This is a genomic window from Microvirga splendida (assembly GCF_016427565.1).
Taxonomy (GTDB): domain Bacteria; phylum Pseudomonadota; class Alphaproteobacteria; order Rhizobiales; family Beijerinckiaceae; genus Microvirga; species Microvirga splendida.
In genome coordinates this window covers 55266-151667 of sequence record NZ_JAELXT010000010.1, presented here as the reverse complement: position 1 = coordinate 151667, position 96402 = coordinate 55266, and the positions used below count along the sequence as shown (strand labels likewise).

General features: G+C 63.4%; 84 protein-coding genes, 3 tRNA genes and 1 pseudogene (1 of these 88 cut by a window edge). 39 read left to right on the top strand and 49 right to left on the bottom strand.

Translation table 11 applies throughout. The annotated features are described in order from the left end of the window. The first annotated feature begins 420 nt into the window (after positions 1-420). Positions 421-1494 carry a glycosyltransferase family 4 protein gene (locus JAO75_RS12245; protein ID WP_343234603.1) on the top strand — a complete coding sequence of 358 codons (1074 nt, stop codon included), beginning with the start codon at positions 421-423 and terminating at the stop codon, positions 1492-1494. Between the two features lie 69 nt (positions 1495-1563). Here JAO75_RS12245 and asnB read toward each other — a convergent pair whose 3' ends face one another. Together asnB and JAO75_RS12235 are read right to left on the bottom strand one after the other, a co-directional pair. Beyond that, positions 1564-3516 carry an asparagine synthase (glutamine-hydrolyzing) gene (gene asnB / locus JAO75_RS12240; RefSeq protein WP_199049423.1) on the bottom strand — a complete coding sequence of 651 codons (1953 nt, stop codon included), beginning with the start codon at positions 3514-3516 and terminating at the stop codon, positions 1564-1566. 99 nt (positions 3517-3615) lie between these two features. Beyond that, positions 3616-4785 (bottom strand): glycosyltransferase family 4 protein, encoded by a 1170-nt coding sequence (locus JAO75_RS12235; protein WP_199049422.1) that lies wholly within the window; start codon positions 4783-4785, stop codon positions 3616-3618. 378 nt (positions 4786-5163) lie between these two features. On the opposite strand from JAO75_RS12235, the gene JAO75_RS12230 reads away from it, so the two are divergent. The 4 genes from JAO75_RS12230 to rimO all read left to right on the top strand — a co-directional run bounded on the left by JAO75_RS12230 (position 5164) and on the right by rimO (position 11051). Further along, a complete protein-coding gene (locus JAO75_RS12230; protein ID WP_199049421.1) occupies positions 5164-6132 on the top strand; it encodes a D-glucuronyl C5-epimerase family protein in 969 nt (322 codons plus the stop codon). 144 nt (positions 6133-6276) lie between these two features. Then, positions 6277-7350, top strand: coding sequence for a polysaccharide deacetylase family protein (locus JAO75_RS12225; RefSeq protein ID WP_199049420.1), 1074 nt, complete (start codon positions 6277-6279; stop codon positions 7348-7350). Between the two features lie 19 nt (positions 7351-7369). Next, the gene (locus JAO75_RS12220; protein WP_199049419.1) at positions 7370-9058 is read left to right on the top strand and encodes a GNAT family N-acetyltransferase; all 1689 of its coding nucleotides are present in this window, start codon (positions 7370-7372) and stop codon (positions 9056-9058) included. A gap of 676 nt (positions 9059-9734) precedes the next feature. Then, entirely contained in the window at positions 9735-11051 is a 1317-nt protein-coding gene (gene rimO / locus JAO75_RS12215; protein WP_199049418.1) for a 30S ribosomal protein S12 methylthiotransferase RimO, read from the top strand. A gap of 11 nt (positions 11052-11062) precedes the next feature. On the opposite strand, the gene pncA is transcribed toward rimO, so the two are convergent. The 5 genes from pncA to JAO75_RS12190 all read right to left on the bottom strand — a co-directional run bounded on the left by pncA (position 11063) and on the right by JAO75_RS12190 (position 16511). After that, positions 11063-11701, bottom strand: a complete 639-nt coding sequence (gene pncA, locus JAO75_RS12210) for a bifunctional nicotinamidase/pyrazinamidase (RefSeq protein ID WP_199049417.1) — start codon at positions 11699-11701, stop codon at positions 11063-11065. A 96-nt stretch (positions 11702-11797) separates the two neighbouring features. Next, positions 11798-12880: a BMP family ABC transporter substrate-binding protein gene (locus tag JAO75_RS12205; protein WP_199049416.1), complete on the bottom strand. Its 1083-nt coding sequence runs from the start codon at positions 12878-12880 to the stop codon at positions 11798-11800. Positions 12881-12983: 103 nt separating this feature from the next. Continuing rightward, complete coding sequence (locus tag JAO75_RS12200) at positions 12984-13901, bottom strand: ABC transporter permease subunit (protein WP_199049415.1); 918 nt, start codon at positions 13899-13901, stop codon at positions 12984-12986. Continuing rightward, complete coding sequence (locus JAO75_RS12195) at positions 13898-14974, bottom strand: ABC transporter permease subunit (RefSeq protein WP_199049414.1); 1077 nt, start codon at positions 14972-14974, stop codon at positions 13898-13900. The genes JAO75_RS12200 and JAO75_RS12195 overlap by 4 nt, the downstream gene beginning before the upstream one ends. After that, positions 14964-16511 (bottom strand): ATP-binding cassette domain-containing protein, encoded by a 1548-nt coding sequence (locus JAO75_RS12190; RefSeq protein ID WP_199049413.1) that lies wholly within the window; start codon positions 16509-16511, stop codon positions 14964-14966. The genes JAO75_RS12195 and JAO75_RS12190 overlap by 11 nt, the downstream gene beginning before the upstream one ends. A gap of 200 nt (positions 16512-16711) precedes the next feature. Between JAO75_RS12190 and JAO75_RS12185 the strand changes: the two genes are divergently transcribed. Continuing rightward, complete coding sequence (locus JAO75_RS12185) at positions 16712-17920, top strand: UbiH/UbiF family hydroxylase (RefSeq protein ID WP_199049412.1); 1209 nt, start codon at positions 16712-16714, stop codon at positions 17918-17920. Here the strand turns inward: JAO75_RS12185 and JAO75_RS12180 are convergent. After that, positions 17917-18885 (bottom strand): AEC family transporter, encoded by a 969-nt coding sequence (locus JAO75_RS12180; RefSeq protein ID WP_199049411.1) that lies wholly within the window; start codon positions 18883-18885, stop codon positions 17917-17919. The two genes, JAO75_RS12185 and JAO75_RS12180, sit on opposite strands and share 4 nt — an antisense overlap. 208 nt (positions 18886-19093) lie before the next feature. On the opposite strand from JAO75_RS12180, the gene hspQ reads away from it, so the two are divergent. Then, complete coding sequence (hspQ, locus tag JAO75_RS12175; protein ID WP_199049410.1) at positions 19094-19423, top strand: heat shock protein HspQ; 330 nt, start codon at positions 19094-19096, stop codon at positions 19421-19423. Positions 19424-19493: 70 nt separating this feature from the next. On the opposite strand, the gene JAO75_RS12170 is transcribed toward hspQ, so the two are convergent. Further along, positions 19494-20276 (bottom strand): invasion associated locus B family protein, encoded by a 783-nt coding sequence (locus tag JAO75_RS12170; protein ID WP_199049409.1) that lies wholly within the window; start codon positions 20274-20276, stop codon positions 19494-19496. 213 nt (positions 20277-20489) lie between these two features. Between JAO75_RS12170 and JAO75_RS12165 the strand changes: the two genes are divergently transcribed. Then, positions 20490-22307, top strand: coding sequence for an extracellular solute-binding protein (locus JAO75_RS12165; protein WP_199049408.1), 1818 nt, complete (start codon positions 20490-20492; stop codon positions 22305-22307). 120 nt (positions 22308-22427) lie between these two features. Next, positions 22428-22772 (top strand): hypothetical protein, encoded by a 345-nt coding sequence (locus JAO75_RS12160; RefSeq protein WP_199049407.1) that lies wholly within the window; start codon positions 22428-22430, stop codon positions 22770-22772. Here JAO75_RS12160 and JAO75_RS12155 read toward each other — a convergent pair. The 3 genes from JAO75_RS12155 to JAO75_RS12145 form a co-directional block, all read right to left on the bottom strand. Then, on the bottom strand, positions 22769-23689 hold the full coding sequence (locus JAO75_RS12155) for a serine hydrolase domain-containing protein (protein WP_199049406.1): 921 nt from the start codon (positions 23687-23689) through the stop codon (positions 22769-22771). The two genes, JAO75_RS12160 and JAO75_RS12155, sit on opposite strands and share 4 nt — an antisense overlap. After that, positions 23689-27210 carry a transcription-repair coupling factor gene (gene mfd, locus JAO75_RS12150; protein ID WP_199049405.1) on the bottom strand — a complete coding sequence of 1174 codons (3522 nt, stop codon included), beginning with the start codon at positions 27208-27210 and terminating at the stop codon, positions 23689-23691. Before mfd ends, JAO75_RS12155 begins: the two co-directional genes overlap by 1 nt. A gap of 84 nt (positions 27211-27294) precedes the next feature. Then, positions 27295-27591, bottom strand: coding sequence for an FAD assembly factor SdhE (locus JAO75_RS12145; RefSeq protein WP_199049404.1), 297 nt, complete (start codon positions 27589-27591; stop codon positions 27295-27297). An 88-nt stretch (positions 27592-27679) separates the two neighbouring features. Between JAO75_RS12145 and recG the strand changes: the two genes are divergently transcribed. Further along, the gene (gene recG, locus JAO75_RS12140; protein ID WP_199049403.1) at positions 27680-29797 is read left to right on the top strand and encodes an ATP-dependent DNA helicase RecG; all 2118 of its coding nucleotides are present in this window, start codon (positions 27680-27682) and stop codon (positions 29795-29797) included. On the opposite strand, the gene JAO75_RS12135 is transcribed toward recG, so the two are convergent. The 3 genes from JAO75_RS12135 to glmU all read right to left on the bottom strand — a co-directional run bounded on the left by JAO75_RS12135 (position 29749) and on the right by glmU (position 33625). Further along, a complete protein-coding gene (locus JAO75_RS12135) occupies positions 29749-30318 on the bottom strand; it encodes a GNAT family N-acetyltransferase (protein WP_199049402.1) in 570 nt (189 codons plus the stop codon). The two genes, recG and JAO75_RS12135, sit on opposite strands and share 49 nt — an antisense overlap. Next, a complete protein-coding gene (glmS, locus tag JAO75_RS12130; protein WP_199049401.1) occupies positions 30315-32141 on the bottom strand; it encodes a glutamine--fructose-6-phosphate transaminase (isomerizing) in 1827 nt (608 codons plus the stop codon). Before glmS ends, JAO75_RS12135 begins: the two co-directional genes overlap by 4 nt. A gap of 110 nt (positions 32142-32251) precedes the next feature. Further along, positions 32252-33625: a bifunctional UDP-N-acetylglucosamine diphosphorylase/glucosamine-1-phosphate N-acetyltransferase GlmU gene (glmU, locus tag JAO75_RS12125; RefSeq protein WP_199049400.1), complete on the bottom strand. Its 1374-nt coding sequence runs from the start codon at positions 33623-33625 to the stop codon at positions 32252-32254. A 325-nt stretch (positions 33626-33950) separates the two neighbouring features. Between glmU and JAO75_RS12120 the strand changes: the two genes are divergently transcribed. Both JAO75_RS12120 and mdoH read left to right on the top strand, forming a co-directional pair. Then, the gene (locus JAO75_RS12120; protein ID WP_199049399.1) at positions 33951-35381 is read left to right on the top strand and encodes an OpgD/OpgG family glucan biosynthesis protein; all 1431 of its coding nucleotides are present in this window, start codon (positions 33951-33953) and stop codon (positions 35379-35381) included. Beyond that, complete coding sequence (mdoH, locus tag JAO75_RS12115; protein WP_199049398.1) at positions 35357-37552, top strand: glucans biosynthesis glucosyltransferase MdoH; 2196 nt, start codon at positions 35357-35359, stop codon at positions 37550-37552. The genes JAO75_RS12120 and mdoH overlap by 25 nt, the downstream gene beginning before the upstream one ends. Positions 37553-37568: 16 nt before the next feature. Here the strand turns inward: mdoH and gcvA are convergent, their stop codons facing one another. Next, complete coding sequence (gene gcvA, locus JAO75_RS12110; protein WP_199049397.1) at positions 37569-38504, bottom strand: transcriptional regulator GcvA; 936 nt, start codon at positions 38502-38504, stop codon at positions 37569-37571. A gap of 155 nt (positions 38505-38659) precedes the next feature. Here gcvA and JAO75_RS12105 point away from each other — a divergent pair, with 155 nt between their 5' ends. Further along, positions 38660-38836, top strand: coding sequence for a hypothetical protein (locus tag JAO75_RS12105; protein WP_199049396.1), 177 nt, complete (start codon positions 38660-38662; stop codon positions 38834-38836). Positions 38837-38843: 7 nt separating this feature from the next. Here JAO75_RS12105 and JAO75_RS12100 read toward each other — a convergent pair whose 3' ends face one another. Next, positions 38844-40487, bottom strand: a complete 1644-nt coding sequence (locus tag JAO75_RS12100; protein WP_199049395.1) for a Na/Pi cotransporter family protein — start codon at positions 40485-40487, stop codon at positions 38844-38846. Between the two features lie 394 nt (positions 40488-40881). Here JAO75_RS12100 and JAO75_RS12095 point away from each other — a divergent pair, with 394 nt between their 5' ends. The 3 genes from JAO75_RS12095 to JAO75_RS12085 all read left to right on the top strand — a co-directional run bounded on the left by JAO75_RS12095 (position 40882) and on the right by JAO75_RS12085 (position 45705). Continuing rightward, positions 40882-41223: a hypothetical protein gene (locus JAO75_RS12095; protein WP_199049394.1), complete on the top strand. Its 342-nt coding sequence runs from the start codon at positions 40882-40884 to the stop codon at positions 41221-41223. Positions 41224-41511: 288 nt separating this feature from the next. Further along, positions 41512-43971 (top strand): SdrD B-like domain-containing protein, encoded by a 2460-nt coding sequence (locus tag JAO75_RS12090; RefSeq protein ID WP_199049393.1) that lies wholly within the window; start codon positions 41512-41514, stop codon positions 43969-43971. Between the two features lie 288 nt (positions 43972-44259). Beyond that, positions 44260-45705, top strand: a complete 1446-nt coding sequence (locus JAO75_RS12085) for a peptide ligase PGM1-related protein (RefSeq protein ID WP_246742472.1) — start codon at positions 44260-44262, stop codon at positions 45703-45705. A gap of 9 nt (positions 45706-45714) precedes the next feature. On the opposite strand, the gene purT is transcribed toward JAO75_RS12085, so the two are convergent. Further along, positions 45715-46887: a formate-dependent phosphoribosylglycinamide formyltransferase gene (purT, locus tag JAO75_RS12080; RefSeq protein ID WP_199049391.1), complete on the bottom strand. Its 1173-nt coding sequence runs from the start codon at positions 46885-46887 to the stop codon at positions 45715-45717. Between the two features lie 314 nt (positions 46888-47201). Here purT and JAO75_RS12075 point away from each other — a divergent pair, with 314 nt between their 5' ends. The 6 genes from JAO75_RS12075 (at position 47202) to JAO75_RS12050 (ending at position 52435) form a co-directional block, all read left to right on the top strand. Continuing rightward, complete coding sequence (locus JAO75_RS12075) at positions 47202-47513, top strand: hypothetical protein (protein WP_199049390.1); 312 nt, start codon at positions 47202-47204, stop codon at positions 47511-47513. 83 nt (positions 47514-47596) lie between these two features. Continuing rightward, positions 47597-48517, top strand: a complete 921-nt coding sequence (locus JAO75_RS12070; protein ID WP_199049389.1) for a DMT family transporter — start codon at positions 47597-47599, stop codon at positions 48515-48517. Between the two features lie 109 nt (positions 48518-48626). After that, entirely contained in the window at positions 48627-49718 is a 1092-nt protein-coding gene (locus tag JAO75_RS12065) for a type III polyketide synthase (RefSeq protein WP_199049388.1), read from the top strand. A gap of 7 nt (positions 49719-49725) precedes the next feature. Continuing rightward, positions 49726-50439, top strand: coding sequence for a methyltransferase domain-containing protein (locus JAO75_RS12060; protein WP_199049387.1), 714 nt, complete (start codon positions 49726-49728; stop codon positions 50437-50439). Next, positions 50436-51590, top strand: coding sequence for an NAD(P)/FAD-dependent oxidoreductase (locus tag JAO75_RS12055; RefSeq protein ID WP_199049386.1), 1155 nt, complete (start codon positions 50436-50438; stop codon positions 51588-51590). The genes JAO75_RS12060 and JAO75_RS12055 overlap by 4 nt, the downstream gene beginning before the upstream one ends. After that, positions 51587-52435, top strand: coding sequence for an SAM-dependent methyltransferase (locus JAO75_RS12050; RefSeq protein ID WP_199049385.1), 849 nt, complete (start codon positions 51587-51589; stop codon positions 52433-52435). The genes JAO75_RS12055 and JAO75_RS12050 overlap by 4 nt, the downstream gene beginning before the upstream one ends. Positions 52436-52447: 12 nt before the next feature. Here the strand turns inward: JAO75_RS12050 and JAO75_RS12045 are convergent, their stop codons facing one another. From JAO75_RS12045 to JAO75_RS12035, 3 genes are all read right to left on the bottom strand, one after another. Continuing rightward, complete coding sequence (locus tag JAO75_RS12045) at positions 52448-52972, bottom strand: ankyrin repeat domain-containing protein (RefSeq protein ID WP_199049384.1); 525 nt, start codon at positions 52970-52972, stop codon at positions 52448-52450. A 67-nt stretch (positions 52973-53039) separates the two neighbouring features. Continuing rightward, on the bottom strand, positions 53040-55469 hold the full coding sequence (locus tag JAO75_RS12040; RefSeq protein WP_199049383.1) for a helicase-related protein: 2430 nt from the start codon (positions 55467-55469) through the stop codon (positions 53040-53042). A gap of 320 nt (positions 55470-55789) precedes the next feature. Next, positions 55790-57874: a prolyl oligopeptidase family serine peptidase gene (locus JAO75_RS12035; RefSeq protein WP_343234604.1), complete on the bottom strand. Its 2085-nt coding sequence runs from the start codon at positions 57872-57874 to the stop codon at positions 55790-55792. A gap of 111 nt (positions 57875-57985) precedes the next feature. On the opposite strand from JAO75_RS12035, the gene JAO75_RS12030 reads away from it, so the two are divergent. Beyond that, entirely contained in the window at positions 57986-58360 is a 375-nt protein-coding gene (locus JAO75_RS12030; protein WP_199049381.1) for a hypothetical protein, read from the top strand. 16 nt (positions 58361-58376) lie between these two features. On the opposite strand, the gene JAO75_RS12025 is transcribed toward JAO75_RS12030, so the two are convergent. After that, positions 58377-59180, bottom strand: coding sequence for a DUF2243 domain-containing protein (locus JAO75_RS12025; protein ID WP_199049380.1), 804 nt, complete (start codon positions 59178-59180; stop codon positions 58377-58379). A gap of 227 nt (positions 59181-59407) precedes the next feature. Between JAO75_RS12025 and JAO75_RS12020 the strand changes: the two genes are divergently transcribed. After that, positions 59408-59605 (top strand): hypothetical protein, encoded by a 198-nt coding sequence (locus JAO75_RS12020; protein WP_199049379.1) that lies wholly within the window; start codon positions 59408-59410, stop codon positions 59603-59605. Positions 59606-59641: 36 nt separating this feature from the next. Here JAO75_RS12020 and JAO75_RS12015 read toward each other — a convergent pair whose 3' ends face one another. The 6 genes and pseudogenes from JAO75_RS12015 to JAO75_RS11990 all read right to left on the bottom strand — a co-directional run bounded on the left by JAO75_RS12015 (position 59642) and on the right by JAO75_RS11990 (position 65265). Beyond that, on the bottom strand, positions 59642-59839 hold the full coding sequence (locus JAO75_RS12015; RefSeq protein WP_199049378.1) for a hypothetical protein: 198 nt from the start codon (positions 59837-59839) through the stop codon (positions 59642-59644). A gap of 94 nt (positions 59840-59933) precedes the next feature. Beyond that, positions 59934-61032 (bottom strand): annotated as a pseudogene (locus tag JAO75_RS12010) (spore photoproduct lyase family protein). 93 nt (positions 61033-61125) lie between these two features. Further along, complete coding sequence (locus tag JAO75_RS12005; protein WP_199049377.1) at positions 61126-61875, bottom strand: SDR family NAD(P)-dependent oxidoreductase; 750 nt, start codon at positions 61873-61875, stop codon at positions 61126-61128. Between the two features lie 110 nt (positions 61876-61985). Continuing rightward, positions 61986-63221 carry an NAD(P)/FAD-dependent oxidoreductase gene (locus JAO75_RS12000; protein ID WP_199049376.1) on the bottom strand — a complete coding sequence of 412 codons (1236 nt, stop codon included), beginning with the start codon at positions 63219-63221 and terminating at the stop codon, positions 61986-61988. A 24-nt stretch (positions 63222-63245) separates the two neighbouring features. Then, a complete protein-coding gene (locus tag JAO75_RS11995; RefSeq protein WP_199049375.1) occupies positions 63246-64262 on the bottom strand; it encodes a 4-hydroxyproline epimerase in 1017 nt (338 codons plus the stop codon). A gap of 73 nt (positions 64263-64335) precedes the next feature. Next, entirely contained in the window at positions 64336-65265 is a 930-nt protein-coding gene (locus tag JAO75_RS11990) for a dihydrodipicolinate synthase family protein (RefSeq protein WP_199049374.1), read from the bottom strand. Positions 65266-65364: 99 nt separating this feature from the next. On the opposite strand from JAO75_RS11990, the gene JAO75_RS11985 reads away from it, so the two are divergent. Continuing rightward, positions 65365-66084, top strand: coding sequence for a GntR family transcriptional regulator (locus tag JAO75_RS11985; protein ID WP_199049373.1), 720 nt, complete (start codon positions 65365-65367; stop codon positions 66082-66084). 163 nt (positions 66085-66247) lie between these two features. Continuing rightward, positions 66248-66973, top strand: coding sequence for a Crp/Fnr family transcriptional regulator (locus JAO75_RS11980; RefSeq protein ID WP_199049372.1), 726 nt, complete (start codon positions 66248-66250; stop codon positions 66971-66973). A gap of 77 nt (positions 66974-67050) precedes the next feature. Here JAO75_RS11980 and JAO75_RS11975 read toward each other — a convergent pair. From JAO75_RS11975 to JAO75_RS11945, 7 genes are all read right to left on the bottom strand, one after another. Next, positions 67051-67127 (bottom strand) — tRNA-Arg (locus JAO75_RS11975). A 20-nt stretch (positions 67128-67147) separates the two neighbouring features. Further along, entirely contained in the window at positions 67148-67453 is a 306-nt protein-coding gene (locus tag JAO75_RS11970; RefSeq protein ID WP_199049371.1) for an ETC complex I subunit, read from the bottom strand. 37 nt (positions 67454-67490) lie between these two features. After that, positions 67491-67567, bottom strand: a tRNA-Pro gene (locus JAO75_RS11965). A 793-nt stretch (positions 67568-68360) separates the two neighbouring features. Beyond that, positions 68361-68783 (bottom strand): hypothetical protein, encoded by a 423-nt coding sequence (locus JAO75_RS11960; protein WP_199049370.1) that lies wholly within the window; start codon positions 68781-68783, stop codon positions 68361-68363. Between the two features lie 17 nt (positions 68784-68800). Beyond that, positions 68801-69268 carry a DUF192 domain-containing protein gene (locus JAO75_RS11955; protein WP_199049369.1) on the bottom strand — a complete coding sequence of 156 codons (468 nt, stop codon included), beginning with the start codon at positions 69266-69268 and terminating at the stop codon, positions 68801-68803. Next, positions 69268-69888 (bottom strand): cold-shock protein, encoded by a 621-nt coding sequence (locus JAO75_RS11950; RefSeq protein WP_246742471.1) that lies wholly within the window; start codon positions 69886-69888, stop codon positions 69268-69270. Before JAO75_RS11950 ends, JAO75_RS11955 begins: the two co-directional genes overlap by 1 nt. Before the next feature lie 127 nt (positions 69889-70015). Continuing rightward, positions 70016-70729, bottom strand: coding sequence for an SIR2 family NAD-dependent protein deacylase (locus JAO75_RS11945; RefSeq protein WP_199049367.1), 714 nt, complete (start codon positions 70727-70729; stop codon positions 70016-70018). 88 nt (positions 70730-70817) lie between these two features. Between JAO75_RS11945 and JAO75_RS11940 the strand changes: the two genes are divergently transcribed. From JAO75_RS11940 to JAO75_RS11930, 3 genes are all read left to right on the top strand, one after another. Further along, positions 70818-71810, top strand: a complete 993-nt coding sequence (locus tag JAO75_RS11940) for an acetyltransferase domain-containing protein (RefSeq protein ID WP_199049366.1) — start codon at positions 70818-70820, stop codon at positions 71808-71810. A 214-nt stretch (positions 71811-72024) separates the two neighbouring features. Continuing rightward, positions 72025-72300 (top strand): hypothetical protein, encoded by a 276-nt coding sequence (locus JAO75_RS11935; RefSeq protein ID WP_199049365.1) that lies wholly within the window; start codon positions 72025-72027, stop codon positions 72298-72300. A gap of 82 nt (positions 72301-72382) precedes the next feature. After that, complete coding sequence (locus tag JAO75_RS11930; RefSeq protein WP_425523178.1) at positions 72383-73012, top strand: 2-dehydro-3-deoxy-6-phosphogalactonate aldolase; 630 nt, start codon at positions 72383-72385, stop codon at positions 73010-73012. Between the two features lie 42 nt (positions 73013-73054). On the opposite strand, the gene JAO75_RS11925 is transcribed toward JAO75_RS11930, so the two are convergent. Further along, a complete protein-coding gene (locus tag JAO75_RS11925) occupies positions 73055-73279 on the bottom strand; it encodes a DUF6894 family protein (protein ID WP_199049363.1) in 225 nt (74 codons plus the stop codon). A 195-nt stretch (positions 73280-73474) separates the two neighbouring features. Between JAO75_RS11925 and JAO75_RS11920 the strand changes: the two genes are divergently transcribed. Then, on the top strand, positions 73475-73777 hold the full coding sequence (locus JAO75_RS11920) for a hypothetical protein (RefSeq protein ID WP_199049362.1): 303 nt from the start codon (positions 73475-73477) through the stop codon (positions 73775-73777). Between the two features lie 26 nt (positions 73778-73803). On the opposite strand, the gene JAO75_RS11915 is transcribed toward JAO75_RS11920, so the two are convergent. From JAO75_RS11915 to JAO75_RS11900, 4 genes are read right to left on the bottom strand one after another with little or no spacing between them, the layout of a single operon-like run. Beyond that, the gene (locus JAO75_RS11915) at positions 73804-74391 is read right to left on the bottom strand and encodes a nucleotidyltransferase family protein (protein WP_199049361.1); all 588 of its coding nucleotides are present in this window, start codon (positions 74389-74391) and stop codon (positions 73804-73806) included. Then, positions 74388-75407 (bottom strand): molybdopterin-binding domain-containing protein, encoded by a 1020-nt coding sequence (locus JAO75_RS11910; RefSeq protein WP_199049360.1) that lies wholly within the window; start codon positions 75405-75407, stop codon positions 74388-74390. The genes JAO75_RS11915 and JAO75_RS11910 overlap by 4 nt, the downstream gene beginning before the upstream one ends. Further along, the gene (locus JAO75_RS11905; protein WP_199049359.1) at positions 75404-76096 is read right to left on the bottom strand and encodes an XdhC family protein; all 693 of its coding nucleotides are present in this window, start codon (positions 76094-76096) and stop codon (positions 75404-75406) included. The genes JAO75_RS11910 and JAO75_RS11905 overlap by 4 nt, the downstream gene beginning before the upstream one ends. A gap of 5 nt (positions 76097-76101) precedes the next feature. After that, on the bottom strand, positions 76102-76425 hold the full coding sequence (locus tag JAO75_RS11900) for an XdhC family protein (RefSeq protein ID WP_199049358.1): 324 nt from the start codon (positions 76423-76425) through the stop codon (positions 76102-76104). A gap of 176 nt (positions 76426-76601) precedes the next feature. On the opposite strand from JAO75_RS11900, the gene JAO75_RS11895 reads away from it, so the two are divergent. From JAO75_RS11895 to JAO75_RS11865, 7 genes are all read left to right on the top strand, one after another. Beyond that, a complete protein-coding gene (locus tag JAO75_RS11895) occupies positions 76602-77054 on the top strand; it encodes an iron-sulfur cluster assembly scaffold protein (RefSeq protein WP_199049357.1) in 453 nt (150 codons plus the stop codon). 113 nt (positions 77055-77167) lie between these two features. Further along, positions 77168-77629: an SRPBCC family protein gene (locus tag JAO75_RS11890; protein ID WP_199049356.1), complete on the top strand. Its 462-nt coding sequence runs from the start codon at positions 77168-77170 to the stop codon at positions 77627-77629. Positions 77630-77805: 176 nt separating this feature from the next. Beyond that, positions 77806-78300 (top strand): (2Fe-2S)-binding protein, encoded by a 495-nt coding sequence (locus tag JAO75_RS11885; RefSeq protein ID WP_199049355.1) that lies wholly within the window; start codon positions 77806-77808, stop codon positions 78298-78300. A 154-nt stretch (positions 78301-78454) separates the two neighbouring features. Further along, positions 78455-80818: a xanthine dehydrogenase family protein molybdopterin-binding subunit gene (locus tag JAO75_RS11880; protein ID WP_199049354.1), complete on the top strand. Its 2364-nt coding sequence runs from the start codon at positions 78455-78457 to the stop codon at positions 80816-80818. 12 nt (positions 80819-80830) lie between these two features. Further along, complete coding sequence (locus tag JAO75_RS11875) at positions 80831-81637, top strand: FAD binding domain-containing protein (RefSeq protein ID WP_199049353.1); 807 nt, start codon at positions 80831-80833, stop codon at positions 81635-81637. Between the two features lie 78 nt (positions 81638-81715). Further along, entirely contained in the window at positions 81716-82630 is a 915-nt protein-coding gene (locus tag JAO75_RS11870; protein ID WP_199049352.1) for an AAA family ATPase, read from the top strand. Beyond that, the gene (locus JAO75_RS11865) at positions 82627-83847 is read left to right on the top strand and encodes a VWA domain-containing protein (RefSeq protein WP_199049351.1); all 1221 of its coding nucleotides are present in this window, start codon (positions 82627-82629) and stop codon (positions 83845-83847) included. The genes JAO75_RS11870 and JAO75_RS11865 overlap by 4 nt, the downstream gene beginning before the upstream one ends. Positions 83848-84000: 153 nt before the next feature. Here JAO75_RS11865 and JAO75_RS11860 read toward each other — a convergent pair. From JAO75_RS11860 to JAO75_RS11830, 7 genes are all read right to left on the bottom strand, one after another. Beyond that, positions 84001-84075, bottom strand: a tRNA-Glu gene (locus JAO75_RS11860). Positions 84076-84153: 78 nt separating this feature from the next. Continuing rightward, a complete protein-coding gene (gene recJ / locus JAO75_RS11855; RefSeq protein ID WP_199049350.1) occupies positions 84154-85965 on the bottom strand; it encodes a single-stranded-DNA-specific exonuclease RecJ in 1812 nt (603 codons plus the stop codon). A gap of 91 nt (positions 85966-86056) precedes the next feature. Further along, on the bottom strand, positions 86057-86500 hold the full coding sequence (locus JAO75_RS11850; protein WP_199049349.1) for a GNAT family N-acetyltransferase: 444 nt from the start codon (positions 86498-86500) through the stop codon (positions 86057-86059). A 108-nt stretch (positions 86501-86608) separates the two neighbouring features. Further along, positions 86609-87607 carry a class II fructose-bisphosphatase gene (gene glpX, locus JAO75_RS11845; RefSeq protein ID WP_199049348.1) on the bottom strand — a complete coding sequence of 333 codons (999 nt, stop codon included), beginning with the start codon at positions 87605-87607 and terminating at the stop codon, positions 86609-86611. 56 nt (positions 87608-87663) lie between these two features. Continuing rightward, on the bottom strand, positions 87664-88986 hold the full coding sequence (locus JAO75_RS11840; RefSeq protein ID WP_199049347.1) for a homoserine dehydrogenase: 1323 nt from the start codon (positions 88984-88986) through the stop codon (positions 87664-87666). 111 nt (positions 88987-89097) lie between these two features. After that, on the bottom strand, positions 89098-90318 hold the full coding sequence (locus tag JAO75_RS11835; protein ID WP_199049346.1) for an LL-diaminopimelate aminotransferase: 1221 nt from the start codon (positions 90316-90318) through the stop codon (positions 89098-89100). A 43-nt stretch (positions 90319-90361) separates the two neighbouring features. After that, positions 90362-90775, bottom strand: a complete 414-nt coding sequence (locus JAO75_RS11830) for a hypothetical protein (protein ID WP_199049345.1) — start codon at positions 90773-90775, stop codon at positions 90362-90364. A 118-nt stretch (positions 90776-90893) separates the two neighbouring features. On the opposite strand from JAO75_RS11830, the gene JAO75_RS11825 reads away from it, so the two are divergent. Next, positions 90894-92699: a PHA/PHB synthase family protein gene (locus tag JAO75_RS11825; protein WP_199049344.1), complete on the top strand. Its 1806-nt coding sequence runs from the start codon at positions 90894-90896 to the stop codon at positions 92697-92699. A 78-nt stretch (positions 92700-92777) separates the two neighbouring features. Here the strand turns inward: JAO75_RS11825 and JAO75_RS11820 are convergent, their stop codons facing one another. Next, complete coding sequence (locus JAO75_RS11820; RefSeq protein WP_199049343.1) at positions 92778-94064, bottom strand: OmpP1/FadL family transporter; 1287 nt, start codon at positions 94062-94064, stop codon at positions 92778-92780. A gap of 382 nt (positions 94065-94446) precedes the next feature. Here JAO75_RS11820 and JAO75_RS11815 point away from each other — a divergent pair, with 382 nt between their 5' ends. Next, positions 94447-95331 (top strand): fumarylacetoacetate hydrolase family protein, encoded by an 885-nt coding sequence (locus JAO75_RS11815; protein WP_199049342.1) that lies wholly within the window; start codon positions 94447-94449, stop codon positions 95329-95331. A 235-nt stretch (positions 95332-95566) separates the two neighbouring features. On the opposite strand, the gene argC is transcribed toward JAO75_RS11815, so the two are convergent. Further along, positions 95567-96402, bottom strand: the 3' portion of a protein-coding gene (gene argC / locus JAO75_RS11810; protein ID WP_199049341.1) for an N-acetyl-gamma-glutamyl-phosphate reductase. 127 nt of this gene lie beyond the right edge of the window; the window shows 836 of its 963 coding nt (coding positions 128-963); its start codon lies off the right edge, out of view; its stop codon occupies positions 95567-95569.

The window sequence follows — 96402 nt, the reverse complement described above, 5'->3', positions numbered from 1 at the left end:
GACCATCGCCGTCCAGTACAAAGACATTGACCTCACCTACGGAACTCAGGCGCACTCCGATACCGCGGGTACAGTTCTGCCACTAACACGATAGTGGAGTTTTAAGGCCTCTCTCTAGAGTGCGCTCGCTTCGTGCAGAAGCGTCTTGAGCTTGGCGAAGAAGGGCTCAACCGACCTTACAGTCTCAAACTCTATCAAAACCAGCAATGCTACCAATGAAGACTTCTCAAAAGCATGAATGCGAATAAAATGAATTAGCCCGAAATAGAGCAATGATCCAGAAAGCCGAGATTATCACTCTACGCATAATTAATGATAATTGATTAACTGGGCCTATTTCACCAGAATTTGAGAAAAGACTTTTTAAAGGCATATCGCCAAGAACTACCGCTAGAACAAGATAGTATATGGCAAGAAGCTATGTCACCATACAGCAAAGCAAGATTGAATGTTCACGCACCTGGTGCAACCCAGACACTCCCGAAGATGAGGGTCCTCGCAATAATTCCGGGTGAGGCCGACGATCCGAGTAGTATGGTCTTCGCGCGACGACAAATGGCGGCTATTGCGCAGAGCGGAGTTGAGGTCCGCATTTTCTTCCTATCTTCTCGCACTTCGTTGCGCACCCTAGCCCGAGAATCTAGACGCTTTCGCAGCGCCGTTCGCGAATTTGAACCTGACATTGTGCATGCTCATTACGGCACAGTAACGGCCTTATTTGCTGCAGCCACGACAACTTGCCCGCTTGTCGTCAGCTTTCGCGGGAGCGATATCAACCCCACCAGCGACACCAGCTATATTCGGAGTCTATTTGCACGCCTCTTTTCACAAATAGCGGCTGTGCGCGCACAGCACATCATCTGTGTCAGCGAAGAGATCAGAAGCAGGATCTGGCTGCCGGTCCGACCGTCGTCGATCATTTTCGACGGCGTCAACTTATCATCCTTCTATCCCATCTCACGTGATGAGGCACGCAGTAAGCTAGGATGGAGTAAGACAAAGAAGTTCATATTCTTCAATTTGAGCGGCCGCCCTTCGGGCAAGCGCTTGTCCTTAGCTGAAAGTGCTGTCGATTATGTACGGCGAGAAATCAGCGACGTTGAATTGGTTGCCGTCAGTAAAGTGGACCCAGAGAGGATTCCACTCATCATGAATGCATGTGACTGTCTCCTGCTTACGAGCGATTGGGAGGGATCTCCCACCGTAGTTAAAGAGGCAATGGCATGCGAACTTCCAGTCATCTCAGTAGATGTTGGCGATGTGAGGATGCTATTGGATGGGGTGTCTCCTTCGCGAATTGTACCTGCCGAAGTTGCTGCAATCGGAAGCGCTCTTGTTGACGTTCTTTGTATGGAAGTGCGCTCGAATGGAGCTGAGCGAGCCAAGATAATGTCAGAGGCAACCACAACGTCCCGTCTGTTAGGCGTCTACCAACTCGTCATGTCTCAAGCGAACCACCACTACGAAGCTCAGACGCAAAGACAGGAAGCTTGAGCGAGAGTCCGCGCAAATACAGTATTTATATCGTCTTATAGGAGCGCATGTGGGCTGAAATGCCCTTCTTCACACCTCGGCTAAAATTGACGACTGTGTAGTATCGTTTGAAAACGTTAGCGATTTATCCAAGAAGATTCGACTCCACAACTCGATGCAGATGATTGCAAGCAAAGTGTAAGTACCATCTACACTTCCTCGCCGCGTTGCTGCACGAAGGCCTTGGACCGCTTTGACGTTAAAGTATCCCCGATTTTGCAGTGATCGTACCGAGAGAAGCTCCTCCTGAAGATCATAGAGTTCTTCCTGCATCCAAGCTCTCAGAGGCATTCCAAATCCTGTTTTGGGTCGGTAGATTGCTTCTCGCGGAAGATGCTGCTCCATAGCCCGTTTGAAGACCCACTTACCTTCACGCCCGACCTGTTTGTACTTTGTAGGCAGAGAGGTCGCGACTTTGATAAGTTCAGTGTCGAGGAGCGGAACTCGGCATTCCACTCCACATGCCATCGAGACCTTATCAAAGAAGTTTAAATTGTGATCTGGCACGAAAAATTTGCCGTCGAGATAGAGCATCCGGTTGATTGGCTCAGTCGATTCAGGCAATTGCTCTATGGCATCTAACAAGGGAGTTCCCACTCCCTTTCCTTCAGGGTTCATACCCCAACCGGGAGCAAGCAATGAGGAAATAGCGCTTGGCTGCTCCCAAAAGAAATAGCTTGCAATCCGTTCATCCTCAGGAAGATGTGCATACGAAAACGCCTTCCGTATCTTCCGTGCCATGGGATTGCGAACAGGTATGCGGCTAGCCAGTTCCGACGCAGCCTGTCGCGCCGCTTGCGGCAACCAACTCCATCGACGCTCTTGCGACAGAGCGTAGTGCCGCCGGTACCCTGTGAAAATATCGTCGCCTCCCATTCCCGACAAAAGAACCTTGATTCCTAGTTGCTTGGCGGCCGCGCTGATGAGGTAGGCGTTAATAGGCGCTACGTCGGCTTGCGGCTCATCCATCATATATATGAGTTCCGGCAAAAGCCTCAGGCTTTCAGGGCCAACAGGAACTTCCTCAACATCAACACCGATATGGCGGGCAACACGGTGTGCATAGGGAAGATCGTCTTCCATTCCCTCATCTCTTGCACCAGGTCGGGTAAAGCGAATAGTAAAGCAAGGAAGATTGCTGTCCTTTGCGCTTTCTTTGGCGAATGCGACCACGGAGCTAGAGTCAAGGCCGCCGGAGAGGAACGCGCCAACCGGAACATCCGCTACCATCTGCCGCTCAACCGCCGCCCTGACACTCTCATGAACCATCATGATCGCGTCTTGACTGCTCATATCTTGCGGCGGTGATGCATACGGCAGGTCGTAGTACGACCAAAGCTTCACGATTTGATCATCGCGCGCCAAGAATGCGTGACCGGGAAGAAGTTTCCTTATGCTTCCGGCCATAGTCGTTTCGCCCGGGCTCCAATGATAGGTCATGTAATTTTGCAAAGCGGTAGGATTCACTGTCCAATCTACATCTGGAAGGTCGAGGAAAGACTTCATCTCACTCGAGAATAAGAGACCTCGAGAGGTGGTTGTATAGTAAAGTGGTTTGACGCCGACGCCATCACGCGCAACGAACAGAGTCTTCGAACGGTTGTCCCAGATTGCGAAGGCGAAAATACCGTTCAAGGAATTCAGCATCTCAACCCCCTTCCAGAGATACATCTTGAGAAGCACCTCCGTGTCGGATCGTGTCTTGAAGTGAAAACCTAGATACTCTAACTGCTGCTGAAGCTCGCGATAGTTGTAAAGCTCTCCGTTGTAGATCAGGACAATTTGGCCAGTCTCGTCGGCCATAGGCTGACTGGCAGCATTTGACAGGTCGATGATCGACAGGCGTCTGTGAGATAATCCTACTTGCTGATCCGATGAGCACCACATTCCAGCACCGTCGGGACCGCGGTGCGCGATCCGAGAACTCATCCGGTTGAGATCCGCCTTTTCGAAGTGGCCAAGATACCCAGCAATTCCACACATCGACGGCTCCTACCCAGTTGTCGGCACTTCCTACGTCACACTCTATGGAAATCAGCGAGTGCGAGCTTCTACCGACCAACAGCACATTCTGTGATGCCGTTAAGTTTGGCGAGTTCTCAGAGCCTGTTGGTAAACATCAATGGTGCTATCGATGACATGCTCGAGTTTGTACTTGCGGGCAGCATCTCGGCGTATGGCTTCGCGGTCTAAGCCAGAAGTTAGCAGGTTCAGGACCCGTGATGCATCTTCACTAAGATCTTGTCCGCTCAGAAAGACTCCGTCTTTGCCCTCCGAGACCATCGACACAAGACCAAAAGCGTGAGGCACGGCGACCGCAAGACCTCTACAATGAGCTTCGGCGACGACCATAGGAGCTGTTTCCTGCTTAGATGCAAGCACTAGCACGTCCGACTTGTCCATCCACCACACTAGATCCTGGGGGCAGGCATTGCCGTGAAAAGTGATGAAGGAGTTCAGATTCATGTCTTCGACCGCACCTAAGCACGTTTTTAGGTACTGGTCCTCGGCAAATGGACCGACAATATGGAGATGGGCGTCTACGCCCCGACGTACTATTTCGCTCATCATTCGCACAAGCGCCAAGACATTCTTGCGGGCGCTGACCTCACCTACATAAAGCAGATTGTAACCTTCTGTCCGGTTGCAACTATCATCAGATGAGGTCAAAAAAACTTCGTCGACTGGGTTTGGTATCAGTCTGTTGTGCATTTTTGTCAGATCTGGCATCGCATCGAACAGGTAGGAGTTGATAACAATTGAGATATCAAAGCGTCCCCGCGATATTCTCTCGACCGATCTCAGAAAGGATGATCGAAGAGAGGCGGTCATTCGGCGCGCCATATCGGTGTCTGCTTTGAAGGCCACCTCTCTGTCATTGACGCCATGCGGAGTGAATATCCATGGCCGGCTCCGTTTTCCATGATATCTTGGCCAGAGTAGAGAGAAACCAGCCAAGTCTTGCACATGTACGATGTCGGGAGAAAAGCGCTCGACTGCGCGGTAGGTGGCCCGGGAACACCAAGACCAATATGTAAGAATGCGGGGACAGGCAGGAATCTTCAGATAGATAATCTCCCCAGAAGCGTCGACATGTCTAAGACTTCGGGAGGAATCTGGTACGACGAGGGAAACGCGCAGTCTTTCTGCTAATCCACGGCGCAGTACCTGCACGACTCTTTGAACGCCCCCCTGGCTCGGCTCGTCCGGCAGTGGGTGGGATCCAACTAAAGTGACGTGCATGTCGACCATCACCGCTCAGCTCTGCTAAAATGACGTTCCGCGTCAAGTCGATAGCCAGTGAACGCCTTGGCGGCTCTGAGTTTCGACAAAAAGTTTTACTCTCAGTGATAAATTCTGCCACGTTAACAGTCGAGCGCAATCGATTTGTGTATAGCCATACCGGATTACCCAGCATGAGCGGTCATTTCTTTCTCATGACCTCTGAAAATACGTTCGCTGTCATCGTACAATTTGCTAGATTTTAACCTTGCTGGGCATTCACGGCCCTTACGCCGCGATTATCAATGATTTCCTTCTCATCTCCGATCGCGGCGGGCTTATCTGCAGACGTGATGATACAAGAGATCTTGAGTCAGCGTCACGAACAGCGAAGAACGGCGGTACGGGATGGAGAGGCTCGATCTGGCAAGACGCTATTATTTCAGGTTGCGGAAATGGGCTCGCTATGCGGCGGGAAGCTCGCAACACCACGTTCCTCAGGGCCGCGGCCGCATCTACCGTCCAAACCAGCTTGAAGGCTATTTCAACGATCTCACCGGGAAGTCTCGTTGGCAGGGGCTGTGTGACAATCATGGAATTCCGATCGTTCAAACCGACCGCGGCAATCTTTTCAGTTTCCCGATCACCGTATTTCAAAAAGGCTTGGCTCACTGGGACCTCTGGCTTCTGTCAGGACGTGAGGACGAATCGGAGCGCAACAGGTTTTTGACCATTGCCAATTGGGGCGCTGATCATATTGATGATAATGGCGGTTGGCGATGTTGGGACATGCTTGGACGGGGCGCTGTGAGTCCCTACTCCTCAATGGCGCAAGGACAAGGAGTTTCTGTTCTGTCGAGAGCCTATCTTGCGACAGGTGACACTCGCTATCGCACACCGGCATATCGTGCCAGAGACGAGATGGCCGATGAACGCTCCAGCATTGGCGTTGCGCGTTACGAAGCCGATGGACTCATCCTCGAGGAATACCCCACGAGCAAAATGCCAGCCGTCTTGAATGGATGGATTTTCAGCTTAATGGGCCTTAAGGATTTCCAATTGGCTTTTCCTAACGAAAGAAGTTCCCAGCCACTGGATGCCACCCTGACAGCTCTTTCAAAGCGATTGCCTGATTATGATACGGGCTATTGGTCTCAATACGATCTGGGAGGGCGGCTGGCGAGCCCCTTCTATCATGACCTGCACGTCGCGCAGCTCCAAGCCTTAGCAGATACGTTCCCGAAGCACAGCGCGATATTTGCGCGAACTGCACATCGCTGGGCAACCTATAGCGCGTCTCCGATGCGTAAATCTCATGCCGTTCTAGTCAAAATAAAGCAGAAGCTTGTCGACGTCGATAATGAAGAGATGGCGTAAACCGGTGCGCATGTGTTTCCCTCTCCTCATCTTTCACCGGTGCTCGGATGCGATCCAAGTTTGCAACCCATTTAGCGTTGCAGCGCGCTTGGTGAAGATCTGGTACTCAACGTTGCGCTTCGCCTCTAGCAAACATGTAACCGCATGAGCACGTTTACGGTCAGGCACGCACCCTCGCTCAAGTCGCAGCATAAGAAAGACATTCCGGCGGGATGGCTTAGGTCGATCCGTGAGGCGCAATTGACCGTCCTTTGCTATCATCGGGTTGAACACCCTGACGACAATGGATTTCAAGGTTTCAAACCGACATATAGTGCAACCAGGGAAGCCTTCGTCAGGCAGATGGACTACTTGAAGGCTCACTACAATCCGATCTCTTTGCGTGACCTCGTTGCATGGCTGGACGAAGATCGCCAGCTCCCGCCCTGCCCTGTCCTCATCACATTTGACGATGGATACCGCGACAATGCGGAGGTCGCTTGGCCCATCATGCGCGATCGTGGACTTCCTGCTGCAATCTTCCTGGCAACTGAATACATTGGAGCGGGGCGGCCGTTCATATGGGATTTTGCAGCTTATTGTTTTCAGCAAACTCCCAGATACAGTGCCGCGGTTCCGCTGATCGGCTGGACAAGTCTCGGCACAGAAGGAGAGCGGGATAGCGCTACCGTTGCTTGGGTGGAGAAACGAAAGCGTCTTCCTGCAGCGGGTCGGGACCAAGCCATGAGCGAGCTTGCGGCTGCGCTGGATGTACCGCCCGCGCCTCAGGACACATTCCGTCGCCTTTATCTGGATTGGTCTGACGTTCAGGTTCTCGCACGTCAGGGCGTCGAGTTCGGGGCTCATACTTGCTCTCATCCGATCCTGACGCAAGTATCCCCCACCGAAGCAGATGAGGAGATCATTCATTCGATCAACGAGTTGACTTCGAGGCTTGGAGCGGCGCCCCTCGCCTTTGCGTATCCAAACGGTTCTGCACGAGACTACTCGCACGTTCACGAAGCGATCGTGAGACAGAGCGGAATGCCTGTGGCGTTCAGCTTGGAGCCTGGACCGATAGCGTTGCCGATGATCCGCAACAGGCTCATGAGCATCCCACGCATATACATTGGGCGGAACGACAACATGCTTCGCTTCATTGCCAAGTTAAATGGCGTCGCACGCTTCAGTCATCTGGTGCGTAGCTATCTGCCATTGAGAAAGCCAGTCTCTGCATAATAACAGCGGAGGGGATCCCATGGAGCAATTTTTCCCTGCCACAACAATGAGCGTCAAACTCTCTAGGGGGATTGCTGCGGAGAAACTATTGGAGGATCCGGCATTTCAAAGCGAGTGGATCGATTTGGCGGCTGTTTGTCCGTGGGCGACAAGTTTTCAAGCTTGGGAATTCGCTGATGCTTGGTACAGCGTCTATAAGGATCTTTATGACGTTTTGCTCTTGTTCCAGCGGGACGACAAAGGTCGTTTGACTGGTCTTCTGCCACTGGCTGTTGAACTTAGCACAAACCAAATAGTCCATGTTGGCGCTCACCAGGCCGAGTATCAGGTTTGGATTGCCTCCGAGTCCAGTTCTGACGACTTTATCGAAAGAGCTTTGGACCTTTTGAAGGAGCAGTATCCACGGCAAAGACTTAAGTTGAGGTACTTACCGGCGAATGTCCCACAAGGCTGGCGTTCTCCCGGACGCCGCTGGAGACACTCCTCAATATTGCAGGAATATAGGCGTCCATACTTGGTGCTCGGCGTTGATAGCAGTGTCGAGAGATCTTTGAAAAAGAGAGGCAATCGAAACCGCATCAATCGTCTTAAGCGCAATGGGACGCTATCATTCGTTCATATTCAATCCCGGGCGGAACTTGAACGGCTTATCGACACTGTGGCGGACTTCTACGATCTTCGCCAGGGAGCCATAAGTCCCACTGCCCCATTTCGGGATGATCCACGAAAAAGGGAATTTACACTGCGGCTGTTGGACAAGCCCGGCTTAACACATGCTTCGGTTCTGATGCTGGACGATGTGCCTATTGCAGCGAATATCGGCCCTATTAGCCATGGCTTTGTATCACTTGGTGTATTCGGCTACTCACCATTCTATGGGGAAAGCTCGCCCGGGAGAATGCTCATCCTGCTACTTGGGCAGTATCTTGGGAACTGTGGTCTTCAGCAACTCGATCTAACATCGGGTGGTGACAGTTATAAGGATGAGATGGCCGATCACACCGACCCAGTATATGTGCTGAGCGTCCAGTTTCACCGCTTCGCCCACTTTCGGGAAATGGGAAAAGCGGTTTTTCTGAACGTGCTGAAGCGGTGTCTGAACGGCAAGAGCAGATCCACAGCCTTGAAAGTGAGGGACGTTCTTTTCGACCCAGTCATTTATCTCGGAAATGTCGCGAACCGCTTGTCACTGCTGCGCCCTCGCAAATATAAAAAATACTATGAGATTGATCTCGCTACCGTCACATCCGGCTCCCCGGAGACGGTCTTTCAAGTGAATTCAATCTCCGACCTTCTGCTTTACAGGCCCTTGCGAAAGCAGGATCTAAGTAGAAGAGCTTTTCTTGATTATGCTTGGAGGCGGCTTGAGGCTGGGGACCGTAGCTATACATACTCAGAAAATGGTATGCTGATGTACTGCGCCTGGCTGCGGCAACCTGGAAAAGGTGACAGTTCAAATCCAGGTAGCGTCGTCGAGCTTCTTCCCAACACATGTTTGCTTTGGGACAGCTACATCCATCCAGGGGCCCACAGGCAGGATTTGATGAGAGCCTCACTCTCCCAACGAATTGGTGACGCTGCAAAGATTCCAGGGATCGAAAAAGTCTTGGTCGAGGCCGAAACGATTGGTCCGCGCTTCCCAAGCCATGCCGACCTTTTGAGCGGAATCAATCGCACCACAGCCGCATCCAGCCGCTTGGTTGCTTGATCAGCCTGTTAGTAGAGGCGGTACTAGGCACTATCGGGGACATCCAGGGTGACGCGTGGCACTGCGGCGTGCTCTTACTCCCGAAAGATTGGACGGGTCATCTCGGTTGATGTGGGGCGATGAACTCACGTGGACGTAATCGCGCTTGATCGTGCGCACGAAGACCTCCGCCATACCGTTGCTCCGCGGGCACGGAAAGCCCCGATTTTATAGTACAAGAAGTGAGCCCAGGCGTGACCTTGATCAGGCGACTGAAGATCCGTTCACTCCGGGCCCGTAGAAAACGAAACTCGGATTGACTAGGTCTCTGCGGCGACAAGGCCGAGATTCAGTCTATGACGGATCGACCTATTCAGAACATAGTCATCTGTGATTGGCCAAGGTCGACGCAAGGGTACCAAGGTCCGCGGCAAAGCGGACGTTGTAAAGCCGGGCCTCATGTTGTAAAGGCACACACGCGTCTTAAGTCCTGCGTTCCCATTGCTCTGGGATGCCTGCGCGAGGCGTTGGATCAGGTCGAGACGACAAATCCAGCAGGTCTGCGCGTGAAGCCGCCGGGCGTGCCAGGTGTTCCTGCCCTCGATCGACAGGTTTCCTGGCCAGAGTTCGTATCGATGCGGTCTTAAGCCGGCGCCTCACAGATGTCAGTTTCGTTTAGATTAGGTGGATTTGGCGGATGAATGCTCCCGCGCCTAAAGTCTCGTTCGTGTCCCTGGGCTGCCCGAAGGCCCTGGTCGATTCGGAGCGCATCATCACCCAGCTTCGCGCTCAAGGTTACCAGCTGACCAAGGAGCATGACGGGGCCGATGTGGTGATCGTCAACACCTGCGGCTTTCTCGACAGCGCCAAGGCCGAGTCCCTGGAGGCCATCGGCGAGGCCATGGCCGAGAACGGCAAGGTGATCGTCACCGGCTGCATGGGCGCCGAGCCCGAGCAGATCCGGGACCAGTTCCCGAACGTGCTCGCGATCACAGGGCCTCAGGCCTACGAGTCCGTTGTCTCGGCCGTTCATCAGGCCGTGCCGCCGGCCCATGATCCTTTCGTGGACCTCGTGCCGCCCCAGGGTGTGAAGCTGACGCCGCGCCATTATGCCTACCTGAAGATTTCCGAAGGCTGCAACAACCGCTGCTCCTTCTGCATCATCCCGAAATTGCGCGGCGATCTCGTCAGCCGACCCATCGGCGACGTGCTGCGCGAGGCCGAGAAGCTCGCGAAGGCCGGGGTCAAGGAGCTTCTGGTAATCTCGCAGGATACCAGCGCCTACGGCCTCGACATCAAATACCAGCCGAGCTTGTGGAAGGACCGGGAGGTCCGCACCCGCTTCTTCGAATTGGCCAGGGAGTTGGGCGACCTCGGCATGTGGGTGCGCATGCACTATGTCTATCCCTACCCGCATGTGGATGAGGTCATCCCGCTGATGGCCGAGGGCAAGATCCTTCCGTACCTCGACATCCCGTTCCAGCATGCGTCGCCCAAGGTGCTGAAGTCCATGCGCCGGCCGGGCAACCAGGAGAAGACCCTGGAGCGCATCCACAAATGGCGTGAGATCTGCCCGGACTTGGCGATCCGTTCGACCTTCATCGTCGGCTTCCCCGGCGAGACGGAGGAGGATGTAGACTTCCTCATGCAATGGCTCAAGGACGCCAAGATCGACCGGGCCGGCTGCTTCCAGTACGAGCCCGTCCAGGGCGCGCCAGCCAACGACATCGCCGGCGCCGTTCCGCCCGAGGTGAAGGAGGAGCGCTGGCACCGCTTCATGCAGACGCAGCAGAAGATCAGCGCCAGGATCCTCAAGAGCAAGGTCGGCAAGACGCTTCCCGTCATCATCGACGAGACCGGCGCCACGGTCGCAACCGGCCGCACGAAATACGATGCCCCGGAGATCGACGGCGTCGTCTACGTGGCTTCGCGCCAGCCGCTGAAGGCAGGCGAGATCGTCAATGTGACGATTGAGAGCTCGGACGAGTACGACCTGCACGGGACGGTGGCCTGACCGCCCTGCCCTCAAGCACCTTCAATCTGAGCGCTGCCGATGACCCGAACACCGGCGGCGCTCATGTCATTCTGGGCCGTCGCAAGCGATCCGTTCGTGTCGATGGCCCGTGAGGCATCCTCGATCACATAGGTCTCGAACCCGGCTGAAGCTGCGTCGAGCGCTGTCCAGGCGACGCAGAAGTCGAGGGCCAGCCCGGCGCAGAAGACCCGGCGGAAACCGCGTTCCTTCAGGTAACCTTCAAGGCCGGTCGAGGTCTGCCGGTCGGCCTCCCTGAAGCCCGAATAGCTGTCGACGCCCGCGTTGTAGCCTTTGCGAATGACGAGTTGTGCGTGAGAGATATCCAGGTCGCTCGAAATCTCGGCGCCGGGTGTGCCCTGCACGCAATGGTCGGGCCACAGCACCTGAGGGCCATAATGCAGATCGATCATCTCGAAGGGCTGCTTGGCCGGGTGGGTCGAGGCAAAGGAGGCGTGGCCTTTCGGGTGCCAGTCCTGTGTCAGCACCACATGGCGGAAAGCCTTGGCAAGGCGGTTGATGGGCCGGATGACCGCATCGCCGTCGGGCACCGCGAGTGCTCCCCCGGGGAGGAAATCGTACTGAACGTCCACGACGATGAGAACATCGTCATCGCCCGGCCTGATCGTCATTCGGCTCTCCTCTCCATGCCTGCCCGTCGATATAGAGGCTGAAACGAAAAGGGCAGCCGGTCTCCCGGCTGCCCCGTTCCGTCGAAATCCGCGGGCTTACTGCGGGATCTTGTCCTCGATGCCCTTCACGTAGAAGTTCATGCCGAGCACCTGCTCGTCCGAGAGGGCGCCGTTGCCCTTGCACTCGATCTCCTTGCCGTCCTGGCCGATGATCGGGCACTTGAAGGGGTTGAGCTTCCCGGAACGGATGGCCGCCTCGGTCTCCTCAGCCAGCTTCTTCACGTCGTCCGGCATGTTCTTGTAGGGCGTCATCACGACCATCTTGGAGTCCAGGCCGCCCCAGGTGTCTTCCGACTTCCAGGTGCCGTCGAGGACTGCCTTCGTGCGGGCGACGTAGTAGTCGGACCAGTTGTCGACGATGGCGGTCAGCTGGGCCTTCGGGGCAAAACGCTCCATGTCGGAGGCCTGGCCGAAGCCGAACTTGCCGCGGGCCTCGGCGGCCTGGATCGGAGCCGGGCTGTCGGTGTGCTGGGCCAGCACGTCGACGCCCTGATCGAGGAGCGCCTTGGCTGCATCGCCTTCCTTCGCCGGGTCGTACCAGGTGTTGGCGAACACGATCTTGATCTTGACGTCGGGGTTCACCGACTGCGCGCCCAGATAGAAGGCGTTGATGCCGGCAATGACTTCCGGGATCGGGAAGGCGCCGACGTAGCCGATGGTGTCCGTCTTGGTCATCTTGCCGGCAATCTGGCCGATGATGTAGCGGCCCTCATGGAACTTTGCCGCGTAGGTGGCGAGATTCGGGGCGCGCTTGAAGCCGGTGGCGTGCTCGAACTTGATGTTCGGGTACTTCTTGGCGACCTTCAGGGTCGGCTCCATGAAGCCGAAGGAGGTCGTGAAGATCAGGTCGTGGCCGGTGCGGGCCAGCTGCTCGATGGCGCGCTCGGAATCGGCCTCCGGCACGCTCTCCACGAACGTGGTCGTGACCTTGCCCGGAAATGCCTTTTCGATGGCCTGGCGGCCCTGGTCGTGCTGGTAGCTCCAGCCGTGGTCGCCGACCGGGCCCACATAGATGAAGCCGACCTTGATCTTGTCCTTGGGCTGCGCAACTGCACCGCCGGCCGACAGAGCCAGGACTGCTGCCCCCGCCAAGGCTCCGAAGACTTTACCTGAAAACATGCTCGTTCCCTCGAGGTTAGATTTCCAACATTCCGTCGCAGGTCTGGAGGCTTCTGGCAAGAATTCCTCTGCCTACACTTTCGTCAGCTTAACACCACTTTGCTCATCGGTCAGGCACGAAGGGCACGCCCAGGGATCCAGGCGCCCCGATGGCCCTGCCATGGCGGATCGAGAGGAGCAGAAGGGCCAGAATCGTGGCCAAATAGGGCACCGCCGACAGCAACTGCGACGGCACCCCGAACTGCGCCGCCTGGGCGTGCAGCTGCAGTACCGTCGCCGCGCCGAAGATATAGGCGCCGACCAGCACCCAACCCGGCCGCCAGGCGGCGAAAACCACGAGCGCCAGGGCAATCCAGCCGCGGCCTGCCGTCATTCCCGGCGACCAGAACCGGGTGTAGACGAGGGCCAGGTATGCTCCGGCCAAGCCGGCGCAGGCGCCGCCGAACAGGATCGCCCAGAAGCGCACCCGCCACACAGGCAGGCCCAGGGCATTGGCCGAGGTATGGTTCTCGCCGATGGAGCGCAGGGTGAGGCCGGACCGGGTGCGGACGAGATAGAGAGCCACAAGGATCGTCAGCGTGATCGAGGCATAGACGAAGAGATCCTGCTCAAAGAACAGGCGCCCGATGACCGGGATGTCGCTCAATCCAGGAATGTCGACCGGGGGCACAGGGTCGCGCCTCGCCCCGACGAAGGGCGCTCCGACCAGGCCGGAGAGGCCGAGGCCCAGGATGGTGAGCGCGAGGCCCGAACCCGTCTGGTTGGCCGCGAACCCTAAGACGAGAAGGGCGAAGAGCGCCGCCATCAGTGCACCTGCCAGCATGCCGGCGGCGACGCCGAGAACGGTGGAATCGAAAGTCACGGCGGCGGCGAAGCTGCAGGCCGCCCCCATGGCCATCATGCCCTCGACGCCGAGGTTGAGAACGCCGGATCGCTCCGTCACGAGTTCTCCCAGGGCCGCGATCAGCAACGGTGTGGAGGCGGTGACGATGGTAAGGAGAATGGCCTCGAAAGTGGTCACTTGCCCCCTCCCCGTGTGGCGAAACGAATCCGGTAGCTGACCATGGCATCGGCCGCGAGCACGCACATGAGCAGAATGCCCTGGAACGCCTGGGTGAGATCGAGCGGCAGCTTGAGCAGGATCTGCGCGTTCTCGCCCCCGATGAACGTGAGCGCCACGACCAGCGAGGCAATCAGGATCCCGACGGGGTTGAGGCGCCCGAGGAACGCGACCGTGATGGCCGTGAAGCCGTAATTATTCGAAATCGAGGGTTGGATTTGGCCGATCTGGCCCGACACCTCAACAATCCCGGCCAAGCCTGCGAGGCCGCCGGAAATCGCAAAGACGGCCAACGTCGTGCTTCTGGCACTGAACCCAGCGAACTGGGCGGCGCGGGGAGCATCGCCCGTGAGCTTGAGACGGTAGCCGAAGAGCGTCCGGCCGAGGATGACGGCGGTGACCAAGATGGCGACGAGCGCGAAGATCGCTCCGTAGTGGACCCGGCTCTCTTCCAGGATTGACGGCAGGGTCGCCGCCGGATCGAAGGTGACGGATTGCGGGAAGTTGAAGCCTTTCGGGTCCCGCCACGGGCCGCGGGCGAGATAGTCGAGGATCTGCTGCGCCACATAGACCAGCATCAGGCTGGTCAGGATTTCATTGACCCCGAAGCGGGTCTTCAGGAAGGCCGGGATCAGCCCGTAAAGAGCACCGCCCAAAATGCTGAGCAGCAGCATGAGCGGCAGGACCCAGAGCCCGGCGTCGGTGCCATGGGTATTCAGGGCGAGCCAGCTGCCGAAGATCGCCCCCATCGTATACTGGCCTTCCGCACCGATGTTCCAGAGATTGGCGCGAAAGCAATAGGACAGGCCGATGGCGATGAGCGCTAGCGGCGTCGCCTTAACCACCAATTCCTGCAGCGACCAGGGATCGCTCAGAGGTTGGAGAACGTAGACGTCGAAGGCTGCGATGGGCGAGCGGCCCATGAGCCAGATCACGAAGCCCGCGATCAGGAACGCCGTGATGAAGGCTACGACGGGCGCGACAGCCCGCATGACCGGCGAAATATTGGTCCGGGGCGTCAGCTCAAACCGCACGGGTACCCCCTTGAGCTTGCGCAACACCGAGCATTTCGAGGCCGACGGCTTCCTTGGTCCATTCTCCGATGGGCTTCAGCGGGCTTAAGATACCCTGGTGGATTACGGCCATTCGGTCGGCCACCTCGAACAGCTCGTCGAGATCCTGGCTGACGACCAGCACGGCGCTGCCTTCGCGCGACAGGTCGACGAGAGCCTGGCGGATGAGCCGCGCGGCGCCTGCATCGACGCCCCAGGTGGGCTGATCCACGATGATCAGATTGGGCTTGCGGATGATCTCGCGGCCGATGACGAACTTCTGCAGGTTCCCGCCGGAGAGCTTGCGCGCCTGCGGGTCCCCCTCGGGCGTGCGCACGTCGAAGCTCTGGACGATCGAACGCGCAACCCGCCTGGCGGCATTCATCAGGATGAAGCCCGAACGGCTGACCTCGATCGCCGCATGGGAGATCAGGGTATTCTCGCTCAGGCGATGGCTCGGCGCCGCAGCATGGCCGAGGCGCTCCTCCGGCACGAACGCGGCGCTCAGACGCCTGCGGGCATCGATGCCCAGGGTGCCGGAAGGCTTGCCGGCGATGACGATGGCATCCGCCCGGTCCGCCAGGCGCTCGCCCGAGAGCGCGGCAAAGAGCTCGCTCTGGCCGTTGCCCGCTACGCCCGCAATGCCGACGACCTCGCCGGACCGCACCACGAGATCGATGTCGCGCAGTGCCTGCCCGTGCAGGCCGTCCGGCGGCATGGACAGCTTCGAGACCCGGAGGATCTCACCTTTGACCTGATGCGGCGCGTCTGTGCGGACCTCGCCGACCTCGTTCCCGACCATCAGGGCGGCGATCTCCCGGGCGCTGCTCGCCCGCGGATCGATGGTGGCGACCACCCGCCCCGCCCGCAGGATTGTGGCGCGGCGGCAGAGGCGGCGCACCTCCTCGAGCTTGTGGGAGATGTAGAGGATCGAACAGCCTTCCGCCGAGAGCCTGTCGAGTGTCGTGAAGAGGTGCTCCGCCTCCTGGGGAGTGAGCACGGAAGTCGGCTCGTCGAGGATCAGCAGGCGCGGGTTCTGGAGCAGGCAGCGCACGATCTCGATGCGCTGCCGCTCGCCCGCGGAGAGGGTCCAGACGGCCCGGTCCGCATCGAGCGCCAAGCCATAGGTCCGGCTGATCTCGCCAAGCTTGCTGCGAACCGTGGAGAGGCTCCACTCATTCGAGAGCGCCACGGCGATGTTCTCCGCCACACTCAGCTCATCGAAAAGGGAGAAATGCTGGAACACCATGCCGAGGCCGAGAGCCCGCGCCTCCACCGGCGACCCGATGGTGACAGGGCGTCCCTCCCAGCGGATCTCGCCCGCGCTCGGCTCGATCACCCCGTAGAGAATCTTGACCAGGGTCGACTTCCCCGCTCCGTTTTCACCCAGCAGAGCGTGGATTTCGCCCGGCTCGATGGACAGGTCGATGCCGTCATTCGCGAGAAGATCGCCGTAGCGCTTGCTGATCCCTTTAAGCTCGACGAGGGGCGGTCCCGAGGGTGGTACGTCTGCCTTCACACAAGCGTCTCTGACTTAAAGGTTGAAGCCGGGTCGGAATCTGCACATGAATGACGGCCTGTACGGAACCTGGCAAGCGCCGCACCGGGTCGTCACTCCTTAGTGAGCCGATCATAGGGACGCGTCGCACCGGTCGGCAATGGCCAATCCGTGCTTTATTGTGAGTCCGAGACCCGTCCACAGAATGGTGAGAGCAGGCCTTGTCCGAGAACACCTATAACATTGCCGTTGTCGGCGCCGGGGCGGTCGGCTTGAGCGCGGCCCTGGCTTTTGCCCGCGACGGCTTCAAGACCGTTCTCGTCGGAGGGCTCGACCTGCGCCGGGACGGCCGCACCGTCGCCCTTCTCAACGGCTCGGTCCGCTTTCTGGAGGCGCTCGGCGCATGGCCCTCCCTGGTCTCGGAGGCCGCACCGCTCGAGACCATGCGGATTGTCGACGATACGGGCAGCCTGTTCCGCCCGCCGCCGGCCTCGTTCCGGGCCGGGGAGATCGGCCTGGACGCCTTCGGATGGAATATCGAGAACACCGCCCTGGTCGAGAAGCTCACTGAAGCAGCGCGGGCTTGCGAAAACCTGACCCACATCCCGGAATTCGCAACCGGCTTCGAGGTGACTGACACGGGAGCCGCCCTGTCGCTCGCCGGTGGCGGCACCATCAGGGCCAGCCTCGTCGTGGCGGCGGACGGGCGCAATTCCAAACTGCGCCAGATCGCCGGCATCGGAACCCGGACGTGGTCCTATCCGCAATCCGCCGTGACCGTGATCCTCGCGCATGACCGGGACCACAGGGAAACCTCGACGGAATTCCACACCCGCCACGGGCCTTTCACGCTGGTTCCCCTGCCCGGCCGCCGCTCCAGCCTTGTCTGGGTTACGAGCAAAGCCGAGGCGGAGCGCCTGTCGCAGCTCGACGACGCGGCTCTCGCGCTCGCCATCGAGCGGCAGGCCCAGTCCCATCTGGGTGCCATGCGCGTCGACGGCCCGCGCGGTCTCGTGCCGATGACTGGTCTTTCCGTGAACCGCTACTGGGCCCGGCGGGTCGCCCTCGTGGGCGAGGCCGCCCACGTGTTCCCGCCCATCGGGGCACAGGGCCTCAACCTGGGCTTCCGCGATGTCGCCTCCCTGCGGGACGCGGTCGTGGACGGGCAGAAGGTGGGGCATGAGCCCGGGTCCGAGGAAACCCTGACCCGCTATCAGACCAGCCGCGACCTCGACGTCCGCCTGCGGACGGCTGCCGTGGATGGCCTGAACCGCACTCTTCTCACCGGGATGCTGCCCACGGACTTCCTCCGCGGGGCTGGACTTCTGGCGCTTAGCAATATCGGCCCGTTGCGCCGGGCTGTCATGCGTGAGGGGGTTCTGCCGCGGGTCGGCGTGCCCCGGCTGATGCAGGGTGCCTCGCCCGTTTAGGGAAAGAGGTCGTAAGGCACGGCGCCCGTCTTGGTGACGTAGAGGATGCCCGTCAGGGTCAGCATCGAGACGATCGTGCCGATGAGCACACACGCCGAGGCCCGTTCCACGCCCACATTGTACTGCGTCGAGATGACGAAGATGTTCAGGGCCGGCGGCAGCGCCGCCATGATGATCGCCGCATAGGTCCAGGCCGGGCCGAAGTCGCCGAGGGCCGAAAGCACCACCCAGACCAGGAGAGGGTGGAGGATCAGCTTGATGAAAACCAGGACCGGCACCTCCCCGGGCATCTGCCGCAGAGGCCGCAAGGCCACGGTGACCCCTAAGATGAACAGGGCGCAGGGCGCGGCGGCTCCCGACAGCCAGGTGACGATCTGATCGGCGGCCTGAGGCAGCCGGAGATGCAGATAGCTCGCGGCGACGCCGATGGCCGTGGCGACATTGAACGGATGGGTCACCACGCGCCAGACGATCCTGCGGATGGTGGCCGACAGGCTCAGCTTCTCGACGCCAGCCAGAGACATCAGGAGCGGCACGACCGAGAACAGGAACAGGTTGTCGAAGACGAAGATCAGCACCACAGGGGCGCTGGCGGAGGCGCCAATCGCCGCAAGGATCAGGGGCGGTCCCATATAGCCGATATTGGAATAGGACCCGGCGACACCCTGCATCACCGATTGCGGCAGGTCCCTGGTGTAGCGCCACCCGGTGGCGAAGGAGAGCGCGAAGGCGCAGAAGGTCGAGAACGTCGTCGCCGCGATGAAGGACCAGTTCGCCAGCTCGTCCAAGGGCTTGTCGGCGATCAGCCGGTAGAACAGGCAGGGCAGCGCCACATAGATCAGGAAGAACTGCATCCAGGCGAGCCCTGCCTCAGGCTGCTTGACGATCTTGCCGCAGAAGAAGCCGAGCCCGATGAGGCCGAAGAAAGGGGCGAGCAGGTTGAACAGCCCGATCAGATCGGACATGGGCGGCTCCAGGCGTGACGGTGAAGCGGACGACGGCGTGAGCAGCCCTTCTGGCAAGGTTCCAATCTTGCGGCAATCCCACCTTTCGGAAGGCCCATAGTCCTAAAACGCAGGACTGGCCGGCAGGAATCCCCTCTCCTGATCGTGAGAGCTGTGAATTTGGAGATTCCATCCGGGATCTCTATATGGAGACCAAGGAGTTAAGACCATGAAAGCGAGTTCAGCCAAATTCGCGATCGGCCAAGTGGTCCGGCACCGGGTGTTCGATTTCAGGGGTTTGATTTTCGATGTCGACCCTGAGTTCGACAACACGGAAGAATGGTGGCTGTCCATCCCCGAGGATGTCCGGCCCCGCAAGGACCAGCCCTTCTACCACCTCTTCGCCGAGAACGCGGAAACCGAGTACATCGCCTACGTCTCCGAGCAGAACCTTCTGCCCGACGATTCAGGCGAGCCGCTGCGCAATCCGATGATTCCGGAGATGTTCACGCGGCAGAAGAACGGCACCTACAGAGCCAAGCCGATCCTGGCGAACTGAAGGTGCGGATCGCCAAAAGAAAACGCCGGGCTTTGGGCCCGGCGTTTCTGTTTGTGGAGAGGCTCGAGCCTTATGGCTTCGGAGCGGCCTGAGCGGCCGGAGCGGCAGCACCCGGAGCAGCGGCACCGGCGGCGCCGTTCAGCATCTTCTGGCGCATCTCTTCGCTCTTCTTCTGCAGCTCTTCCTGCAGCTTCTTCTGCTGCTCCTCGAGCACCTTCGGGTCGATCGGGGGACCGTCGAAGGCCTTGCCGAAGCCGGCAGCCGGGACGGCGAAGGTGATCTCGCGGCCCATCTGGTTCTGGACGCTGACGTTCAGGTTGGCGCCCTTCTTGAGGGAGGCGATGAAGTCGTCCTTCACGGCCGCCTCGGCGAAGCAGCCGTTGGGCAGGCACATGACGTAGCGGCCGGCGACGGCCTGACCCTGGTCGACCGTGAAGCGCAGGCCGGGCTGCAGGAGCAGGCCGAGCGGCATCACGAAACGGACCACCTTCTGCGGCTGCTGGCCCTTCACGTCATAGACGGCGAGAGCGAGAACCGGCTGGCCCTGATCCGACACGAAGTCGCGGGTTGTGTAGCAGATCTCGGTGTTGGTGTTCTGGTCCTTGCCGCACACCTTGGTCCATTCAGGCTGAGACGGCTCGGGCTTCACCTGCACGACCGTGGGACCGGCATTCTGCTGCGGCTGCTGCGCGCCTTGGGCGGGAGCGGCAGGGCGGGTCGGCTGGGCTGCCGGAGCTGCGGGCTTCTGGGCCGGAGCGGTCTGAGCCAGAACGGGTGCGCTTACCAGAATGGCCAGAGCTGTTGCCAGGCCACGGGTGCCCCCCAGGCTCGCGAGGCGTGTCGCGAAAGACATATCGTTAGATCCTCTTCAGTCGAAAGGTCGGCTTTCGAAGTGGCCGTTGATCCGGCGCGTTCTTAACCTGTGATGACGTGGTCAAATCCTTGCCCAATGTGGCGAAGACAAGACGCGTGGCGCTCCTTTAACCTTTCATGTGGTAGGTTTCCAGTCACCCTGGGTAAAATTCTGTACAACATTGCTCGGGTGGAAACGCGCACCGGGAGAGCCATGGGCCGCGGGCTTATCAGAAATCTGCTGTTTTTCGCCGCTCTCGCGCTGCCGGCCTCCACCGCTGCCGCCGACGAGGCGGCGACGCTGCGGCATGGCATCGCGATGCATGGGGAGCCCGCGCTCGCTCCTGGCTTCGAGCACCTGCCCTATGCGAACCCGCAGGCCCCGAAGGGCGGACGAATCACGCTGGCCCTGCAGGGCACCTTCGACAGTCTCAATCCCCTGATCGTTCTCGGCGTCGCGCCGGACGTGGTGCCGCGCTACGTGGTCCAGCCCCTCATGATGCGCTCCGCCGATGAGCCCTTCACGATCTACGGCCTGCTCGCCCGTGCCGTGGAGATGCCGGACGATCGGAGCTTCATCACCTTCCATCTCGATCCCCGCGCCCGCTTTTCGGACGGTCATCCGCTCACGGCAGAGGACGTGCGGTTCTCGTTCGAGATGCTGAAGAAGAGCGGCAAGCCGTTCCACCGGTCGAGCTTCGGACAGGTCAAGGCGGTCGAGATCCTGGACCCGCATCGCATCCGGTTCGATCTGTCAGGCTCGAACGATCGGGAGTTGCCTCTCCTGATCGGGATGATGTCGGTGTTTCCGGCTCACGCAACCGATCCGGACACCTTCGACAAGACCACCCTCACCCCACCGGTCGGCTCGGGTCCTTATGCTCTGACCGAGGTGAAGCCCGGCGAACGGGTGGTGCTGACCCGGCGCAGCGACTACTGGGGAGAGGATCTGCCGATCACCCGCGGCCTCTATAACTTCGATGAGGTCCGCTACGATTTCTACCGCGATGCCAATACGTTGTTCGAGGCTTTTAAGGCGGGACTTTACGACTTCAGGATCGAAGGCGATCCGGGCCAATGGGCAATGGGCTACGACATTCCCGCCGTGAGAGACGGGCGTATCGTCCGGGAAACCGTGGCGACGCGGCTGCCAAAGGGCATGAACGGATTCGTCCTCAACACGCGAAAGCCGCTCTTCAGCGATGCGAGGGTGCGCGAGGCGCTGAGCTACCTCTTCGATTTCGACTGGGTGAACCGCAACCTCTTCTTCGGACAGCTCACCCGGTCCAACAGCTATTTCTCGGGTTCCGACCTCGCCTCGACGGGCCACCCTGCCGACGAGCGGGAGCGGGCCCTGCTCGCCGCTTTCCCGGGGACGGTGCGCGAAGACATTCTCGAAGGGCGCTGGGAGCCCCCGGCCAGCGACGGCTCGGGCCGGGACCGGGACATGGCCCGACGGGCTCTCGAACTTCTGTCCGAGGCCGGCTGGGCTCTCGAACATGGCGTCCTGCGCCGGAAGGGCTCCGGGGAGCCCTTCGCCTTCGAGATGCTGGTCAACTCCCGCTCGCAGGAGCGGCTTGCCCTCAACTTCTCCCAATCCCTGAGCCGGATCGGCATCCAGGCGCGGGTGCGGCTCGTGGACGACGTGCAGTACTGGCGGCGCCTCGGACGCTTCGACTTCGATATGGTCCAGTGGCTCTGGCCTGCCTCCCTCTCCCCGGGCAATGAGCAGCGAAACCGCTGGGGCTCAGCTGCAGCGCAAAGGAGTGGATCCCATAACCACGCAGGGGTAGCATCGCCTGCGATAGACCGCCTCATCGATGCGCTCCTGGAGGCCAGGAGCCGGGAGGATTTCGTCGCGGCCGTCCGCGCCCTCGACCGCACCCTCCTGTCGGGATTCTACGTCGTCCCGCTGTTCTATCTGAAAGATCAATGGCTTGCCTACAGCAGCGATCTCGGCAGACCCGAGACGCTGCCGCTCATGGGGCCCAACATCGATACATGGTGGCGGCAGCCGCACAAATCCCCATGACATTCCGGCTTGGCCCATTGTTGAGCTTCCATTCATGTAGATGATGAAACTAATGCCGTGCTTCGACGTTAGGTGAGTACCTCCTTGTCCCACCGTCGCGTCCAAATGCAGGGTATCGTCATGAACGCAATGCCGAAGGTCCTCGTTGTCGATAGCGGCGAGCGCGCTCCCGATGGCGCCTTGTCCGTCGAGCTGGCGGGCATGGGCTATGCGAGCGTGACCACACCCTTCGAGGCTGCCGACGACGTTCTGGCCCTGATCCCGAGCCCGGCCGCCGTGGTGCTGCAGATGCCCCGCCATGCGGATTGGTCAGAGCGCAAGCGCTTCCTCGACCTCGCCCGCCGGCTGCGCAAGAACCTCGCCGAGAGCGGAACCCCAGTGATCATCACGGGTGGGGTCAACGGAGCCGCCACGATGCTCCAGAACGAACTCAGCGTCCGCGCCGTCGCGGCCCCGGACCTCTAGGCTTTCAGGAGCCGGAAAGCTCCCTCTTCCGTTTTTGCCTCGTCCTCGCTCGTCCTGAAAAAGGCCGCCGTCCGCGGTCTTGCACCATCCAGGCCCCGGTAGACCGCAATCGTGCTGCCCGGTCCTCCGCCCGTGTGCCCGCCGACCCTGAGGCCCGATGTCGTCTCGCCTGTCATGATCCCCAACCCATAGCCCGGGCTCTGCCAGGGCCTCCCCGGGATCGGTCCCGGCAGCACGAACGGAGTGAGCATCTCTTGCAGCAAATCCGGGGTCAGCAGGCTGTCCGCCAGCAGGCTGTCCGCCAGCAGGCTGTCCGCCAGCAGGCTGTCCGCCAGCAGGCGGTCGAGCAGGAGCGCGGCGTCCGAGACGCTCCCGACCAGCAGCCCGTGATAAACCCAGCCCGGGTGGTAGCCCTTGGCGCTGCCCATGGCGACCGGCTCGAGATCGTCCCGCTCTCGGGCAATGCGCGCCGTCTCGACCCCGAGCGGCCCCAACACGAGGCGCCGTAGAGCCTCGTTCAATGGAGAGCCCGTAACCGCCTCGATAAACCGGCCGACGATAAGATAGCCGACATTGGAATAATCCCACCCCTCGCCTGTCCGATAGCGGAGCCTCTCCGCATCGAGCCGGTGCATGAGTTCCGGCACCGGCCAGGGGTCGTCGCCACGCTCGACGGCCTCGTGATAGGCGCGAAGCCCGCCGTAATTCACCAGCCCGGAGCGATGCTGCAGCAGGTGCCGGAGGGTGTAAGGCTTGTCCTCCACGGGCTCATCGAGCCCGACGAGGCCGTCCCGGACGAGAACCAGCGCCGCGGCCGCTAGAACGGTCTTGGTAAAGCTCCACCAGGGCACGAGCCGGCCGGCATCGTGGCTCTTCACCACCACGCCGTCCTCGACAAGAGCCCAGGCCTCGATCATCAGGCGGCCTTCTTCTCCGCGATCCGGGCGAGGCTGCGCAGGATCGTGGTCGCCGCCTTGATGCGTTCGTCCGGCGTCTCGATGTCCCGGATGAACACGATTTTCATGTCCGGACGGACCTTTGCGAACGAGGCCTGTTCGGTGACATAGGAGATGAGGCCGGTCGGGTTGGCGAAGGAATTGTCGCGGAACGAGATGATGATGCCCTTTGGCCCGCCATCCACCTTCTCCACGTTGGCCCGGCGGCAGAGCACCTTGATGGCCATGATCTTGAGAAGCTGATCGACCTCCGACGGCACCGGCCCGAACCGGTCGACCATCTCCGCCCGGAAGGCGTCGATCTCCTGGTCGGTCTCGAAGGTCGAGAGGCGGCGGTAGAGGCCGAGGCGCAGCTGCAGATCGGCGATGTAGCTCTCCGGGATCATGACCGGCGCACCGACCGCGATGGTCGGCGACCACTGATCTTCGGTGGGCTCTTCGATGCCGGCCTTGAGCTGGGCCACGGCCTCCTCCAGCATCTGCTGGTAGAGCTCATAGCCCACTTCCTTGATGTGACCCGACTGCTCCTCGCCGAGCAGGTTGCCCGCGCCGCGGATGTCGAGGTCGTGGGAGGCAAGCTGGAAGCCGGCGCCAAGGGTGTCGAGGGTCTGGAGCACCTTCAGGCGCCGCTCGGCCTGCACCGTCAGGGACTTGTTGGCCGGCACCGTGAACAGGGCATAGGCGCGGGTCTTGGAGCGCCCGACGCGGCCGCGCAGCTGATAGAGCTGCGACAGGCCGAACATGTCGGCCCGGTGGACGATCAGCGTGTTGGCGGTCGGGATGTCGAGGCCCGATTCCACGATCGTGGTCGAAAGCAGGATGTCGTACTTGCCCTCGTAGAAAGCCGTCATGACGTCTTCGAGCTGGCCCGCCGCCATCTGGCCGTGCGCCACCGCCACCTTGGCCTCCGGCACCTCCTTGTCGAGGAAGGCCTTGACCTCGCCGAGGTCGTCGAGGCGCGGCACCACGTAGAAGGCCTGCCCGCCCCGGTAGCGCTCGCGCAGCAGCGCCTCGCGGACGAGGAGCGGATCGAAGGGCGTGATGAAGGTGCGCACCGCCAGGCGGTCCACCGGCGGTGTCGTGATCAGCGAGAGTTCGCGCACGCCGGTGAGCGCCAGCTGCAGGGTGCGCGGGATCGGCGTCGCCGAGAGAGTCAGGACGTGGACCTCGGCGCGCAGCTCCTTCAGGCGCTCCTTATGGGTCACGCCGAAATGCTGTTCCTCGTCGATGATGATGAGGCCGATATCCTTGAACTTGATGGCCTTGCCGAGAAGCGCGTGGGTGCCGATGACGATATCGACGGACCCGTCCGTCAGCCCTTCCTTGGTCTTCTTCATCTCGGCGGCGGGCACGAAGCGGGAGGCCTGCGCCACGTTCAGCGGCAGGCCGCGGAAGCGGTCGCAGAAGGTCCGGTAGTGCTGGCGGGCCAGAAGGGTCGTCGGCACCACGACGGCCACCTGCTTGCCGCTCATGGCCGCCACGAAGGCAGCGCGCAGCGCTACCTCGGTCTTGCCGAAACCCACGTCGCCGCACACGAGGCGGTCCATGGGGCGTCCGGAGCCCATGTCGTCCAGCACAGCCTCGATGGCGTTGAGCTGGTCTTCGGTCTCGTCATAGGGGAAGCGGGCGGCGAACTCGTCGTAGAGGCCTTCCGGCGGCGTCAGGCGCGGGGCGTCCTTAAGGATGCGGGCGGCGGCGATCTTCATGAGCGCGCCCGCCATCTCGCGGATGCGCTGCTTCATCCGCGCCTTGCGGGCCTGCCAGGCTCCGCCGCCGAGCTTGTCGAGCTGGACCTCGGTCTCCTCGGACCCGTAGCGGGTCAGAAGCTCGATGTTCTCCACCGGCAGGAAAAGCCGGTCGCCGCCGGCATAGTGCAGCTCAAGGCAGTCGTGCGGGGCGCCTGCCGCCTCGATGGTCTTGAGCCCCTCGAAGCGCCCGATGCCGTGATCCACGTGCACCACGAGATCGCCCGGCGTCAGCGCCGCTACTTCGGTGAGGAAATCCTGCGGCCGCTTGGACTTGCGCTTCTGGCGCACCAGACGGTCCCCGAGGATGTCCTGTTCGCTGATGACGGCAAGATCGGCCGTCTCGAAGCCGGATTCCAGGGGCCAGATGCCCACCGTGATCTCGTTTCGCGGATAGGCTTGCGCCTCGGAGAACCGCGCAATCGGCTTGGTCTGGCGCAGATCGTGGTCCTGCAGCACATGGCAGAGCCGCTCGCGCGAGCCTTCCGACCAGGCGCCCAGCATCACGCGCTTCTTGGCGGCCTGGAGATCGCGGATATGGCGGATCACCGCCTCGAACACGTTGGCGTTCTCGTCCGCCCGCTCGGCGATGAAGTTGCGGCCCTGTCGCGCCTCGCAGTCGACAACCATGCGCCCCGCCGATTCCGGCACGGCGAACGGTGTCAGCCGCGCCAGCGGCAGCGAGGCCGTGCGCTCCGACCATTCCTCCGGCTTGAAGTAGAGCGCGTCCGGCGGCAGCGGGCGGTAGGGCGCCACGCCGGCCTGGTTCTGGCCCATGCCCTCGCGGCGGGCGTCGTAATAGTCCTTCACCTGGGCAAGGCGCTCGGCCGCGGCATCGTCCGCCAGGGCATCGAAGACCACCGGAATGCCCGGCAGGTAATCGAAAAGCGTGTCGAGGTGATCGTGAAAGAGCGGCATCCAGTGCTCGAGGCCCGGATAGCGCCGCCCCTCGCTGATCGTCTCGTACAGCCTGTCGTCGCGGGTGGGCGCGCCGAAAGCCGCCACATAGGCCTGCCGAAAACGCTTGATGCTCTCGGTGGTCAGCTGCACCTCGCTCATGGGCACGAGGTCGAGGGAGCGCAGGGTGCCGATGGTCCGCTGGCTCTCCGGGTCGAAGGCGCGGATCGATTCCAGCGCATCCCCGAAGAAGTCGAGGCGGACCGGGTTGGGCAGTCCTGCCGGGAAGAGGTCGATGATGCCGCCACGGACCGCATACTCGCCGGTGTCGCGCACGGTGCCGGTGCGCAGGAAGCCGTTGGCCTCAAGCCAGTTGATCAGCTGGGTCGTGTCGACCACGTTGCCGGGCGCGGCCGAGAAGGTCTCGGCGGCGATGCGCGCCTTCGGCGGAACGCGCTGGACGAGGGCGTTCACCGTGGTCGAGAGGATGCGCGGCTTGTCCTCGGAGGTCTTGGACCGGGCGAGCCGCGCGAGGGTCGTCATGCGCTGCGCCGTGATGGCCGCATTGGGCGAGACCCGGTCGTAGGGCTGGCAGTCCCAGGCCGGGAAGGTCAGGATCTCGATCTCGGGCGCGATGAAGCCGAGGCTGTTGGCGAAATTCTGCTGCCGCTGACCGTCACGGGCCACATGGACCAGAACGGCCGGGCCCTCCACCAGCCCCGAGAGGCCGCGCGCAAGATCGGCGACGGCGAGCGCATCGAAGCCGTCCGGTGCGCCGGACAAGGTCAGGCTTAGGCCCTTCTTGAGGGCATCGAGGGCGCGGGTCAGGGCAGGCTTCATGATGAACTATCGAGTCAGAGATCAAGAGGAACGCGGGCGATTCCGCCCGGTTCGGCCGGACAAGAGTAGGAGACGGTTCTCCCGTCAGCTGTGGATCGGCGACGTGTGGGTATGGAAGGCCTTCAGGCGCCGGAACAGGGGGGTGTCGTAGTTCGAGGGAGTCTCGATCTCGCCGGTGATCCAGCCGAGCAGGTCGCGGTCGGTCACCTCGATGAGGCGCTCGAACTCGGCCAGATCCTCTTCGGAGAGCTCCCCGATCTCCGCATCGGCAAAGCGGCCCATGATCAGGTCCATCTCCCGCATGCCCCGGTGCCAGGAGCGATAGAGGATCTGCCTGCGGCGGGGGTCGAGTCCGGCGCTGCTGCGGGTCGTGCCGCTCATGACAATGCTCCGATCTGGTAAGATTGCGTCGCCACCGGGCGGCTTGGCCGCTATATAACCATCTCCCTCCCAGTTGCTACCCATTTGAATGTCACTGCGTCCTTCCATTCTCGATCCGCTCTTCGCCCCGGCCAACACCCTGCCCGGCGTCGGCCCGAAGATCGCGCCCCTGCTCGACCGGCTGCTCGGCGAGCCGGGTAGGCCCACGCGTGTCGTTGATCTCCTGTTCCATGTTCCGACCAGCGGCGTCTCGCGGGAGATGAAGGGCTCCATTGCCGATGCGCCCGTCGGGGAGCCGGTCACGCTCTCCGTCAGCGTCGTCGCGCACCGCCCGCCACCGCCCGGCCGCCGGGCGCCTTACCGGATCCTCGTGGAGGACGAGACCGGTGACGTCACCCTGATCTTCTTCAACGGCCAGAAGGCACGCCTCGAGAAGGTTCTTCCCGTCGGCGAGCGGCGATACGTCTCCGGCAAGATCGAGCTGTGGGACGGGCGTCGCCAGATGGTCCATCCGGACCGCATCCTCGACGAGCGCGGCATCGAGAATCTGCCTGCGGTCGAGGCTGTCTACGGGCTCACCGAGGGTCTCTCCTCGCGCATGGTGGCCAAGTACATCGGTGCAGCCCTCGAAAAGGCCCCGCACCTGCCCGAATGGCAGGATCCCGCCTGGATGGATCGCAACGCTCTGCCGGACTTCCGGCAATCGCTCTTTGCCCTCCATCGGCCCGACAATGCCGCTCAGCTGTCCGAGGACGCCCTTGCCAAGTCCGCCCCGCGCCGGCGCCTTGCTTACGACGAACTGCTGGCCTCCCAGCTCGCCCTCGCCCTGGTGCGCAGCCGCATGCGCCGCCTGCCCGGCCGGGTGAATGCCGGCGACGGGCAGCTGGTCGAGCGCCTGAAGGCCGCCCTGCCCTTCGGCCTCACGTCCTCGCAGGCAAAGGCCGTGGAGGACATCCGCCACGATCTGGTCTCCGACAAGAAGATGCTACGGCTGCTCCAGGGCGATGTCGGCTCCGGCAAGACCGTGGTGGGCCTGCTGACCATGGCGAGCGCCATCGAGGCCGGGCGTCAGGCCGCCATGATGGCGCCCACCGAAATCCTCGCCCGCCAGCACTATGAGCGGCTTGCGCCTATGGCGGAACAGGCGGGGCTTACCATCGCGCTCCTGACGGGGCGTGAGAAAGGCGTCGCACGCCGGACGATTCTGGCAGGCCTTGCCGACGGCAGCGTCCAGATCGCGGTCGGCACCCATGCGTTGTTTCAGGAAGGCGTCGCCTTCCACGATCTGGGCGTCGCGGTCGTCGATGAGCAGCACCGTTTCGGCGTGCATCAGAGGCTGGCGCTCAGCTCGAAGGGCGAGGCGGTCGACATCCTGGTGATGACCGCAACGCCGATCCCGCGCACCTTGGCACTCACCTATTTCGGCGACATGGACGTGTCGGTGCTGAGCGAGAAGCCGGCGGGCCGCAAACCCATCTCGACAAAGCTCATCGCCATCGACCGGCTCGACGAGGTCGTCGGCGGCATTGGGCGGGCCATCGCCAATGGCGATCAGGTCTATTGGGTCTGCCCACTCGTGGGCGAATCCGAGTCCATCGATCTCGCCGCCGCCGAGGAGCGGTTCGAGATGCTCAAAGGTTTCTTCGGCGATCAGGTCGGGCTCGTTCACGGCAAGATGGCCGGCAAGGACAAGGACGCCGCCATGGAGCGGTTCTCGGGAGGCGAGACCAAGATCCTGGTTTCCACCACCGTGATCGAGGTCGGCGTCGACGTGCCGAACGCCACAATCATGGTGATCGAGCACGCGGAACGCTTCGGCCTCGCCCAGCTCCATCAGCTCCGCGGACGCATCGGGCGCGGCTCGAAATCCTCTACCTGCCTCCTCGTCTACAAGGGGCCGCTGGGCCAGGTGGCTCAGGCACGGCTCGAGATGATGCGCCAGACGGAAGACGGCTTCCGCATCGCCGAGGAGGATCTGCGCCTTCGCGGCGAAGGCGAGGTGCTGGGCACGCGCCAGTCAGGGACCCCGGGGTTCAAGCTGGCCCGCCTGGAAGTCGACGGCGACCTCCTCGGCGCAGCCCGGGACGATGCCCGCCTGATCGTGGATCGGGACCCCGACCTCGTCAGCGAACGCGGACAAGCCCTTCGGGTGTTGCTCTATCTGTTCGAGCGGGATTCCGCGATCCGGCTGCTGCGGGCAGGCTGATCGAGGCCCAATGCCATGATGCAGCGCAATGCCGGATCGTGTCCGGCTTCGGCCTCTGCCTGCAGCTTCTCTCTGTGCTCCGGGCCCGCCTCGGCCAGATCGATTTCCACAAAGCCGAGTCGGGCATAGAACGGTTCGTTCCAGGCTAGGTCCCTGTACGTCGTCAGCGTCACCCTACCGAACCCTGCTCCTATCGCGTGATCGATGGCGGTCTCGATCAGCCGTGCACCCAGCCCTCTGCGTTGGTGTGATAGCGAAACCGACACTTCGGCGATGTAGAAGCACTCATCCAGTTCATGAGCGGCGAGGAACCCGACCGGCTCGTCGCCTTCCTCGACCACAACCCAGAGGGTTTTGTCCCGACAAAGTTGTGCCAGGACGGAGGAATCCATCGTGTCGCCATCGGCGAGCCACGCCAGCCCCACGCCCCGAAAGACGGAGGCTGCCGAACGCTCGACAGCCCCAAGCCTTTCCAGATCGGACGGCTGTGCAAGGCGGATCGGTACGGAGCGCGCGTTCACTCCACCGTCACGGACTTGGCGAGGTTGCGCGGCTGGTCCACGTCCTTCCCCATGAAGACGGCCGTGTGATAGGCGAGCAACTGAATCGGGACCGCATTGATGATCGGCGCCACGATCGGATGCACCGACGGCATCACGATGGTGGCCATGGTGTCGAGGCCGGTTTCCAGGGCGCCCTTCTCGTCCGTGATCAGGACGATCCGTCCGCCGCGGGCCGCGACTTCCTGCATGTTCGATACGGTCTTCTCGAAGATGCTGTCGTGCGGTGCGATGACGATGACGGGCATCGTCTCGTCGATGAGCGCGATGGGGCCGTGCTTCAGCTCGCCGGCCGCATAGCCTTCCGCGTGGATGTAGGAGATTTCCTTGAGCTTCAGGGCGCCTTCCATGGCGAGCGGATAGGAGGTGCCGCGTCCGAGATAGAGCACGTCCTTCGCCTTGGAGAGTTCGCGCGAGAGAACCTCGATCTGATGCTCCCGCTTGATCGCCTCGGTCATCTGTCCCGGAACGGCGATGAGAGCGTTGACCAGCTCCTTCTCATCCTCGGCGCTGAGGGTCCCGCGCGCGCGGCCGGCCGCGATGGCGAGCGACAGGAGAACGGTGAGCTGGCAGGTGAAGGCCTTGGTCGATGCCACGCCCACCTCGACGCCGGCTAGGGTCTGCGCGACCACGTTGCTCTCGCGCGCCATGGTCGAAGTCGGCACGTTCACCACGGAGAGTGTGTGCTGCTTCTCGGCGGTGGCGTAGCGCAGCGAGGCCAGCGTGTCCGCCGTCTCGCCCGATTGCGAGACGAAGAGCGCCAGGCCGCCCGGCTCGAGGGGGGCTTCCCGGTAGCGGAACTCGGATGCCACATCGATCTCGACCGGAATGCGCGCCAGGCGCTCGAACCAGTATTTCGAGATCAATCCGGCCAGATAGGCCGTGCCGCAGGCGGAGATCGAGATGCGATTCAGATCCTTGAAGTCGAAAGGCAATTCGAACGGCAGCTCAACCCGTTCGCCCGCGAAATTGACGTAATGCGCGAGCGTGCGCCCGACCACTTCCGCCTGCTCGTGGATCTCCTTGGCCATAAAGTGGCGGTAGTTGCCCTTGTCGGCCATGAAGGAGCCGGCCGGGATCTTGTGACGAACCCGCTGCACCTGCTTGCCGCTCTCATCCCGGATGTCGGCGCCCCTGTGGCTCAGGATGGCCCAGTCGCCGTCATCGAGATAGGCCACCTCGTCCGTAAAAGGCGCCAGCGCCAGGGCGTCCGAGCCGAGATACATCTCGCCCTGCCCATAGCCGATGGCCAGTGGCGCGCCGTGGCGGGTGCCGATCAAGAGATCTTCCTCGCCCGAGAACAGGAAACCGAGCGCAAAGGCCCCGCGCAGGCGCGGCAGGGTCACGGCCACGGCCTCGATGGGTCCACGGCCCTGATGGATCTCATATGTGACGAGTTGGGCCACCACCTCGGTGTCCGTCTCGGTCTCGAAGCGGATGCCCTTGGCTTCCAGCGCCGTCTTCAGCTCACGGAAATTCTCGATGATGCCGTTATGCACGACCGCCAGCTTGTCGGTGGCATGCGGGTGGGCGTTGGTCTCGTTCGGCTTGCCATGGGTCGCCCAGCGGGTGTGACCGATGCCGATGACGCCGGAGAGCGGGGATTGGGAGAGCTTGGTCTCAAGGTTGCGCAGCTTGCCCTCGGCCCGCCGGCGGTCGAGACGACCCTCCTCGAGGGTCGCGACGCCGGCCGAGTCGTAACCCCGGTACTCGAGCCGCTTGAGCGCCTCCACGATCTGTGGGGCCACGGGCGTTTTCCCAATGATTCCAACAATTCCGCACATGATGAAGAACTTCCTTTTGCAACGCCGCCAACGCTACGCTTGAAGCCTCTCTTACAGAGAGAGGCCACGAAGGCAGAATCAACTTGCATAACCTATTGTGACAGCCGGGCTTATTTCCGTTTCGCCGCCTGGGCTTTTTCCCGGAAAGAGACGGCCCAGCCTTCTTTGATGGTCTGACGCCCACGGGCGAGACCCAGGGCATCGTCGGGAATGCTCTCCGTGATGACGGAGCCGGAGCCGACGAAGGCGCCCTTGCCGATCGTCACGGGGGCGACCAGCGCCGAGTTCGAGCCGATGAAGGCACCCTCTCCTATTTCGGTCCGGTACTTGCCGAAGCCGTCATAGTTGCAGGTAATGGTGCCCGCACCGATGTTGGCCTCCGCGCCGACGCTCGCATCGCCGAGATAGGTCAGGTGGCTGACCTTGGCGCCTGCCCCGAGTTCCGTGTTCTTGATCTCGACGAAGTTGCCGACCTTGGCCTTGGGGCCGATCGTCGCGCCGGGGCGCAGGCGGGCGTAGGGGCCAACCCCAGCCCCGGAAGCGATCCGTGTGCCCTCCAAATGGCTGAAGCCGTGGATGACGGCTCCAGCTTCGACGACCACGCCCGGACCGAAGAACACATGCGGCTCGACCACCACATCCTGACCCAGCCGGGTGTCGTGGCTGAAAAAGACCGTCTCCGGTGCGACCAGCGTCACACCATCCGCCATGGCGGCCAGACGCAGGCGATCCTGGATCATGCGCTCGGCGGCTGCGAGCTGAGCACGGTCGTTGACCCCATGCACTTCTTCCTCGGACACGACCGCGATTGCCGTCCTGTGGCCGAGGCTTCGGGCGATCTCGACGATGTCGGTCAGGTAGTACTCGCCCTTGGCATTCTTGTTCTCGACCCGGTCGAGGAGCGCCAGCGCAAGATCCCCCCTGATCGCCATAAGGCCCCCGTTGCACAGGGTGATGGCCCGCTCGGCCTCGGTCGCATCCTTGTGCTCGCGGATGGCCAGAAGTTCGCTGCCGGATGTGATGAAGCGGCCGTAGCCCGTGGGGTCCTTCGCGTCGAACCCCATGGCAACGACGGCGGCTCCCTCCCTCAAGGGGGACCGCAGCTTGGCGAATGTCTCGGGCAGGATCAGGGGCGTATCGCCGAAGGCGATGATGACATCGTCGGCGCCCTGCTCCAGCGCCTCCCGGGCGCTGAGGACCGCATGGGCGGTTCCAAGCCTGTCCCGTTGGACGAAGATCCCGGCGCCGGGCAGGATCTTGCGAACCTCCTGTGCCACATCCTCGCGCTCCGGGCCGATCACGACCGCCGTGCTCGTGGCGCCCGCCTGGGTCAGGGTCGCCAGCACATGGCCGAGCATGGAGCGGTTCGCGACCTGATGCAGCACCTTGGGCTTCGCGGATTTCATCCGGGTGCCCTCACCGGCTGCGAGCACGATAGCCAGGCAGCTCCGGGACGACGTTTGGGAGGTGTGAGACAGGGTCATACAGTTTCAATCCAGTGAGGCTCTGCCGTGCAGCTAAATCAGAAGGGGTAAATCGGCAATCATTTCATGAGCAATCAGGCAGTTTGCCGAATGGCCGCGTTTACTTCGTGCTCACGATTGACGATATGTATAGAGCATCCCACTTGTCTGGCTGAAGAGCCTTCGTTCACGCAAGAGTATTACTGTGCCGGTTCCGCCAAGGGGTCGATCCCCCTTCCATCCTCGCCGGCGCGACATGCTGGCTTATATCGGTGCCTCCGTCGCCGGGCTGGCATACGCGCCAGCCGTCAGGGCGCAGCCCTCCCAGGAAACGATTTCCGCCAGGATGGGAGAGAATCAGCGCTTCGATCCGGCGGTGGTCGTCGACATTGCGCGCCAGCTCGCCAAGAAGCCGTTCGCCGCACCCGCCAATGACCTGCCGGATGTTTTCGCGAATCTCAATCCGGAGCAGTATGCGGCGATCCGCTACACGCAGCCGCCTGTCTGGAGTTCCGAGGCCCGCGGAATCGCGGTCGAGCCGCTCCATCGCGGATTCGTGTTCCGGGACGGGGTCGAGCTGTTCACGGTCGAGGACGGGGCTGTCCGCCGGATCGGCTACAATCCCGCTCAGTTCGAGTTCGGCCGGACCAACCTGCCGAACAATCTCGGCGACATCCGCTATTCCGGCTTCAAGCTGATTGCTCAAACAGGCAACGGCAAACCTTTCGACTTCGCCGTCGTGCAGGGCGGCACCTTTTTCCGCGCCATCGCCCGCGGGCAGAACTACGGGGCCATCTCACGGGCGTTGACCTTGCGTCCGGCAGAAGCCCGAGGAGAGGAGTTCCCGGCTTTCCGCGCCTTCTGGCTGGAACGGCCAGCCGTCGGCAGCAACAGCATCACGGTTCACGCCGTACTCGATTCGGAATCGACCACCGGCGCGGTCCGCATGACGTTCCGCCCGGGGGACATGACCATCGTCGATGTGGAGACGACCCTCTTCCCGCGCGTCAATCTGGAGCATGTGGGCCTGGGCGGCATCGCCTCGACATATCTCTATGGCCCCAACGATCTGCTGAACTCCGACGACATCAGACCGGCCGTATATGAAGCGTCCGGTCTTCAGATGTGGAACGGGTCGGGGGAATGGCTCTGGCGGCCGGTCCAAAATCCAGAGACGCTCCAGATCTCCGCCTTCGTGGACAATTCGCCGAAGGGTTTCGGCCTGCTTCAGCGGGACCGGTCCTACGAGGCTTTCCAGGATGACGATCAGCGCTTCGACCGCCGGCCGAGCGTCTGGAACGAACCCCTCGGCGATTGGGGCCAGGGCAGCGTGCAGTTGCTCGAGATCCCGACCGACGCCGAGATCAACGACAACATTCTCACCTACTGGCGCCCGAAAGGCCCGATGGCGGCAGGCTCCGAGGTCGCCCTCGCGTACCGGCAGTACTGGTGCTGGAATCCGCCGGAGCGGCCGCCGCTCGCGACTGTAGCGCAGACCCGCTCCGGCAAGGGCCTCGGCGGTCGTCGGCGGCTGTTCGCAGTCGATTTCAGCGGCGACATCCTGGGCGAGGGCCTTCCCGCGGACATAAGATCCGTCCTGACCGTTGGCCCTGGAACGTTCCAAAACCTCAAACTTTTGCCATATCCGGAGAGAAAGACAGTACGTGTCGCATTCGAGCTTGACCCGGGCAACGAAAACGCGTGTGAGATGCGCCTGATCCTAGAAGCAGGCGGGAAACCGATTAGCGAGACATGGCTGTACCGTTGGACACCGTAAGTCAGGACTCGAAGGAAAATGTAGCCGCCCTCGGGCGGCCTGCAGCCGCTATGCCTCCCGAAAAGCACCTCAACATGCCGACTCAGTCGCTGCGGCGCTGGTCGGCCTCGGAGGAGCGAAAGCCGGTTCTGCAGCATCCGAAGCTGGGAACATGGCTCGCACGCCTGTTCGTGTTCGGCGGGGGACTCCTGCTCACGGCCTACGGCACCTGGGAGATGTACCAGGTCGTGTCGGTGAGCCGCACCACGGCTCTCCAGTGGGTGCTCGTCGGCCTGTTCACCGTCAATTTCTCATGGATCGCGGTTGCGTTCACCAGCGCGCTCCTGGGCTTTTTCGCCCTGCTCCGCCGCCCGGGGCATCGCGGCCCGCTGCCCTCGACGCTCCAGCACAAGACCGCCATCGTCATGCCGGTCTACAACGAGCAGACGGACCGCACCTTCGCTGCCCTGGAAGCCATCTATGAGTCTGTTCATGCGACCGGCCTCGGGGACAGCTTCGACTATTTCATCCTCTCCGACACCACTCAGCCGGATGCCTGGATTGCGGAAGAGCGGGCCTTCCTTGCCCTGAGGGAGCGCCTGGGACCGGGCGCGCGGTTCTATTACCGCCACCGCCAGAAAAACCATCACCGCAAGGCCGGCAACATCGCCGATTTCGTCTCGCGCTGGGGCGGGCATTACGAGCATATGCTGGTGCTCGATGCCGACAGCCTCATGACCGGCGAGTGCATCGTGCGCCTCGCCGCCGCCATGGAGGCGGACCCGGATGCCGGCATCATCCAGTCGCTGCCGCTGATCATCAACCGCAACACCCTCTTTGCCCGCCTTCAGCAATATGCCGCGCGCGTCACCGGTCCGGTGATCGCCATGGGACTTGCGGTCTGGATGGGACGCGACGGCAATTACTGGGGCCACAACGCCATCATCCGCACCAAGGCCTTCGCGGCCCATGGCGGCCTGCCGGACCTGAAAGGCAAGCCGCCCTTCGGCGGGCATATCCTCAGCCACGACTTCGTGGAGGCGGCCCTGCTGCGGCGCGCCGGCTGGTCGGTCTACATGCTGGCGGACCTGCAGGGATCATACGAGGAAAGCCCGCCCTCCCTCATCGACCTCTCGGCCCGTGACCGGCGCTGGTGCCAGGGCAATCTCCAGCACATGCGGGTGGTCACGGCGAAGGGTCTGAAGCTGCCGACGCGACAGCACTTCGCCACCGGCATCATGTCCTATCTCGCCTCGCCGTTCTGGCTGTTCCAGCTGATCGTCGGTATCGCCCTGGTCCTGCAGACCACCTACATCCGCCCGGAATACTTCGCCCGCGACTTCCGTCTCTACCCGATCTGGCCGCGGTTCGACCCCGAGCGAGCCTTGACGCTGTTCGCGGTGACCATGGGAATCCTGCTTGCGCCGAAGGTCTTCGGCCTGATCCTGATGCTCATTCGCGGCCGCGACCGGCGTGCGTCGGGGGGCGGCATCCGGCTGATCATCTCCTCGACGATCGAGATGATTCTGTCGGCTCTCCTGGCGCCGATCCTCATGCTCATCCAGTCGGGCTCGGTGTTCCAGATCATGCTCGGACGCGACACGGGCTGGCAGCCGCAGCGCCGCGACGACGGCTCCATTCCGTTCAAGGACATCGTCCGTCGCCACAGGGCTCACACGGTTCTCGGAGCTTTGGCCGGCATCTCGGCTTTCATGATCGCCACATCCCTGTTCCTCTGGATGTCGCCGACGATCATCGGCCTGCTGCTGGCGATCCCTCTCTCCTGGCTCAGCGGCCAGCTGGGGGCGGGTCTTGCGCTGAAGCGGCTCGGGCTTCTCATGACGCCCGAGGAGCACCAGCCCCCGGCCATCGCCACCCGCGCCAACGAGTTGCAGGCCCGCAATGTCGCCTTTGGGTTCGACGATGCAGACAGCCTCAGGGCCATCTATGAGGACCCGGACCTGCGGGAGCGTCATATCGAGATGCTGCCGGCCACGCCGCCCCGCAAGCGCGGGATCATCGAAACGGAGCGCGCTCTCGCGGAGGCCAAGCTCGTCGATGCCGAAACCATCGAGGATGCGGTGAGCTGGCTTCACAACAAGGAGCGCATGGTCGTTCTCCACGACCGCGCCCTCATCGACCTGCTGGTCAATCTGAAGCCCAAACCGGCCGAAGCGCAGGCTGCCGAGTAGGTCGGACCGGGATCCGTCAGATCCCGGCTTCGATGGGAGCGAGTGCAGGCGTCTTTTCTGCATCTCCCGCCACCTCGCTCAGGACCCAGTCGCGGAAGGCTTCGATCTTCGCGGAGCGACGGCGGGCTTTGGGATAGACCAGCCAGTACCCGCGCTCGGATGTGGCAAGCAGGTCGAAGGGCTGAACGAGGCGCCCTGCTGCGAGATCGCCTGGGAAGAAGTAGGGATTGATCAGGGCAAATCCCTGCCCTGCCATGGCGGCCATGCCCTCGAACTGCTGAGCCCCGAGGTTATTGTCGGGACGCTGCGAAGGATCGAATTCCGTCACCCCGGCCGCGGCAAACCAATCCTGCCACCACGGATCGCCGGGTGAGATGATCGGGAATTTCAGAATGTCGGCCGGCTCCTTCAGGGTGACGCCCCGGATCAGGTCAGGGCTGCAGACGGGCGTGAACAGATTCGGAAACAGGAGATGCGCCTCCAGGCCGGGCCAGTTCCCGTTCCCGCTCCTGATGCCCAGGTCGTGATCGCTCTGGCCGAAATCCACCACCTGTCCCGAAACATTGATCTGAACGGCAATGCCCGGATGAAGCTGCTGAAAGCGACCCAGCCGAGGCACCAGCCAGTTGGCCGCGAAGGTGGTGAGCGTGGAGATCGAGAGAACGGTCTGAGCCGTCGCCTCAACGCTCGCAAAGGCGGTGCGCAATGCCTCGAACGCCTCGGTCACGGCAGGCGCCAGTTGCCGCCCTTTGGCCGTGAGGGTGACTTGGCGCGGCAGGCGGACGAAGAGGGGCGCGCCGATCCGGTCTTCGAGAACCTTGATCTGGTAGCTCACGGCGGCCTGGGTCATGCCCAGTTCCTCCGCAGCGCGCGTAAAGCTCTGATGGCGCGCCGCAGCTTCGAAGACTCTGACGGCGCTCATGGGAGGAAGTTTCGAGGGCAGCTTTGACATGGGCAATCCATAAGGCTGCCTTATGCCAGCCCATTGGCTTTCGCTTTGTCAAGCTCCTGCAACAGGCGCACCTTATGGATGCTCGATCGAGGGCACTGAAGCCCTCTCACGAAACAAATCGGTAGGCTGTCATGAGGTACGAAGAGACTCGCCGCTTGCGCGGTATCGAGAACGCTTGGCTGCGCCTGAAGCTCTGGCTCCGTCCGGCCCTTCTCAGGCCCGATACGGCCATCTCGGATCTGAGCCACCTGTCGGACCACGAGAGGCGCGACATCGGTCTGCCCGAGCCGGCCCGCTACATGGACTGGCGGATCCTAAAGGATCAGAAATAGCCGGCGATCAGGACGTCAGGCGGCTCGGCTTGAGCTCCCCGCTCTGCTCCAGCAGGGAGTGGCCGGTCGAGGCGATATGAGCCTCGATGCGCTTCAGATCGCGGACGATGTCGAGCTGCAGCGTGCCGGTGTCGCCTGCGGTCCTGCCGGACCGGAGCTGATCGAGATGCTTCTGGGCCACCGCGCGCTCGAGATCCCGGAACCGCTCCTTCTCAGAGACGAGCCTGCGGGCCGAGCCGATGTCCTGAAACATGAGGACGGATGCGGCCAGCTGCAGGTGCTCCAGCAGCTTGGCATGCATGCTGGTGATGTCCTCCAGGCTGTCCTTCGGCAGGCGCAGGTGGTTCTTGATCCGCTTGGCGGCAAGCTCCATCAGGTTCTTGTCGATGATGTCGCCCACGTGCTCCAGATTGATGGCGAAGGCGAGGATATCCGAGAGGCGCTTCGCCTCCGTCTCGCTGAGGGCTTCGTGGTTGATGGAGCTGAGATAGCGCCTGATGGCGCTGAACAGCCGATCCAGCACGTCGTCGGTCCGGCTGACCTGATCGACGCGGCTGATGTCGTCCTCCCGGAAGAGATCCTGAGAGCTGCGCAGCATCGCTTCCACCGTATCGACCATCCGCAGGACCTCGCGGGCTGCGTTGGACAATGCGACGGAGGGCGTATCCAGGGCATCCTTGTCCAGATATTGCGGAACCCCCGGATCCGAGGCCTGGAGTTTTTCCGGGAAGAGCCTGACGAGCAGCTTCGCGATCCAGGGCAAGGGCAAGATGAAGATTGCGGCCAACGCCACATTGAAGATGGTGTGAAAGTTCGCCGCCATTCGGGCAGGGTTCGGATCGAACGCGGCCATCGCAGAGAGAATCGGGTCGATCAGCGGAAGGGCCACGGCGCAGCCGACGACGCGGGTGGCCAGATTGCCGACCGGGACGCGGATCTTGGCCGGGTCGCCTCCCATGGCCTCGAGGAATGGATTGATCGCGCTGCCGAGATTGGCGCCGAGCACCATCACCAGAGCCGCGGAGGGTCCGATGACGCCCACCCCGGCGAGAGACATGATGAACAGCATCGCGGCGACGCTGGAATGGGCAATCCAGGCAAAGAACGCCGAGATCAGCACCAGTATCAGCGGGTCGGAAGCGATCGATGCGAGGAGTTCCTTGAGGATGGCCGAACCCTCGATCAGATGGATCGTCTCGCTCAGCAACCGGAGCGAGAGCAGCATCAATCCGAGGCCGATGGCAACGCGCCCCAGGTCCTTCGTGCGGCTCGTCTTTCCGCGCCGGAAGGCTGTGAAGCCCCCGAGGACGAGGACCGGGAAGATCAGGGAGACGTCGAAGGAAAGCACCTGCACGATCAGTGTGGTGCCCACATTCGCGCCGAGCATGACGGCAAGGGCCGGCACGATGTCCACGGCCCCGCCCGCCGTGAAGGACGCGACCATCAGGGCCGTGGCGGTGCTGCTCTGGAGAACGGTCGTGACGCCGACGCCCGCCAGGAAGGCCTGAAGGCGCGTTCTCAACGCTATCCCGAGCATCCAGCGCAGGTCGCTCCCGAAAGCGCGCTGCACCCCGCTGTTGACCATGGTGATGCCCCAGAGAAGCAGGGCAATCTCACCGAAAAGGTGGATCAGAACGGAGGTCGCAGACATTCAGCCCTCGAAAAAGGAAAATACGGCACAATCGACCTGCTTATCCGTCATGAACCGAGACCGCAATCAGGTTGCCGGCTAATAATGCGTGTCGGCAGCAGGCAAGGCACGGAATTTTTCAATGACGGAGTGAGCGGGAGGGTATCCTGGCCCGGCGAGGACCTAACCCCTATTCTACAATTAGCTCAAGGGTTTGAGGTGGCATACCCTCCCAGGGACAACCGAATGTAGAAGTGGAACAATTTGGCTACTCCCAACGCATGCCATCACCCCCGAAATGACGTCTGCTCTTTTCCACAATTAGCCGGTACGCATGAGTATCCGACACGGCCAAGTCTTGAGGGTCGCATTCTTGATGGACACAATTCCGCTGCTGAGTATGCGAGGGTGTGAGATGGGTTTGGACGATCCATTTCCGATTGAGAAATGCTCCGGACGCGTCCGGGGAGCCATCCTGGCAGAGTTCCAGGGGCGGTGTCCGACAATCCGTGAGGTGGCCAGCATCTCCGATGCCCAGTGGCTGACGGTGCCCAATATCGGCCCAACGACCCTGGAGGAGCTGCGCAGCATGACGCAGCAGCTTCCAAACAGGGCCGATGCTGCCATTGCTCCCGACATGCCGGATCAGGAAATCCTGTCTCGCTTGAACCGGCTGCAGCGGGAGTTGAACATCCTTGTCGGTGAGATCCGAACAAGATTGAACATGACATCCTCCAGAAGAAGCCCGCACAGATAAAGCCTGCCCGGGCGCCTCTCCCTTCCACGTATCCGCACGATCGTCTCATCCCATCCGTTAGAGATTCACTTGAGAATCTGGCACTTACCTTGCGGCCCCCTCCAGGGATGTGCTGCAACTTAGTTCCATGAACGGAGGAAAGTCCTGCCGCTGGTATTTGTTTGACTGCCAGCTCAATCCTAAGCAGCGATTGACTTTACGGTATGGAAGGAGTTGATGGATCCCAAAATATGGAGTGGCTCGCTCTGACCTCACTGCGTCGGCTCACTCCTGTCTGGGGCAAGTTGCATGGCTGGCGTAGTTCGGGCGCTCGAGTTCATCATCGACAAGGATGAACTGGTCGCCAAAGGCAGTTCCGTATACGAAATCGGAACTCCTGCGGTGAGGTTTCTCGTAGAGCAGCTGGACGACGGCACCTTACGGTTGACCGCAGCCATTCTCGACAACAACGAGGATGGGACCGCCGATACCGCCGATCTTCGCGGCATCTTCTTCCATATGGCGGGTATCGAGAACGATCCCTCGGACGAAACCTGGCTGAAGGGCCTCTCGGTTGCCGGAGCAGCCGGTTTCGAGTCCCTGATCGAAGGACGTACATTCGACGGAGACGGGGTCGAAGCCGTGCCGGGGAGCGGCAACAGCGACACCATGAACGGTCGCCCCCTCACCCCCTACGACGTGGGAATTGGAATCGGAACGTCCGGCATCGGGCACGATGACATCAAGACTGTCTCCATCATCCTGGACCACATCACCGACAACCTGACCCTGGAGCACCTGGCCCAGCAGGGCTTCGGTGCGCGCCTCACGAGCGTCGGCACGGACGGAGCCAGGCGCGAGGACAGCCTCAAGCTGTGGGGATTGGCACCCGCCGCACCAACGGCGGTACCGACCGGCTCCCTCTCAGGGCGCGTTTGGCTCGATCTCGACGGGGATGGCGTTCAGGGTGACGACAGCCAGGAAACCGGCCTGCCCGGCATCGAGGTCAAGCTGATCGACTCCACCGGCAAGGTCGTGTCGACGGCGATGACGGACGGCCAGGGCGAGTACCGATTCAGCAATCTGTCCTTCGGGACCTACGACGTTCAGTTCGGAAAAGGTCCGGACGGAACATACCGGTTCACCGGGTCGAATGCGGGCTCAGACGACACGCGGGACAGCGACGCCGATGCGAGCACCGGCCGCACCGGATCCTACACGATCACAGAGACGGAGAGGCATGTCACGGCTGTCGACGCCGGGCTGTCCAAGGTCGATGTCCAGCCTCCCGTCGTCACCCCTCCGCAGGAGATCGGAAACGACGATCTCATCGAAGCCGGCGACCACGATGACTTCATCCATGGCGGCAGCGGCAATGACGAGATGCAGGGTGAAGGCGGCAACGACACGATCTACGGCGGCACGGATCGCGGCGAGACCGCCCGAAACCCTGGCAACGGAAAGCTGAACAAGGTTCTCATCGGAGACAACCTCTACGGCAATGACGGCCGGGACACCTATCGCTACGCCAAGGGCGACGGTGTCGACATGATCTGGGACTTCAGGCCCGGCGACGACGTCATCGAGCTCTCCGGCTATGCCCTCAAGGACATCAAGGCGACCTGGGTCGGCAAGGTTGCGAACTGGATCGACACGCCCAAGCACAACAAGCTGGCGCTGGTGTTCGGCGATGGTGGGGCGATCGTCTTCAACGACTATTCGGGGCTCGACACCAGCTCTGCCACGGCTCTCAAGCTCGATGACGGAACGGCGGTTTCGTTCGCGAGCCTGATCGCGAGCGCCGGCCGCAAGCCGGCGGATGTCGAAGTCAACGACGAGCGGCAGGTCGCTCTTCGCAAATACGAATGGCGGGATCTCGGCAAGGGCCAGAACGGCTACGGCGGCAACGACCGGGACAAGCTGATTGGCGCCGGCGGCGACGACAATCTCTACGGCAATGAAGGCGTCAATGGCCTGAACGGCAAAGACGGAAACGATCAGCTGTATGGCGGCAATTCCCGCGACGTGATGATCGGCGGAAGCGGTGACGACATCGGCTACGGCAATGGCGGCGACGATTTGATCGTCGGCGGCGCGGGCTCCGACAGACTCTACGGCACCGGCGGAGCGGACTACATCTTCGGCGACGAGATGCCCGCAGGCTTTATCCTCCCAGGACAATTCGCCGGCGATCTCGTCTGGCTGCAGGACGAGAGGACGCTCGTCACCTCCTCCAGCATGACGCTTGCGGCCGATGTCAGCAACATCACCGCTACCGGCAAGACCTCCCTCAGCCTCACCGGCAACAGGTTGGACAACGTGATGATCGGCAATCCGGGCAAGAACTTCATTGCCGCTGCCGAGGGCGACGACATGGTCTTCGGCGGCTACGGCAACGACACCTTGTCCGGAGGCGCCGGCAGGGACAAGTTCATATTCGACCAGAAGCTGGGAAGCTCCACGACCGACAGGAAGGTGAACTTCGATACGATCACCGACTTCAAGGTGAACGATGACAAGTTCTACCTCGACGATGCCGTGTTCAAGAAACTCGGCAAGGGATCGCCCGATAAGCCGTCTCAGTTAAAGAAGAACTTCTTCACCGTCGGCGCACAGGCCGAGGACAAGAACGACTATCTGATTTACAACAAGAAGACCGGCGTTCTCTCCTACGATGCGGATGGCGCGGGTACGAAGGTGAAGGCGATCGAGTTCGCAAAGATCGACGCTGGCATCAATCTGAAGCACAGCCACTTCTACCTGATCTGAGATCTGCCAGATTTATCGGAGCTGCCCGTTAAGAGGCGCGCATCCATTGCGCGCCTCTTAACGCATGGAAGCCTCGCCCCTGAGAAATTCCGCATTCGGAAACGGCAGCAAGGCGTTCGGCACCCGGCCGCAGCGCAACAAAACCTTGGCCACAAGCGTTCCGCTGCAAGGCAGAGGTCCACAGCCTCCACGAAAGGGGACACAAGGTCGATGACGAGCGGAGCGGGCGCAACGGGGCTTTCCCATGAACCGGAAGCATTTTCACGGCTGCAGGCTCGCCTGACCTCCATGTTTCGTGGCTTTTCGGAACAGGACACTCCCAGAACCGTCGTCATCGTTCCAAGCCTGACCATGGACCGGGAGGTCCTCGCCAACATTGCGGGGGCTCATCATTACGAGGAGCGGATGCTCTGCTATCTGATGCTCCTGCGACTGCCGCGGACGCAGATCGTCTATGTGACGAGCCATCCGATCCCGGAGCCGATCATCGATTACTATCTGCACCTGCTGCCCGGGATCCCGGCGCAGCACGCCAGGAAGCGCCTGACCCTTCTTTCCTGCCACGACGGCTCCGGGACATCGCTGACCGAGAAGATCATCGAACGCCCCCGCCTGCAGCAGCGGATCCGGGACGCCATTCCCGATCCGGCCTCCGCCTACATGATCTGCTTCAACGTCACGGAACTTGAGCGCGATCTCGCGCTCAGCCTAGACTTGCCCATCTATGGCTGCGACCCGGACCTGTTGTCCTTGGGGTCCAAAAGCGGCTCGAGGAAGATCTTCCGCGAGGCCGGCATCGCGATGCCGGAAGGCTTTGAGGATCTCTCCACGTCGGATCAGATCACGGACGCGCTGCTGGAGCTGAAGCACCGCCGGCCTGCGATCCGGCGGGCGGTCGTGAAGCTCAACGAAGGGTTTTCGGGCGAAGGCAATGCGATCTTCGCCTACAAGGGAGCCCCCGAAGGAGCCGGGCTGCGGAATTGGATCCGCGACCGCCTTCCCGAACTGGCCTTCGAGGCCAAGGACATGACCTGGGAGCTGTTCGAGGGAAAGCTTCTCGCCATGGGCGGCATCGTGGAGGAGTTCATCGAGGGCGAAGTCAAGCGGTCCCCTTCGGCTCAGTTCCGTGTCGACCCTCTCGGGCAGCTCGAGCCCGTCGCGACCCACGATCAGGTTCTCGGCGGCGACAGCGGACAGGTCTTCCTCGGCTGCACCTTCCCGGCCGACGAGCACTACCGCCTCGAGATTCAGGAGGATGGCCTGAAGGCCGCGCGGGCTCTCGCTGAAAAAGGTGTCTGCGGGCGTTTCGCCATCGATTTCCTGTCCGTCCTGGAAGGCAATGAATGGCGCCACTACGCCATTGAAATCAATCTGAGGCGCGGGGGAACCACGCACCCGTTCATGATGCTCGAGTTCCTCACGGACGGCTGCTACGACCCGGCCAGCGGCAGCTTCCTCACCCCGGCCGGCCAGCCCCGCTGCTATTACGCCTCCGACAATCTCGAATCGCCGCTCTATCGCGGCCTCACGCCTGGCGATCTGATCGACATCGCGGCGCTCAACAGGCTCCACTTCGATGGAGCCTGCCAGAAGGGCGTCGTCTTCCACCTGATCGGCGCGCTGTCGGAATTCGGCAAGCTGGGCGTCCTCTGCATCGCTCCCTCCCATGAGGAAACGGAAGCGCTCTACCGCCGCACGACCGAGGTGCTCGACCGGGAGAGCAGCGCGGTCTGACCCGCAGGCTCAGCCCTCATACGTGATCTGCACCCGATCGGCCGCCTGGCGTGCCCGCTCGCGGGCCTCTTCCACCGTGCTCCCGGAGGCCAGGGCAACGCCCATGCGGCGGTGCTTGCGGGTCGTCGGCTTGCCGAACAGGCGGACCTCCACATCGGCGTCTTTCGAACCCAGCTCCAGCGCCTCCCGCAATCCCCGGATCTCGAACCGTTCGGCTTCGCGATCCGCCAGGATCACGGCCGAAGCGGTCGGTCCGTAAAGGCGGACCGGCGGGATCGGGAGACCCAGAACCGCGCGGGCATGAAGATCGAACTCGGAAAGGTTCTGGGACAGGAGCGTGACGAGCCCCGTGTCATGGGGGCGGGGCGAAAGCTCGGAAAAGATTACCTCGTCTCGGGTGACGAAGAACTCGACTCCGAAGATCCCATAGCCGCCGAGATTGTCGACCACCTTGGTGGCCATCTCCTTGGCATCGGCGAGCAGCTTCTCGGTCATCGGCGTCGGCTGCCAGGATTCCTGGTAATCCCCCCGCTCCTGCCGGTGCCCGATGGGCTCGCAGAACGACACGCCCTCGCGGGAGCGGATCGTCAGCAGCGTGATCTCGTACTCGAAGGCGATGAACTCCTCGACGATCACCTTCTTGCGGTCGCCGCGCATGTTCGCCACCGCATCGTTCCAGGCCTGCTCCAACTGATCGGCCGTCCGCACGGTGCTCTGGCCCTTTCCTGAGGAGGACATGACCGGTTTGATGACGCAGGGCAGGCCCGTATGCTCGGCCCCGGCCCTCACCTCCTCCAGGCTCTCCGCATACCGGTACTTGGACGTGCGCAGCCCGAGCTCGGTGGCGGCAAGCTCGCGGATCCGGTCCCGGTTCATGGTCAGAGACGCTGCACGGGCGGAGGGCACGACCGTAAAGCCCTTGTCCTCGAACTCCTGCAGCACCTCGGTGCGGATCGCCTCGATCTCGGGCACGATGAAATCGGGCCGGTGCTTCTCGATGGCCTGACGCAGGGCATCAGCATCCAGCATGGAGAACACCTCGGCCTCGTCCGCAACCTGCATGGCAGGGGCGTTCGCATAGCTGTCGCAAGCGACCACGTGGCAGCCGTACCGCTTGGACGAGATCACGAACTCCTTTCCGAGTTCGCCGGATCCGAGAAGGAGAATTTTGGCAGTGAACACGGGGCTGTCCTTCGTTTGATGCCGGGCGGCGATGACACTGGATGCCTGAGCTGACCGATATGGTCGAGTCGGCGCGGGTCGAAAAGGGGAAACATGCGATGAACCATGGGGATGTCGGTCGATAGGCCCCCTCCTGAAAAGCTTTGTTCTTCGCCGCTTTTCACGATTCGGCATGGATCCTGTTTCCTCCAGCCGCGTTCAAGAGCATCGAGGAGATTTCAGCCTCGCTTGCGCCAGGTGCAGCCCTGCCGTCTCAACCAAGCACTACGCAAACCTCGGTGTCGTGAGTTAAGGGTCTGCCCAGGAGAAGCCCCATGTTAGCCAAGAAGAAATCTTCGGAACCCCAGAACCGGCGCGTGACCCGAGTCGACCCTCCTGCCCTTGAGGAAGCCATCGCGGCGGCCCAAGGGCTGACGGACGACCTCGAAAGCCAGATCGAGATTGCCGCGCAACTCATGGGCATGTCCGAGGACGAGGTCCGACCCATCGCCCAGAAGGCCGCCGTTCCGATGCCGATCCGCCGTCCCATGCGGCTGGCGGAGCGGACCTCTATGGCCGAGCGCCACGAGGGACCGAAGGTGGTCGTGGTCGAGCGCAAGCGCCCCCGCCTCGTCACGCCCCGGTAAGCCTGTTATTCTGTTCTCCTGCCCGCTGGCGCTGGCCCATCGGCCGGCGCCTTTGTCTTTTCTCATCCCCTGAATGCTCGAACATGGTCAAAGGTATCGTCCTCGCCTTCCTCGCCTTCGCGGTCTTCGCCTGGGGCGATGCCATCGTGAAGGAGATCGGCCATGGCCTCGACCCGTTCGAGGTGACCTTCTTCGGTTATCTGATCCCGCTGATCCTTTCCCCCGTCTTCATGAAGCGGGGCGACAGCCTGGTCGATCTCGTGCGCTGGAACCGGCCCTGGCTTATGGGGCTCAGGGTTTTCCTGATCGCGGCAACGACGCCGCTGAGCGTCATGGCCTTCCGGAGCCTGCCGTTCGCGGAGGCTTTCGCGATCCTGTTCCTGATGCCGAGCCTCGTGACGGTCCTGTCCATCTTCATCCTGAAGGAGCATGTCCGCTGGCGGCGCGGCCTCGCCGTTTGCGCCGCCTTCATCGGCGTGCTGGTGATCGTGCGTCCCGGGTTCAGGGAGTTCCTGCCCGGCCACCTTGCGGCACTCATGGCCGCACTGTGCGCAGCCGGCGGCGTCATTACAGGCCGGATGATCGGCCATACGGAAAAGCGCTTCACCCTGATCGGCACGGTCTTCCTGGCGACCACCGTTCTCGCCGGCGTGCTGATGATCCCGGGCTTTGCCTGGCCTACGGCGCATCAGTGGGTCCTGCTCCTCGCCTTTGCGGCAACGGCGTTCGCCGCCCAGGCCCTGTTCATCGTCGCGACCATATACGCCCCGGCTGACCGCCTTGGAGCGGCCCAGTACAGCCAGATCCTCTGGGCCCTGGCCATCGGCGCCCTCTTCTTCGACGAGTGGCCCGATGCCCTCGCCCTGCTCGGCATCGCCATCGTGGTCGCCGCAGGCCTGTTCATCTTCGCTCGCGAACAGACCCTCAAGCGGGGCCGCCCGGATGCAGTCCCATTGCCCGAAACCGTTCCCCCGGCGCCGGCGGCAACATCCACGCCGCACTGAAGCGGGTGCGACTTCTGCCGCAGCCGCGTTCACTCGCCTGCCCCGCGCCCTATGTCCCTGAGAGGCAATCTTTGAGGATCGGGCCGAAGCCAAGGGCCGGAGAGGCAGGGTGGAATTCGTGACAGGCGCGTATATCAACCGGATCGGAACGGCTGTGCCGGAGCACGACGTCCATCAGACGTTCATCGGCTTCATGGATCACTTCCTCCCGGAGCGAAAAGACAAGCTTCTGTTCAGACGCATGGTCCAGCGCTCCGGGATCGAGCATCGCTACTCGACCCTCACGCCCGGCGAGAACCTGGAGATCGCTGCCGATCAGGAGGGCTTCTTCCAGCCGGGGCAGTTTGCCGGGACTGCTGCCCGCATGAGCCGCTTCGAAACCCACGCGGTCGATCTTGCCGAGAAGGCGGTCGAGGCTCTCGACCTTGGGGAGGAACTGCCGGGCCTCACCCATTTGGTCGTGGCGTCCTGCACCGGGTTCACGGCTCCTGGGCTCGACCAGCAGCTCATGGAGCGGCTCGGCCTCAACCCTGGCATCGAGCGCACCTTGGTCGGGTTCATGGGCTGCGCGGCGGCCGTCAACGCCCTGAAGCTGGCCCATCACATCGTCCGGTCAGAGCCTTCCGCGAAAGTGCTCGTGGTCAATCTAGAGCTCTGCACACTGCACCTTCAGGAGACCTCGGACCTTGAGGTCGTCCTGGGTGCCCTGCTCTTCGGCGACGGGTGCGCCGCGAGCCTCGTCTCTGCAGAACCGACAGGCATCGCGCTCAAGGATTTCCGCGTCGCCACCATCCCGGAGACCGGCGATCTCATCACCTGGCGCATTGGGGATGCCGGCTTTCAGATGAGCCTGTCCGGGGAGGTGCCGCAGCAGATCGCGAAGGCGCTTCGCCACGAAGCCACCCGCAACGACGACGGCGGCATCCTGCGCGGCCAGCACAAGGACGACTTCGACCTCTGGGCTGTGCATGCGGGCGGCCGCACGATTCTCGATGCGGTCGAGCAGGGGCTCGAACTCGAACCGGATGCGCTGCAATGGTCACGCGGCGTGCTGAGGGACTTCGGCAACATGTCGTCCGCCACGCTGATGTTCGTGCTCAACCGGATGATGCAGCAAGCCCCGCCCTCCTCGAAGGGCTTCGGCATGGCCTTCGGTCCCGGGCTCGTCGCCGAGACCTTCCGGTTCGACATCGCAGGATAAAGCCGCCATGGGCCGGAGCTTCGCCGAGCGCAGCCATGAGACGGAGCTGATGGACACCGAAGCTGTCGGCCTCGACGACTACCGGGCCTGCCTGAAGGACCTCGCCTCGGTCAATGCGTTGACGCTGACCCATGTGCCGATCCTGAAATGGCTCGACCGGGCCACCCGGAACTTGGCGCCCAACGAACGGGTGACGGTGCTCGATGTCGGCTATGGCTATGGCGATCTCCTGCGCAAGATCCATGCCTGGAGCCGCCGCAAGGCGCGCGCCGTCGATCTGGTCGGCGTTGACCTCAACCCGATGAGCGAACAGATCGCTCGCGCCGCAACGCCTCCCGATGCACCCATCGAGTACAGGACAGGCAACGTCTTCGACTACAATCCCGAACGGCCCATCGATTTCGTGATCAGCTCCCAGACGACGCATCACATGTCGAACGAGGAACTGACGACCTTCATCCGCTGGATGGAGAAAGTCGCGGCACGGGGCTGGTACATTGCCGACCTCCACCGGCACCCGGTTCCGTTTCACGCCTTCGGCGTCCTTGCCCGCGCAGCCCGCTGGCATCGCTTCGTCCGGCATGACGGTCCGGTCTCCATCGCCCGCAGCTTCCGCAAGCAGGATTGGGAGAAGATCCTGAGCGCCGCCGGGCTGGAGCATGGAACTGCCGAGATCCGCTGGCACATTCCATTCCGCCTGTGCGTGAGTCGGCTGAAATGAGCGGGCAGCGCCGTCAGGAGATCGTGATCGTGGGCGGCGGCCTCGCAGGAGCATCAGCGGCCTGTGTTCTCGGCAGGGCGGGACATTCCGTCCTCCTGCTCGAGCGCGACCCGGAGCCCCGGCACAAGGTCTGCGGCGAGTTTCTCAGCATCGAGGCCCAAACCTATCTGGCCCATCTCGGGATCGACCTCGACCTCCTGGGGGCAAGCCGGATCTCGCGCCTTCGCCTTTTCCACCGTGAAAAGCGGACGGAAACGGACCTGCCTTTTCTCGCACGCGGCCTCTCCCGCAAGGCTCTGGACGAGGCCCTGCTGCAAAGGGCCATGGCGCTCGGAGCCGAGGTTGCGCGTGGCGTGGCGGTCCGAACGATTTCCAGCGAGGAATCAAGCCATCAGGTCGATGCAAGCCCGTTCGGAACGGTCCATGCGGATTCCCTCTTCCTGGCCAGCGGCAAGCATGATGTCAGAGGCGCCAGGCGCCCGACATCCGGCTCGATGAACGATTTCATCGGCTTCAAGATGCATTACCGCCTGTCGGAGGAGCAGCGCGCCGCCCTCGACGGCACCATCGAAATCATTCTGTTCGATGAGGGCTATGCCGGGCTACAGCTGATCGAGGATGACATCGCCAATCTTTGCTTGGTCGTGACACGGCAGCGTTTCGAGACGATCGGCCGAAGCTGGGACAGCCTCACCGAGCAGATTGCCCTCGAGTGCCCGCCTCTGGCGGAAACGCTGCGGGGCGCGGCGATGCTGTTCGACAAGCCTCTCTCGATCTTTCAGATCCCCTATGGCTTTGTCCATCGCCCCGACACAACAGAGCCTCAAGGGATCTTCCGCCTCGGCGACCAGATCGGCGTGATCCCGTCCTTCACCGGCGAGGGAATGTCGATGGCCCTGCACAGCGGATGCCTTGCAGCCACGACCTATCTTCGCCTTGGCCGCAGAAGCACGAGCTTTCACCAGCAGATGGCGGCCGACATCCGGGGCCAGATCCGGCTGGCCTTCCTGCTCAACAAGGCCGCACGACAACATCTGGGCCAAGCAGCCATCTTTCATCTCTGCCGGACATGGCCTTCCATCATGCGGCAGGTCGCATCTTTCACCCGGATGCGGGAGGCGTCCATGCAAAGGGCACTGGTCCCGCCATGATCGTGCCGAGAACCGTCCAGACCTCGGCAGCCGTTGCGGAGCACTACGACGAGCTCGATCCGTTCTACCGGGAGATCTGGGGCGAGCACGTTCATCACGGTCTCTGGTCCACAGGCCGGGAGACGCCGGATCAGGCCGTGGAAGCCCTTGTGGCGCATCTCGCGGAAACGTTGGATCTTCGGCCAGGACAGCACATCTGCGATGTCGGTTGCGGCTATGGCGCGACGGCGGAGTGGCTCTCCCGTCATCACGGCGTCCACGTCACCGGCGTCACGCTCTCGGCGGCACAACTTGTGCAGGCGCAGGCGCGAAGCGCCGCCTCCCCTCAGCTCCACTTCATTAAGCAGGATTGGCTTGAGAACACCTTCGAGAACGACACCTTCGACCATGTGATCGCCATCGAAAGTTCCGAGCACATGCCCGACAAGCGCCGCTTCTTTAACGAGGCCCACCGTACGCTTCGCCCAGGCGGCCGGCTGGCAATCTATGCCTGGCTCGCCCGAGACGATGCACGCCCCTGGGAGCAGCGCCACCTGCTGGAGCCGATCTGCCGCGAGGGGCGCCTGCCGGGCATGGGGAGCGAGGCCGAATATCGGGCATGGGCGAGCGAGGCCGGGTTCGTCGTGGATGGATTCGAGGATCTCAGCACCAGGGTCCGCCGCACTTGGGCGCTCTGCACCGGGCGCGTTGCGAAAAAACTTCTGACCCATGCGCCGTACAGACGCTATCTGCTGGATGCCCGCGCCAAGAACCGTATCTTCGCCCTGAGCGTCCCACGCATCTGGATTGCTTATCTCACCGGGTCGATGCGCTACGGCCTTTTGACGGCGCACAAGCCTCGATAAGCCATCCGCTCGTTATGCCCGCTCGGGACGCCCCAGCATTTCGGCCGCGTCAGTCGCGCCCATAGCGCTTGCAAGCGCCTCGGCCGTGAGCCCTCCCGCATCGCACGCCTGAGCGTCCGCGCCCCGCGCCAGCAGAACATCGAGGATCTCCACCCGATTGAACATGGCCGCAATCATGAGTGGGGTCTTGCCGCCGTCGCTGCGACCGTTCACGTCCGCTCCTCCATCCAGAAGGGCCTGGACCGTCGCCATGTCCCCCTTGAAGGCCGCTCCGGCCAGAGGGGTCTGGCCACGGTCGTTGGCGAGTTCCGGATCGGCGCCATGGTCGAGAAGAAGGCGCGCCGTGTCGGCGTGTCCGTGATAGCTCGCCAGCATCAGGAGCGAGTCGCCCTTCTCGTTGCGCAGGTTGGGTGGCAATCCCATGCGAAGCAGATCGCCAAGCTCCTGCACCTGCCCCGCTCGTGCATGCTGGAAGACCCGTTGCGCAAAAGCGATCGTCTCCTCGTCCGGCTCCGGCTTCGGCGTCTCGCTCGTCATTGCATTCTCCGGGTCAGTGCGGGAGGGTGGGTTCCAAGAGTGAAAATCCACCTTCTAGGCCCATGCTTTAGCGGCCCCTGACACGATAACTCTCCGTCTCGCCGACGTCCCGTTCTGATCGACGCCTGCGGTTCTTCCTCTGCCGTTCGGCCTGCCCGCCCCGGTCCCGCCGGGACTTGTCCTCGGGCTTGCGGCGGTGGGAGACGGAGGTCGCGACGAGCTTCTCCTCGATATGCGCATTGAGGCTCGCCCTCAGGTCCACCACCGCCTCCACATCTTCGAAAACGTCCGGATAACGCTGGGCGAGCCAAAGCCAGCTGGTCGCGATCTTCACGCGCGCTTCGAGTTTCAGAAGGTCCGTGTTGACGCCGAAGTCGGGCGCCTGCACACGCCCGTCGCGGGCATGCTGCCGGGCCCAGTCGATCAGCAGTTCCACGGCCAGTTGCTCGCGCCCATCGACCGGCGCCATGGAATAGGACAGGCGGTCGAGGATCGGCATGCTGACGGTGTCGAGCAGCGTGGCCAGTGCGATCATCTCCTCCATGTCGGCCATGCGAAGATCCGGGTGGCCTGCCACGAGCGTGTCGTTCAGGTGCTGCAGCACGCGGCCGAGCCGATCCGTCTGCAGCACTTCGCTGGCCGAAAGCACCGTCTCCTGGTTCGGGCGGACATACGCCTTGCCCCGCAGTTTAGCGGCATCGCCCCTCAAGGCATTGCCGATAACGGCCTCGACCTGCGCGTAAGCTCCAACCTCCGGCAAAGCCGTGACGAGACCCTCGTCATGGTGGCCGAAGCGCCCTGCCCGGCCAGCGATCTGCTTGATCTCCATGGCGGTGAGCTGCCGCTCACGCACCCCGTCGAACTTGCGCAGGGTCGAAAACACGACACGGCGGAGCGGACCGATGTTCAGGCCCATGCCGATGGCATCCGTCGCCACGAGAATCTCTGCCTCGCCATTGCGGAAACGCGCGGCCTCCGCACGACGAACCTCCGGTCCCAGCGCCCCATAGACGGTCGCCACGGTGCGCCCCGCCTTCACGAGGCGCGTGCGCAGATCGTGAACATCCCGGCGCGTGAAGGCCACCACGGCATCGCCGCGGGTCAGCTTGTTGAGATTGGCCGGAACGCCTTCGACGCGCAGCTTGCCCTTGCGCTTGAGGATCTTCACCTCCAGGGGCTCGCCGGTCATGGCGAGCAGGTGCTCCACGAGAGGGATCGCCTCCGGGGCGCCGGTGAGAACCACCAGCCGGGCGGGCGCGCCGATCATCGCCTGGGTCCAGGCCCAGCCGCGGCTCGGATCGCCCAGCATCTGCACCTCGTCGATCACACAGACATCGACGACACGGTGCAGGTCCAGGGTCTCGATGGTGCGGGCGATGTGCGTTGCGCCTTCCGGCAACACCCGCTCCTCGCCCGTGACCATGCCGGCCGGAAGCCCCTCCTCGCTCATGCGCTCGAAATGTTCGAGCGCCAGGAGCCGCAGGGGCGAGAGAATCTCGGCCGTCTCGGCCTCGCGCGCGAGCTTCAGCGCCTCATAGGTCTTGCCCGAATTGGTAGGCCCGGCCAGGAACAGGAAGCGCCGATTCAGGGACCGGGCGACCGGGAAGATCGCCGCGTAGCGCTCATAGCCGGAGGCTTCGCGGATCTGGGCCTCGCGCAGGTGCCGGAGTCGCCGGGCCGCGGCCTTCGAGCGGAAATCGTCGAGCTTCTGGCGCAGCTTGCGCGCAGCACCGGCCGGGCCGCCCTTGTCGGAGGCATGAACCCGGTCGAGCTTGTCGAGTGCCGCCCGTATGCCGCTTAAGATTGCCTGCCGCTCGTCCGCGTCCTCGAAGGCGTCGAGGTAGATCTCGAGTTCGTCGCGCCAGTTCGCCAGTTCCTGCCTGCAAGCCTCGAACGTGGCGTCGCGCAGCTCGATCAGCCTGGCCTCCAGAGCCTCGGACGCGGCAGCCAGTTCCGTGCGCTCCACGCGAGCGGGCGCAAGGACGACGGCTGCGACCTCCAGGGGCTCGGCAAAGGCGAACTCGACGGCGATTTCGATGGGATCGCTGTCCGGCAGCACCTGCATGGGCTGGCTGAACACCGCCCTGTAGCCGGCGAAGACGCGTTCCGGCTTCCAGCGGCCGCTCTCGATCCGGCGGATGTCCTCGGCGACGTAGAGGCCCGTATTCTTGCGGACGGGTGCGAGGATGCTCTGGCGCCGGCGGTGCGTCGCATCGTCGGTCGATGGGTCGCTTTCCCTGCGGCGCCCATGGGACCGCTGTTCGGATCCGGCATTACCGCCCTGCTCCCGCCAAGCCGGAACCTCGGCGGCAAGCTGCGCGATCACCTCCGGGTCGAACATCGGCTCTTCGACGCTGCGCCCGCGCCTTTGGACGGTCCGGCGTTCCGCCACCGGGATCAGCCCGGCGTCGATCCAACGCTCGCACTCGGCCTGGCTGGCGAGCAGGATGCCCGGCAGATGATTGAGGCTGACAAGGTTCTTCGATCTCTTGGACATTCAGATTTCCGAAAGGTGGAACGCGCCAAAGGCGGCTCCTCCTCTTTCAAGGTGGCAGCCTGTCGTCACAGCTTGCGCCGCGCGCCGGGGGTAAACTCCAGAAGGCTGCAGATGTTTTCGATTGTCGCCGCAAAGCGACGATAACCCCGCTGCTCCAACCATTCCTGTGGTGAGCGGGTGCAGGGTTAAGATGTTGAGGTGCCGCGCTTTTCCTCTGCTCTCATGTGATGATGGCAGAGTGCAATATCAAGGGAGCCGCTGGCTATGGGCGCCTCCCCTTCGCAAGGCTTTATCCCCTGCCGAATGGCGCCTCCGCCGGCTCAAGTATGTCCCGTGCCGGTCAACGTTCTTCGCAGGAAGGACAGGCCCAAGGCTGAGAGGAAGGCCGCCTGCTCCTTGTTGGCCGCTCCGTGTCCGCCGTCATCCGGCTCGTAGAAGAAGACCGGCTGCTTCATCGCCTCCAGCTTGGCCGCCATCTTGCGGGCGTGGCCGGGATGAACCCGGTCGTCCCGCCGGGAGGTCACGAGCAGCACCGGCGGATAGCCGCGGCCCTCGTCCAGGTTCTGGTAGGCGGAAAAGCCGGCCATGTAGGCCCAATCCCCGGGCTTGTCCGGATCGCCATACTCCGCCACCCAGCTCGGGCCGGCCAGCAGGCGTGTGTAGCGCTGCATGTCCAGCAGCGGCACGGTGCACCAGATCGCCCCAAAACGCTCCGGGTAGCGGGTCAGCATGTTGCCGACGAGAAGGCCCCCGTTGGAGCCGCCATAAGCCGCGAGTTGTTGCGGGGTCGTCACGCCACGCCGGGCGAGGTCCTGGGAGATGGCGGCAAAATCGTCGTGGGAGAGGCGCTTGCCCTCACGCATTCCCGCCTTGTGCCAGGCGGCCCCGAACTCGCCGCCGCCGCGGATGTTGGCGACGACCCACACATTGCCCCGCTCCAGCCAGGTCTTGCCGATCCCGCCCAAATAGCCGGGCGTCATCGAGACCGAGAAGCCGCCATAGCCGTAGAGAACTGCGGGACGCGGCCCGTCCTGGTCCTTTGGTCCGATCTGGTAATAGGGAATCGGCTCCCCATCCACGGAGACGGCTTCATGGCGCGTCACCTCCAGACCGGAGGCATCGAAGGCGGCGGGCGCCTCCTTCAGCACCTCGATCCGCCTGTCCTCCGCCACCAGCGCAAGCTTGGTGGGCTCCACGAAGCTGGAGATCGTCAGAAGGAACTCGTCAGTCCGTTCCAACTGGCCCACATCGAGCGGCATGGCGTTGACGGAGGCCGTGTCCGGCAGTCCCTGCAGCTGCTCCAGGCCCCAGGGTGAGCCCGGCGTCCCGAGCCAGATCTGGCTTGCGAGATTATCGAGAACCGTGAGGACCAGACGGGACTTGGTCCACCAGAAGCCGGAAAGGACGCGGCGCGGCCCCGGTTCGAACAGCACCTCGAACCGGCGGTCGCCGTCGAGGAAGCGGGAGAAGCTGATCGCCAGAAGCGCATCGGCCGGATAGGTGCGCTCCGGCAGGGCCCAGTCGCTTTTCAGCTTCACGACCAGCCAGTCCTTCTCCACGTCGAAGCGGGCATCGAGCGGGAGATCGATCCGCAGAGGCTCGCCCTCCTCCCGAGCGAGATAGCTGATCCCCTCCTCGAAAGTGATCTGCCTCCGGTAGAAGGTGCGCTCATATCCGGGCTCACGATCGACCGAGGCCGAGATGTAGATATCGCTCGCCTCGCCCTCGAAGAGCAAAGGCGCGTTCGTGAAATCCGAACCACGACGCCAGAGGCGCACGGTGCGCGGATAGCCTGAACCCGTTGCGGCATTCTCGCCGAGGGTCGTCGAGACGAGAACCGTATCGCGGTCGAGCCAGGCGGCGCCGCCCTTGGCCTCGGGAAGGGCAAAGCCGTCCGCGACGAACCGCTTCTCGACAAGATCGAACTCGCGGACGACGACGGCGTCGGCGCCGCCTCGCGACAGGCTCACGAGGCCGTAGCGCTGCTCCGGCTGGAGAGTGCCGCAGCCTTTCCAGACCCAGTCCTCGCCCTCGGCCCGCGCCAGCGCATCGATGTCGAGCACCGTCTCCCAGGCGGGCTCCGCGCCGCGATAATCCCCCATCGTCGTGCGCCGCCAGAGCCCCCGTACATGGGCGGCATCCTGCCAGAAGTTGTAGAGCTGTCCCTGCCGCCGGGTGATGAACGGAATGTTGTCCGGCCGCGTCGAGATCTCGTAGAGGGCCCTCTTGTCGGCCTCGAAAGCCGCATCGCACAGGGCGGCTTTCGTGACCTCGTTGTGGGCGCGCACCCAGGCGAGCGGCTCGCTTCCCTCCACATCCTCCAGCCAGAGATAGGGATCGGGGCGCTCCTGCGTCTGTTCGGCCATGGCGTGCGGTTTCCGTTCGGCTGGGGGTGACGGGCGGATGAGAATCGATGAGAGGGATTATTGGTCAGCCAGGGCCCTCGGCAACACTTTGCGCGAGAACCGAACCGATCACCGTCCGTTGACGATCAAACCGCACAGAAAGGGGCCACGATGGATCCGTTCGTTTCCGCCCTCGAGGAACTCTCCGAAGCCCTGCTCGCCGGGGAGGATCCGGAAGGCGCCTTGCAGGACATCGCCCAGGAGCACGATCTACCGGCCCAAGCACTACGCAACCGGGCGCTGCGCGCCTTCGGCCCGCTGGAGAGCTACAAGCAGCGGCAGGCGGATCTCAAGAAGGAGCGCGAGCAGACGGCCCGCCGCCGCGACCCGGTCTTTGCAGGGGCATCCTTTCTGGCCGCCGTTGCAAGCCTCAATCCTCGGCTGAGCGCCGAGGACAGGCGTGCCGAAATCGAACGCCTCGCGGCCGAGTACGATGTCGATCCCGCAGCCCACAAGGATGCCATCGAGCGGCTGCGCAAGCGCTGACACGGGACGGCAAAGGTCAGGTGCGCAGATAATTGAGGCAGCCGGCAGGAAGGCCCGCCCCGGTGACGAGGATGGCCCCGTGCCTGAACAGCCCCCAGCCCGACTGCCCGTCCGCGAGCCGAACCACAGCGAGTTCCCCGCTGCCGTCCGTCCAGACCACCTGCGCATCCACCGATGCGAGGGATCGCAGGACATGATCCTGCCCTGCGCCCGGGGCGAAGAGCACCGTGGTGAATTCGCTGCCGCGCAGCGGCCAGATCCCTAGCGCGCCTGTTCCGACCACAAGAAGAACGGCCAAAGCCCGCGCTTGGCCGGACGTCCGGGAAACGTGAGACCCGTCATCTCGCGGACCGCCCATGATCCACCCGAGGATGATCGGCACGAGACCGAAAAGACCCAGCCAGAGGAGATCCCAGAACAGCGGGTTGCCCCGGTCCATCCTGATGCGGTGGATCCCGAGCAGCCAGTGGGACAGCACCGCATCGACGCTATGCCAAGTGCCGAAGCCGATCAGGATTCCCGCAAACAGCAGACGGCCGGAGAGGCCCGCAGGATCGCGCCGCGACGCCCACAGCATCCAGAGGCCCATGGCGGCGATCACGTACATCAGGGCGTGGAAGTAGCCGTCGGCCGCGACCTGGAACCGGATGTCCTCGCCGTTGATGGTGCTGAGGAGATGGTGCCATTGCAGGATCTGGTGGAGCAGAATCCCATCGAAGAAGCCGCCGAGGGCAAAGCCGAGCACATAGCCAGGCCACGGATGATAGCGACGAGATGCGGTGTTTGCCACGACACGCCCAAGGTTCGAGAGCTGTTCCATTCTCTCAACCGACGCTGCCCATCAAGGTTTCGAAGGTTGATCCAAGTTAGCGAATGTGACGCCTGTGTCGGGTTCCTGACAGACGAAAGGAGTCCCGCTCGGTTAGGATTCGAATCAAACAGAGAACGAACGATTTGCAGGGGGCACAAGCATGGCCATCCGGGCGCCGGTCGTCGTCTTCCTCGGCAGGAAGACCACAGGCTGCTTCTCGGACCATGAGGTGCCAGATGAAGAGCAGGAAAAGAAAGCCCATCGCTTCCGACGCCCGCCACTCTGCGAAGCTTGAGCGGGAACTGAAGATCGTCGAGGCGCAGATTGCACTTCTGGAGAAAGAAGCCGGCTTGAAGCTCGCCGTTCAGGATCATTTCGTGTTGTGGCGGCGTCCCAGCCTGTTTGAGCCCTGGCCCATCGGGGTTCAGCACTAGCCTGTCGTGCGGAATGGAGGGAGAGCGTCGCGGCCCTCAGCGGGATCTCTGAAGGCGGTTGAGAGCTGCCGTCCAGCGCCGTGGCCACAACGCCACCACGGCGACGATGAGCGCCATCAGGACAAGAGTCATCATCACCTGAGCCACGCCGAAGATCGGCGCATCCTTGGCGACGAACCAACTCGTCACGAAGCCGGCCGCAATCATCAAGAGCCGAACGATCCAGCTGAGCATGGGAGCCTCCGTTCCTGTTCCAAGCGCTCTCGCATCATGACCGGGGATTCCGGGAGCGCCTTGATCCCGATCAAGATGAGCCAGGGGGCGGCTCTCAGGTCCAGTACAGAACTCGGGCGGACGGGAGACGGCTTGCGACCGCATCTTCGAAGAAGCCCCGCATCTCCTTCATGATGTCTGAGGCGTACACATATTTGACCGAGTTGAACTTGGTTGTCTTCCGCGTCCGTGTCTGCTCGTCCATCTCCAGGTCCGAGCCCGGATACCAACCGTTCAGGACCGTCTTCGAGCCCGGCGTGAACCGGTGGGTGATGAGTTCCACGGATAGGTCGAGGTTCGGCACATCGCGGATCGCGGCAGCAGCCTCGTCGAGCAAGGCACCATAGGCCTCCCGCCAGTTCTCGACCGGCATGATCGGGGCAATCGTCAGGCCGACCCTGTAGCCGGCCAGGGCCGCCATCCGCATGGCGTTCAGCCGCGCCGATACGGAGGCCGTGCCGCCCTCGAAGCGGGCTGCGGGTTTCGCGTTGACGGAGAAGCGAATCCGGGTGCGTCGGCCGTGCGCAATGCCGAGCAAAGGCTGCACGGCATCGTACTTGGTTGTGAAGCGGAGTTGCACGGGTGCCTGCCAGGATCCGAAATGCGCAATCGTCGCCGCCAGCGATCCGCTCAGGTGCTCGATCCCCAGCGGGTCGGTGTAGCAGGATGCCTCGAACGTGGTGCCCTCATGCATTCGCTCAGTGGAGCGGGAGGTCACCGCGCCCTTGCCGACGTAGTCTTCCAGACTGCCGAGGATCTCGGGAAGATTGGCGTAGACCCTCGTGACCGGCGGACCGGAGAGCGATCCCGCAAGGTAGCAGTACTGGCAGTGGGCCGGGCACCCTTCTGCCAGATCGACGCGCCAGTCGGCACTCGGCGGAATCGGCTGCAACCGGCGCTTGCCCGGCGACGCCACGACGACTGCAAGGGTCGTCTTGGCATTCACGTAGCTCTGACGCTCGTTGTCACCACCCAGGCCCGTGAGCCGGTTGCTTTTCAGCTCGACGATCTCGGACCCGAAGGAGGCGGCCCGCTCAAGAATGGCGCGCCCGTGCCCCCCACTCGAGCGCAGCCGGGGTCACGAGCACGCGCCTGGGCCGCCAGAGCTTTGGCGCAGCCTCTCTCTTTCCGTCCAGGGCCAATCCGGCGTTCAATGTGGCATCTCCTTCAGCGGGGAACGCCGACCGGGGACACGGGGTCCTTCACGGGCGATCTGCCACAGCTTCAGGTCTGTCCGGGCAAAGGCATCAGAATGGGATGCGCTGCCCGTCCCAGGCGAAGAACTGTCCGGTATCGGCAGGCGTCAGGCCGTCCAGAACGGTGAGTAGCCGCTCGGCCGCATAGGCGGGCGTGAACAGCTTGCCGTCCTCGACGCCACTCTGGAAAGGCTGGCTCAAGGCCGTATCGACCGTGCCGGGATGGAGCGCGACGCAGATCGCGTCCGGTTTCTGGCGACGAAGCTCGATCGCTAGGGTCCGCATCAGCTGATTGAGGGCCGCCTTCGAGGCGCGATAGCCATACCACCCGCCGAGCCGGTTATCGTCGATGCTGCCGACGCGGGCCGAGATCACCGCAAAGATGCTTTTTCCGTTCCGTGGCAGCAGCGGAAGCACATGCTTCGCGACAAGCGCAGGCCCGATGGCATTGAGGCGGAAGCTCCTGGCGAGAAGCTCCGGGTCGAGGCTGCGATAGGACTTTTCCGGCTGCTGGACCGAGTCATGGAGCAGCCCTGTGGCCACAAAAGCCAAGCGAAGAGGGGCACCAGCGCGGATTTGCTCGGCGGCCGCCGCGATACTGCCCTCATCCTCGATGTCGATGCGACCCGGCCGAACACCGGCGCGGTCGGAGCCGTGGCCCCGCCTCGACAGGGCATGAACGCTCTCGAACCCTTCGGAGGCCAGCAGCGCCGTCGCCGCTGAGCCGATTCCGCCCGAAGCGCCGATGACGAGGGCGCGGGAAGGCCTTTCGAGGTTGTTCAGAAGGTTTGAAGAGGTCATGGAGCATCCGGCGTGAGGGCGCCCGATCATGCCGGACTTTTCCGGTGAACCGAAGCGGTTCCGGATAGCGCTCGCGCCGTGCTCCCGGCTTGTGAACAGCGTGAGCCGCCTCAGAAGCGTTGCGCCGAGAAAGGCTTCACGTCGACAGGGCTTGCCCGGTCCTCGACCAGACCCGCCACCATCTGGGCGGTGATTGCAGCCTGCGTCAGGCCGTAATGGCCGTGGCCGAAGGCATAGACGACGCGCCGATCCCGCCCAGAAGGGCCGATCACCGGCAGGGAGTCAGGGATCGAGGGGCGGAACCCCATCCACCGTTTTGCCGGTGCTTCGGATTGAAGATGGGGCAGGAATCGCGTCAGGCGCTGCACCATGGCGTCCGTGCGCTCATGATTGGGGGCAGCATCGAGCCCCGCGAACTCGACCGCGCCGCCGACCCGGTCGCCCGTATCCAAGGGCGTGGTGACGAAGCCCTCGCCCTCGAACATGATCGGCCTCCCGATCCCGAAGGTGCCTTTCGGATAGGTGGCGTTGTACCCCCTCTCCGTATCGAGCGGGATCCGGTCGCCCAGTTGAGCTGCCAGGCCGCGCGACCAGATCCCGGCCGCGACCACGACCCGGTCCGCGACGACTTCCGAGCCGCCTCCATCGACATGGACGTGAACGGCACCATCCCGCAGCTCGATTCTCGACGCATCCGCCGCCACATGGGCAGCACCCCGCTCCTGCGCCAGCCGCAGGAGTTCGGCGGCCAGCACGGCCGGATCGGCAACATGGCAGGCGTCGGGGTAGAGCACGGCGGCCTCGACATTGCGCAGCGCCGGCTCCAACTCGGCAAGGGCTGCCGGGCTCAAGGCCTCCACCGCGATGCCGAAGCTGCGCTGGCGCTCGATGATGTCCTGCGACCGGAGAAAGGCGTCCTTCTGCCGCCAGACCGATAGGATGCCGTGTTCCCGCAGATGTCTGCTCAAGTCCAGCGAAGACAGAAGGCTCTGCCACGCAGGCAGGGCTTCCGCATTGATGGCACGGATCGCCCCGATGCTCGCCTTTATCCGGCCGGGCGAGGACGCGAGCATGAAGCGCATCAGCCAGGGCGCCAGATGCGGCAAGTATCCCGGCCGGATGGTCAGCGGCCCGAGCGGGTCCATCAGCCAGCGCGGCAGGTTGCGCCATGCCTTCGGCGAGGCGAGCGGCATGATATCGGTATGGGCGATCCAGCCGGCGTTGCCGTCCGTGGGACGCCCCTGCTTTCCGCCGGGCTCCACCAGGACGACCTCATGCCCGCGGTCCAGCATCGCATGCACGGTGGCAAGCCCGACGATGCCTGCGCCGATGATCGCAACCTTCATGGTTGTCCCTACAACAGCTTAAGGCTAGCGGCTCTGATCGACGACCTGGAAGCCGTTGGCGAAAGGATCCCGGTCGTCGATGAAGATGGTGTTGAACCCGGTCACCCGCGCCCAGCCCTCGATCGACGGGATGATCGCATCGCGGTCGCCGACCTTCGTGCGCCCCTCGATGCGGCCCGTGAAGGTTGAGCCGATAATGGATTCATGCACGAAGGCATCGCCTTCGTTCAGGGCGCCGCGGGCGGCGAGATGCGCCATGCGGGCGGAGGTGCCGGTCCCACAGGGCGAGCGGTCGATGGCCTTGTCGCCGTAGAACACAGCGTTGCGGGCGGTGCCGCCGGGATTCTGGGCTTTCCCGGTCCACAGGACGTGGGTCAGGCGGTTGATATCCGGGTTCTCGGGGTGGGCGATCTGGTAGCGGGCATTGAACGCCTCGCGCAGCTTCGGGCTCCAGCGCAGGATGTCGGACGGGTTGACGTCTGCAACATCCGAAAAGAGCGTCTGCGGCTCCACGATGGCATAGAAGTTGCCGCCATAAGCCACATCGACGGTGAGATGCCCAAGGCCCTCGACCTCGACCTCGTAGCCAGTGCCATAGAGAAATGACGGGATGTTGGTGATGCGCACCCGCTCCACGAAGGGACCGTTCTGCTCGTAGCGCGCCTCGACGACGCCCGCAGGCGTATCGAGCCGCAGCAGGCCCGGTGTCTTCGGGTGAATGAGGCCGTTCTCCAGCGCGATGGTCACCGTGCCGATGGTGCCGTGTCCGCACATGGGGAGGCAGCCCGACGTCTCGATAAACAGGATGCCCACATCGCAATCCGGCCGCGTCGGCGGATACAGGATCGAGCCCGACATCATGTCGTGGCCGCGCGGCTCGAACATTAGGCCGGTTCTGATCCAGTCGTATCCCGCCAGGAAGTGCTGGCGGCGCTCGAACATCGTGTCCCCTTTCAGTTGGGGAATGCTGCCGCCGCCGACCACGCGAACCGGGTTGCCGCAAGTATGACCGTCGATGCAGAAGAAGGTGTGGCGCGCCATGGCCTCACTCGCTGTTCAAAAGAGATCGTGTCGATGACGGATGGCGGGGCGTGGTTGCCCCGCTCTTGTTTTGTCAGGCTGCGGACTTAAGGCCCACATCCGGCAGCTTCGGACGGTTCTTGAGCGCCTTGTCCATGACAGCCTCGACGTGGGCACGGTCAGCCGCTTCGAGGGGCAGACGCGGCGGCCGGGTGAGCGCCGAGCCGCGGCCCATGATCTCCTCACAGAGCTTGATGCACTGCACGAGGTCGGGGCGGGCATCGAGATGCAGGAGCGGCATGAACCATTCGTAGAGCGCCCTCGCCTCCTCGTACCGGCCGGCCTTCGCCAGGCGGAACAGGGTCTCGCCCTCCTGCGGGAAAGCGTTCGACATGCCCGAAATCCAGCCCTCGGCGCCGAGCATCACGCTCTCGACCACCACGTCGTCGAGGCCCGCGAACAGGACGAAGCGGTCGCCGACCATGTTCTTGGTATCGATGAAGCGGCGCGTGTCGCCGGACGAATCCTTGAAGCACACGATGGTCTCGCAATCGGCAAGCGAAGCGAGGATGTCGGGCGTCACGTCGTTCTTGTAGATCGGCGGGTTGTTGTAGACCATCACCGGGAGGTCTGTGGCCTTGGCGACGCCCCGAAAGTGGGCGGCCGTCTCATGCGGCTTCGAGGAGTAGACCAGCGCCGGCATGACCATCACGCCGTCGACGCCGACTCGTGCCGCTTCTTTGGCCACCTCTGAGGCGAACTGCGTGGTGAACTCGGCGATGCCGGCGATCACCGGCACCCGGCCGCGGGACACGCTCGTGGCGGTTTCCATCACGGCCACCTTTTCCGAGCGGCTCAAAGAAGTGTTCTCGCCGACGGTGCCGCAGACGATCAGGCCTGAGACGCCGTCGCGGATCAGTCCGTCCAGCACCTTGGCGGTGGCGTCGATGTCGAGCTCGAAATTGGGCTTGAACTGCGTCGTGACCGCGGGAAAGACCCCTTCCCAACCGATTTTGTTCGCCATCGTGGTCCTGCTCCCAATACTAGATTGAAGTTCGGTATTGTAGATTGTATAAAATCTACACTGTCAAGCAAGACCCTGCCCTCTTAAAGCGCGAGTTTGATGACGAACCGAGTTGCAACAGCACCAAAGCCGACCCAACGGACCATCCAGCACCGGACGATCTCCGCGTCCGTGGCCGAGGATTTGCGCCGGCGGATCGTCGACGGCGAGTTCCAGGCGGGCTTCCAACTCCGCCAGGAAGCCCTGGCCGTAGAGTTCGGCGTCAGCCGGATTCCGGTCCGGGAGGCGCTGATGCAGCTCGAGGCCGAGGGGCTCGTGAAGATCCACCCTCATCGCGGCGCCATCGTGTCGGCGCTCTCGCCCCATGAAGTGGAGGAACTGTTCGACCTCAGAGCCCTGCTCGAGCCACGCCTTCTGGAAGCATCAGCCCCGCACCTCACGGAAGCCGACTACCAGCGGCTACGGGGCATTCTTCAGGAATACAGCTCGGAGCTTCACGCCATGCATGTGAGCCGCTGGGGCGAGCTGAACCGGGAGTTCCACATGGTCCTGTACCAGCACGCGGGCCAGCCGCGCTCACTGGCCATCGTGGCGAACCTCCTCCAGGAATGCGACCGGCACACCCGCCTCCAGCTCGCCCTGACCAACGGGCGCGCGCGCGCCGAGGCCGAGCACGACGAACTGCTCCGGCTCTGCGCCAGCGGCGAGATCGGTGCAGCCTGCAGGCTCCTGAAGACCCACATCGAAGGCGCCGGCCGGTCGCTTCTGAAATATCTCCATGAGCACCAGAAGGACGGTGAGGCAGCACAGGCCGTCTAGTCAAACCTGCATCGCGGGCTCATGATCCATGGATGATCGGTGGAGATGGCAAGGGCACGAACATGACCACCCGGTCTCTCCGAATTGCCCCGATTGTGACTTCCTTTGCCGACATGGAGAAGGCTACCATCCTGTCTCAGAACCGACATAGGGCTCAACGACGATGGATGATCCTCGCAATCGGCTTCTGGCGACCCTGACGCCCGAGGACCTCCAGTGGCTGGAGCCCCAACTCGAACGTACACAGCTCGCGCGCGGCGAGGTGCTCGCCGAAGAGGGTGAACCTCTCCAACACACCTACTTCCCCCAATCCGCTGTTGTTTCCCTCGTGCGTACGTTGAAGGATGGCCGGGTCGCCGAGATGGCCACATTCGGCCGCGAAGGTCTCGTCGGCCTAGCGCTTGGGGGCATGCCGCTGCGGTCGTTCGGGCGCTATATCGTGCAGATCCCAGGTTCAGCGCTGCGCATCGATATGGCGAGCTTGCATAAGGCCGCCGAAGCGCGACCGGCCATCCGGAACATGCTTCATCGCTACACCGAGATCCTGATGTCCCTGACCCTGCGATCGGCGGCCTGCAATGCAGCCCACTCTGTCGAAGCACGGGCCGGTCGGTGGATCATTGCGACCTGCGACCGGGTGAGCCGCAAGAACATCCCTCTCACGCATGAGTTCCTGGCAGATATGCTCGGCGTCCAGCGTTCGACGGTCAGCACGATCCTGCACGGCTTCCAGACCAGGGGCCTCATCCACCAGGAGCGCGGGAGCATCACCGTCGTTGACCGACCCGGCCTGCAGCAAGCTGCATGTGAGTGCTACGGCACCCTTCGCGATAAATACGAAGAGCTGCTGCCGCTGGCGGACGATCCGGGCCGCCACCAGCTGACTTGAGCCAGCCGAGGAGCCTCCCGGACAAAATGCCGGCAGGGCTCAGAGCCGTAAAGTCTGGACGCCTTCTTCCGGGAAAATGGCGACTCCGGTAGGGCTCGAACCTACGACCTGCCGCTTAGAAGGCGGCTGCTCTATCCAGCTGAGCTACGGAGCCATCGGGCGGCAGCCTCGACCTCAGTGGGTCCAGGGGCCGACGCGGTTGAACTTGAAGTTGTCGGAATAGGAGATCGTCCGCCGCTTGATCTCATGCGGCTCCTCGACCCGATAGGCGATGCCCTCGCGTTCGGCATAGGCCATGGCCTCTTCCTTCGAATCGAACCACAGGCGGAGCTGCTGGCGGGTATCGCCTGAGCTCGTCCAGCCCATCAGGGGCTCGATCTCGCGGGGCTTGTCCTGCTCGAACACGAGAAGCCACTGCTTCGTCCGGGCCAATCCGGACTGCATTGCGGACTTGGCGGGCTTGTAAATCCGTGCAGGCATTGGTTTTGGTCTCTCTCCAAGACTCGTCCGATGAAAATGGTCGGGGCGGCAGGATTTGAACCCGCGACCCTCTGCTCCCAAAGCAGATGCGCTACCAGACTGCGCTACACCCCGACATCTTCAACAGCTTGGTTTCTCTATCGATTTGAGAACCCCTGTGCAAGCCCCACAGTTCCTTGTCGGGCTCTCCTGCGGGGCCGCTGGCTGAGGCCTTAGCCCGAGGCATGTTCTGGCCCATCCAATGCTTTATCTTGGATAAACGTACGGCTGTGAACGGAACCTAACAGCTCGGCCTGAGGAGATATCTGCCGGACCAGGATCAAGAGCATCACTCCAAAGGCATCATAAGAGCAAGCACATTCCTAATGCAGAGAAAGTATTCACGCCTTCCATGCATGAAAAAGGGCCGCGCCCTGTCATTGCCTGACAGTGTCCGCGGCCCTACCGGCCCGTATTGCCCCTACGGGAGAATCCTCCGTAGGGCAATAATTATGCTCGATCAACCCGTTTTCGTTCATAGATGAACGTTTATCTGCCATGTGATATCAATTCTGCGTATTGACATGTCTTGTTATCTTCAAAGTTGCCGCAGTGGCGACACGATTGCTTAGAATACATCCCGAAACCAGCCTTGTTTGCCTCAATGGGGCGGGCCGAACACTGGCGCGTCCATCAGAGCCATGGGCGCGTTTTCGATCACCCGAACGCCAGCATGATCGTGATCAGCGCACTGAGGGCGACGACGCCACCGGCGAAGCCTGCGACGGTCAGGGCATTGTTGCGATCTCGGCGGTCCATGGGGCTTCTCCCGGCTGGTTCAGGGGTCTGACCTGCCAACGCGGAACATGGGCGATTGTCCCCGACCCGGCGACTGTTAAGGAGGGCCAGGTGCTTCAGGAGCAGGTTCCTATTCAGGTACTCCGCTGAGCGCACACTGGTGGCTCCTGGCGGTTACGTCGTCGGTGATCACCCAGTGGACGATCTTCTCGTTCTCATCGATCTCAAGCACCATCTCGAGAACGGTGTTTTCCGCATAGACCCCGAAGAAGCCGTAGCGGCGCGCTCCCCACGACGGGAGGCTGAAACGGTCGATCTCATGCGTCAGGCCATGGCATTGGGCCAGGATCAGGCGCAGGTCCTCCACGGAGTATCGTGCCTGCAGGGGCGGCGCCAAAAGCTCCCGGAGCGCGACCGCATCCCTGGCATTGTAGACCCGCAGCAGATCCTGGGAGACGTTGATCACCGCATGAGGGCCGACCTGGGCCAGCGCCGCGTCCGGCATCAGCAGACCGGCCAGGACAGCGCCTGCTCTCGGGAGCCTGCCGCACATACCTGCCCGCATCCGTCTCAGCGCTTGAAGATGGAATGCTCCACCCGGTCTCCCAGCTTGATCCCCAGCTTGGCCGCTGTGCCGGCGTTCAGCTCGAGAACGGCCAGCACCGGTTCGCCGGACGGGATGGTGCGGGTGGACAGGGGCTCAGTATTGGCGGCGATGCGGGCGATTGTGCCATCGGGGCGGATGAACAGCATATCGAGCGACAGGTAGGTGTTCTGCATCCACATGGACACGGGTTCGACGCGCCCGAAATCGAACAGCATGCCCTGGTCCGCCGGCATGGAGCGCCGGAACATCAGCCCCTGCGCCCGGTCCGCGTCATTGCGGGCCACTTCGACCTTGAAGGACTGCTTCTGACCACCCTGAGTGGCAATCGACAGGGTCTCGAGAGCCTGCGCGTACACGGCACCGGCCAGAAGGACGACAAAGCCTAGAGCCGGGAGAACCGGCCGGAACCGCTGCAGCACGGATCGTCTCATCAATGGGAGTGCGGCAGGGCCATATCGGCCAGACGAACCTCGGCGGCCATGAGGCCCTTCGAGCCGTCGCCGAACCGCACGAAGACCCGCTCACCGGGCTTCAGCTCGGCAATGCCGTAGCGGCGCAGGGTTTCCATATGGACGAAGATGTCCGGCTTGCCCTCGCCCTGCGTGAGGAAGCCGAAGCCGCGCAAGCGGTTGAACCACTTCACAACGGCAGGCTCGAGCCCACTGGTCGGCACGACCTGAACATGAGTGCGGGGCAGCGGAAGCTCCGACGGATGAAGCGCCGTCGACTCGTCCAGGGAAACAATTCTGAACGCCTGCAGCCCCCGGGGGCGCTGAACGGCCTCGACGACGATCCTGGCGCCCTCGTTGGCGGCCTGGTAGCCGTCGCGCCGCAGGCACGTCACGTGCAGCAGCACATCGGGCATGCCGTTGTCGGGAACGATGAAACCGAACCCCTTGGCCACGTCGAACCATTTGATACGGCCGCTGACCTGGACAAGTTCGAGAGCGCCCTCCTCAGAGGCCGGTTGGGAAACCTCCCGGCGCCCATGATCCAAGGAAGGATTCTCCTCTCGGAGACTAAAAGAATTGGAGCCGTAATCGCCAGTCATGAAATAACCCAAACTCGAATCATGAACCCGATTCTTAATAAGAGGATAACATCGTCCTGAATCAGGGGAAGCCAGAAACACACCCAAACGGGCGACGAAATTTTCGGCACGCTGCATCTTCTTGAAGTTACGAAACAAATTTCGAGAAGACTTCGCCTATTTCCGCATGGATCACCAGATCGGCGGCCCCGTCGAGAGGTGTCGGCTCCCGATTGACGATGACGAGGCGGGCACCGTTCTCCTTGGCGAAGGCGGGAAATGCCGCCGCGGGAAAGACTGCCAGCGACGATCCGGCCACCAGGAAGAGGTCGCAAGCCGCCGTCAGCCTCTGCGCCCGCCGCATCGGTTCTTCCGGCATGGCCTGCCCGAAGGAGATCGTCGCCGATTTGAGAACGCCCCCGCAGGCCATGCATTCGGGCGGATCGCCGCTCCTCTCGAAATGGTATCTCACCCAGTCGAGCTCATGCCGGCGGCCGCAGGACAGGCATTTGGCGTAGGTGCCGTTCCCGTGCAACTCGATGACCTGGTCTTCGGCCAGGCCGGATTCCTGATGGAGCCCGTCGATGTTCTGGGTAATCACCGCAGGCATGCGCCCTGAGGAAACGAGGGACGCGAAGCCGATATGGCCGGCGCTCGGGCAAGCCCCGCGGTAGAGATCATCCATGGTGAACTTTCGCCGCCATGCCTCCCGACGAGCCTTCGGGCTCTGGAGAAAGAGTTCGAAGGGGATCGGCTTGTTGCGCATCCATGGGCTGTCCGGCGAGCGGAAGTCGGGAATGCCGCTCTCCGTCGAGATTCCGGCCCCCGTGAATCCCGCCACGATCCGGGCATCTTGAATCATGTCCTGCAATGTGGCGATTGAAGCTGTGAGACTTTCGGTCATCTCTGTTCATCTAAGACTGGAAGATCAGGAAGGAACGCCCCAACCCATGAGACATTCGGATGTGAAGGCCAGCCCCCTCCTGCCGCAAGCGATTGCGGCCCAGCGGTGGGATGCGATCGATGTCGCCCGCGGCCTCGCGATCCTGGCGATGATCGTCTACCATTTCAGCTGGGACCTGAGCTTCCTGCAACTGATCGAGACGAACATCCTGCAGGTCCCGGCGTGGCGCTGGTTCGCGCGCATCATTGCAGGCTCCTTTCTGATGCTCTCGGGCCTTGGCCTCGTCCTGGCCCACGCAAAGGGCGTCAACGGGCGCGCTTTCCTGAGGCGCCTCATGAAGGTGGGCGGCGCGGCTCTCGCAGTGACCGTGGCGACGTACTTTGCCTTCCCCGACAGCTACATCTTCTTCGGCATCCTTCACTGCATCGCAGTCTCGGGCGTGCTGGCCCTGCCCTTCCTGAGGCTCCATCCGCTCATCACTCTGGCCACCGCGGTCTTTTGCCTTGTCGCTCCTTATGCTTTCACGGATCCGGCTCTCGATGCCCCATGGCTCGACTGGCTCGGCCTCGGCTCGACCGATCCGGCCACCAATGATTACGTGCCGATCTTTCCCTGGTTCGGCCTCGTGCTGATCGGCGTCGCCGCAGGCCGTGGCCTGCTGGCACGACGAGAGACCATGAGCCTTGCCGGCTGGCGCTCGAAAGGCCGAGTCTCTGAGCTTCTGATCTGGGCCGGGCGCAAGAGCCTGCCGATCTACCTGACGCACCAGATCATCCTGCTGGGCATCCTCTACGGCGTGCTGCAAATCGTCGGCCCCAACCGGATGGCCGAGGCAAGACCCTTCCTGAACCAATGCGAGGCCACCTGCCTGCAGAATGCTCAGCCCCAGACCTGCCGGGCCCTCTGCTCCTGCACCGTCGAAACGCTTCGCCAGAGCAACCTCTGGCAGAAGGTGCTCAGCAACACCACGACGGCCGAAGACCAGACGCACATTTCACGGGCCGCCCAGCAGTGCCTGCGCCAGAGCCCGCCATCGTAAGTGGCTAACTCCGACCATAGGCGCCCTGTCGAAGATCATCCGCCTGGAACTACCGTCGCGTCATTCCTCTACGGAATCTTCGACACAAAAGGAGGCATATTCCACAATTTTTGCGATTTTTTGCTCGGTCGTTGATTGATTATTTATATCATTTCGGTATCGGAAGAAGAACATGTCTCTTATGTCCGCTACGGAATAGACGAAGGGCCCACCTGTGACGTTTCCATTGAGGGCAGATGTCGCCGAACACGTGATCGCGCTCTGCCAGTTTATCGACGGGAATAAGACGCCCCACATCGCCATGGACGTGTCCCTGACGCGCACCCTTGCCTTCGATTCCCTCAAGCTCGTGCAATTCTTTGCCGGGATCGAGCAGCTCTATCCCGGCATCGCGCTCGAGGACTGGTTCGTGGAGCACAGTGCCGATGGGCGGGACACGCTCGCCAGCGCGGCTGCCTACATGACGCGATTTCTCGCGCCCAGTCCCTGAATGGTTGAAACCGGCCCTGAACCTGTCCAACTAGTAGCGTCCGGCGGGCAGCAGGTGCCCTGGCCGTACCCATGGGAGGCGAATTGTGCTGCGCGAGTGTCTGGCTGAACTCCCTCTCATCGCGATCCTGCGCGGTCTGAAACCTGAAGATGCCGAAGCCGTCGGCCATGTTCTGGTCGAGGCGGGTTTTCGCATCATCGAGGTTCCCCTCAACTCCCCGGAGCCGTTCCGCAGCATCGAGCGTCTCGCCAGGGCCATGCCCCAGAACGTTCTCGTCGGGGCCGGAACGGTTCTCGACCCGCAGCAGGTGAATGGCATCCGCGATGTGGGCGGCAGGCTGGTCGTCATGCCTCACGCGGATCTCGATGTCGTCAGGCGGGCCAAGGAGCTGGAGCTCATCTGCACCCCCGGGGTGGCGACGCCCACCGAGGCCTTTGCGGCCCTCAAGGCCGGAGCGGATGCCATCAAGATCTTTCCCGCCGAGGCCATTCCGCCCGCCGTCGTCAAGGCCTGGCGGGCCGTGCTGCCGAAGGACGCTCTCGTCGTGCCGGTCGGCGGCATCAAGCCGGATAACATGAAGCCCTACGTGGATGCCGGAGCCAACGGATTCGGGCTGGGCTCGGCGCTATTCACGCCAGCCATGTCGGTCGAGGAGATCGGCCGCAGAGCCCGCGATTTCGCGGCCGCCTGGCAGGCCCTCAGCGCCGCTTGAGCGTTCTGCGAACCTAGCTCTTAAACATCAGCCCGGTAGCTTTTACCGGCGCCGCCCGCCGCGAAAGAACGGGACGGTCAGGAGCCGCCGCCCCGTCTCATCGGCGATCTCAAGCTCGATATTGCCCGCATCGGCAAGTTCGTCGCGCAATTCCTCGACCGTCGCCAGAGCTTCGGCCTTGGCGGCTTCGAGGTCCGGAAGCTCGATGCCCTCCTCGTCCTCGTCGACGTCGTGTCCATCCCGGATGTTGAAGAAATAGCGGGGCATGGTCCTAGCTTCATTCTGATGTTTGGCGGGAAAAACGCTCCCGCCGGCGGCAGGTTCAACCGAGAGCCTTCCGCCTCCTATACACGGTCCGGTTCAGGACGATAACCGACAACCGGCCCATGGAGCCTTTTTCCTCATGAGGCGTTTATCGCGCAGGCCAAGGGTCAGTGCGGGTCAACCGTAGAGGAAGAAGCCATGATCCGTTCCTCCCTAGCCCCGCTTGCGGCGTTGGCCGCTCTGGCGGCGGCAGCCGCGTCGCCGGCCAGCGCCCAATCGGCCTGCGGGCCCCGCGAACAGCTCGCCAAGCTGCTGTCCGACCGGTACAAGGAAGATCCCGTCGGGATGGGCCTGTCCCAGCCCGGACAAGTGCTTGAGGTCTTCGCATCCTCGAACGGCTCCTGGACGATGGTCATGACCATGCCGGACGGCAAGGCCTGCATGATCGCGGCCGGCGAAAACTGGGAAATGATGACCAAGCTCAAGGGCAACCCCATCTAAGCCGACCGCGTGAAGAGCACGGTCCTCTAGATGCGGAGCTTGCCGAATTCCTCCCTTGTGTCGATGTCCTGGACAACGGCATGGTCTGCCGTCGGCCATTCGACAACATCCGACCTTCCGCGAAGGATGAGCCCTGCGCCGACGTCGCCGGAAAGGCTTTCGATCGAGGGCTGCAGAGCACGCGAGATCACGACGGGATTGCCGCGTTGCCCATTCAAGGTGGGAACAAGGGCAGCGGGCATTGCGCTCTCATGCCAGCCTGACACGAGCGCATCGATGAGGCGGACGCTCACGAAAGGCATGTCGCCCAGGAGGACGATTGCGGCCTGCGCGTCCTGTGGCAGTGCGGTGAAACCGGCCTTCAGCGATGTCGAGAGCCCCTCCGCGAACACAGGGTTGTGAACAAACAGGACGGGCAACTCCCGCAGCTCAGCCTGAACGGCCTCGGCCCGGTGGCCCGTCACCACGATGACCGGATCAGCTTTTGAACCGACGGCAGCCTCGGCCACATGGCGAACCAGGGCCTTGCCATCAAGGCGGGCCAGCAGCTTCGGCTCCTCGCCGAAACGGGTGCCGCGCCCGGCCGCCAGGAGAATGGCCGCCACTCCGCTCATTCCTCGCCCTCGCTCTCGCCGCCCTCACGCGGCTGCGGCCGGGAGACGATCTCCATGAGAAGCCCGCCAACCCCGAGGGACATGATGTCGGCCCGGGTCACCGGCACGTCCGCCAGCAGGCGATGCAGGACCCAGTCGAAGCCGTTCTCCTTCGGCGACCGGGCACAGCCGGGGGCGCCGATGACGGGCTTGCCGGCAATGGAGCCGACGAGCAGCAGGTTTCCCGGATCGACGGGCATTCCGAAATGCTCCACTCGACCACCTGCCATCTCGATGGCGGATGGAATGACGTCGCGCCGGTCGGCGATGGCCGAGGCCCCGAAGACAACGATGAGTTCCGCGTCGCTCTCAGCCTGTCCGACAAGTTCCCGCGCCAAAGCTGCCGTCTCATGTGGCACGCGACGATCCTGCATGATCCGCGCCTGTGCCGGCTCCAGCCGCTTGCCGAGCACTGACAGGGTCTTGTCGATGACGCTCGGCTTGAGTCCCGGAAGAACCGTCGAGACAACGCTGACCGAGCGGCGCACATACGGCGCCACGCGTAGGGCGCCCGTGCCGGCCCGGTCGATCCCCTGCTGAAGCAGGATCTCCGGTATGGCATAGGGGATGATCTTGACGGTGCCGACCATCTCGCCTGCGACTACAGGCTTATATGCCGGCAGGGTGGCTGCCGTCATGGCCTCGTCGACAGCGTTGAGGCTGTCGATTGCACTAGCGTCGATCAGGAGGACGCCCGCGCTTGCGGCATAGAGATTGGAGCGCCCGGTGAAGGGCGCTTCGACGGCGATGTTGCCTCCGGCCAGGATATGGGCGAGGCGGGAGGCTGCCTCGTCCTCGGCAATGTCACCAGGCTCGAACCGCGCTGCGATCACCCTCTCGACCCCAGCCTGCTTCAGCCGCATGGCGATTTCGGCTGTGATGTGGGTTCCCTTCTTCACCGTCGTCTCGCCGGCCCGCACGCTGTGCGCAGCCAGGGCTCCGATGGCCTCCTCGACCGGAACAGGACCGAACTTCACGCCGAGCGCCTCCGCTCTTTGCGCAAGCTCGCAACGATCTCGGCCAGAACGGAAACGGCGATCTCCGCCGGCGAGACGGCCCCGATATCGAGGCCGATGGGGGCATGGATGCGGGCGAGATCCGCTTCGGAGAATCCGGATGCGCTCAGGCGCTGAACACGGCGCTCATGGGTTTTGCGCGAGCCGAGCGCGCCGATGTAGAAGCATTCCGACCGGAGGGCAGCGCTGAGCGCAGGATCGTCGATCTTCGGATCGTGAGTGAGCGCCACGACAGCCGTGTACCGGTCGATTCCGATCCCCGGCAGTACGGCATCCGGCCACTCGGCCAGCACCGGCACATCGGGAAACCGCTCGGGCGTTGCGAAGGCCGTGCGCGGATCGATGATGGTCACGTCCAAGTCGAGGCCTTTGGCCATGGGGGCAAGCGCCTGGCTGATATGGACGGCTCCGATGACCACCACCCTCACCGGCGGCGTCTGCACCGTCAGAAAGAACTGACCGCCATCCCGCTCGACAAGGCCGCTCTTGCCCCTGCGCAGGCTCTCCTGAAGGTCCTCGGCCAGCGGATCGCTCCCGATCTCCGCCTCTCGGACGAAGCGCTGCTCGCCTGAAGCGACGTCGGTGACGAGGATCGCGGCACGGCGGGCAGCGCGCTCTGCGTTGAGATCGGACAGGAGCCTCAGTCGCATGCGCTCTAATCCACCCGCTCCACATAGACCCTGATCCGGCCGCCGCAGGAGAGCCCGACCTGCCAGGCTGTCTCGTCGGCGACGCCGAACTCGAGCATGCGCGGCTTGCCATCGGCAATCACATCCATGGCTTCGGTGATGACTGCGCCCTCGACGCACCCGCCGGACACGGAGCCGAGAAAATTCGTGTCCTGGTCGATCACCAGGTGGCTGCCGACGGGGCGCGGGGCCGATCCCCAGGTCTCTACCACGGTCGCGATGGCGACGCCCCTGCCCTCGCGCTTCCAGGCTTCTGCCGTCTTCAGGATATCCGTGTCGGTCGAGAGCATTAGATTTCCCGTCGGCGGGTGGCTTCCGAACACCGCGTGCCGGTCGATACTGCCACCACAGGCCGTGGGACGGCAACCGGCATGAGAACGTCAACACCTCGTGCATTGACAGGCACGGCGTTGCGGCGTCTGATCCCTCCCGAACAAGCACCTCCGTCGGATGGGTCGCGGTCGGGATGCTGGACGATATCTACAGCCGCCGCATCCTGGAGCTTGCGGCCGCCATCCCGCATCAGGGCACGCTGCCTGATGCGCATGCCAGCGCGAAGGCGCACTCGAAACTGTGCGGGTCGACGGTCACGGTCTATCTGAAGCTGGACGGCAACGTCGTCAGCTCCTTCGCCCACGAGGTGAAGGCCTGCGCCCTTGGGCAGGCCTCTTCGTCGATCATGGGGCGGCATGTGATCGGCTCCACGACCGAGGAACTCCGGACAGTCCGGGAGGAAGTCCAACGGATGCTGAAGGCCGGCGGCAAGCCGCCATCCGGCAAGTGGGCGGACCTCGCCCTGCTGGAACCGGCGCGGGATCTGAAGGCCCGTCACGCCTCGATCCTTCTCACCTTCGATGCCGTCGTCGATGCTATCAGCAGAGCCGAGGCGGCTCGACAGGGTCACGACGCCGAGTCCTGACAGATCGAGCGCAGCCACCGATCCGGGTGCGCTGCAGCAACGCTTGGCAGGTGACGCGCCGCCCGATTTGCCCTTACTCTGCTGTCGGGCTGTTGACAGGAGGAGAACTCAGCATGGCGATGACGATGCAGGGCGAAGTCGCGCTTCCCGCCGATCGGGCGACCGTATGGGCGGCCCTCAACGATCCCGAGGTTCTGAAGGCCGCGATCCCCGGCTGCCAGGAACTGGAGAAGATCAGCGATACGGAGTTTCAGGCGGTGGCCAAGGTATCGGTCGGCCCTGTGAAGGCAACCTTCAAGGGAGGGGTGAACCTTACCGATCTCGACCCGCCCAACGGCTACACGATCAGCGGCGAAGGACAAGGCGGCGTTGCCGGCTGGGCCAAAGGCGGCGCGAAGGTGCGGCTCGAAGACATGGAGGGCGGCACGAAGCTGATCTACGACGTCGAAGCCAATGTGGGTGGCAAGATCGCCCAGCTCGGCGGTCGACTCATCAACGGCGTCGCCAAGAAATATGCCGACGAGTTTTTTGCGAACTTCGCCAAGATCCTCTCGCCTGCGGAGTCCGCAGCTTGACCGCGTGTTCGGACGGCGTTCTTTGAATCATTCCAATGCTTGACCGCTCACACGAGGCGGGCCACACTCAACGTCGATGGATCGCATCCGTGCGGTCGTCCAATAAGAATACCTGCCGGTGTCTGAGACCACCTGAAGGTTGGCCTGACTCCCGGCTTTTGAGGAGGAAGCCACGCATGACCACCGTCTCCCTGACGGTGAACGGTCAATCCGTCACCGCAGACGTCGATCCCCGCACCCTGCTCGTTCAATTCCTGCGCGAAAACCTGAGGCTGACCGGAACCCATGTGGGCTGCGACACCAGCCAGTGCGGAGCCTGCGTCGTTCACCTGAATGGCCAGGCCGTGAAGTCCTGCACCACCCTGGCCGTTCAGGCGAACGCCAGCGTTGTCACCACCATCGAGGGCATCGCTGAAGGAGGCGATCTGCACCCGATGCAGGCGGCCTTCCGTGAGCACCACGGCCTTCAATGCGGCTACTGCACGCCGGGCATGATCATGTCGGCTATCGATATCGTGAACCGCAAGGGGAACGCCCTCGACGAGCAAACCATCCGGGCCGAGCTCGAAGGTAATCTGTGCCGCTGCACAGGCTATCACAACATCGTCAAGGCCGTTGCGGCCGGCGCGCAGGCCATGGCCCAGGCGCCTGTGCAGCAGGCGGCGGAGTAAGACGGCCCGACACGTTCGTTCAACGCACGGTGCCCTCCCGAAGAGGTGCGAGCAGCAGGCGAGCCGCGGAGAAGGCGCTCACTCGAAGCCCTCTCCAGCTTCCCAGTTCGCTTTTCGTTTCCGGTTGAGGGCCAACGAAGACAGGGAGGATTTCATGACCGCAACAGGGATCGGCGCACCCGTACGCCGGAAAGAGGATCAGCGTTTCGTCACCGGCCAGGGACGCTACGTGGACGACTTCAACCGGCCTGGCCAGGCTCACGCATATTTCCTCCGCTCGCCGCATGCCCACGCGGCGATCCGGTCCATCGACACGGGACCGGCGACGATCATGCCGGGCGTGATCGCCGTCTTCACGGGCGACGATCTCGCGGCCGACAAGATCGGCGGCCTCATCTGCGGCTGGATGATCCACTCCAAGGACGGCTCCCCGATGAAGGCGGGGCCGCATCCGGCGTTGGCGCAGGGCAAGGTGCGCTACGTTGGCGACCATGTGGCGGTGGTGATCGCCGAGACGCTCGCCCAGGCCAAGGACGCGGCGGAGGCCATCGTGGTCGATTACGACGTTCTTCCGGCCGTGGTCGACACGGCCCAGGCCACGAAGGCATCGGTGCAGGTGCATGAGGTCTCGCCCGACAACACCGTGTTCAACTGGCATCTCGGCAACAAGGACGAGACGGAAGCGGCGTTCGCACGGGCGAAGCACGTGACCAAGATCGACCTCGTCAACAACCGCCTCGTGCCGAACCCCATCGAGCCTCGTGCGGCGGTGGGCGAATACGATTTCGGGACCGACAACTATACGCTCTACACCACGAGCCAGAACCCGCATGTGGCCCGTCTCGTCCTCTCCGCCTTCATCGGCGTCGCGCCCGAGCACAAGCTGCGCGTGATCGCGCCGGACGTGGGCGGCGGGTTCGGGTCCAAGATCTTCATCTATGCGGAAGAGACGGTCTGCGTCTGGGCGGCCAAGAAGGTCAAGCGGCCGGTGAAGTGGACCTCCGACCGCTCGGAAGCCTTCCTGTCCGACGCCCATGGCCGCGATCACGTCACCCATGCGGAGATGGCCACCGACGAGAACGGCAAGATCATCGGCCTGAGGGTCCACACCACGGCCAATCTCGGCGCCTATCTTTCCACCTTCTCGTCGTCGGTGCCGACCTATCTCTATGCTCCGCTCCTGTCGGGCCAGTACGATATTCCCGCGATCTACTGCGAGGTGGACGGGGTCTATACAAACACGGCGCCGGTCGATGCCTATCGCGGTGCTGGAAGGCCCGAGGCAACATTCGTGGTCGAGCGGCTCGTCGAGAAGACCGCGCGTGAACTGGGGCAGAACCCGGCCGAGTTCCGGCGCAAGAACTACATCACGCAATTCCCTCATGCGACGCCGGTCATCATGACCTACGACACGGGCGACTATGCCGCCTCCCTCGACAAGGCGCTGGAGATTGCCGACTACAAGAACTTCCAGCAACGCAAGCAGGAAAGCGCCCGCCGCGGCAAGCTGCGGGGCATCGGGTTCTCGAGCTATATCGAGGCCTGCGGCATCGCTCCATCGCAGGCGGTCGGCTCGCTCGGCGCGGGCGTGGGCCTGTGGGAATCCGCCGAGGTGCGCGTCAACCCGACCGGCTCCGTCGAGGTGCTCACCGGCTCGCACAGCCACGGCCAGGGCCACGAGACCACATTCGCCCAGCTCGTCTCCGACCGGCTCGGCATTTCCATCGATCAGGTCAGCATCGTCCATGGCGACACCGACAAGGTGCAGTTCGGGATGGGCACCTACGGCTCGCGCTCCGGTGCGGTGGGTATGTCGGCCATCGCCAAAGCCATCGACAAGGTGATCGCCAAGGGCAAGAAGGTGGCGGCCCATGTGCTCGAAGCGTCCGAGGGCGACATCGAGTTCAAGGACGGCCGGTTCGGCGTTGCCGGCACCGACCGTTCCATGGCCTTCGGCGAAATCGCCCTTCAGGCCTATATCGCCCACAAGTTCTCGGGCCAGGATCTGGAGCCCGGCCTGAAGGAGGGAGCGTTCTACGACCCCACCAACTTCACCTTCCCGGCGGGCGTCCACATCTGCGAGGTGGAGATCGACCCGGATACGGGCGTGACCAAGATCGAGCGCTGGACGGCGGTGGACGATTTCGGGGTGATCATCAACCCGATGATCGTCGAAGGTCAGGTTCACGGTGGCATCGCGCAGGGCGTCGGGCAGGCACTTCTCGAAGGCGCCTTCTATGACGAGAGCGGCCAGCTCATAACGGCGAGCTTCAACGACTACTGCATGCCGCGTGCCATCGACCTGCCGTCCTTCCAGGTCGGCATGACGGTGACCCCCTGCCCTTCGAATCCGCTCGGCATCAAGGGCTGCGGCGAGGCGGGCGCCATTGCGGCTCCGCCGGCGGTCATCAACGCGATCACCGATGCGCTGGGACACGAAGACATCGCCATGCCGGCAACGCCTCAGGCGGTCTGGCGAGCGGCTCAGAAGGCGCGCATGCCCATGGCGGCGGAATAAGGGAGAACGTCCATGTACGCTTTCGAATATCACCGCCCCACGAGCGTCAAGGAGGCCGCCAGCCTCGCCGGTCAGGCAGAGGACATGAAGTTCCTCGCCGGCGGTCACACCCTGCTGCCGACCATGAAGCTGCGGCTCGCGGGCCCGTCCAACCTGATCGATCTCGGGCAGATCGCCGAACTGCGCGGCATCGAGCGCTCCGGCGACACGATCACCATCGGGGCCATGATGAAGCACGCGGAGGTCGCGAGCTCGGCCGAAGTGAAGCAGGCGATCCCGGCCCTTGCCGAGATGGCCGAGCTCATCGGCGACCCGCATGTGCGCAACCGCGGCACCATCGGCGGCTCCATCGCCAACAACGATCCGTCCGCGGATTATCCAGCGGCGTGTCTTGCCTTGAACGCGACGATCATCACCAACCAGCGCAAGATCGCCGCGGACGACTTCTTCCAGGGCATCTTCACGACCGCTCTGGAGGAGGGCGAGATCATCACCCAGGTGTCGTTCAAGATCCCATCGCAGGCAGCCTATGCCAAGTTCCGCAACCCTGCCTCGCGCTATGCCCTCGTCGGCGTGTTCGTCGCCAAGCACGCGGACGGTGCCCGCGTCGCCGTCACAGGTGCGGGCTCGAACGGCGTGTTCCGGGTGCCGGAGATGGAACAGGCGCTGAGCGGAAATTTCGCCCCGGAGGCTCTCGACGGCATTGCCGTGTCGCAGGACGAGATGAACAGCGACATCCATGCGGATGCCGCCTATCGGGCTCACCTCGTCGGTGTCATGGCACGGCGAGCCGTGCAGGCGGCTTCCGCGCGGGGCTGAACGGCCACTCGCGAACGACCTTAACCTGATGCCCGGGCCCGCCCCGGGCATCATGCCCTTGAGGAGGCAACACAGCCCGTGGCCGACAAACCCGGTTCCATCGACAGCACATTGGCCCTTCTGGAGAGCGCCGGCTATGTGGCCGACCGCCCGCTAGCGACCGTGCTCTATCTCGCATTGAAGCTCGGACGACCGCTCTTCCTCGAAGGAGAAGCCGGCGTGGGCAAGACGGAGATCGCGAAAGTGCTCTCGTCCGCGCTCGGGCGCCGTCTCATCCGCCTGCAATGCTATGAAGGCCTCGATGTCGCCTCGGCGGTCTATGAGTGGAACTATGCCGGTCAGATGATGGCGATCCGGTTGGCCGAGGCCGGCGGAACGGTGGACCGCGACACGCTGGAGAGCGACCTGTTCTCGGAACGCTACCTGGTGAAGCGCCCGCTCCTTCAGGCGCTGGAGCCCGACACCGCCGGAGCGCCGGTTCTCCTGATCGACGAACTCGACCGCACGGACGAGGCCTTCGAGGCCTTTCTTCTGGAGGTGCTGTCCGACTTCCAGGTCACGATCCCTGAACTCGGCACGATTAGGGCGGAGCATCCGCCCATCGTTATCATCACATCCAACCGCACCCGCGAGATCCACGACGCGCTCAAGCGCCGCTGCCTCTATCACTGGGTCGATTATCCGGATGCCGAGCGGGAACTCGCCATCCTCTCACGCCGTGTTCCGCAGGCCGCCGAGCGCCTGTCACAGGAGGTCGTCGCCTTCGTCCAGGCGATCCGGAAGGAGGATCTGTTCAAGGCGCCGGGCGTGGCCGAAACCCTCGACTGGGCCTCGGCACTCGTGGAACTCGATGCGGTGGCGCTCGACCCGGCGCTGGTCTCGGATACCCTGGGCGTCCTGTTGAAGTACCAGGATGATATCCAGAAGATGCAGGGCAGCCGGGCTAAGGACATGCTCGATCAGGTCCAGAGCGCGCTGAGGGCATCTGCGTGACCGACACGCCCGCCCGCCAGGGGGAAGGTCGCCTTGCAGACAACATCGCTTACTTCGCCCGTGCCTTGCGGGCCGCAGGTCTGCCGGTCGGCCCCGGGGCGGTTCTCGATGCCATCGCGGCGGTCGAAGCGGCGCGGATCGGCACGCGAGAGGACTTTTACTGGACCCTTCATGCGGTTTTCGTGAAGCGGCACGAGCACAGCATCCTGTTCGACCAAGCCTTCAGGATCTTCTGGCGGCGGCGCGCGCTCGTCGAGAAGCTCATCGCCCAGATGTCGCCGATTGCGCCCGGCGGGGCCAAGGAGGAGAAGAAGCCCCAGGCCGGCGCCCTTCGGGTGGCCGAGGCCCTGGCCACGCCCCGGCAGGAGAAGCCGGAGCCGGTGGAGAAGACCGAATTCACGGCCCGCCTCACCGTCTCGGATCGTGAGGTTCTGAAGGCGAAGGATTTCGCCCAGATGTCGGCGGCCGAGATCGCTGTCACCAAGCGCCTGATTGCCGAGATGTCCCTGCCGGACGACGAGGTGAGCACGCGCCGATTCCTGTCCGATCCGCGAGGCCGGAGGATCGATCCGCGCAGGACCTTCCGGCGCTCGCTGCGCGGCGGCGGAGCCGCGATTGATCTCGCCTACCGTTCCCCTGCCGTGCGGCACGCGCCGGTGGTTGCGCTCATGGATATCTCCGGCTCCATGGCGGATTACTCGCGGCTCTTCCTGCATTTCCTGCACGCCATTGCCGAGAAGAGGCGAAAGGTTCACTCCTTCGTCTTCGCCACGCGCCTGACCAACATCAGCCGCGAGCTGACGAGCCGCGACCCGGACGAGGCGCTGGCCCGCGCGTCGAAACGCGTGCAGGACTGGGAGGGCGGAACGCGGATCGCCCATGCGCTCCACGACTTCAACCGCCACTGGTCCCGCCGGGTGCTCGGCCAGGGTGCCATCGTGCTGCTCTTCACGGATGGGCTTGAGCGGGAGGTGACGCGAGAACTGACCTTCGAGATGGACCGGCTCAAGCGCTCCTGCCGCCGCCTGATCTGGCTGAACCCGCTCCTGCGCTTCGACGCTTTCGAGGCCCGTGCCACCGGCATCCGGGCAATGCTGCCCCATGTGGACGAATTCCGGCCTATTCATAGCCTGGCATCGATGCAGGCGCTTTGCCGCGCGCTCTCGGGCGAACCGTCGGAGAAAAGCAATCCGCGCCAGTGGCTGCGGGCATCGTAAGGTACAGCAATATACGGCCGCGCGACTTGCCTTCCCGTCGAACCTGCGAGAGCCGCGCCGCTCATCGACAACCGGCTCCCACGATCAGACATCGGACGCAGAAACGCCCTCAAGCCGCTCGAACTACTGATATTTTCGGGATGGAGATAAGAATGGCGCGCCCTAGGGGAGTCGAACCCCTCTCTCCAGCGTGAAAGGCTGGCGTCCTAACCGATAGACGAAGGGCGCGGGTCGTTCGGGGCGGTGCCGCCGAAGTGGGCGAAGCTATAGATGGGTTCGTGACGCATCGCAAGCACCGGATTTGAATTATTCCGGCCTTGCGGCATCCGCGATGCGAAGCTCGGCCTTTTCCCCGCCGCCCCACCGGTCGATGGAGAGCGTGCCCGCCACATGGAGCGGGTTGCCGATGGCTTGGGACAGGACGTTGCCCAGCGGCTGGCCCGCAGCCCGGAAGGCGATTCCGCCGATGAAGCTGCCGTCGCCGCCGCGAAGCTTCACGCGCAGATGCCCGCCGCTGCCGACCTCCCTCGCCTCGACCACCCGATGCTGCGGGAAAACGAAGATGGGCTCGGGCTGCCCCTGACCGAACGGCCCTGCTCGCTCCAGCGCCGTCACCAGGGAAGGCTGAGCGCCGCCGGCGGTCAGGGTTGCGTCGATGGCGAAATTGTCCCGCAGCCGCATGGCGCTCACCGGTTCCGAGAGCCTTTCGGTGATGAAGTCGAGGAAGCGCTGGAGATCCGCGGCCTGGATCGTTACGCCCGCCGCCATGGTGTGGCCGCCGCCCTTGATCGCCAGGCCCGCCTCCACGGCAGCCCGTACGGCATAGCCCAGATCAACCCCCGGCACCGAACGGCCCGAGCCTGTGGCCGTGCCATCCTGGTTGAGGGTGAACGCAAACGCCGGGCGTCGGAACCGCTCCTTGGTCCGGGCGGAGATCAGCCCAACCACGCCAGGGTGCCACTCGGCCGAAGCTGTCACGAGAACCGGCAGGTCCGGCATGCGCTCCAGAGCCATCATGGCCTGGGCTTCGGCTTCAGCGACCGCCACGACTTCGATGGCCTGCCGGTCCCGGTTGAGCCGGTCCAACTCGGCGGCCAGGCGGCCGGCCTGGACCGGATCCTCGGTCAGGAGAAGCCTCGAGCCGAGAGCCGCATCGCCGATGCGCCCGCCGGCATTGATGCGGGGCCCGACGAGATAGCCGAGATGCCAGCTCTCCGGCGCGCCTGCGAGGCCTGCCGTGTCGAAGAGCGCCGCCAGGCCCACCCGGCGGCGGCTTCTCATGATCGCCAGTCCCTGGCGAACGAAGGCGCGGTTCAGACCCACCAGCGGCACCACGTCGGCCACCGTGGCAAGGGCCACGAGGTCGAGGCTGCCCATCAGGTCGGGCTCGGCGCGGCCATTGAAGAACCCGCGCGAGCGCAGGGTGCGGTTGAGGGCCACGAGGGTCAGGAAGACCACGCCCGCCGCACAGAGATGGCCGAGGCCCGACAGGTCGTCCTGCCGGTTCGGGTTTACGATCGCGAGCGCCTCGGGCAGTTGCTCGGGGGCTTGATGGTGGTCGAGAACGAGGGGGTCGAGGCCGAGGCGGCGGGCTTCCGCCAGGGGCTCGATGCTGGCGGTGCCGCAATCGACCGTCACCAGGATGTCGGCGCCCTGCTCTTTCAGAGCCCGGATCGCATCCACGTTCGGACCGTAACCCTCGGTGATCCGGTCGGGGATGTGAATGGCGTATTCCACCCCGCAGGCGCGCAGATACTCGGCCAGAAGCGCGGCGCTGCAGGCGCCGTCCACGTCGTAGTCGCCAAAGATCGCCACCTTCTCGCCCCGCGTCACCGCGTCGGCGAGGCGGGAGGCCGCCGCTTCCATGTCGGTGAGCTTGTGCGGATCCGGCATGAGGTCCCGCAGGCGCGGGTTCAGGAAGCCGTCCGTCTCATGGATGCCGACACCTCGCCCTGCAAGCACACGTGCGAGGATATCCGGCAGGCCGTGAGTCTGGGCAATGGCGAGCGCAATCGTGCTCTGGGCGGCATCGCAGCGCTCGACCCAGGTGCGCCCGAGGGCGGAATTGGCGACGCCCAGGAAGGGCTTGGGCAGGTGAAGAGGAGATGATTCGGTCACAATGGGACTCTTACCCCCGAATTGTGGTCAAAGCACCCTCGCCACATCGTCACTCTTGGGCGTCACTCTTGGGCACCGGCCCGCGGACGTGTCAGCCCAGCAGATGCCGGTACTGGATGAAGCCGCTGCGGGAGGCGACCTTCTCATAGAGCGCTTGGGCTGCGGTATTGGTCTCGTGGGTCAGCCAGTAGACGCGGCTTGCGCCATTAGCCTTCGCCCGCTCGTAGACCGCCTCGATCAGGGCACGGCCGGCGCCCTGGCCGCGGGCTTCCTCGGCCGTGAACAGGTCCTGCAGATAGCAGTAGTCGCCCGTGGTCCAAGTGGAGCGGTGATAGATGTAATGCACGATGCCGACGATCCTGCCGTCGAGTTCAGCCACAAGGCCATGCATGGGCTCGCCCGGATCGTTGAGCCGCCGCCACGTCTCCCCGGTCACCTCTGCGGCCAGGGTGGCTTTGTAGAAGGTCAGATAACCCCGCCACAGGGGCTCCCAAGCGGCACGGTCGTCAGGGCGGAAGGGGCGGATTCGAAGCATCGTGTTTTTGATCCCGAGGGCACTGCGCCCCAGGATGCGGTGAGAGATCATGAAAATGCAAATGGCCGGGACGAACCCGGCCATGAGAAAACAAGCTTCTGAACAGAATTAATCCAGGTGGAACTTCGACAGCTCCCGGTGCTCGCCGTAGATGCGGCGCACGGTGCCGGTTGCGGAGCGGTAGACCACCGTCTCGGTGGTGATCACGTCCTTGCCGAAATGAACGCCCTTGATCAGGGCGCCGTCGGTCACGCCGGTCGCGGCCACGATCACGTCGCCACGAGCCAGGTCGGTCATGTCGTATTTCTTGTTGGGATCGGTCACGCCCATCTGGAGGGCGCGGGAGCGCTTCTCCTCCGAGTCGAGGATCAGGCGGGCCTGCATCTGGCCGCCGATGCAGCGCAACGCCCCTGCCGCCAGCACGCCCTCGGGCGCGGCGCCGATGCCGAGATAGATGTCGATGCCCGTCTCTTCCGGCTTCGTGGTGAAGATCACGCCGGCCACGTCGCCGTCGGAGATCAACCGGATGCCAGCGCCCGTCTTGCGGATCGCGGCGATGAGGTCCGCATGGCGGGGGCGGTCAAGCACCAGGGCGGTCAGCTCGTTCACCTTCACGCCCTTCGCCTTGGCGAGGTTGTGAAGGTTCTCCTCCGGGCTGGCATCCAGGTCAACGACGCCGGCCGGGTAGCCCGGACCAACGGCGATCTTGTGCATGTAGACGTCGGGGGCGGCCAGCAGGGAGCCGGCTTCGGCCATGGCCATGACGGCGATGGAGCCCGGCATGTCCTTGGCGCAGAGCGTGGTGCCCTCCAGCGGATCGACGGCGATGTCGACCTTCGGGCCCTGCTTGTTGCCCACGCGCTCGCCGATGAACAGCATCGGGGCCTCGTCGCGCTCGCCCTCGCCGATCACCACCGTGCCGTCGATGGGCAGCTTGTTCAGCTCACGGCGCATGGCATCCACGGCGGCCTGGTCGGCAGCCTTCTCGTTGCCGCGGCCGCGCAGCCTGGCGGAGGCCACCGCCGCGCGCTCGGTGACGCGGACGAGCTCCAGGGTCAGGATGCGCTCGATGATTTGGCCCGGTTGGACGGTAATGCCTTGCGACATGGACGTGTCGTCTCCCTTATGATGGTCGTTGCCGGGCCGTGCGGCCCGGGCGTAGGTTACTCGCGTTCGATGCGAATGACTTGGGGCGGCTCGGCAATAAGACCATCCCCCATAATGTTTTCCAGGGCGGAGCGGATCGACGCCTCGGTGGCTGCATAGGTGATGAGCACCAGCGGAACCGGGGTGCCCGAACGGCCGTGCGGATCCTTGCTCGCTGCGGTCTCGGAGCGCTTCTGGAGGATGCTCTCGAGCGAGATCTCGGCCTCGGCCATCCGCGTCGCCACGCCGGCGGCAACGCCGGGTCGGTCGTGGACCGTCAGGCGGATGTAGTAGCCGCCCTCGTGGCGCTGCATGGGCGCACGGGCCGCCTTCTCCAGCCGGTCGATGGGCGCGCCGAAGAGCGGCTGCACCTTGCCGGTGGCCACGTCGGCGATGTCCGCCACGACGGCGGACGCGGTGGCATCGCCCCCTGCCCCCGGGCCGATCAGGGTCAGCTCGCGAACCGCATCGGCGTCGATGGTGACCGCGTTCGTCACGCCCATGACTTGGGCGATGGAGGACGTGCGGGGCACCATGGTCGGGTGGACGCGCTGCTCGATGCCGGTCTTCGTGCGCTCGGCGACGCCGAGAAGCTTGATGCGGAATCCCAGTTCCTTCGCCATGGCCAGATCGAGCGGCGCGATGGAGGAGATGCCCTCGACGTAGATCGCCTCGGCGTCGATCTGCGTGCCAAAGGCAAGGCTGGTGAGGATCGCGAGCTTGTGGGCCGTGTCGAAGCCTTCGACGTCGAAGGTCGGATCGGCCTCCGCATAGCCGAGACGCTGGGCGTCCTTCAGGCATTCCTGGAAGGTCAGGCCCTCCAGCTCCATCCGGGAAAGGATGTAGTTGCAGGTGCCGTTGAGGATGCCGTAGAGGCGCGAGATCCGGTTGGCCGGCAGGGCCTCGCGAAGGGTCTTGATGATCGGGATGCCGCCGGCGACGGAAGCCTCGAAGGCGAGCGACACGCCCTTGTCTTCCGCCAGCTTCGCCAGCTCGAGCCCGTGCTTGGCGAGCAGCGCCTTGTTGGCCGTGACCACATGCTTGCCGCCCGAGAGCGCCGTGCGCACCGTCTCTAGGGCCGCCCCGTCCGCGCCGCCGACGAGCTCGACCACGCAATCCACATCGGCAGCGCCGGCCAACTCCACCGGGTTGTCGAACCACGTGAAGCGCGCGAGGTCGAAGCCTCGGTCCTTCGACCGGTCACGGGCCGAAACGGCCACAACCTGAACGGGCTTGCCACCGCGCTGGGCGATGGCCTCATTCTGGCGGTCGAGGATGCGAATGACCGATGCGCCGACGGTGCCGAGGCCGGCGATGCCGACCCGAAGGGGACGTGTCACGAACAGCAGCTCCTTGCAAATCTGGGGCTGCTTTTACGACTGCCAGGGTTCCATGTCCATGCGCACCGGAACCCCGGTCACAGGCACCGGCATCAATTCCTGCCGCGAGGATCAGCCCCGGCGAACCATCGGCACCACGTTGTGGAGCATCTGGTCCGCCTGATCGAAGAACTTGCGGATGTTGCGGGCGGCCTGGCGGATGCGCTGCTCGTTTTCCACAAGGGCAATACGCACGTAATCGTCGCCGTGCTCACCGAACCCGATGCCGGGCGCCACCGCCACGTCGGCTTTCTCCACCAGGAGCTTGGAGAACTCAAGGCTGCCCAGCGACCGGAATTTCTCCGGGATCTGCACCCAGGCGAACATGGACGCGGTGGGCACCGGCACGTCCCAACCGGCCTTCCCGAACGAATCGACCATCACGTCCCGGCGACGCTTGTAGGTGGCGCGCATCTCGCGGATGCAGTCGTCGGGCCCGTTCAGGGCGGCGGTGGCCGCCACCTGCACGGGCGTGAAGGCCCCGTAATCGAGATAGGACTTCACCCGGGCGAGTGCCGCCAGGAGCCGCTCGTTGCCCACCGCGAAGCCGATGCGCCAGCCGGCCATGGAGAAGGTCTTGGACATGGAGGTGAACTCCACCGCCACATCCATGGCGCCGGGCACCTGGAGAATCGAGGGCGGCGGGTTCGACTCGTCGAAATAGACTTCCGAGTAGGCGAGATCCGACAGCAGGATCAGCTCATGCTTCTTCGCGAAGGCCACGAGGTCCCGATAGAAGTCGAGGGAGGCCACATAGGCGGTCGGGTTAGACGGGTAGCAGACCACAAGCGCCACGGGCTTCGGGATCGAGTGGGCCACGGCCCGCTCGGCGGCGACGAAGAAGTCAGGGGTCGGCTCGGCCGGAACGGAGCGGATGACGCCGCCTGCCATCAGGAAGCCGAAGGCGTGAATCGGATAGCTCGGGTTCGGCACGAGGATCACGTCGCCGGGCTCCGTGATCGCCTGGGCCATGTTGGCGAAGCCCTCCTTGGAGCCCAGCGTCGCCACAACTTGCGTGTCCGGGTTGAGCTTCACCCCGAAGCGGCGCTCGTAGTAGCCGGCCTGAGCGCGGCGCAGGCCGCCGATGCCCTTGGAGGCCGAGTAGCGGTCGGTCCTGGGCTTGCCCACGGTCTCGACCAGCTTGTCGATCACGTGCTGGGGGGCCTGCAGGTCCGGATTGCCCATGCCGAGGTCGATGATGTCCGCCCCGTTGGCCCGGGCCGCGGCCTTGATCCGGTTGACCTGCTCGAAGACGTAAGGCGGAAGGCGCTTGATCCGGTAGAAATCAGACATGGTTCTCGTCCCCGAGCGGAATCACCTGATCCCGGTATAGGCACTAAGGCCTTCTGTTGGAATTCGCCTTCTGGCGCGTCTGCTGCGACGTGTTGGCAGAGGAGTTTGCAGGCAGCCTGACCGGCTCGGGCGGCGGCGTGTTGCCCAGTTCCGCGGCCGCGGCGCCGGCGGCCTCGTTGCGGGAGCGCAGGGCGTCGAGTTCCGCCTCGGCGGCCTTGATCTCCTCCGCCGTGCGTGCGGGGGTCGCGCGTTCGGGAGCGCTGGTGCCGATCGGCATATAGTCGAGAGTAGCCGGCCTTGAGCGCTCCACGAAATCAGGCGTCGGCGCCATCCGGGGGCCGGCCCCGAGAGACGTGGCCACGTCCCGCACGGGATTGCTGTTGCAGCCTGCCAGACCGACAGCCGTGCACAAGGTCAGGGTAAGGGCCGCACAGCGAGGGATCGAAAGGGGCTTCATACGCATTTCTGATACCTAAGGATGGCAACATGACTCTGGCAAACCCAGCGTTTCGAACGCTAAGATGTCGGAAGTGCCGCTCGAGGGCAATGCTGCTGCGATAGAGGGAGATCGCCCTATGGACAAGCCATATGGTGAAGAGAAGGCTCAGAGCCCGACCCCGGACTTCGAGGCACTCTCCCAGAATGTCGCCCGATTCATCGAGGGCGCCGGCAAGGCCGCAGCCGCCTATCTCAAGCCCGTCCAGGAGGGCAAAACCCTGTCGGAGCCTCCGGGAGATGCATCGGAGGCGATCAAGTCCCTGACCCGGGTAGCCGAAGCCTGGATGACTGACCCGCAGAAGAGCCTGGAGGCCCAGACCCGCCTCGGCACCCAGTTCATGAGCCTGTGGGCCTCGACCCTGAAGCGCGCCCAGGGCGAGCCGGCGGAGCCGGTCGCCGAGCCCGAGCCGAAGGACAACCGCTTCAAGGATCCCGAGTGGTCCGAGAACCCGGTCTTCGATTTCCTCAAGCAGGCGTACCTCATCTCCTCGCGCTGGGCGGAGGATCTGGTGGAGGATGCCGAAGGCCTCGACGAGCGCACGCGCCACAAGGCGCAGTTCTACCTCAAGCAGCTCTCAAGCGCGCTCTCGCCTTCCAACTTCCTCCTGACCAATCCCGAACTCATCCGCGAAACCCTGCGCGAGAACGGCGCCAACCTTGTGCGCGGCATCAGCATGCTGGCGGAGGATATCGAAGCCGGCGGAGGCGAGCTGAAGATCCGCCAGTCCGACCCGAGCAACTTCAGGATCGGGGCCAACATCGCCAATACCCCGGGCAAAGTGATCTTCCGCAACGAACTCATGGAACTGATCCAGTACGCGCCGACGACCGAGAAGGTGCTGAAGCGCCCGCTTCTGATCGTGCCGCCCTGGATCAACAAGTACTACATCCTCGATCTCAACCCGGAGAAGAGCTTCATCCGCTGGGCTGTGTCGCAGGGCCTGACCGTCTTCTGCATCTCGTGGGTAAACCCAGCCGAGCAGCATGCGGAGAAGGGCTTCGAGCATTACATGCGCGACGGCATCTTCGCGGCGCTGGAGGCCATCGAGCAGGCCACGGGCGAGAAGAAGGTGACGGCCATCGGCTACTGCGTCGGCGGCACCCTGCTCGCCACCACGCTGGCCTACATGGCGGCGAAGCGCGATAAGCGCATCGACAGCGCGACGCTCTTCACCGCCCAGGTGGACTTCACGCATGCGGGCGACCTGAAGGTGTTCGCAGGCGAACAGGAGGTCCAAAGCCTGGAAGCCTCCATGAAGAAGCGCGGCTATCTCGAAGGAGCGCGCATGGCCAATGCCTTCAACATGCTGCGTCCGACTGACCTGATCTGGCCCTACGTGGTCAATGTCTACATGAAGGGCAAGGCGCCGCTTCCCTTCGACCTGCTCTACTGGAATGCCGACTCGACCCGCATGCCGGCGGCCAATCACGCCTTCTATCTGCGCAACTGCTACCTGGAGAACAAGCTCGCGCAAGGCGAGATGGAGCTTGCGGGCGTCAAGCTGGACCTGAAGAAGGTGAAGGTGCCGATCTTCAACCTCGCCACCAAGGAAGACCACATCGCCCCTGCCCGCTCCGTCTTCGTCGGTTCGAAAGCCTTCGGCGGCCCGGTCCATTACGTGCTTGCCGGATCGGGGCACATTGCCGGCGTGGTCAACCCTCCCGGAAAGCCGAAATACCAGTTCTGGACCGGCGGCCCTGTCGAGGGCGAACTGGAGGATTGGATGAAGCAGGCGGCCGAGACGCCCGGCTCCTGGTGGCCCTACTGGTTCGAGTGGATTAAGGCTCAAGGCCCCAAGACGGTGCCGGCGCGAGAGCCCGGAGGCGGCAAGCTGGAGCCCCTGTGCGATGCGCCGGGAACCTACGTTCTCGCGAAGTCCTGAAGCCTCGAACATTTTCCGAACAGCAAAAAAGAAAGGCCGGCTTTCGCCGGCCTTTCGCTTTGATCCGTGATGAAAGGATCAGTACTTGCGGACGATCGGAGCGGCCGGGATGGCAACGGCCGGGTTGTCCCAGCGGTAGCGCAGGCCCACCGACACGATGTCGACGCTCGAGTCCACATCGGCCACGAAAGGCAGCCCTTCGTAATCCTGGTGACCCGGAAGGATGCGGATATCCGTCTCCTTCGCGAAGATGTGCGTGTAGGCGACGTCGAAGGACAGCTTGTCGTTCCACTGGTAGCTGGCGCCGATCGATGCCCAGATGCGATCGTTGTCGGGCAGACGGGTGGAGCGGACTTCCGTATCGATCGGCGACTCTTCGTAGGCCACGCCGGCACGCAGGGTCCACTGGTTGTTCAGCCTGTAGTCGAAGCCGAGGGAGTAGAAGTAGCCGTCATCGTAGTTGAGCGGAAGATCGGTCACGACGACACCGCCCGGACCGGTGACGAGAGGCGTCTCGAGAACGCTCCAGTTCGTCCACTCGAAACCGGCATGCACGGTCAGGGCCGGGGTGATGGCCTGCGAGATGCCGATGGTGAGCTGGTCCGGCGTCGTCAGGTCGGAGCTGATCGGGATCCGGCTGCCGGGAGCGGTCACCGTGCCCTCGAGCTCATGGTCGATCCGCGAGCGGTAGCCGATACCGATCGAGGTGCCGGCGAACGGCGTGAGGGTCACACCGGCCGTGAAGCCGAAGCCAATATCGTCACCGTCGAGGATGACGCTGGGAGCGCCCGGCGTGACGGCGGCCGCCCGCTTGAGGCGGATATCGAAATACTGGAGAGACGGACCGGCAGCAACCGACAGCCAGTCGTTCACCTTGATGCCGAGGACCGGGTTGACGTTCAAGGAGAAGACCTTGGACGAACGCGAATAGACCTGGCCGGCCCAGTTGTCCCGCGGATCGGTGACAAGCCCGTAGGGCGACGTGGTCGACAGGCCGACCCAGAGCATGTCGTTGATCTGGTAGGAGTTGTAGCTCGCCGGGACGATGGCGTCCTGGCCGATATCGCCGGAGGCGCCGAACGCGAAGGTGGGAACGGACGGCAGCGGGTTGATGTCAACGCGCGGAACGATGAGAGACAGGCTCGCCTCGGTGTTCCAGCCCGGCATCATCGTGATGACGGCCGGGTTCCAGAACATGGAGGACAGATGGCCGGAGCCGGATGCAGCGCCGGCGAAGGAAAGCCCCTGAGCAGTAGCGCTCTGCTCGCGGATGCCGAAGGCACCGGCATGAGCGCCGCCCTGAGCGGCGACGAGAGCTGCCAGGGAGACTGCAGCCAGCGACAAAGAACGAGAGAGACGACTCATGGAGTTTTCCTGCCCATTTGTTTCTTGTGCGGGCGAATCCCGCCTGAAGCACAGTCTGCCAATGCTTAAATTTCGCCGCAATCTGATTATGAGACCCGACAGCCTCATTAAGAGTTCATAAACTTCATGTATCTTCTTCAACAAATATTTGGTTATACTTAGGGAACCTCATAGCAAAAGTAAGCATGGAACAATGGTTCATATATAAACAGATGTATTGGCGGCTAATTGCCGGCTGTTTCCTAACCCCTCTGAGATAAGGGATATCGCGCACTTTGTGGGCGCTCGTGGCAAAACAGCAACATATTTACGCCCAGAACATGCATTGTAGCGAGGCGCGTCCGCGCCAATTATGCACATGACGCAAAGAGAGGAGCGTTTGATGAAGCTGGTGAGATTTGGGGAAGCGGGACGGGAGAAGCCCGGGTTGATCGATACCCAAGGACAGGTCCGCGACCTGTCGGGGCTCGTGCCCGACATCACCGGCGCCACGCTGTCCTCGGAGACCTTGAACCGCATCCGCCAGACCGATCCGGCGAGCCTCCCGGCCGCACCCTCGGGCCAGCGCCTCGGCGCCTGCGTGGGACAGGTCCGCAACTTCATCGCCATCGGGCTGAACTATGCCGACCATGCCGCCGAGACGGGGGCGGCGATTCCGGCGGAGCCCATCGTGTTCAACAAGGCTCCCTCGTGCATCGTCGGCCCCAACGACGACGTGATCATCCCCCGCGGATCGCAGAAGACCGACTGGGAGGTGGAACTCGCCATCGTGATCGGCGAGCGGGCGTCCTATGTGGGGGCCAACGAGGCGCTGGAGTTCGTCGCCGGCTACTGCGTCTGCAACGACGTCTCCGAGCGCGAGTTTCAGATCGAGCGCGGCGGCACCTGGACCAAGGGCAAAGGCTGCCCGACCTTCGGGCCCCTGGGCCCCTGGCTTGTGACCAGGGACGAGATCCCGGACCCGCAGAACCTCTCCATGTGGCTCGACGTGAACGGCGAGCGCATGCAGAACGGCTCGACCAAGACCATGATCTTCAACGTCGCGCAGATCGTGTCCTACGTCTCGCACTTCATGATCCTGGAGCCCGGCGACGTGATCACCACCGGCACCCCGCCCGGCGTCGGCATGGGGATGAAGCCGCAGCGCTTCCTGAAGGCCGGCGACGTGGTGTCGCTCGGCATCGAAGGGCTCGGCGAACAGCGCCAGCGCTTTGTCGCTTTCGAGGGCAATGAGGTGGACACCAGCAAGAGCTGGAAGGGGCACTAAGAAACGGACCGATTGATAGGCTCGTCATGCCCGCACTTGTTGCGGGCATCCACGTCTTTGCGACGGCTCAAAACGTGGATGGCCGGCACAAGGCCGGCCATGACGGTGGAGGGCGCTATCGAATCGTTCAGCGTTATTCCCGGCCGGAGCGTAGCGAAGGGGCAGGGAATCCATGGCGCTGCACGTGAGACTGGATCCCCTTCCCTCCGCTGACGCTCGCCGGGGATGACAGATCCTACACCAGCCCCAGCATGAGTTGGATGTTCTGCACCGCTGCGCCCGAGGCTCCCTTGCCGAGGTTGTCGAGGCGGGCGACCAGGAGCGCATGGCTGTAGCTGTCGTGCTGGAAGACGAAGAGCTCCAGCCTGTCCGTATCTTTCAAAGCCTCGGGCTCGAGCCGCTCGACCTTCTTGCTGTCGCGGATCGTCGGGACCACGCTCACGAGCCCGCCGCCCGGATAATGTCCCATGAGCGCAGCCTCGATGTCGGCAGCCTTCGGCTTGCCCGGCAGCATGTCGAGGTGGAGCGGCACGCTGACCAGCATGCCCTGCCGGAAATTGCCCACCGACGGAATGAAGATCGGCCGCCGGGTCAGGCCCGTGTATTTCTGCAGCTCGGACACATGCTTGTGCTCGAAGCCGAGGCCGTAGAGCTCGAAGGACGGCGCCGTGCCAGTCTCATAAGCCTCGATCATGGAGCGCCCGCCGCCGCTGTAGCCGCTCACCGCGTTCACACTGATCGGGTAATCGGCCGGGACGAGACCCGCATCCACCAGGGGCCGGATGAGCGCGATGGCGCCGGTCGGGTAGCAGCCGGGATTGGCCACACGGTTAGCGTTGGCGACGGCCTCCCGTTGTGCAGAATCGAGTTCGGCGAAGCCATAGACCCACCCGGGGCTCACCCGATGGGCCGTGCTGGCATCGAGAATGTGGGGCTTGTGGCCGCTCAGGCCGTCCACGAGGCTCACGGTCTCGCGCGCCGCGTCGTCATGCAGGCACAGCACCACGAGATCGACCTCGGCCAGGATCTCGCGCTTGGCGGCCGGGTCCTTACGCCGCTCCGGGTCGATGC

What these genes read in the sequence shown, in the direction of transcription:
- JAO75_RS12245 (WP_343234603.1), top strand. Translation starts at nt 421, where the DNA reads ATGTCACCATACAGCAAAGCAAGATTGAATGTTCACGCACCTGGTGCA.
- asnB (WP_199049423.1), bottom strand. Translation starts at nt 3,516, where the DNA reads ATGTGTGGAATTGCTGGGTATCTTGGCCACTTCGAAAAGGCGGATCTC.
- JAO75_RS12235 (WP_199049422.1), bottom strand. Translation starts at nt 4,785, where the DNA reads ATGGTCGACATGCACGTCACTTTAGTTGGATCCCACCCACTGCCGGAC.
- JAO75_RS12230 (WP_199049421.1), top strand. Translation starts at nt 5,164, where the DNA reads ATGGAGAGGCTCGATCTGGCAAGACGCTATTATTTCAGGTTGCGGAAA.
- JAO75_RS12225 (WP_199049420.1), top strand. Translation starts at nt 6,277, where the DNA reads ATGAGCACGTTTACGGTCAGGCACGCACCCTCGCTCAAGTCGCAGCAT.
- JAO75_RS12220 (WP_199049419.1), top strand. Translation starts at nt 7,370, where the DNA reads ATGGAGCAATTTTTCCCTGCCACAACAATGAGCGTCAAACTCTCTAGG.
- rimO (WP_199049418.1), top strand. Translation starts at nt 9,735, where the DNA reads ATGAATGCTCCCGCGCCTAAAGTCTCGTTCGTGTCCCTGGGCTGCCCG.
- pncA (WP_199049417.1), bottom strand. Translation starts at nt 11,701, where the DNA reads ATGACGATCAGGCCGGGCGATGACGATGTTCTCATCGTCGTGGACGTT.
- JAO75_RS12205 (WP_199049416.1), bottom strand. Translation starts at nt 12,880, where the DNA reads ATGTTTTCAGGTAAAGTCTTCGGAGCCTTGGCGGGGGCAGCAGTCCTG.
- JAO75_RS12180 (WP_199049411.1), bottom strand. Translation starts at nt 18,885, where the DNA reads ATGTCCGATCTGATCGGGCTGTTCAACCTGCTCGCCCCTTTCTTCGGC.
- hspQ (WP_199049410.1), top strand. Translation starts at nt 19,094, where the DNA reads ATGAAAGCGAGTTCAGCCAAATTCGCGATCGGCCAAGTGGTCCGGCAC.
- JAO75_RS12170 (WP_199049409.1), bottom strand. Translation starts at nt 20,276, where the DNA reads ATGTCTTTCGCGACACGCCTCGCGAGCCTGGGGGGCACCCGTGGCCTG.
- JAO75_RS12165 (WP_199049408.1), top strand. Translation starts at nt 20,490, where the DNA reads ATGGGCCGCGGGCTTATCAGAAATCTGCTGTTTTTCGCCGCTCTCGCG.
- JAO75_RS12160 (WP_199049407.1), top strand. Translation starts at nt 22,428, where the DNA reads ATGAACGCAATGCCGAAGGTCCTCGTTGTCGATAGCGGCGAGCGCGCT.
- JAO75_RS12155 (WP_199049406.1), bottom strand. Translation starts at nt 23,689, where the DNA reads ATGATCGAGGCCTGGGCTCTTGTCGAGGACGGCGTGGTGGTGAAGAGC.
- mfd (WP_199049405.1), bottom strand. Translation starts at nt 27,210, where the DNA reads ATGAAGCCTGCCCTGACCCGCGCCCTCGATGCCCTCAAGAAGGGCCTA.
- JAO75_RS12145 (WP_199049404.1), bottom strand. Translation starts at nt 27,591, where the DNA reads ATGAGCGGCACGACCCGCAGCAGCGCCGGACTCGACCCCCGCCGCAGG.
- recG (WP_199049403.1), top strand. Translation starts at nt 27,680, where the DNA reads ATGTCACTGCGTCCTTCCATTCTCGATCCGCTCTTCGCCCCGGCCAAC.
- glmS (WP_199049401.1), bottom strand. Translation starts at nt 32,141, where the DNA reads ATGTGCGGAATTGTTGGAATCATTGGGAAAACGCCCGTGGCCCCACAG.
- glmU (WP_199049400.1), bottom strand. Translation starts at nt 33,625, where the DNA reads ATGACCCTGTCTCACACCTCCCAAACGTCGTCCCGGAGCTGCCTGGCT.
- JAO75_RS12120 (WP_199049399.1), top strand. Translation starts at nt 33,951, where the DNA reads ATGGGAGAGAATCAGCGCTTCGATCCGGCGGTGGTCGTCGACATTGCG.
- mdoH (WP_199049398.1), top strand. Translation starts at nt 35,357, where the DNA reads ATGGCTGTACCGTTGGACACCGTAAGTCAGGACTCGAAGGAAAATGTA.
- gcvA (WP_199049397.1), bottom strand. Translation starts at nt 38,504, where the DNA reads ATGTCAAAGCTGCCCTCGAAACTTCCTCCCATGAGCGCCGTCAGAGTC.
- JAO75_RS12100 (WP_199049395.1), bottom strand. Translation starts at nt 40,487, where the DNA reads ATGTCTGCGACCTCCGTTCTGATCCACCTTTTCGGTGAGATTGCCCTG.
- JAO75_RS12095 (WP_199049394.1), top strand. Translation starts at nt 40,882, where the DNA reads ATGGGTTTGGACGATCCATTTCCGATTGAGAAATGCTCCGGACGCGTC.
- JAO75_RS12090 (WP_199049393.1), top strand. Translation starts at nt 41,512, where the DNA reads ATGGCTGGCGTAGTTCGGGCGCTCGAGTTCATCATCGACAAGGATGAA.
- JAO75_RS12085 (WP_246742472.1), top strand. Translation starts at nt 44,260, where the DNA reads ATGTTTCGTGGCTTTTCGGAACAGGACACTCCCAGAACCGTCGTCATC.
- JAO75_RS12075 (WP_199049390.1), top strand. Translation starts at nt 47,202, where the DNA reads ATGTTAGCCAAGAAGAAATCTTCGGAACCCCAGAACCGGCGCGTGACC.
- JAO75_RS12070 (WP_199049389.1), top strand. Translation starts at nt 47,597, where the DNA reads ATGGTCAAAGGTATCGTCCTCGCCTTCCTCGCCTTCGCGGTCTTCGCC.
- JAO75_RS12060 (WP_199049387.1), top strand. Translation starts at nt 49,726, where the DNA reads ATGGGCCGGAGCTTCGCCGAGCGCAGCCATGAGACGGAGCTGATGGAC.
- JAO75_RS12055 (WP_199049386.1), top strand. Translation starts at nt 50,436, where the DNA reads ATGAGCGGGCAGCGCCGTCAGGAGATCGTGATCGTGGGCGGCGGCCTC.
- JAO75_RS12050 (WP_199049385.1), top strand. Translation starts at nt 51,587, where the DNA reads ATGATCGTGCCGAGAACCGTCCAGACCTCGGCAGCCGTTGCGGAGCAC.
- JAO75_RS12045 (WP_199049384.1), bottom strand. Translation starts at nt 52,972, where the DNA reads ATGACGAGCGAGACGCCGAAGCCGGAGCCGGACGAGGAGACGATCGCT.
- JAO75_RS12040 (WP_199049383.1), bottom strand. Translation starts at nt 55,469, where the DNA reads ATGTCCAAGAGATCGAAGAACCTTGTCAGCCTCAATCATCTGCCGGGC.
- JAO75_RS12030 (WP_199049381.1), top strand. Translation starts at nt 57,986, where the DNA reads ATGGATCCGTTCGTTTCCGCCCTCGAGGAACTCTCCGAAGCCCTGCTC.
- JAO75_RS12025 (WP_199049380.1), bottom strand. Translation starts at nt 59,180, where the DNA reads ATGGAACAGCTCTCGAACCTTGGGCGTGTCGTGGCAAACACCGCATCT.
- JAO75_RS12020 (WP_199049379.1), top strand. Translation starts at nt 59,408, where the DNA reads ATGAAGAGCAGGAAAAGAAAGCCCATCGCTTCCGACGCCCGCCACTCT.
- JAO75_RS12015 (WP_199049378.1), bottom strand. Translation starts at nt 59,839, where the DNA reads ATGCTCAGCTGGATCGTTCGGCTCTTGATGATTGCGGCCGGCTTCGTG.
- JAO75_RS12005 (WP_199049377.1), bottom strand. Translation starts at nt 61,875, where the DNA reads ATGACCTCTTCAAACCTTCTGAACAACCTCGAAAGGCCTTCCCGCGCC.
- JAO75_RS12000 (WP_199049376.1), bottom strand. Translation starts at nt 63,221, where the DNA reads ATGAAGGTTGCGATCATCGGCGCAGGCATCGTCGGGCTTGCCACCGTG.
- JAO75_RS11995 (WP_199049375.1), bottom strand. Translation starts at nt 64,262, where the DNA reads ATGGCGCGCCACACCTTCTTCTGCATCGACGGTCATACTTGCGGCAAC.
- JAO75_RS11990 (WP_199049374.1), bottom strand. Translation starts at nt 65,265, where the DNA reads ATGGCGAACAAAATCGGTTGGGAAGGGGTCTTTCCCGCGGTCACGACG.
- JAO75_RS11985 (WP_199049373.1), top strand. Translation starts at nt 65,365, where the DNA reads ATGACGAACCGAGTTGCAACAGCACCAAAGCCGACCCAACGGACCATC.
- JAO75_RS11980 (WP_199049372.1), top strand. Translation starts at nt 66,248, where the DNA reads ATGGATGATCCTCGCAATCGGCTTCTGGCGACCCTGACGCCCGAGGAC.
- JAO75_RS11970 (WP_199049371.1), bottom strand. Translation starts at nt 67,453, where the DNA reads ATGCCTGCACGGATTTACAAGCCCGCCAAGTCCGCAATGCAGTCCGGA.
- JAO75_RS11960 (WP_199049370.1), bottom strand. Translation starts at nt 68,783, where the DNA reads ATGTGCGGCAGGCTCCCGAGAGCAGGCGCTGTCCTGGCCGGTCTGCTG.
- JAO75_RS11955 (WP_199049369.1), bottom strand. Translation starts at nt 69,268, where the DNA reads ATGAGACGATCCGTGCTGCAGCGGTTCCGGCCGGTTCTCCCGGCTCTA.
- JAO75_RS11950 (WP_246742471.1), bottom strand. Translation starts at nt 69,888, where the DNA reads ATGACTGGCGATTACGGCTCCAATTCTTTTAGTCTCCGAGAGGAGAAT.
- JAO75_RS11945 (WP_199049367.1), bottom strand. Translation starts at nt 70,729, where the DNA reads ATGATTCAAGATGCCCGGATCGTGGCGGGATTCACGGGGGCCGGAATC.
- JAO75_RS11940 (WP_199049366.1), top strand. Translation starts at nt 70,818, where the DNA reads ATGAGACATTCGGATGTGAAGGCCAGCCCCCTCCTGCCGCAAGCGATT.
- JAO75_RS11925 (WP_199049363.1), bottom strand. Translation starts at nt 73,279, where the DNA reads ATGCCCCGCTATTTCTTCAACATCCGGGATGGACACGACGTCGACGAG.
- JAO75_RS11920 (WP_199049362.1), top strand. Translation starts at nt 73,475, where the DNA reads ATGATCCGTTCCTCCCTAGCCCCGCTTGCGGCGTTGGCCGCTCTGGCG.
- JAO75_RS11915 (WP_199049361.1), bottom strand. Translation starts at nt 74,391, where the DNA reads ATGAGCGGAGTGGCGGCCATTCTCCTGGCGGCCGGGCGCGGCACCCGT.
- JAO75_RS11905 (WP_199049359.1), bottom strand. Translation starts at nt 76,096, where the DNA reads ATGCGACTGAGGCTCCTGTCCGATCTCAACGCAGAGCGCGCTGCCCGC.
- JAO75_RS11900 (WP_199049358.1), bottom strand. Translation starts at nt 76,425, where the DNA reads ATGCTCTCGACCGACACGGATATCCTGAAGACGGCAGAAGCCTGGAAG.
- JAO75_RS11895 (WP_199049357.1), top strand. Translation starts at nt 76,602, where the DNA reads ATGCTGGACGATATCTACAGCCGCCGCATCCTGGAGCTTGCGGCCGCC.
- JAO75_RS11890 (WP_199049356.1), top strand. Translation starts at nt 77,168, where the DNA reads ATGGCGATGACGATGCAGGGCGAAGTCGCGCTTCCCGCCGATCGGGCG.
- JAO75_RS11885 (WP_199049355.1), top strand. Translation starts at nt 77,806, where the DNA reads ATGACCACCGTCTCCCTGACGGTGAACGGTCAATCCGTCACCGCAGAC.
- JAO75_RS11880 (WP_199049354.1), top strand. Translation starts at nt 78,455, where the DNA reads ATGACCGCAACAGGGATCGGCGCACCCGTACGCCGGAAAGAGGATCAG.
- JAO75_RS11875 (WP_199049353.1), top strand. Translation starts at nt 80,831, where the DNA reads ATGTACGCTTTCGAATATCACCGCCCCACGAGCGTCAAGGAGGCCGCC.
- JAO75_RS11850 (WP_199049349.1), bottom strand. Translation starts at nt 86,500, where the DNA reads ATGCTTCGAATCCGCCCCTTCCGCCCTGACGACCGTGCCGCTTGGGAG.
- glpX (WP_199049348.1), bottom strand. Translation starts at nt 87,607, where the DNA reads ATGTCGCAAGGCATTACCGTCCAACCGGGCCAAATCATCGAGCGCATC.
- JAO75_RS11835 (WP_199049346.1), bottom strand. Translation starts at nt 90,318, where the DNA reads ATGTCTGATTTCTACCGGATCAAGCGCCTTCCGCCTTACGTCTTCGAG.
- JAO75_RS11830 (WP_199049345.1), bottom strand. Translation starts at nt 90,775, where the DNA reads ATGAAGCCCCTTTCGATCCCTCGCTGTGCGGCCCTTACCCTGACCTTG.
- JAO75_RS11825 (WP_199049344.1), top strand. Translation starts at nt 90,894, where the DNA reads ATGGACAAGCCATATGGTGAAGAGAAGGCTCAGAGCCCGACCCCGGAC.
- JAO75_RS11820 (WP_199049343.1), bottom strand. Translation starts at nt 94,064, where the DNA reads ATGAGTCGTCTCTCTCGTTCTTTGTCGCTGGCTGCAGTCTCCCTGGCA.
- JAO75_RS11815 (WP_199049342.1), top strand. Translation starts at nt 94,447, where the DNA reads ATGAAGCTGGTGAGATTTGGGGAAGCGGGACGGGAGAAGCCCGGGTTG.